91 protein-coding genes and 10 tRNA genes (2 of these 101 cut by a window edge) are annotated in these 115,343 nt (G+C 45.4%); 63 read left to right on the forward strand and 38 right to left on the reverse strand.

The window, feature by feature from the left end; genetic code table 11:
• The 10 genes from LMH68_RS10475 to rpoS form a co-directional block, all read left to right on the forward strand.
• A protein-coding gene (locus LMH68_RS10475; RefSeq protein WP_017063214.1) for a CTP synthase crosses the window boundary here: on the forward strand, window positions 1-734 show its end. The gene continues 907 nt to the left of window position 1, outside the view; the window shows 734 of its 1,641 coding nt (coding positions 908-1,641); the start codon falls outside the window, past its left edge; it ends in the stop codon at window positions 732-734.
• A gap of 81 nt (window positions 735-815) precedes the next feature.
• Window positions 816-2,114, forward strand: a complete 1,299-nt coding sequence (eno, locus tag LMH68_RS10480; RefSeq protein WP_413755055.1) for a phosphopyruvate hydratase — start codon at window positions 816-818, stop codon at window positions 2,112-2,114.
• 401 nt (window positions 2,115-2,515) lie between these two features.
• Window positions 2,516-2,797, forward strand: coding sequence for a cell division protein FtsB (gene ftsB / locus LMH68_RS10485; protein WP_010435786.1), 282 nt, complete (start codon window positions 2,516-2,518; stop codon window positions 2,795-2,797).
• Window positions 2,797-3,498, forward strand: coding sequence for a 2-C-methyl-D-erythritol 4-phosphate cytidylyltransferase (gene ispD / locus LMH68_RS10490; RefSeq protein WP_017059032.1), 702 nt, complete (start codon window positions 2,797-2,799; stop codon window positions 3,496-3,498). Before ftsB ends, ispD begins: the two co-directional genes overlap by 1 nt.
• A gap of 2 nt (window positions 3,499-3,500) precedes the next feature.
• Entirely contained in the window at window positions 3,501-3,980 is a 480-nt protein-coding gene (gene ispF / locus LMH68_RS10495) for a 2-C-methyl-D-erythritol 2,4-cyclodiphosphate synthase (RefSeq protein WP_004739053.1), read from the forward strand.
• Window positions 3,981-4,002: 22 nt separating this feature from the next.
• Window positions 4,003-5,049: a tRNA pseudouridine(13) synthase TruD gene (gene truD / locus LMH68_RS10500; protein WP_229648156.1), complete on the forward strand. Its 1,047-nt coding sequence runs from the start codon at window positions 4,003-4,005 to the stop codon at window positions 5,047-5,049.
• Window positions 5,050-5,130: 81 nt separating this feature from the next.
• Complete coding sequence (gene surE, locus LMH68_RS10505; protein WP_017059030.1) at window positions 5,131-5,874, forward strand: 5'/3'-nucleotidase SurE; 744 nt, start codon at window positions 5,131-5,133, stop codon at window positions 5,872-5,874.
• Window positions 5,875-6,501, forward strand: coding sequence for a protein-L-isoaspartate(D-aspartate) O-methyltransferase (locus LMH68_RS10510; protein WP_017059029.1), 627 nt, complete (start codon window positions 5,875-5,877; stop codon window positions 6,499-6,501).
• A gap of 35 nt (window positions 6,502-6,536) precedes the next feature.
• Window positions 6,537-7,451, forward strand: a complete 915-nt coding sequence (gene nlpD / locus LMH68_RS10515; protein WP_229648155.1) for a murein hydrolase activator NlpD — start codon at window positions 6,537-6,539, stop codon at window positions 7,449-7,451.
• Window positions 7,452-7,549: 98 nt separating this feature from the next.
• Window positions 7,550-8,530 (forward strand): RNA polymerase sigma factor RpoS, encoded by a 981-nt coding sequence (gene rpoS / locus LMH68_RS10520; RefSeq protein ID WP_017059027.1) that lies wholly within the window; start codon window positions 7,550-7,552, stop codon window positions 8,528-8,530.
• A gap of 140 nt (window positions 8,531-8,670) precedes the next feature.
• Here the strand turns inward: rpoS and mutS are convergent, their stop codons facing one another.
• Window positions 8,671-11,232: a DNA mismatch repair protein MutS gene (gene mutS, locus LMH68_RS10525; protein ID WP_017059026.1), complete on the reverse strand. Its 2,562-nt coding sequence runs from the start codon at window positions 11,230-11,232 to the stop codon at window positions 8,671-8,673.
• 124 nt (window positions 11,233-11,356) lie between these two features.
• Between mutS and pncC the strand changes: the two genes are divergently transcribed.
• From pncC to luxS, 24 genes are all read left to right on the forward strand, one after another.
• On the forward strand, window positions 11,357-11,851 hold the full coding sequence (gene pncC, locus LMH68_RS10530) for a nicotinamide-nucleotide amidase (RefSeq protein WP_229648169.1): 495 nt from the start codon (window positions 11,357-11,359) through the stop codon (window positions 11,849-11,851).
• Between the two features lie 139 nt (window positions 11,852-11,990).
• Window positions 11,991-13,031, forward strand: a complete 1,041-nt coding sequence (gene recA, locus LMH68_RS10535; protein WP_017056586.1) for a recombinase RecA — start codon at window positions 11,991-11,993, stop codon at window positions 13,029-13,031.
• A 332-nt stretch (window positions 13,032-13,363) separates the two neighbouring features.
• Complete coding sequence (gene alaS, locus LMH68_RS10540; RefSeq protein WP_017059024.1) at window positions 13,364-15,946, forward strand: alanine--tRNA ligase; 2,583 nt, start codon at window positions 13,364-13,366, stop codon at window positions 15,944-15,946.
• Between the two features lie 220 nt (window positions 15,947-16,166).
• Window positions 16,167-17,348 carry an aspartate kinase gene (locus tag LMH68_RS10545; protein WP_017063224.1) on the forward strand — a complete coding sequence of 394 codons (1,182 nt, stop codon included), beginning with the start codon at window positions 16,167-16,169 and terminating at the stop codon, window positions 17,346-17,348.
• Window positions 17,349-17,440: 92 nt separating this feature from the next.
• Complete coding sequence (gene csrA, locus LMH68_RS10550; protein ID WP_102451467.1) at window positions 17,441-17,638, forward strand: carbon storage regulator CsrA; 198 nt, start codon at window positions 17,441-17,443, stop codon at window positions 17,636-17,638.
• A 474-nt stretch (window positions 17,639-18,112) separates the two neighbouring features.
• Window positions 18,113-18,205, forward strand: a tRNA-Ser gene (locus LMH68_RS10555).
• Window positions 18,206-18,248: 43 nt separating this feature from the next.
• Window positions 18,249-18,325 (forward strand) — tRNA-Arg (locus tag LMH68_RS10560).
• Between the two features lie 44 nt (window positions 18,326-18,369).
• Window positions 18,370-18,462, forward strand: a tRNA-Ser gene (locus LMH68_RS10565).
• A gap of 89 nt (window positions 18,463-18,551) precedes the next feature.
• Window positions 18,552-18,628 (forward strand) — tRNA-Arg (locus LMH68_RS10570).
• Between the two features lie 67 nt (window positions 18,629-18,695).
• Window positions 18,696-18,772 (forward strand) — tRNA-Arg (locus LMH68_RS10575).
• A gap of 80 nt (window positions 18,773-18,852) precedes the next feature.
• A tRNA-Arg gene (locus LMH68_RS10580) sits at window positions 18,853-18,929 on the forward strand.
• Between the two features lie 82 nt (window positions 18,930-19,011).
• Window positions 19,012-19,088, forward strand: a tRNA-Arg gene (locus LMH68_RS10585).
• A 58-nt stretch (window positions 19,089-19,146) separates the two neighbouring features.
• A tRNA-Arg gene (locus LMH68_RS10590) sits at window positions 19,147-19,223 on the forward strand.
• A 57-nt stretch (window positions 19,224-19,280) separates the two neighbouring features.
• A tRNA-Arg gene (locus LMH68_RS10595) sits at window positions 19,281-19,357 on the forward strand.
• 81 nt (window positions 19,358-19,438) lie between these two features.
• Window positions 19,439-19,515 (forward strand) — tRNA-Arg (locus LMH68_RS10600).
• A gap of 375 nt (window positions 19,516-19,890) precedes the next feature.
• The gene (locus LMH68_RS10605) at window positions 19,891-20,148 is read left to right on the forward strand and encodes an oxaloacetate decarboxylase subunit gamma (protein WP_004741884.1); all 258 of its coding nucleotides are present in this window, start codon (window positions 19,891-19,893) and stop codon (window positions 20,146-20,148) included.
• A 31-nt stretch (window positions 20,149-20,179) separates the two neighbouring features.
• The gene (gene oadA / locus LMH68_RS10610; protein WP_229647625.1) at window positions 20,180-21,955 is read left to right on the forward strand and encodes a sodium-extruding oxaloacetate decarboxylase subunit alpha; all 1,776 of its coding nucleotides are present in this window, start codon (window positions 20,180-20,182) and stop codon (window positions 21,953-21,955) included.
• Window positions 21,956-21,964: 9 nt separating this feature from the next.
• Window positions 21,965-23,095 carry a sodium ion-translocating decarboxylase subunit beta gene (locus LMH68_RS10615; protein WP_019825842.1) on the forward strand — a complete coding sequence of 377 codons (1,131 nt, stop codon included), beginning with the start codon at window positions 21,965-21,967 and terminating at the stop codon, window positions 23,093-23,095.
• A 172-nt stretch (window positions 23,096-23,267) separates the two neighbouring features.
• On the forward strand, window positions 23,268-24,221 hold the full coding sequence (locus tag LMH68_RS10620; protein ID WP_102319878.1) for an NADP-dependent oxidoreductase: 954 nt from the start codon (window positions 23,268-23,270) through the stop codon (window positions 24,219-24,221).
• A gap of 6 nt (window positions 24,222-24,227) precedes the next feature.
• Window positions 24,228-24,689: a YqaA family protein gene (locus LMH68_RS10625; RefSeq protein ID WP_017059555.1), complete on the forward strand. Its 462-nt coding sequence runs from the start codon at window positions 24,228-24,230 to the stop codon at window positions 24,687-24,689.
• Between the two features lie 9 nt (window positions 24,690-24,698).
• Complete coding sequence (locus LMH68_RS10630) at window positions 24,699-27,557, forward strand: M16 family metallopeptidase (RefSeq protein ID WP_229647626.1); 2,859 nt, start codon at window positions 24,699-24,701, stop codon at window positions 27,555-27,557.
• A 99-nt stretch (window positions 27,558-27,656) separates the two neighbouring features.
• Window positions 27,657-29,225, forward strand: a complete 1,569-nt coding sequence (gene gshA, locus LMH68_RS10635; protein ID WP_017063229.1) for a glutamate--cysteine ligase — start codon at window positions 27,657-27,659, stop codon at window positions 29,223-29,225.
• A 10-nt stretch (window positions 29,226-29,235) separates the two neighbouring features.
• On the forward strand, window positions 29,236-29,886 hold the full coding sequence (locus LMH68_RS10640) for a hypothetical protein (RefSeq protein ID WP_017629422.1): 651 nt from the start codon (window positions 29,236-29,238) through the stop codon (window positions 29,884-29,886).
• Between the two features lie 24 nt (window positions 29,887-29,910).
• Window positions 29,911-30,429: an S-ribosylhomocysteine lyase gene (luxS, locus tag LMH68_RS10645; protein ID WP_017056597.1), complete on the forward strand. Its 519-nt coding sequence runs from the start codon at window positions 29,911-29,913 to the stop codon at window positions 30,427-30,429.
• 97 nt (window positions 30,430-30,526) lie between these two features.
• On the opposite strand, the gene LMH68_RS10650 is transcribed toward luxS, so the two are convergent.
• The gene (locus tag LMH68_RS10650; protein WP_017063233.1) at window positions 30,527-31,798 is read right to left on the reverse strand and encodes an HlyC/CorC family transporter; all 1,272 of its coding nucleotides are present in this window, start codon (window positions 31,796-31,798) and stop codon (window positions 30,527-30,529) included.
• Window positions 31,799-31,925: 127 nt separating this feature from the next.
• Window positions 31,926-32,720 carry an inner membrane protein YpjD gene (locus LMH68_RS10655; protein ID WP_019825854.1) on the reverse strand — a complete coding sequence of 265 codons (795 nt, stop codon included), beginning with the start codon at window positions 32,718-32,720 and terminating at the stop codon, window positions 31,926-31,928.
• 200 nt (window positions 32,721-32,920) lie between these two features.
• Here LMH68_RS10655 and ffh point away from each other — a divergent pair, with 200 nt between their 5' ends.
• From ffh to rplS, 5 genes are all read left to right on the forward strand, one after another.
• Window positions 32,921-34,315 carry a signal recognition particle protein gene (ffh, locus tag LMH68_RS10660; RefSeq protein WP_010435884.1) on the forward strand — a complete coding sequence of 465 codons (1,395 nt, stop codon included), beginning with the start codon at window positions 32,921-32,923 and terminating at the stop codon, window positions 34,313-34,315.
• Window positions 34,316-34,527: 212 nt separating this feature from the next.
• Window positions 34,528-34,776, forward strand: coding sequence for a 30S ribosomal protein S16 (gene rpsP, locus LMH68_RS10665; protein WP_004410028.1), 249 nt, complete (start codon window positions 34,528-34,530; stop codon window positions 34,774-34,776).
• A 24-nt stretch (window positions 34,777-34,800) separates the two neighbouring features.
• A complete protein-coding gene (gene rimM / locus LMH68_RS10670; protein WP_017063236.1) occupies window positions 34,801-35,355 on the forward strand; it encodes a ribosome maturation factor RimM in 555 nt (184 codons plus the stop codon).
• A 26-nt stretch (window positions 35,356-35,381) separates the two neighbouring features.
• On the forward strand, window positions 35,382-36,122 hold the full coding sequence (gene trmD, locus LMH68_RS10675) for a tRNA (guanosine(37)-N1)-methyltransferase TrmD (protein ID WP_017061056.1): 741 nt from the start codon (window positions 35,382-35,384) through the stop codon (window positions 36,120-36,122).
• Window positions 36,123-36,181: 59 nt separating this feature from the next.
• Window positions 36,182-36,535 carry a 50S ribosomal protein L19 gene (gene rplS, locus LMH68_RS10680; RefSeq protein ID WP_004735514.1) on the forward strand — a complete coding sequence of 118 codons (354 nt, stop codon included), beginning with the start codon at window positions 36,182-36,184 and terminating at the stop codon, window positions 36,533-36,535.
• Between the two features lie 311 nt (window positions 36,536-36,846).
• Here the strand turns inward: rplS and yacG are convergent, their stop codons facing one another.
• The 8 genes from yacG to nadC all read right to left on the reverse strand — a co-directional run bounded on the left by yacG (window position 36,847) and on the right by nadC (window position 43,983).
• Window positions 36,847-37,044, reverse strand: coding sequence for a DNA gyrase inhibitor YacG (gene yacG, locus LMH68_RS10685; protein ID WP_004735515.1), 198 nt, complete (start codon window positions 37,042-37,044; stop codon window positions 36,847-36,849).
• An 81-nt stretch (window positions 37,045-37,125) separates the two neighbouring features.
• On the reverse strand, window positions 37,126-37,866 hold the full coding sequence (gene zapD, locus LMH68_RS10690) for a cell division protein ZapD (protein ID WP_017063237.1): 741 nt from the start codon (window positions 37,864-37,866) through the stop codon (window positions 37,126-37,128).
• 26 nt (window positions 37,867-37,892) lie between these two features.
• On the reverse strand, window positions 37,893-38,507 hold the full coding sequence (gene coaE / locus LMH68_RS10695; RefSeq protein ID WP_229647627.1) for a dephospho-CoA kinase: 615 nt from the start codon (window positions 38,505-38,507) through the stop codon (window positions 37,893-37,895).
• Between the two features lie 2 nt (window positions 38,508-38,509).
• Window positions 38,510-39,379, reverse strand: coding sequence for a prepilin peptidase (locus LMH68_RS10700; protein WP_229647628.1), 870 nt, complete (start codon window positions 39,377-39,379; stop codon window positions 38,510-38,512).
• Between the two features lie 67 nt (window positions 39,380-39,446).
• Window positions 39,447-40,676 (reverse strand): type II secretion system F family protein, encoded by a 1,230-nt coding sequence (locus LMH68_RS10705; RefSeq protein WP_017065898.1) that lies wholly within the window; start codon window positions 40,674-40,676, stop codon window positions 39,447-39,449.
• A gap of 15 nt (window positions 40,677-40,691) precedes the next feature.
• A complete protein-coding gene (pilB, locus tag LMH68_RS10710) occupies window positions 40,692-42,377 on the reverse strand; it encodes a type IV-A pilus assembly ATPase PilB (protein ID WP_229647629.1) in 1,686 nt (561 codons plus the stop codon).
• Window positions 42,378-42,383: 6 nt separating this feature from the next.
• Window positions 42,384-42,839 carry a pilin gene (locus tag LMH68_RS10715; RefSeq protein ID WP_229647630.1) on the reverse strand — a complete coding sequence of 152 codons (456 nt, stop codon included), beginning with the start codon at window positions 42,837-42,839 and terminating at the stop codon, window positions 42,384-42,386.
• Between the two features lie 253 nt (window positions 42,840-43,092).
• On the reverse strand, window positions 43,093-43,983 hold the full coding sequence (gene nadC, locus LMH68_RS10720; RefSeq protein ID WP_017065901.1) for a carboxylating nicotinate-nucleotide diphosphorylase: 891 nt from the start codon (window positions 43,981-43,983) through the stop codon (window positions 43,093-43,095).
• A gap of 83 nt (window positions 43,984-44,066) precedes the next feature.
• On the opposite strand from nadC, the gene ampD reads away from it, so the two are divergent.
• From ampD to lpdA, 5 genes are all read left to right on the forward strand, one after another.
• The gene (gene ampD / locus LMH68_RS10725; protein WP_229647631.1) at window positions 44,067-44,666 is read left to right on the forward strand and encodes a 1,6-anhydro-N-acetylmuramyl-L-alanine amidase AmpD; all 600 of its coding nucleotides are present in this window, start codon (window positions 44,067-44,069) and stop codon (window positions 44,664-44,666) included.
• A 483-nt stretch (window positions 44,667-45,149) separates the two neighbouring features.
• Window positions 45,150-45,911, forward strand: a complete 762-nt coding sequence (pdhR, locus tag LMH68_RS10730; protein WP_009847596.1) for a pyruvate dehydrogenase complex transcriptional repressor PdhR — start codon at window positions 45,150-45,152, stop codon at window positions 45,909-45,911.
• A gap of 62 nt (window positions 45,912-45,973) precedes the next feature.
• Entirely contained in the window at window positions 45,974-48,637 is a 2,664-nt protein-coding gene (aceE, locus tag LMH68_RS10735; RefSeq protein ID WP_017059442.1) for a pyruvate dehydrogenase (acetyl-transferring), homodimeric type, read from the forward strand.
• 30 nt (window positions 48,638-48,667) lie between these two features.
• Window positions 48,668-50,587, forward strand: a complete 1,920-nt coding sequence (gene aceF / locus LMH68_RS10740; RefSeq protein ID WP_229647632.1) for a pyruvate dehydrogenase complex dihydrolipoyllysine-residue acetyltransferase — start codon at window positions 48,668-48,670, stop codon at window positions 50,585-50,587.
• 242 nt (window positions 50,588-50,829) lie between these two features.
• A complete protein-coding gene (lpdA, locus tag LMH68_RS10745; protein WP_017059440.1) occupies window positions 50,830-52,260 on the forward strand; it encodes a dihydrolipoyl dehydrogenase in 1,431 nt (476 codons plus the stop codon).
• A 192-nt stretch (window positions 52,261-52,452) separates the two neighbouring features.
• On the opposite strand, the gene LMH68_RS10750 is transcribed toward lpdA, so the two are convergent.
• Complete coding sequence (locus LMH68_RS10750; RefSeq protein WP_102428504.1) at window positions 52,453-53,058, reverse strand: LuxR/HapR/OpaR family quorum-sensing transcriptional regulator; 606 nt, start codon at window positions 53,056-53,058, stop codon at window positions 52,453-52,455.
• 337 nt (window positions 53,059-53,395) lie between these two features.
• Here LMH68_RS10750 and hpt point away from each other — a divergent pair, with 337 nt between their 5' ends.
• The gene (gene hpt / locus LMH68_RS10755; RefSeq protein ID WP_017059438.1) at window positions 53,396-53,926 is read left to right on the forward strand and encodes a hypoxanthine phosphoribosyltransferase; all 531 of its coding nucleotides are present in this window, start codon (window positions 53,396-53,398) and stop codon (window positions 53,924-53,926) included.
• Window positions 53,927-54,000: 74 nt separating this feature from the next.
• Here hpt and can read toward each other — a convergent pair whose 3' ends face one another.
• Window positions 54,001-54,669, reverse strand: coding sequence for a carbonate dehydratase (can, locus tag LMH68_RS10760; protein ID WP_017063246.1), 669 nt, complete (start codon window positions 54,667-54,669; stop codon window positions 54,001-54,003).
• 286 nt (window positions 54,670-54,955) lie between these two features.
• On the opposite strand from can, the gene LMH68_RS10765 reads away from it, so the two are divergent.
• From LMH68_RS10765 to LMH68_RS10775, 3 genes are all read left to right on the forward strand, one after another.
• Complete coding sequence (locus LMH68_RS10765; protein WP_017063247.1) at window positions 54,956-56,587, forward strand: SulP family inorganic anion transporter; 1,632 nt, start codon at window positions 54,956-54,958, stop codon at window positions 56,585-56,587.
• Between the two features lie 336 nt (window positions 56,588-56,923).
• Complete coding sequence (locus LMH68_RS10770) at window positions 56,924-57,841, forward strand: ABC transporter ATP-binding protein (protein WP_017059435.1); 918 nt, start codon at window positions 56,924-56,926, stop codon at window positions 57,839-57,841.
• 1 nt (window position 57,842) lies between these two features.
• Window positions 57,843-58,613, forward strand: coding sequence for an ABC transporter permease (locus tag LMH68_RS10775; protein ID WP_010435987.1), 771 nt, complete (start codon window positions 57,843-57,845; stop codon window positions 58,611-58,613).
• A gap of 85 nt (window positions 58,614-58,698) precedes the next feature.
• Here LMH68_RS10775 and panC read toward each other — a convergent pair whose 3' ends face one another.
• The 7 genes from panC to sfsA all read right to left on the reverse strand — a co-directional run bounded on the left by panC (window position 58,699) and on the right by sfsA (window position 64,798).
• Window positions 58,699-59,589: a pantoate--beta-alanine ligase gene (gene panC, locus LMH68_RS10780; RefSeq protein WP_017059434.1), complete on the reverse strand. Its 891-nt coding sequence runs from the start codon at window positions 59,587-59,589 to the stop codon at window positions 58,699-58,701.
• Window positions 59,590-59,597: 8 nt separating this feature from the next.
• Window positions 59,598-60,392, reverse strand: coding sequence for a 3-methyl-2-oxobutanoate hydroxymethyltransferase (gene panB / locus LMH68_RS10785; protein ID WP_017059433.1), 795 nt, complete (start codon window positions 60,390-60,392; stop codon window positions 59,598-59,600).
• A 22-nt stretch (window positions 60,393-60,414) separates the two neighbouring features.
• Window positions 60,415-60,900: a 2-amino-4-hydroxy-6-hydroxymethyldihydropteridine diphosphokinase gene (gene folK, locus LMH68_RS10790; protein WP_004735459.1), complete on the reverse strand. Its 486-nt coding sequence runs from the start codon at window positions 60,898-60,900 to the stop codon at window positions 60,415-60,417.
• Complete coding sequence (pcnB, locus tag LMH68_RS10795) at window positions 60,897-62,252, reverse strand: polynucleotide adenylyltransferase PcnB (protein WP_017059432.1); 1,356 nt, start codon at window positions 62,250-62,252, stop codon at window positions 60,897-60,899. Before pcnB ends, folK begins: the two co-directional genes overlap by 4 nt.
• 183 nt (window positions 62,253-62,435) lie before the next feature.
• Window positions 62,436-63,311, reverse strand: coding sequence for a tRNA glutamyl-Q(34) synthetase GluQRS (gene gluQRS / locus LMH68_RS10800; protein WP_017059431.1), 876 nt, complete (start codon window positions 63,309-63,311; stop codon window positions 62,436-62,438).
• Between the two features lie 179 nt (window positions 63,312-63,490).
• Window positions 63,491-63,937, reverse strand: coding sequence for an RNA polymerase-binding protein DksA (dksA, locus tag LMH68_RS10805; protein ID WP_017059430.1), 447 nt, complete (start codon window positions 63,935-63,937; stop codon window positions 63,491-63,493).
• Between the two features lie 135 nt (window positions 63,938-64,072).
• Entirely contained in the window at window positions 64,073-64,798 is a 726-nt protein-coding gene (sfsA, locus tag LMH68_RS10810) for a DNA/RNA nuclease SfsA (protein ID WP_017066814.1), read from the reverse strand.
• A gap of 34 nt (window positions 64,799-64,832) precedes the next feature.
• Between sfsA and hrpB the strand changes: the two genes are divergently transcribed.
• From hrpB to acnB, 4 genes are all read left to right on the forward strand, one after another.
• Window positions 64,833-67,331 (forward strand): ATP-dependent helicase HrpB, encoded by a 2,499-nt coding sequence (gene hrpB, locus LMH68_RS10815; RefSeq protein WP_267868982.1) that lies wholly within the window; start codon window positions 64,833-64,835, stop codon window positions 67,329-67,331.
• Window positions 67,328-69,727, forward strand: a complete 2,400-nt coding sequence (gene mrcB, locus LMH68_RS10820) for a penicillin-binding protein 1B (protein ID WP_102331931.1) — start codon at window positions 67,328-67,330, stop codon at window positions 69,725-69,727. The genes hrpB and mrcB overlap by 4 nt, the downstream gene beginning before the upstream one ends.
• Window positions 69,728-69,765: 38 nt before the next feature.
• A complete protein-coding gene (locus LMH68_RS10825) occupies window positions 69,766-72,099 on the forward strand; it encodes a patatin-like phospholipase family protein (protein ID WP_229647633.1) in 2,334 nt (777 codons plus the stop codon).
• Between the two features lie 272 nt (window positions 72,100-72,371).
• Entirely contained in the window at window positions 72,372-74,960 is a 2,589-nt protein-coding gene (gene acnB, locus LMH68_RS10830) for a bifunctional aconitate hydratase 2/2-methylisocitrate dehydratase (RefSeq protein ID WP_017072021.1), read from the forward strand.
• A gap of 101 nt (window positions 74,961-75,061) precedes the next feature.
• Here acnB and LMH68_RS10835 read toward each other — a convergent pair whose 3' ends face one another.
• The 3 genes from LMH68_RS10835 to LMH68_RS10845 form a co-directional block, all read right to left on the reverse strand.
• Entirely contained in the window at window positions 75,062-76,195 is a 1,134-nt protein-coding gene (locus LMH68_RS10835) for a glycerate kinase (protein WP_017059424.1), read from the reverse strand.
• Window positions 76,196-76,211: 16 nt separating this feature from the next.
• Window positions 76,212-77,477: a GntP family permease gene (locus tag LMH68_RS10840; protein WP_017059423.1), complete on the reverse strand. Its 1,266-nt coding sequence runs from the start codon at window positions 77,475-77,477 to the stop codon at window positions 76,212-76,214.
• 127 nt (window positions 77,478-77,604) lie between these two features.
• Window positions 77,605-78,759, reverse strand: a complete 1,155-nt coding sequence (locus LMH68_RS10845; RefSeq protein WP_229647634.1) for a sugar diacid recognition domain-containing protein — start codon at window positions 78,757-78,759, stop codon at window positions 77,605-77,607.
• Between the two features lie 131 nt (window positions 78,760-78,890).
• Here LMH68_RS10845 and LMH68_RS10850 point away from each other — a divergent pair, with 131 nt between their 5' ends.
• The 6 genes from LMH68_RS10850 (at window position 78,891) to LMH68_RS10875 (ending at window position 85,300) form a co-directional block, all read left to right on the forward strand.
• The gene (locus LMH68_RS10850; protein ID WP_019824378.1) at window positions 78,891-79,259 is read left to right on the forward strand and encodes a YacL family protein; all 369 of its coding nucleotides are present in this window, start codon (window positions 78,891-78,893) and stop codon (window positions 79,257-79,259) included.
• A 238-nt stretch (window positions 79,260-79,497) separates the two neighbouring features.
• Window positions 79,498-79,836 (forward strand): P-II family nitrogen regulator, encoded by a 339-nt coding sequence (gene glnK / locus LMH68_RS10855; RefSeq protein ID WP_004738200.1) that lies wholly within the window; start codon window positions 79,498-79,500, stop codon window positions 79,834-79,836.
• Between the two features lie 27 nt (window positions 79,837-79,863).
• The gene (locus LMH68_RS10860) at window positions 79,864-81,093 is read left to right on the forward strand and encodes an ammonium transporter (RefSeq protein ID WP_017059420.1); all 1,230 of its coding nucleotides are present in this window, start codon (window positions 79,864-79,866) and stop codon (window positions 81,091-81,093) included.
• A gap of 295 nt (window positions 81,094-81,388) precedes the next feature.
• The gene (locus LMH68_RS10865; protein WP_017059419.1) at window positions 81,389-82,402 is read left to right on the forward strand and encodes a Fe(3+) ABC transporter substrate-binding protein; all 1,014 of its coding nucleotides are present in this window, start codon (window positions 81,389-81,391) and stop codon (window positions 82,400-82,402) included.
• A gap of 244 nt (window positions 82,403-82,646) precedes the next feature.
• Window positions 82,647-84,272, forward strand: a complete 1,626-nt coding sequence (locus LMH68_RS10870) for an ABC transporter permease (protein ID WP_017059418.1) — start codon at window positions 82,647-82,649, stop codon at window positions 84,270-84,272.
• The gene (locus tag LMH68_RS10875; RefSeq protein ID WP_017059417.1) at window positions 84,272-85,300 is read left to right on the forward strand and encodes an ABC transporter ATP-binding protein; all 1,029 of its coding nucleotides are present in this window, start codon (window positions 84,272-84,274) and stop codon (window positions 85,298-85,300) included. The genes LMH68_RS10870 and LMH68_RS10875 overlap by 1 nt, the downstream gene beginning before the upstream one ends.
• A gap of 150 nt (window positions 85,301-85,450) precedes the next feature.
• On the opposite strand, the gene LMH68_RS10880 is transcribed toward LMH68_RS10875, so the two are convergent.
• The 13 genes from LMH68_RS10880 to LMH68_RS10940 all read right to left on the reverse strand — a co-directional run bounded on the left by LMH68_RS10880 (window position 85,451) and on the right by LMH68_RS10940 (window position 106,611).
• Window positions 85,451-86,863, reverse strand: a complete 1,413-nt coding sequence (locus tag LMH68_RS10880; RefSeq protein WP_229647635.1) for a phosphoglucomutase/phosphomannomutase family protein — start codon at window positions 86,861-86,863, stop codon at window positions 85,451-85,453.
• 74 nt (window positions 86,864-86,937) lie between these two features.
• Entirely contained in the window at window positions 86,938-89,343 is a 2,406-nt protein-coding gene (locus tag LMH68_RS10885) for a GH36-type glycosyl hydrolase domain-containing protein (RefSeq protein ID WP_229647636.1), read from the reverse strand.
• A 127-nt stretch (window positions 89,344-89,470) separates the two neighbouring features.
• A complete protein-coding gene (locus LMH68_RS10890) occupies window positions 89,471-91,432 on the reverse strand; it encodes a beta-N-acetylhexosaminidase (RefSeq protein WP_229647637.1) in 1,962 nt (653 codons plus the stop codon).
• A gap of 12 nt (window positions 91,433-91,444) precedes the next feature.
• A complete protein-coding gene (locus LMH68_RS10895) occupies window positions 91,445-92,329 on the reverse strand; it encodes an N-acetylglucosamine kinase (protein WP_017066804.1) in 885 nt (294 codons plus the stop codon).
• Between the two features lie 2 nt (window positions 92,330-92,331).
• Window positions 92,332-94,053, reverse strand: a complete 1,722-nt coding sequence (locus tag LMH68_RS10900; RefSeq protein ID WP_136973784.1) for a glycoside hydrolase family 9 protein — start codon at window positions 94,051-94,053, stop codon at window positions 92,332-92,334.
• A 97-nt stretch (window positions 94,054-94,150) separates the two neighbouring features.
• Window positions 94,151-95,146 (reverse strand): ABC transporter ATP-binding protein, encoded by a 996-nt coding sequence (locus tag LMH68_RS10905; protein ID WP_017059411.1) that lies wholly within the window; start codon window positions 95,144-95,146, stop codon window positions 94,151-94,153.
• An 87-nt stretch (window positions 95,147-95,233) separates the two neighbouring features.
• Complete coding sequence (locus LMH68_RS10910; protein WP_048605693.1) at window positions 95,234-96,217, reverse strand: ABC transporter ATP-binding protein; 984 nt, start codon at window positions 96,215-96,217, stop codon at window positions 95,234-95,236.
• Window positions 96,218-96,219: 2 nt separating this feature from the next.
• A complete protein-coding gene (locus LMH68_RS10915; RefSeq protein ID WP_017056648.1) occupies window positions 96,220-97,245 on the reverse strand; it encodes an ABC transporter permease in 1,026 nt (341 codons plus the stop codon).
• 2 nt (window positions 97,246-97,247) lie between these two features.
• Window positions 97,248-98,234 (reverse strand): ABC transporter permease, encoded by a 987-nt coding sequence (locus LMH68_RS10920; RefSeq protein ID WP_017059409.1) that lies wholly within the window; start codon window positions 98,232-98,234, stop codon window positions 97,248-97,250.
• Window positions 98,235-98,403: 169 nt separating this feature from the next.
• Window positions 98,404-100,086 carry an ABC transporter substrate-binding protein gene (locus tag LMH68_RS10925; RefSeq protein ID WP_017056650.1) on the reverse strand — a complete coding sequence of 561 codons (1,683 nt, stop codon included), beginning with the start codon at window positions 100,084-100,086 and terminating at the stop codon, window positions 98,404-98,406.
• Window positions 100,087-100,786: 700 nt separating this feature from the next.
• The gene (locus LMH68_RS10930) at window positions 100,787-104,176 is read right to left on the reverse strand and encodes a response regulator (RefSeq protein ID WP_017063266.1); all 3,390 of its coding nucleotides are present in this window, start codon (window positions 104,174-104,176) and stop codon (window positions 100,787-100,789) included.
• Window positions 104,177-104,392: 216 nt separating this feature from the next.
• On the reverse strand, window positions 104,393-105,415 hold the full coding sequence (gene rsmC, locus LMH68_RS10935; protein ID WP_017059407.1) for a 16S rRNA (guanine(1207)-N(2))-methyltransferase RsmC: 1,023 nt from the start codon (window positions 105,413-105,415) through the stop codon (window positions 104,393-104,395).
• A gap of 110 nt (window positions 105,416-105,525) precedes the next feature.
• Window positions 105,526-106,611 (reverse strand): AI-2E family transporter, encoded by a 1,086-nt coding sequence (locus tag LMH68_RS10940; RefSeq protein WP_017059406.1) that lies wholly within the window; start codon window positions 106,609-106,611, stop codon window positions 105,526-105,528.
• 76 nt (window positions 106,612-106,687) lie between these two features.
• Here LMH68_RS10940 and LMH68_RS10945 point away from each other — a divergent pair, with 76 nt between their 5' ends.
• Entirely contained in the window at window positions 106,688-106,813 is a 126-nt protein-coding gene (locus tag LMH68_RS10945; RefSeq protein ID WP_004734537.1) for a hypothetical protein, read from the forward strand.
• A gap of 141 nt (window positions 106,814-106,954) precedes the next feature.
• On the opposite strand, the gene hemL is transcribed toward LMH68_RS10945, so the two are convergent.
• Complete coding sequence (gene hemL, locus LMH68_RS10950) at window positions 106,955-108,250, reverse strand: glutamate-1-semialdehyde 2,1-aminomutase (RefSeq protein ID WP_010436060.1); 1,296 nt, start codon at window positions 108,248-108,250, stop codon at window positions 106,955-106,957.
• A 296-nt stretch (window positions 108,251-108,546) separates the two neighbouring features.
• Here hemL and erpA point away from each other — a divergent pair, with 296 nt between their 5' ends.
• From erpA to LMH68_RS10965, 3 genes are all read left to right on the forward strand, one after another.
• Window positions 108,547-108,888, forward strand: a complete 342-nt coding sequence (erpA, locus tag LMH68_RS10955; RefSeq protein ID WP_004734539.1) for an iron-sulfur cluster insertion protein ErpA — start codon at window positions 108,547-108,549, stop codon at window positions 108,886-108,888.
• Window positions 108,889-109,159: 271 nt separating this feature from the next.
• Window positions 109,160-110,311: an efflux RND transporter periplasmic adaptor subunit gene (locus tag LMH68_RS10960; protein ID WP_229647638.1), complete on the forward strand. Its 1,152-nt coding sequence runs from the start codon at window positions 109,160-109,162 to the stop codon at window positions 110,309-110,311.
• Window positions 110,295-113,387 carry an efflux RND transporter permease subunit gene (locus LMH68_RS10965; protein WP_229647639.1) on the forward strand — a complete coding sequence of 1,031 codons (3,093 nt, stop codon included), beginning with the start codon at window positions 110,295-110,297 and terminating at the stop codon, window positions 113,385-113,387. The genes LMH68_RS10960 and LMH68_RS10965 overlap by 17 nt, the downstream gene beginning before the upstream one ends.
• 84 nt (window positions 113,388-113,471) lie before the next feature.
• On the opposite strand, the gene LMH68_RS10970 is transcribed toward LMH68_RS10965, so the two are convergent.
• On the reverse strand, window positions 113,472-114,761 hold the full coding sequence (locus LMH68_RS10970) for a peptidoglycan DD-metalloendopeptidase family protein (RefSeq protein WP_065584911.1): 1,290 nt from the start codon (window positions 114,759-114,761) through the stop codon (window positions 113,472-113,474).
• Window positions 114,762-114,890: 129 nt separating this feature from the next.
• On the opposite strand from LMH68_RS10970, the gene tyrS reads away from it, so the two are divergent.
• Window positions 114,891-115,343 carry the 5' portion of a tyrosine--tRNA ligase gene (gene tyrS / locus LMH68_RS10975; RefSeq protein WP_004734518.1) on the forward strand. Its footprint extends 735 nt past the window's final position, so the window shows 453 of its 1,188 coding nt (coding positions 1-453); it begins with the start codon at window positions 114,891-114,893; its stop codon lies off the right edge, out of view.

Raw genomic sequence — 115,343 nt, forward strand, 5'->3', positions numbered from 1 at the left:
ACGCATACAAATCAGTAAATGAAGCGCTAAAACACGCGGGCTTGAAAAATCGCCTAAGCGTTAATATTAAATACGTAGATTCACAAGACGTTGAGTCTCGTGGCGTAGAAGTTTTAGAAGGCCTAGATGCAATCCTAGTTCCTGGTGGCTTTGGTGACCGTGGTGTTGAAGGTAAGATTCTTGCTGCTCAATACGCTCGTGAAAACAAAGTACCGTACTTAGGTATCTGTCTAGGTATGCAAGTAGCACTTATCGAGTACGCTCGTAACGTTGCGAAAATGGAAGGGGCACACTCTTCTGAATTCTGTACTGAAACTAAGTACCCAGTTGTTGGTCTTATCACTGAGTGGACTGATGGCGAAGGTAAAGTTGAAGAGCGTACAGAAACATCTGACCTTGGCGGCACAATGCGTCTTGGTTCACAGCTTTGTCACCTAGCGAAAGGGACGAAAGCTTACGAATTATACGGTAGCGCGACGATCCATGAACGTCACCGTCACCGTTACGAAGTGAACAACAATCTTCGTCCACAAATCGAAAAAGCGGGCCTAAAAGTATCGGGTCTATCTGCGGACAAGAAACTGGTTGAAGTTATTGAGAACCCGAACCACCCATGGTTCGTTGCTGCTCAATTCCACCCAGAGTTCACTTCAACACCTCGCGATGGTCACCCATTGTTTGCAGGTTTCGTTAAAGCGGCTGGTGAGTTCCAGCGCGGCGAGTTAGAGAAGTAAAAAGGAATACAGGTAGCTGCGTAAGTTGTGCTGCTACCTTTAAATTTGACATTTATATATTCAACGAGAAGGAAACATTCAATGTCTAAGATCGTTAAAGTTCTAGGTCGTGAAATCATCGATTCACGTGGTAACCCAACTGTAGAAGCTGAAGTACACCTAGAAGGCGGTTTCGTAGGTATGGCTGCTGCTCCATCTGGCGCATCTACTGGTTCTCGCGAAGCTCTTGAGCTACGTGACGGCGACAAATCACGTTTCCTAGGTAAAGGTGTTCTTAAAGCTATTGAAGCTGTAAACGGCCCAATCGCTGAAGCTCTAGTTGGTACTGACGCTAAAGCACAAGCTGACGTTGACCAAATCATGCTTGACCTAGACGGTACTGATAACAAGTCTAAGTTCGGCGCGAACGCTATCCTAGCTGTATCTCTAGCTAACGCAAAAGCTGCTGCTGCTGCGAAAGGCATGCCTCTATACGAGCACATCGCTGAGCTAAACGGTACTGCTGGTCAGTTCTCTATGCCTCTACCAATGATGAACATCATCAACGGTGGTGAGCACGCAGATAACAACGTTGACATCCAAGAGTTCATGATCCAACCAGTTGGCGCTAAAACTCTTAAAGAAGGTCTACGTATCGGCGCTGAAGTATTCCACAACCTAGCTAAAGTTCTTAAGTCTAAAGGCTACAGCACTGCAGTTGGTGATGAAGGTGGTTTCGCTCCTAACCTTAAGTCTAACGCTGAAGCTCTAGAAGTTATCGCAGAAGCTGTTGCAGCTGCTGGTTACGAACTAGGTAAAGACGTTACTCTTGCTATGGACTGTGCAGCATCTGAGTTCTTCGACAAAGAAGCTGGTATCTACAACATGAAGGGCGAAGGTAAAACTTTCACTTCTGAAGAGTTCAACCACTACCTAGCTGAGCTAGCGAACAACTTCCCAATCGTTTCTATTGAAGACGGTCTTGACGAGTCAGATTGGGATGGCTTCAAGCACCAAACTGAACTTCTAGGCAACAAACTTCAAATCGTTGGTGACAATCTGTTCGTTACAAACACTAAGATTCTTGCTGAAGGTATCGAGAAAGGCGTAGCTAACTCTATCCTTATCAAGTTCAACCAAATCGGTTCTCTAACAGAGACTCTAGCTGCTATCAAGATGGCTAAAGACGCTGGCTACACTGCAGTAATCTCTCACCGTTCTGGCGAAACTGAAGATGCAACTATCGCTGATCTAGCGGTAGGTACAGCTGCAGGTCAAATCAAAACTGGTTCTATGAGCCGTTCTGACCGTGTTGCTAAGTACAACCAACTTATCCGTATCGAAGAAGCTCTAGGTTCTAAAGCTCCTTACAACGGTCTTAAAGAAGTTAAAGGTCAATAATTCGTCCTATTTGGCACTGTAGCTGCGTTAACTGCAGAAGATTCACTAAGTCACATAGGAAACTATGCTCCATAGCTGAATCTTCTTTGTTGCCTTGCTACAGCACCAACTAGTTAGAATTATGCACTAATACTTTTGAATGCCTCGCTTATGCGGGGCATTTTTTTGTCTGTAGAAAACTGAATGAAAGAAGCTCTAGGCTCTAAAGCTCCTCCTTGTCACATATAAAGTTCGTCATTCCCTAGACTGACGAAGGAAGGAGTAGGGAATCTCATTGTTTTCCTGACAATGACTCCCCGACTTATTGATTCCCTGACACCACATATCTCGCACCAATAAGCTCATTATGGTATATATGTGCCTTATTCTAGTTCCTTCTTTTTCAACCGGCGAAAGGTGTTATGCGAATTTTTGCTTTAGTACTGCTCATAGTGTTTGGCTGGCTACAACACACACTGTGGCTCGGTAAAAATGGTATCTCTGATTACTACGGTGTGAACAACGAAATCCAAGTTCAACAGCAAGTAAATGAAAAGCTGCATATTCGAAATGCAGAAATGTTTGCTGAAATTGACGATCTACGCCAAGGCTTAGACGCGATAGAAGAACGCGCACGTCATGAACTTGGAATGGTCAAAGAAGGTGAAACGTTTTATCGCATCATTGGTGAGGAATCCCATTAATGTCGACTCAACTTCAAAGCGTGATTGCCGTTGTACCTGCGGCGGGCGTCGGTAGCCGAATGAAGGCAGACCGCCCTAAGCAATATCTCAAGATTCACGACAAAACAATTTTAGAGCACACCATTGAGAAATTACTGTCTCACCCACAAGTCGCTCAAATTGTCGTTGCGATCAGCGATGATGACCCATACTACCCTGATCTTGCACTCAACCTGAACCCGCAAGTGATCAGAGTGTCAGGCGGAAGCGAGCGAGCGGACTCTGTACTCTCTGCGCTAAACTATATCGCTGAGCAGCAGCTTAGTGATTGGGTAATGGTTCACGATGCGGCAAGGCCGTGTGTTCAGCTAAGTGATATCGACAAGCTAATTTCCGGCGCGATGAGCCATGATGTGGGCGCTATTTTAGCGGCTCCAGTTCGTGACACGATGAAGCGCGGTGCCCAAGGGCAGATCGAGCATACCGTTGAGCGTGCCGATTTATGGCATGCACTTACGCCGCAAATGTTCAGAGCAAAGCCTCTGTGGAAGGCATTAAGTGAGGCGTTGCAACAAGGCGCTTCAATTACTGATGAAGCCTCAGCCTTTGAATGGAAAGGTTTATCGCCCGCTTTAGTGGCAGGGCGTTCAGATAATTTTAAGATTACTCAGCCTGAAGATTTAGCGCTTGCTGAGTTCTATTTAAGTCAGAATAAGGAATAATGATGATTCGTATTGGCCATGGCTTTGATGTACATAAGTTTGGTGGTGAAGGCCCGGTAATTATTGGTGGTGTAAGCATACCCTACGAGCAAGGTCTTATTGCACACTCAGACGGTGATGTTGCCCTTCATGCGTTGTGTGACGCTCTATTGGGTGCGATTGCTGCGGGTGATATTGGTCGTCATTTCCCTGATACCGATGACGAATGGAAAGGTGCGGATAGCCGTGAGCTACTGAAAGATGTTTACCGTCGAGTAAAAGAACAAGGTTACGTGATTGGTAATGCCGATATTACTATCATGGCGCAAGCTCCAAAGATGGCGCCTCATATAGACTCTATGTGCCAAGCTATTGCTCAAGACCTAGAAACCAGCATTAGCAATGTGAATGTAAAAGCGACGACCACTGAGCGTTTAGGTTTTACAGGTCGCAAAGAGGGCATCGCATGTGAAGCGGTGGTCCTAATTACTAAAAGTGCGTAAGCACCAACACGAAAAGAACAGCATGTCAGATATTTTATCTTCATTGGCTTATCTAAACGGTAAACCAACTGCGAAAGCAAAACTAAAAGCAAAAGCCGAACACTTTGTCGTTAATGAAGACTTGGGTTTTGAGTTTGCTGGTGAAGGCGAGCACCTAATGGTTCGTATTCGTAAAACTGGTGAAAACACGAGCTTCGTAGCAAACGAGCTGGCTAAAGCTTGCGGTGTTAAGTCGAAAGACGTGAGCTGGGCGGGTTTGAAAGACCGCCACGCTGTGACAGAGCAGTGGTTGAGCGTTCACCTACCGAAAGGTGAGCCTGAATTTTCAGGGTTCTTAGCACAATACCCAAGCATTGAAATCTTAGCGACAGCGCGACACAACAAAAAGTTACGTCCAGGCGATTTAGTTGGCAACCAATTTGAGTTGACCTTGTCTGAAGTAACGGATTGCGATGATGTGGTCAAGCGTTTGGAAAAAGTCGCTCAAGTGGGCGTGCCAAACTACTTTGGTGCTCAGCGTTTTGGCAATGAAGGTAACAACCTATCTGAAGCTCGTCGTTGGGGCCGCGATAACGTTCGTACTCGTAACCAGAATAAGCGCAGCTTGTACCTTTCTGCTGCTCGTTCGTGGATTTACAACCTGATCCTTTCAGACCGTATTGAGCAAGATGCGTTTGCATCAGCATTGGTTGGCGATATCGTGGTGAAAGACGGTGCTCAACTGGCAGTAACAGCAGACAACATTGAAGCTGTAAACCAAGACATTGCGAACGGTTCTGCTTTGATAACTGTTGCTTTGGCTGGCGATAATGCCTTACCAACGATTGATGAGTCTCAAGCTCTAGAACAGAAACACCTTGATGCTGAACCGGATCTAATGGCTCTGATTCGTGGTAACCGTATGCGTCATGATCGCCGTGAAGCGTCACTGAAACCAACAGACTTAACTTGGGAAGTGAACGAAGATAATGTCACGCTTAAGTTCTCTCTTGATGCGGGTTGTTTCGCAACAGCGATCGTTCGCGAATTGGTTGAAGAAGTACACGTAGAGAGAACCTACGAGCAATAACGATTCTGCTTGGAGCTGAGTCACTTGATATTGGAATTTAAGTGACTTGGCTTAGCATGGGAACAAAAGAAAGGATACAAGATGAAGATTTTACTCAGCAATGATGATGGTGTGCACGCTCAAGGTATTCATGAGCTGGCAAATGAGCTACGTGATCTTGCTGACGTTATCATTGTTGCCCCTGACCGTAATCGCTCGGGTGCGTCAAATTCATTAACTTTAGAACAGCCTCTGCGTGTTCAAGAGATTACTGAAAATACCTATTCGGTACAAGGAACACCGACCGACTGTGTGCATTTTGCGTTAAACGAACTGCTAAAGAATGACATGCCTGATCTGGTATTAACGGGCATTAATCACGGTGCTAACCTGGGTGATGACGTGCTTTATTCCGGCACGGTGGCTGCAGCAATGGAAGGGCATTTTCTAGGCGTTCAATCGGTAGCGTTTTCTCTGGTGGGAAAAAAACATTTTAAGACAGCGGCAGCGATTGCTCGTCGTATTGTCGAACAACATTTAGCAAACCCAATCCCGACCAACCGCTTGTTGAACGTAAACGTTCCTGATTTAGCCTTAGAACAATTGTCTGGTACTCAGGTGACGCGCTTAGGTGCTCGTCATCACGCTGAAGATATGATCAAGCAAAAAGACCCGCGTGGTCACGATATCTATTGGCTTGGCCCTCCGGGTAAAGAGCAAGATGCCGGTGAAGGTACCGATTTTTACGCGATTGAGCATGGCTTTGTGTCGGTAACACCGTTGCAGGTTGATCTGACGGCGCATGAGTCGTTGGGTGCGATGGCAACATGGTTAGGGGAGAAGTAAGTGAGTAATCCGCAAGCTGAGCGTTTAATTACTTTCCTGATTGAAAATGGTATTCAGGATCAAAAGGTTCTTGATGCGATTTACCAACTGCCGAGAGAGAGCTTTTTATCACAGGCGATGTATCACCAAGCCTATGATAATAATGCGCTGCCTATCGGTCAGGGTCAGACAATCTCACAGCCATACATTGTTGCTAAAATGACAGAGCTACTTGAATTACAACAAGATAGCCGTGTCTTGGAGATCGGAACGGGTTCTGGTTACCAAACTGCGGTATTGGCTCAACTTGTTGATCATGTGTATTCGGTTGAAAGAATAAAGTCGCTACAATGGGATGCCAAGCGTAGGTTGAAGCAACTCGATTTCTACAATATCTCAACTAAGCACGGTGATGGTTGGCAAGGTTGGTCTTCAAAAGCCCCTTTTGATGCGATTATTGTCACCGCCGCTGCAGAGTCGATTCCTCAAGCGCTTCTGCAACAGCTGAAAGATGGCGGTCGTTTACTGATTCCTGTCGGTGATGACGAACAGCAACTATTGAAGATCGTTCGACACGGCGATGAGTTTTTATCGAGTGTTATCGAAATGGTGAGATTTGTACCTCTTGTTCCTGGTGAACTAGCTTAATAACAAGATTAATGGTGTAGGTGGATAGAGAGTCGATGCGTTCGAAGTTGTTTAAAGGAAGTACTTTACTGCTTAGCTGTGCCCTTGTTGGGTGTGCAGCGAATTCGCCTGCGCCGGTTTCAAGCCTTAACAAGAAATACTCATCGATTGATCGTGGTAGTTATCGCGGCAGTTACTATGAAGTGAAAAAAGGCGATACGCTTTATTTCATCGCTTATGTGACCAATAAAGACGTCAATGACCTCGTCAGCTACAACAAATTGTCTGCGCCTTATACTATCCACCCCGGGCAGAAGCTTAAGTTGTGGCGTCCTAGCTACAATGCGCCAGCGTATGGTAAATCAACGGTAGCGGCAGCAGCAGTTGCTGCGCCTGTCGCGGCATCGACAACGTCATCTGCGGCAAGTAAACCTAAAACCACATCGCAACCGAGCAAAAACTCTAAACCGGCTCCAGCTCAAACTACCACCAAAGTGGTGAAAAAAGATCCACCAAAGAAGGTTGAACAATCCAAATCAAAGGAGTATGTTGGTTCTAAAGGTAAACAGAATGTTACACCGCCCACCAAACCAACAAGTGATAAAGTATCCAAATGGTTATGGCCAACTAAAGGGAGAGTAATCAAGAGTTTCTCTGTAGGCGAACAAGGAAATAAAGGCATAGACATAGCAGGACAGCGAGGTCAGCCAATAGTATCTACTGCAGGGGGAACGGTTGTTTATTCGGGTAATGCACTACGAGGCTACGGCAATCTAGTGATTGTGAAGCACAATGATAATTACTTAAGTGCATACGCGCACAACGACCGACTATTAGTATCTGAAGGGCAAAGTGTGAAACCAGGGCAGAAGATTGCAACAATGGGAAGCTCTGGAGCCAGCAGTGTTAGGCTGCACTTTGAGATTCGTTACCAAGGTAAGTCCGTTAATCCAAAACGATATTTACCTTAAATACAATATGCAAAAATTACGTATTGTATGGAGTGACATAGTCATTTAGCGACATATGAAGTTGTAATGTCATGCTAATTTCGCCAGGGGGAGGCGTTATGAGTATAAGCAATGCAGTAACCAAAGAAGAGTTCGATCTTGACCAAGCAACCACGGAACCGGAAGCTCTTGGAAAAGCAAAACGAACAGTCACTAAGAAAACCGAAGCGAAAGAAGAAGTTGAAGTTACGTCTAAAAGTTTAGATGCCACTCAACTCTACTTAGGCGAAATTGGTTTCTCACCACTACTAACCGCTGAAGAAGAAGTGCTATATGCACGTCGAGCTCTACGCGGTGATGAAGCAGCACGTAAACGCATGATCGAAAGTAACCTGCGTTTAGTGGTAAAAATTTCACGTCGTTATAGCAACCGCGGCCTTGCACTTCTCGATCTAATCGAAGAAGGCAACCTAGGTTTGATTCGCGCCGTAGAGAAGTTTGATCCAGAGCGTGGCTTCCGCTTCTCAACTTACGCGACATGGTGGATTCGTCAAACCATTGAACGTGCGTTAATGAATCAGACTCGCACTATCCGTTTGCCAATCCATGTTGTGAAAGAGCTGAACATCTACCTACGTACTGCAAGAGAGCTATCACAAAAGCTTGACCATGAACCAACGGCAGAAGAAATTGCTTCTAAGTTAGATAAGCCGGTTGGTGATGTGAGCAAGATGCTTCGTCTAAACGAAAGAGTGAGCTCTGTTGATACGCCAATTGGTGGTGACGGTGAGAAAGCGCTGTTGGATATTATTCCAGACATCAATAATTCAGATCCTGAGGTTTCAACTCAAGATAGCGATATCAAGAACTCGTTGATTTTCTGGCTTGATGAGCTGAATCCTAAGCAGAAAGAGGTGCTTGCGCGTCGCTTTGGACTACTGGGTTATGAACCGTCAACATTAGAAGAAGTGGGCCGCGAAATCAGCCTGACTCGTGAACGTGTTCGTCAAATCCAAGTTGAAGGTCTTCGCCGTCTACGTGAGATTCTTATCAAGCAAGGTCTGAATATGGAAAACCTGTTCAACGTAGAAAACGACTAATTGAACGGATGATGCTTCTCTAAATAGAAGACAAATAAAAACGCTGACTTTAAGTCAGCGTTTTTTTGTTTGTGGCTTTGGTATTTCATGCCGTCTAATCAAAATAGCAGTACGGCCATAACAAGCTACTTGGTAAGAAACTAAAGCAGCTTCTTCAAGCGGTAAAGTTCTTCTAATGCTTGGCGAGGTGTTAGATCATCAGGATCAACATTCGCTAGTGCTTGCTCCACTTCACTCGGTTCAGGGATCAGGCTCAGTTGGTTCGCGATATCAACACCACTTGGCTTCGATGTTGGCGACTCCATACTTAACGCTTCTAACTGAGTCAGCTTCGCACGAGCATTCTTGATCACTGCTTTCGGTACGCCAGCTAAACCTGCAACCGCTAGACCATAAGATTTACTTGCAGCACCTTCTTGAACTGCGTGCATAAAGGCAATGCTATCACCATGCTCAACCGCATCTAAGTGTACGTTTGCTAAAGTTGGAAGTTGGTTAGGTAGTTCAGTTAGCTCAAAGTAGTGCGTTGCAAACAGTGTCATCGCATTGATTTGATTGGCTAGCCACTCTGCACTTGCCCAAGCCAGAGACAGGCCATCGTAAGTACTGGTACCACGACCGATTTCATCCATTAGCACAAGGCTGTTTGGTGTTGCATTGTGCAGGATATTTGCGGTTTCTGTCATCTCAACCATGAAGGTTGAACGGCCAGAAGCCAAATCATCGGATGCGCCAATACGCGTAAAGATACGGTCGATAGAGCCGATGGTTGCGCTTTCTGCAGGAACATAACAACCGATATGAGCCATCAATGCGATGAGTGCCGTTTGGCGCATGTAGGTCGATTTACCACCCATGTTGGGACCCGTGATGATCAGCATCTTACGTTGATCATTCAGGTCGATAGGGTTAGCAATGAAAGGTTCGTCCATCACTTGTTCAACAACAGGGTGACGACCGGCCTGAATTTGTACGCCAGCAGACTCTGTCATGGTTGGACGACAGTAATCAAGGGTATCTGCACGCTCAGCCAAGTTCTGTAGAACATCAAGCTGAGATACTGAAGAGGCGATATTTTGTAGGCGCTCTAGATACGGCAGTAGTAAGTCAAACAACTCTTCCCACAGCTGTTTCTCGATAGCGAGTGCTTTCGACTTAGAGTTAAGTACTTTGTCTTCGTGCTCTTTTAGCTCAGGAATGATGTAACGCTCAGCATTTTTCAGCGTTTGACGACGAACATAGTGTGGCGGAACAAGATGGCTTTGCCCACGGCTTACTTGAATGAAGAAACCATGTACGTTGTTGTAGCCAACTTTTAGCGTGTCGATGCCATGACGTTCACGCTCTTCTTGCTCAAGCTTATCAAGAAATTCAGTTGCGCCTGCTGCAAGGTCGCGCCATTCGTCTAACTCGGCATTGTAGCCTTCTGCAATCACACCACCGTCACGGATAACCACCGGTGGGTTCTCTTTGATTGCACGTTCAAGCAGCTCAGAAACCTCATCCACAGGAGAAGCATATTGAGCAAGTTGAGTTAGGTATGGGTGCTTCAGTTGCGTCAGTGTTTCAGCAAGCTCTGGCAAATATTCCATTGCTTGGCGAAGACGCGCCATATCGCGAGGGCGAGCAGAGCGAAGTGCTAATCGAGCGAGAATACGTTCGATATCACCAATCTGTTTTAAGGTTGGCTGTAGTTCTGTGAATAGAGCCAAATCTTTCATTTCACCAATTGCATCTAAGCGCTGATCGAGTGCAGATATATTGCGCATTGGTTGATGTAACCAACGCTTAAGCATACGGCTACCCATTGCTGTCGCAGTGTGATCAAGTACTTCGGCAAGGGTGTTATCAGTACCACCCCCAAGATTTTGCGTGATCTCCAAATTACGACGAGTTGCAGCATCAAGGATCACCGAGTGATCTTGTTTATCCATCGTGAGTGAACGGATATGAGGGAGGGCAGTACGTTGGGTATCTTTCACGTATTGGATCAAACAACCAGCCGCACATAGACCCAGTTTCGCGCTTTCTACGCCAAAGCCAACCAGATCGCGAGTACCAAACTGCTTATTCAATTGCTGCTTAGCGGTGTCTAATTCAAATTCCCATACAGGGCGGCGGCGGTTGCCATTACGGCTTGCCATTAAATCGACGGGTTCGAAATCTTCAGGGAACAGCAGCTCACGCGGAGAGGTTCTTTGTAGCTCAGCGGCCATCGCTTCTTCTGTTTCTGGCTCGCAAAGTTGGAATCGGCCAGAGGTAATATCAAGTGTCGCATAACCGAATTTACCGTTGTGGTGATAAATGGCTGCAATTAGGTTATCAACGCGTTCAGAAAGCAAGGCTTCGTCGGTTACGGTACCCGGTGTCACGATACGCACTACTGCGCGCTCAACAGGGCCTTTTGAAAGTGCTGGATTACCAATCTGTTCACAAATTGCTACGGACTCACCAAGTTGCACTAACTTTGCAAGGTATCCTTCAACCGCATGGTATGGAACACCTGCCATCGGAATCGGTTCACCATTTGATGAGCCACGCTTAGTCAGTGAAATATCGAGGAGTTGAGAGGCTTTTTTAGCGTCATCGTAGAAAAGCTCGTAGAAATCGCCCATGCGGTAGAACAGCAGAATTTCTGGGTTTTCTGCTTTCAGTTTTAGATACTGCTGCATCATGGGAGTATGTTTTTGATCGGCTTTCACAGTTAACTTCTTTCGTTTATTTCTATTGCGGCTTAGGATACGTGAAAGCGTTTCGTGCGAAAAGCGGCTGATGCGAAAAGATGCGAATCCAAATGATATGACAGTAAATAAAGGGAAGCAGATGATGCAGATGACTCAAGACCTTAGTGAGCAGCTTGGAAATTTACTCGCTAAACACAAACACGTGTTAGTGACGGCTGAATCTTGCACTGGCGGAGGTGTCGCGAGTGCAGTCACCGATATTGCGGGCAGCTCTGGATGGTTTGATCGCGCTTTTGTTACGTACAGCAATGAAGCCAAACAAGAGATGATAGGTGTACAACTTAAAACCTTAATGGAGTTTGGCGCTGTTAGTGAGCCTGTCGTAATAGAAATGGCGAGCGGGGCATTACAACATTCAAACGGGACGATCTCTGTATCAATCAGTGGCATTGCTGGCCCAGGTGGCGCGACCGAAAATAAGCCTGTTGGTACGGTGTGCTTCGCGTGGAAAGCGCTAAATGGCTGGGATAAAGTAGAAACGCATGTATTTACAGGCGACAGATCACAAGTACGCCAACAAGCCACGCACCATGCCCTGCAAGTTATTTATGATTACCTATCAATGGAAGGTAAGTAACATTTGTACAAATTATTTTCATACAGGTATAGACACTGTATGAATCAACAGTATAATGAAAGCCAATTAGTCACCCCTATGTGGGTTAGAAATAGATTCTAGATCGCTTGTTGAGACAACCGATTATGTGGAGATAGAAATGGACGAGAATAAACAAAAAGCGTTAGCCGCAGCCCTTGGTCAGATTGAAAAGCAATTTGGTAAAGGTTCTATCATGCGTCTTGGTGATAACCGCACAATGGACGTAGAAACTATTTCTACAGGTTCTCTATCTCTAGATATCGCACTAGGTGCTGGTGGCCTACCGATGGGACGTATCGTAGAAGTTTACGGTCCAGAATCATCAGGTAAAACAACGCTAACGCTTGAGCTTATTGCTGCAGCACAGAAAGTGGGAAAGACGTGTGCATTCGTTGATGCGGAGCACGCACTAGACCCTATCTACGCTCAAAAGCTTGGTGTTGATATCGATGCACTTCTTGTTTCTCAACCAGATACTGGTGAGCAAGCGCTGGAAATCTGTGATGCACTGGCTCGTTCAGGTGCAATCGACGTTCTTGTTATTGACTCAGTAGCAGCCCTAACACCAAAAGCAGAAATCGAAGGCGAAATGGGCGACAGCCACATGGGTCTTCAGGCTCGTATGCTTTCTCAAGCAATGCGTAAGCTGACGGGTAACCTTAAGCAGTCTAACTGTATGGCTATCTTCATTAACCAAATTCGTATGAAAATTGGTGTGATGTTCGGTAATCCCGAAACAACAACAGGTGGTAACGCACTTAAGTTCTACGCATCTGTTCGTCTTGATATTCGCCGTACTGGTGCGATTAAAGATGGTGATGAAGTTGTTGGTAACGAAACTCGTATCAAGGTCGTTAAGAACAAGATTGCTGCACCATTCAAACAAGCTGAAACTCAAATCCTTTACGGTAAAGGCTTCAACCGCGAAGGTGAGCTTATCGACTTAGGTGTTAAGAATAAGCTAGTAGAAAAAGCAGGCGCTTGGTACAGCTACAAAGGCGATAAGATTGGCCAAGGTAAAGCTAACGCTGGTAAATACCTACGTGAAAACCCAGAAGTTGCTCTAGAGATTGATACTAAACTTCGTGAGTTACTACTGACTCCTGCTGTTCTTGAAGAGAAAGACGTAGAGAAAGAAGAAGAAAACGAAGAGCTATAAGCTCACGTTTTATAGAGTGGATGTTTGAAAGAAGCATCCGCTTTGAAAGAATTTAAAGCCTCGCATATTTTATGCGGGGCTTTTTTATTGGATCTGCTCCGTCGAGCATGTCTTTGGTCAAATCTCTTTCGTTGACTGAGTTTCTTCGGTACTAGGTCGTCAATTTAGTTCTGCTTTTCCACGGCAAGATATAGTGGAATATTCTTCATTTTATCGAATTCCCACTAAAATCCTGCCCAAGGGTGTCTTTTCTACAAGAAAACTAGTCGAAGCCTTAACCATGATCTACAATACGGCAAAATTCTAACTCGACTATTTTCAGGAAGAGCTGCATGTACATGAGCACTGATGAGGTTCGCAACGCGTTCCTTAAGTTCTTTGAGAGCAAAGAACACCAAATCGTAGACAGTTCATCGTTAGTTCCACATAACGATCCAACCCTGCTATTCACTAACGCAGGTATGAACCAATTCAAAGATTGCTTCTTAGGCGCCGAAAAGCGTGCCTACACTCGAGCAACTACGGCTCAGCGTTGTGTACGTGCGGGTGGTAAACACAATGACCTTGAAAACGTAGGTTTCACGGCTCGTCACCACACGTTCTTCGAAATGCTAGGCAACTTCAGCTTTGGCGACTACTTCAAAGAAGAAGCGATTGGATTTGCTTGGGAGTTCCTGACTGAAACTCTTCAACTGCCAAAAGATCGTCTACTGGTAACGGTATACGAGACAGATGATGAAGCATTCGATATCTGGAACAAGAAAGTAGGTGTTCCTGCTGACCGTATCGTTCGCATTGGCGACAAAGAAGGCGGTAAACAGTTCGAGTCTGATAACTTCTGGACGATGGGTGACACAGGTCCTTGTGGTCCATGTACTGAAATCTTCTACGATCACGGTGAGCACATCTGGGGCGGCCGTCCTGGTACACCTGAAGAAGATGGTGACCGTTTCATCGAGATCTGGAACAACGTATTCATGCAGTTCAACCGTCACGCTGACGGCACAATGGAACCGCTACCTAAGCCTGCTGTAGATACAGGTATGGGTATTGAGCGTATTTCTGCAATCATGCAGGGCGTTCACTCTAACTACGAAATTGATGTATTCCAAAAGCTAATCAAAGCGACTGCGGAAGTTGTTGGTCATGACGATCTATCTAACCAATCGCTACGCGTTATTGCTGACCACATCCGTTCTTGTTCATTCCTAATTGCTGACGGTGTTATGCCTTCAAACGAAGGTCGTGGCTACGTTCTACGTCGTATCATCCGTCGTGCAGTTCGTCACGGTAACAAGCTTGGCGCACAAGGCGTGTTCTTCCACAAACTTGTGGGCGTACTGGCTGAAGTGATGGGCTCTGCGGCAGATGAACTTAAGAAACAGCAAGAGCTGGTTGAAAAAGTACTTCGCATTGAGGAAGAGAACTTTGGTCGTACGCTAGAGCGCGGCATGGTTATTCTTAATGACGCACTAGATGCACTTGAAGGCAAAGAGCTTGACGGCGAAACAGTTTTCAAACTTTACGATACATACGGCTTCCCAGCTGACCTTACTAACGATGTAGCTCGCGAACGCGATTTTACTATCGATGAAGAAGGCTTTGAGAAGGCGATGGAAGCACAGCGTAAGCGTGCACGTGAAGCAGGCCAATTCGGCACGGATTACAACGCGACAATCAAAGTAGACACCAACACTGAGTTCTGTGGTTACACAGCAACTGAAGGTGCTGGTGAAATCTCTGCGCTATTCGTTGACGGCGAAGAAGTATCTTCACTATCGGCTGGCGACAAAGCAATCATCATCCTTGAAGAGACACCATTCTACGCTGAGTCAGGCGGTCAATGTGGTGATGCTGGTACACTAAAAACAGCGTCGGGTCTTTTCAAAGTACAAGACACTCAGAAGCTAGGTAACGCATTTGCGCACCACGGTGAGCTAGTTGAAGGTGTATTTGCTAAGGGCGATAAAGTAGAAGCAACGGTTGACGCTGAGCGTCGAGCTGCTATCTCACTAAACCACTCTGCCACTCACTTACTTCACTCTGCATTGCGCGAAGTGCTAGGTGAGCACGTTGCTCAGAAAGGTTCTTTAGTTAAGCCAGATAACCTACGTTTTGACTTCTCTAACCTTGAAGCGGTAACACCAGCACAGATTAAAGAAGTAGAGCGTCTAGTTAACGCACAAGTTCGTAAGAACCATGTGATTGAAACGAACATCATGGACATCGAGTCAGCGAAAGAAAAAGGTGCAATGGCACTGTTTGGCGAGAAGTACGATGATGAAGTTCGCGTTCTATCTATGGGCGATTTCTCTACTGAACTTTGTGGTGGTATCCACGCAAGCAACACGGGTGATATCGGTCTATTCAAGATCACTTCTGAAGGTGGTATTGCTGCGGGTATTCGTCGTATTGAAGCGGTAACAGGTGAAGCTGCTCTAGATGCTGTAGAAGCTCAGGCTAACGCTTACGAAGAGAAACTTGCTGAATCAGCTAAGAAAGCGAAATCGCTAGAGAAAGAAATCCAACTGCTTAAAGAAAAGATGGCTGCTGCAGAAAGCGCAAACATCATGGGCAAAGTAGAAGACATCTCTGGTACTAAAGTTTTGGTTGCTGCAATTGAAGGCGCAGACAACAAGAACCTACGTACTATGGTTGATAACGCTAAAAACCAAGTAGGTAGCGGCATCATCCTGATCGCGAACGTAGCAGACGGTAAAGTTGGCTTGATTGCTGGTGTAACCAAAGACCTAATCGGCAAAGTAAAAGCGGGTGATCTCGTCAAGATGGTTGCTGAGCAAGTTGGCGGTAAAGGCGGCGGTCGTCCAGATATGGCTCAAGCGGGCGGTACAGACGTTGCAGCACTGCCAGAAGCGCTTAAATCTGTGCGTACTTGGCTAGAAGAGCGTCTTTAAGCTTAAGTAATTGATACAAAGATGCCCAATCAGTTGATTGGGCATCTTTTATTTTGCCTATTGGAAGTGTGTTTAAACAAGGTTTGATTGAGATTAACCAAGAAGTCTAATGGTGGCGTTAGACTCCTTGGTTAATTTTTTATTGCTTCGCCCTGACGCGGAGTATGTGTTTTTTTGTCATATATAGACATTGGTCTTGGGAAGGTGAGGACGGGTGAAAATGCCTCTTATCGTGCAGAAATTTGGTGGAACGTCGGTGGGTTCAATTGAACGAATCCATCATGTAGCAGAAAAAATCATTGAAGCGAAAAATGAAGGGAACCAGATCGTGGTTGTCGTTTCTGCTATGTCTGGTGAAACAAATCGGTTAGTTAATTTAGCCACGCAAGTTGATAGCGTACCAAACGCTAGAGAACTGGATGTGTTGTTAACGGCTGGCGAGCAAGTTTCCATGGCCTTGTTAGCAATGACGTTACACAAGTTAGGTTATGAAGCGACATCGATGACTGGCTATCAAGCCAAGATACACACGGATTCTAATCATAATAATGCGGCGATTGAGCGTATTGATACTGCTCCGATTCAAGCTCTGCTAGATGACAACCAGATTGTTATTGTTGCAGGCTTTCAAGGATTCAATGCGAAAGGTGATATCACGACATTAGGCCGCGGTGGTTCAGATACTACAGCGGTCGCGCTTGCAGGTGCCTTGCAGGCGAAAGAATGCCAGATCTATACTGATGTAGATGGTGTTTACTCTTGTGACCCTAGAGTCGTAAAACAATCTCAGAAATTAGATACTTTAGACTTTCCTTCTATGGAAGAGATGGCTCGCCGAGGCGCTAAGGTATTGCACCTTCCTTGTGTTCAGTATGCATGGCAGCACAACGTGTCATTGCGAGTGCTTTCAAGCTTTGAACAAGGCGAGGGCACATTGATCGCGGGTAATCAGTGTTTGAATGATATTGCTGGCATCGCCATCCAAAGAGATATGGTGCGTATCGAGTGTTTGAATGAAGATTTACCGTCTTTCATTTCACATTGCCAACTGTTGGGGATCGAAGTCTGTAGTGTGATCGAGGAAACAGAACGGGCAGCACTCATTATTAAACAAGACATAAGTGCCAAATTAAAACTAGTTTTTGCTGAGAAAATCCGTAATAGTGAACAGGTTAGTTTGTTAACTGTGGTAGGAAGCCGAACACAAGAAATTGTGGTCAGTTCACATGGATTGTTGTCTGAAGGCGAAATTGATGTACAGCATCACTTATTGCAGCAGCAGTCTTTAACTTTGGTGATATCACCAACGCAAGTCGATATGGCTGCTAACATATTACACAATGCATACATCGTAGCGCGTGAAACACAGGGTTATCCTAAAAAAGAAGTGCATTTTGGTTAAATAAACTCAATCGATAGTTTACGAAAATATAACTTTTGTTGGATAATGCTCTCGTAGCTAGATAAATTTAGAGATTACTCAAGGAGCAAAGAATGCTAATTTTGACTCGCCGCGTTGGCGAAACACTGATGATTGGTGATGAAGTAACAGTTACTGTACTAGGCGTTAAAGGTAACCAAGTACGTATCGGTGTTAACGCACCTAAAGAAGTATCTGTTCACCGTGAAGAGATCTACATGCGCATTCAAGCTGAAAAAGGTAATGGTAACGTTGCAGCTGGCAACTACTAATACCTTTGCGTAGAGAAGAGGCTAGCATTGTTGCTAGCCTTTTTTGATCTTGGGGAACCGAAACACTGATTGGGACATAGATGGGTTGGATAACGGATCGGTCTCAAAGTGGTGAAGTGAATGCTTTGTGATGCTGCGAGATACAGACAAGGTTGAACAGAACTGTTGCTCTGTATTTTGTTTGGCAAAACTCAAGATTTATTCGCTTCCCCTATGGCGAAAATACGCATCCCGTAGTATTGTGCCATCAGCGGTAGCACTTGCTGCTGGAGAAATTAGATAATTGTTTTCGGCTGTTTATTATTGCCAATCTTTCACCTTAATTTTTAAGGGAAAAAGCGCGATTTGAACCTTATAAGTTCAATTTGCAAGCGCTTTGATTAAATAGCAAACGGTTGAGTGTTTTTGTCCAATTTTTTTCAATAAAGTGTTTGACATATTTTCGGTAAAACGTAATATGTGCCTCCGCAAGACGGTGAGGTGGCCGAGAGGCCGAAGGCGCTCCCCTGCTAAGGGAGTATGTGGTTTGTAGCTGCATCGAGGGTTCGAATCCCTCCCTCACCGCCATTTCTTGCGAGTCTAAAATTAGCAATTTAGACAATGTAAATGTGCGTCCTTAGCTCAGCTGGATAGAGTACCTGGCTACGAACCAGGCGGTCGGAGGTTCGAATCCTCCAGGACGCGCCATTCTCTCTTCTCTTACTTGTAAGTGATTTGAGAATAATGAATTAGGTGAGGTGGCCGAGTGGCCGAAGGCGCTCCCCTGCTAAGGGAGTATGTGGTTTGTAGCTGCATCGAGGGTTCGAATCCCTCCCTCACCGCCATTCATTACAGGCCGATGGCCTTTTTTTTTCTTCGTAGCAAGAAGAATGTGATATATTTCACAACTTCATTCTTAATGAATGAACACCGTGCGTCCTTAGCTCAGCTGGATAGAGTACCTGGCTACGAACCAGGCGGTCGGAGGTTCGAATCCTCCAGGACGCGCCACTATTTAAGGGTTTATTTCTTTTAAGAATGAAAGTCCTTGTATTGACTAAGTTGATACTAAAACCGTGCGCTCTTAGCTCAGCTGGATAGAGTACCTGGCTACGAACCAGGCGGTCGGAGGTTCGAATCCTCCAGAGCGCGCCACTATTTAGGGTTTAGTTCTTATAAGAATGTGAATCCTGATATTGATAAATCGTTCGTCGAGAATTAATATCAAAAACCGTGCGTCCTTAGCTCAGCTGGATAGAGTACCTGGCTACGAACCAGGCGGTCGGAGGTTCGAATCCTCCAGGACGCGCCACTATTTAGGGCTTCTTTCTTATAAGAACAGAAATCCTTGTATTGAGTTGTTGTTGTTTACAACGAATTGATACTAAAACCGTGCGCTCTTAGCTCAGCTGGATAGAGTACCTGGCTACGAACCAGGCGGTCGGAGGTTCGAATCCTCCAGAGCGCGCCACTATTTAGGGTTTCTTTTATGAACCCCTGATATTGGGAATACCGATATCGAAAACTGCGCGTCCTTAGCTCAGCTGGATAGAGTACCTGGCTACGAACCAGGCGGTCGGAGGTTCGAATCCTCCAGGACGCGCCACTCTTTAGGGTTTCCTTGTGAACTCCTGATATTGGAAATACTGATATCGAAAACCGTGCGTCCTTAGCTCAGCTGGATAGAGTACCTGGCTACGAACCAGGCGGTCGGAGGTTCGAATCCTCCAGGACGCGCCACTATTTAGGGCTTTTTTCTTATAAGAATGAAATCCTTATATTGATCTGTTGTTAGTAACAATGAATTGATATTAAAACCGTGCGCTCTTAGCTCAGCTGGATAGAGTACCTGGCTACGAACCAGGCGGTCGGAGGTTCGAATCCTCCAGAGCGCGCCACATTATTAGAAAAAGCCTCGTTTATACGAGGCTTTTTTTATGTCTGCTGCAAATTTGTTGCGACAATGTTAAATTTGTTTGTTGTTTAACTTGTTGTATTTAAAGTGGTTCTTGATTGCTTCTTTGTTATTCCACCCTTCTCATATCAATTCCCAGAAAAGCCCCGTTTAAGTCACAGTTTAAATATCTAAAAATGACGTATTTGACAGATTTATGTGATCTGATAGGCGAATAATTAACCTTATGTGTGCGTTATCCGTAACAGAACCTTAAACAAAATTGACAAACTTTTACCAATCGAGATAATCCATGGGTCGGGATCACTATTCGCTGAAATCCTGTACGTATGTCAGGATGACGAAGAAAGGAAGCAACATGACTAATATTGGAAGCCTGCTAGGAGATGCGGCGACTCTAATGATAACGGGGATGTCCGTTGTCTTTATTTTCCTAACTATTCTAGTTTACCTCGTTCGGTTGATGTCAAAACTGGTACCAGAAGAAGTACCAGAGCCGATCGCAGCACCTAAAAAAATTCAAAAATCACAATCAAACCCTTCAGCTGTTAGTCCACAGGTAGTGGCTGCAATTTCGGCCGCGGTTCATCAATACCGTGCGTCTACTGCTAAGTAGTATTTAAAGGATTAAAAAGGAGTTTATGAGCATGTCTAAACCACTAGCTATCACAGATGTGGTACTTCGTGACGCGCACCAGTCACTATTTGCTACTCGTATGCGTATCGAAGATATGCTGCCAATTGCGGCAGAACTGGATAAAGTCGGTTACTGGTCACTTGAGACTTGGGGCGGCGCGACGTTTGATTCGTGTATCCGTTTTCTTGGCGAGGATCCATGGGAGCGTTTGCGTGAGCTGAAAAAAGCGATGCCAAACACACCAATGCAGATGCTACTGCGTGGTCAAAACCTATTGGGCTACCGTCACTACGCGGATGATGTAGTAGAAAAATTTGTTGAACGTGCCCATAAAAACGGCATGGACGTATTCCGTATCTTTGATGCGATGAATGACGTGCGTAACTTTGAAAAAGCAGTGAAAGCAACGATCGACGTTGGTGGCCACGCTCAAGGTACGTTGTCTTACACAACCAGTCCGGTCCACAATTCAGATACTTGGGTTGATTTGGCTAAGCGCCTAGAGGACCTAGGTTGTCACTCACTATGTATCAAAGATATGTCAGGTTTATTAAAGCCGTATGAAGCAGAAGAGCTGATTACACGTATCAAAGCATCGTGTGACGTTCCTCTGGCACTGCATAGCCACGCGACAACTGGTCTATCGACTGCAACAGCGGTTAAAGCCGTTGAAGCGGGTATCGACATTCTAGATACCGCTATTTCTTCAATGAGCTGTACTTACGGTCATACGCCAACCGAAACGGTTGTTGCGATGTTAGAAGGTACAGAGCGCGACACGAATCTTAAACTAGACCAAATCGAACCCATCGCGGCTTACTTCCGTGATGTACGTAAAAAGTACGCGAAATGGGAAGGTCAGCTAAAAGGTGTCGATTCTCGCATCTTAATCGCTCAAGTTCCTGGCGGAATGTTAACTAACATGGAAGGCCAGCTTAAAGAGCAAGGCGCCGCCGATCGCATGGATGAAGTTCTAGAAGAGATCCCACGCGTACGTAAAGAGCTTGGTTACATTCCTTTAGTAACACCAACTTCTCAGATTGTCGGTACTCAAGCGGTTATTAACGTCTTAATGGGCGAACGCTATAAGAGCATCACGAAAGAGACTGCTGGTCTACTGAAAGGTGAATACGGTCAAGCTCCTGCTGAAGTGGATGCTGAACTGCAAGCGAAAGTTCTAGACGGTGCAGAGCCGATTACTTGTCGTCCTGCTGATTTACTTAAGTCTGAAATGGATACGTTAACGACGGATCTGTTAGAGAAAGCGAAATCAGAGGGTATCTCTCTAGCTGAAGATACGGTTGATGATGTACTGACTTACGCGCTCTTCCCACAAGTGGGTCTTAAGTTCCTTAAGAACCGTCGTAATCCTGAAGCATTTGAACCTGCACCAACGCTAGAAGTTGCGGCTCCAGTTGCTGCAGCTCCTGTACAAGCTTCTGGTGGTATTGAAAGCTACAGCGTGAAGGTTGATGGTCAAGTTTACGATGTTGAAGTTGGCCCACAAGGTGAACTGACATCGGTGGCGCCATCTGCAAAACCTGCTCAGGCTGCACCAGTAGCAGCGTCTGACGCTGAAGCGGTTCCAGCTCCATTGGCGGGTAACATCTTTAAAGTAAACGTTCAGGCGGGTACTGAGGTTTCTGAAGGCGACGTTCTACTAATCCTAGAAGCGATGAAGATGGAAACGGAAGTTCGTGCTGCTCGTGGTGGTATCGTTCAAGAATTGAATGTTAAAGAAGGCGATGCAGTTACTGTAGGCGCTCCACTACTAAGCTTAGCGTAAGGGAGTACCATGGAAGGATTGATGACCTTATGGTCTGAAACAGGGATTGCGAACTTTGAGTTCGGCCAGATCTGTATGATGCTGGTTGGTTGCTTACTGTTGTTTTTGGCAATTCGTAAAGGATTTGAACCGTTACTTCTACTGCCTATTGGTTTTGGTGCTGTATTAGCAAACATTCCAAATGCTGGGTTTACTGATCCAGGTGGTTTGCTCTACTACGTCTACTACATTGGTATTGAGACAGGTATTTTCCCACTGCTGATCTTTATGGGTGTTGGTGCGATGACGGACTTCGGTGCGTTGATTGCGAACCCTAAAACGTTGTGGCTAGGGGCTGCGGCTCAGTTTGGTATCTTCGCGACGCTATTTGGCGCGATCTTGCTGAACTACGTTCCAGGAATGGAGTTCTCGATGGCCGATGCTTCGTCAATTGCGATCATTGGTGGTGCCGATGGCCCAACTGCGATCTTCTTGGCGAGTAAGTTATCTCCGGATCTTTTAGGTGCCATTGCAGTAGCGGCTTATAGCTACATGGCTTTGGTTCCGATCATTCAGCCACCAATCATGAAAGCGTTAACGTCTCCTGAAGAGCGCAAAATTAAGATGGCTCAACTTCGTCACGTTAGCAAAGCCGAGAAGATTCTTTTCCCGCTTGCTGTACTACTGATGACGATTTTGTTCCTACCTTCAGCAACACCTCTAGTTGGTATGTTCTGTTTGGGTAACTTAATGCGTGAAGCGGGTGTGGTTGATCGCCTTTCAAAAACAGCTCAAAACGAACTGATTAACGTTGTAACTATTTTCCTAGGTCTAGGGGTTGGTTCTAAGCTTCAAGCGGATACGTTCTTGAACTTAGAAACATTGGGTATTCTAGGTTTAGGTGCGGTCGCGTTCAGTATCGGTACGGCGGGTGGTGTATTGATGGCTAAGGTGTTGAACCGATTCTCGAAAGAGGACATCAACCCACTGATTGGCGCAGCTGGCGTATCAGCGGTTCCAATGGCGGCACGTGTTGTGAACAAGGTTGGTCTTGAGGCAAACCCTCAGAACTTCTTGTTGATGCATGCAATGGGCCCGAACGTAGCCGGTGTACTTGGTAGTGCGGTTGCGGCGGGTATTCTATTAGCTCTCGTGGGCTAGTGGATTTGCTGGGTCATGTATCGTTACGTTAATTGGTCGTCAATTTACGAATGAGCGGTTAACTTAGCCTTATTAAATGGTTTATAGTCAAAGGGATGCTTTCGCATCCCTTTCTTTTTATTAATTAGGGTGCTTGCTCACTAGGGCTTTTATCAATCAAGGAAATGTGGAAATGGAAAATAAACAGATTGCGATTACTCAATTCGGCGGCGTCGAAAACCTAAGTATTCAAACCAGTGCGATCCCTGAGCCTAAGGCTGGAGAAGTGGTGGTTAAAGTTTCCTTTTCAGGCATTAATCCGATTGATGTCAAAACCCGAGCGGGCCTTGGTTGGGCGGCAGCACAAAACAAAGATAACCTACCTTGGGTACCTGGCTACGATATTTCAGGGCAAATTGTCTCGCTAGGCGAACAGGCTGAACGCTTTACTGTTGGTGATAACGTAGCTGGCTTTATTGGTTTTCCACTGCAAGGTGGCGGTTACAGCCAATATGTGTGTGTTCCAGAAGCTGCATTAAGTATGGTTCCTGATTCTGTCACTCTAGAAGCGGCAGCTGCATTACCACTCGCGAGTCAAACAGCGGCACAAGCGCTCAACAAAGCCGAAGTGAAAGAAGGCGACCGCGTGCTTATCTTGGCGGGCGCGGGCGGCGTTGGTCACCTTGCGGTTCAAATTGCAGTGGCAGCAAAAGCAGAGGTTTACACAACCTGCAGCGAAGCCAACCTTGATTACCTTGCGACGCTAGGTGCTCACGCGATTAACTATAAGTTTGCACCAGCATCAGAAAGAGTATCTGATGTCGATGTGTTGATTGACTTGGTCGGCGGCGATACCGCGCTTGATGCATTGAAGTGCCTAAAAGATGACGCGCGAGTCGTGACTGTGCCGACTCTATCTGCAGAACTTATCTGCGAAAAAGCCACACTATTAGGTTTTACTGCATCAGGCATGCTGGTTGAACCAAGCCCTGAGCAAATGGACACTATGCTTTACATGGTCAGTGTCGGATTACTCAAAACAGAAATTCAAGGTATCTACCAATTAGACGAGGCGCAGTCGGCGCACCTGCAGGTTGAAACCGGACACACCAGAGGCAAGGTGCTACTTAAAATGCAAGAAAGTTGATAGGCAGTGTTAGAATTTTTTAACTCCCTTTTTGAAAATATCGCGCTGTGGTTCTCGGACTCGGCGCTGTGGGTACTCTTCATTAGTGGCTTCTTGAGTGCCACGTTACTCCCCGGTGGTTCAGAAGCTAGCCTTGTGGCTGCATTGAGCTTAGATCAGTTTTCAACCTCATCGATCATTCTAGTGGCGACATTAGGCAATACCTTAGGCGGCCTGACTAACTATTGGATTGGTTTGTGGTTGCCTAATCGAACTCAATCTGAAAAGCATGGTCATAAGGCTATGGCTTGGCTGAGTCGCTATGGCTACTGGACACTGTTATTTAGTTGGTTACCGATCATTGGTGACCCTTTGTGTCTCGCTGCGGGTTGGCTAAGAATGAAATTCATCCCTAGCGTTATTTTGATAGCGATTGGCAAAGCCGCTCGCTATAGCTTACTTGCTGCTATCTACTTCGGTTTTTTCTAAGGAGAACCTATGAAAAAGGTTTTACTTGGTACATTTTCTCTTATCGCCATTGCTGGCTGTTCTTACAATGTACCTAGCTCAACGCCCTTCTTTTCCTCGTTACCTGAAGGTGTCACTCTGTTAGAAGAGGTTAAGCCCTCTAAAGATAAAGTAGTGATTCCTTACACCAAGTATCAGCTTGAAAACGGTCTGACAGTTATTCTTTCCCCTGATGATTCCGATCCGTTGGTGCATGTTGATGTAACTTATCACGTCGGTTCAGCACGTGAAGAGATAGGCAAGTCGGGATTTGCTCACTTCTTTGAGCACATGATGTTCCAGGGTTCAGAGAACGTTGGTGACCAACAGCACTTTAAGATCATTACCGAAGCGGGTGGCTCGTTAAACGGCACGACCAACCGTGACCGCACCAACTATTTTGAAACTGTTCCTTCTAACCAACTTGAGAAAATGTTGTGGTTAGAATCAGACCGAATGGGCTTCTTGTTGGATGCTGTTTCTCAGAAGAAATTTGAGGTTCAAAGAGGCACGGTCAAGAACGAGCGAGCGCAGAGCTACGAAAATCGTCCTTACGGCTTGATGTGGGAACGCATGGGCGAAGCGCTTTACCCTGAAGGTCACCCTTACTCTTGGCAACCAATCGGCTATGTTGAAGATCTTGACCGTGTTGACGTGAATGATCTTAAAGCGTTCTTCCTGCGTTGGTACGGCCCAAACAATGCCGTGTTAACGATTGGTGGTGATATCGACGTTGATGACACGCTAGAATGGGTTAACAAGTACTTTGGTTCAATTCCTCAAGGCCCTGAAGTGAAGGCGGCAGAGAAGCAACCTGCTGTTCTAACAGAAGATAAATACATCACCTTAGAAGACAATATTCGTCAGCCGATGGTGCTGGTGGGGTGGCCAACAACGTATCGCGGTGAAGAGACGCAAGCTTCACTGAATGCATTGTCTAACGTGTTAGGTTCAGGTACCAACAGTTACCTATATCAAAACCTCGTAAAAACGCAGAAGGCCGTCAGCGCTGGCTCTTTCCATGATTGTGCTGAGTTGGCGTGTACCATGTACGTGTATGCAATGGGCAACTCAGGTGAAAAAGGCGATTTGACGGTTCTCAATAAAGAGCTGATGGATACCCTGGAGCAATTCTCGAAAGAGGGCGTTGAGCAAGAGCGTTTAGACCAGATCACTGGCATGGCCGAAGCGAATGCTGTTTTTGCATTGCAAAGCGTTAAAGGTAAGGTGTCGCAACTCGCGTCGAACCAAACCTTCTATGGTCAGCCTGATCGCATTGAATCACAACTCGATCAAATCCGAGCGGTGACGCCTGAGAGCGTGAGCAAGGCATACCAAGATTTCATCGAAGGTAAGCACAAGGTTACCTTGAGTGTGGTTCCTAAGAAAAAGCTCGATTTGGCGGTTCGTGAAGCGACCTTTACCACGCCACCACGTACGTTGCCGGAATACAGCAAGGTGACGGAAGATCAACTGGATTTCAGAAAGGCACCGGATACCTTTGAGCGCAGTGTGATGCCAGAAGTGAACTTTGGTGTTGAGGCGACCATGCCTGAGTTGTACCGCATGCACTTTGCAAATGGCACTGACTTAATTGGTACCGTGACCAGTGAAACGCCGACAGTACAGCTGCAAATTCAATTGCCTGCAGGCGAACGCTATGTTCGCAAAGGGCAAGAAGGCCTAGCGAACCTAACGGCTTCGATGATGGAAGAAGGCTCAACTAAACGAACCGTTGAAGAGTTACAAGCGACCTTAGATAAACTTGGTAGCAGCGTGAGCATTAGTGCGGGCAGCTACACCACAGATATTTCAGTCTCGACGCTAGAGAAAAACTTGCCTCAAACCTTAGCGATTGTGCAAGAGGTTCTATTCGATCCTAAGTTCGATGAGCAAGATTTTGAGCGCGTTAAGAAACAGATGCTAGAAGGCGTTGTGTATCAGCATCAGCAGCCAAGCTGGATGGCTTCTCAAGCAACCCGTGAAGTGCTGTTTGGTGACACTGTTTTTGCTCGTGCAAGTGATGGTACTAAGGAATCTCTATCGAAATTGACCTTAGACGATGTGAAAAAATTCTATGCGCAACATTACACACCAGAAGGTGCCAATATTGTTGTGGTGGGAGACATCTCGAAGAAAGAGGTAGGGAAACAGCTACAATTCTTTGAAGAGTGGCAAGGCGATGCGGCACCATTAACGCGTCCACAGATCGTTAAAGAGCTTTCTGGTCAGCACCTGTACTTAGTTGATAAACCGGGTGCGCCGCAAAGCATTGTTCGCTTGGTTCGTAAGGGCCTGCCGTTTGATGCGACGGGCGAATTGTATTTGAGCCAGTTAGCTAACTTTAACTTAGCGGGCAACTTCAATAGCCGTATCAACCAGAACCTACGTGAAGACAAAGCCTACACTTACGGTGCAAGCGGTTACTTCGCAAGTACTCGTGAAACTGGCGCAGTGGTATTTAGCGCGCAGGTAAGGGCGAATGCGACGGTTCCATCGATTCAAGAGTTTATTAATGAGCTGAATGAGTTTAGCCAAAGTGGATTAACTGACGAAGAGGTGAAATTTATGCGCCTTGCCGTCGGTCAACAAGATGCACTTAAATACGAAACGCCAAGTCAAAAGGCGGGGTTGTTGAGTAATATTGTTGCATTGAGCCTTGATGAAGATTACCTACAACAGCGTAATCAGATAGTTGAAACGGTTTCAAAAGAGACCTTAAACGAGCTATCTAAGAAATGGTTTGACCCGAATGATTATCAAATAATCGTTGTTGGTGACGCGACTTCGCTTCGCCCGCAATTAGAAAAGTTAGATATTCCAATAGAAGAGCTTGAAATCATTCGTTAGAGTACACATTAAAGGGGGAGGGAAGAGACTCTACTTTTCTCCTCCAACCTAATTTATGATAGTTCTAATCAGAACAATATAAGATAAGTGAACTGAATTTTGACTGATTTTGCTGCGCGACTAAAGCAAGTTGCAACCAACCCTAAGACCTTCTCTCAATTTGGTCGTGGTGTTGAAAGGGAAACATTACGCTACACGGAAGATGGGCACCTTGCTACTGGGCCGCACCCTGAGGCTTTGGGATCTGCGTTGATGAACGAATGGGTAACGACCGATTTCTCTGAGTCGCTACTGGAATTTATCACGCCTGTTTCTAACGACGTTCCGACGCTTTTGAATCAGTTGTCTGATATCCACCACTTCACGCAAACCAAGTTAGACGGCGAAAAACTATGGCCGCTTTCTATGCCTTGTTACGTTGGCAGTGAAGATTACATTCAGCTAGCGCAATACGGCACCTCGAATAACGGTAAGATGAAGACCCTATATCGTGAAGGCCTAAAACGTCGTTACGGTAGCCTGATGCAGATTATCTCTGGTGTTCACTTCAACTTCTCTTTCCCAGAAAGCTTTTGGGATAGCCTGTTTGGAGAGCAAACTGAAGAAGCGCGTTGTGAATCTAAGTCAGATGCTTACTTTGGTTTGATTCGTAACTACTACCGCTTTGGTTGGTTAATCCCATACTTCTTCGGTGCTTCACCTGCGCTATGTTCTTCTTTCATCAAAGGAAGAGAGACAAACCTGCCTTTTGAAAAGATTGGCGAGACACTGTATCTGCCAAAAGCAACGGCACTGCGCCTGAGCGACCTTGGCTACACGAACAGTGCGCAAAGTGTGTTGAAGATTGGTTTCAACAGCCTAGACCAATACCTTGAAGGTTTGAATCAAGCGATTCGCACACCATCAGAAGAATTTGCCGAGATTGGCACTAAGGTTGATGGTGAATACCGTCAGTTGAATAGCAACGTACTGCAAATTGAAAATGAGCTTTACGCTCCAATCCGCCCTAAGCGTGTGGCGAAGAGTGGTGAGAAACCATCTGAAGCATTGGCACGCGGTGGTGTTGAGTACATTGAGGTTCGTTCTTTAGATGTAAACCCATTCAGCTCAATTGGTATCAATGAGCAGCAGGTTCGCTTCCTAGACTTATTCCTAACGTGGAGTGTGCTAACGGACTCTGCTGAGATGGATAACTGCGAGCTTGAATGCTGGCGCGATAACTGGAACAAGGTGATCCTACAAGGTCGTCAGGTTGGTCTAGAGCTGCAAATCGGTTGTCATGGTGAGCGATTGTCTCTGCAAGATTGGGCGAAGCGTGTCTTCAAAGATCTGCGCTCTATTGCCGAGATGATGGACGCTGAACAAGGTGGTCGTGCATACCAAGAAACATGCGATACGCTTGAGGCTTGGATTGATAACCCTGAGCTAACTATTTCTGGCCAGTTGCTAGAAGAGACCAAAAAATTGGGCGGCTTAGGTAAAGTGGGTTGCGCGTTAGGTAAAACGTACGCTCAGCAACACAAAGCGCACCAATACAAAGTATATTCAGCTGAGTTGATGGAAGCAGAAGTTCAACGTTCTGTGATTGCTCAGCAACAAAGTGAAGAAGCAAGCACTCAAGATTTTGATAGCTTCTTAGCGGATTATTTTTCGTATTTAAAAGCATAGCGAGACTTTGGTGGAAAGGAAGCAAGCCTTATTAGGTCAGCCTACTCGAGTGAGTAGTAAATGGTTACCTGTAGTGACTGTTGGTGTTGTCTCTAGCCTGTTGGTTGGATGTGCAACGCCACCGCCAAAGCAGCAAGATAATTTGTGTAGCATCTTTCGAGAGCACCCTTCATGGTATGAAGATGCCTTGGATATGCAAGAAGAATGGGGAACGCCGATTAACGTTGCGATGGCTTTTGTGAAACAAGAGAGTAGCTATCGTCATGATGCGCGCCCACCTAAAGATTACATTCTTGGCTTTATACCGTGGGGGCGTGTAAGCAGTGCCTACGGTTATGCACAAGCTCAAGATCCTGCTTGGGAAGACTTCCAAAAGGCGACCAATAACGGTGGTTCAAGAACCAACTTTGATGATGCATTGATGTTCATCGGTTGGTATACCAGCGAGACGCGTCGTCAATTGGGCATCTCACTATGGGACCCATATAACCAATACCTGGCTTATCATGAAGGCCGTGGTGGTTATAAGCGTAAGTCATACAACAGCAAGCCATCGCTAATTAAGGTGGCGCGCAAAGTCGAACAGCAAGCAAAAGATTATGGATGGCAGCTGAAACAGTGCCGCAAAGAACTAGAAGACAATCGAAGCTGGTTTTTCTAAAGCCAGCCGTCATGGAGAAGAGCAATGCCTTTATTAGATAGTTTCACTGTTGATCACACACGCATGAACGCACCTGCCGTTCGTGTTGCTAAAACAATGCAAACCCCAAAAGGGGATACCATCACTGTGTTTGACCTGCGTTTTACTGCGCCAAACAAAGACATCCTATCTGAGAAAGGTATCCATACTCTAGAGCACCTATATGCTGGTTTCATGCGTAATCAATTGAACGGTTCAGATGTAGAGATCATCGATATCTCACCGATGGGCTGTCGCACTGGTTTCTACATGAGCCTGATTGGTACGCCTACAGAACAACAAGTGGCTGACGGTTGGTTGGCAGCGATGCAAGACGTACTGAAAGTTGAGAACCAGAATAAGATCCCTGAGCTGAACGAATACCAATGTGGTACCGCGGCAATGCACTCTTTGGATGAAGCGAAAGAGATCGCGAATGCGATCATCGCTGCAGGCATCTCTGTAAACAAGAATGATGAACTGGCACTGCCAGAGTCTATGCTGCAAGAGCTTAAGATCGACTAGTCATTGATAGCTACCCTAGATAGGGCGAGTTAGATACTAAAAGGCCCGGTTCAATGAACCGGGTCTTTTGTTTATGTGAGCTTCAGTGATAACTCAGTTAGCCGTTCACGATCTGTGGGAACACGCGAACCAGTTTGATGCGGTTCTCTTCAAGCTCAACAATTTCCATTGGGTGGCTGGCAACCTGAACACTGAGGTGACTCTCAGGAATATCTTCAAGATGTTCCAGTATCAAACCATTCAGCGTTCTTGGGCCATCGGTAGGCAGTGCCCACTGTAAGCCTTTGTTGATATCTCGGATATTGGCACTGCCTTCAATCAAGAAGCTGCCATCGCTTTGCGGAGTAATCTCTTCAGATAAGCTTGGGGTGATTGAGGTGGTAAACTCACCTACGATCTCTTCTAGAATATCTTCTAATGTAACCAAACCATTGATGTCGCCATACTCATCAACAATCAAACCGATGCGCTGCTTATTGCGTTGAAACTTAAGCAGTTGAATATTGAGTGGTGTCGCTTCAGGAATAAAGTAGATCTCATCCGCGGCACGCAACAGGGTTTCTTTATTGAATTCGTTCTTTTCAAGCATCAGACGGTAAGCTTCACGCAGCCTAAGCATGCCGACCACTTCATCTATTTGGTCACGGTACAGCACTACGCGACCATGAGGCGAGTGGGTAAGTTGACGAACGATCGATTTCCAGTCGTCATTGATGTCGATACCAGTAATCTCATTACGCGGCACCATGATGTCGTTCACGGTGACGTGCTCTAAATCCAGAATAGACACCAACATATCTTGGTGACGTTGAGGGATTAAGCTACCGGCTTCATTTACCACGGTTCTAAGCTCTTCGGAGCTCAAGTGGTCGGTTGCATCATGGCTGGCTTTAACGCCTAAGATACGAATGAAGCCGTTGGTAATGAAGTTCACTAAGATCACCAATGGTGATAGCACCTTCATCAGTATCATCAAAAGGATACTACTCGCGTAAGAGACACGTTCAGGAAATAGAGAAGCGATGGTCTTTGGGGTTACCTCGGCGAATACTAGGATCACGAGAGTCAGGGTACCAGTAGCGATAGCCACACCGATATCCCCGTAGATGCGCATACCAAGAATAGTAGCGATCGCAGATGCAAGAATGTTGACGAGATTGTTGCCGATGAGGATGAGGCCAATCAATCTGTCTGGGCGGTTCAGAAGTTTTTCTACACGTTTGGCACCTTTATGACCCGTATTGGCCAAGTGCTTTAAACGGTAGCGGTTCAGGGACATCATGCCCGTTTCGGAACCAGAGAAATAACCAGAAATTACAATGAGACACGCGAGTAGCGCAAATAAGATACCCGTTGATATGTCGTCCAAAACTATTCTTTTCCTATTTGTGTATCTTGATTAATTTATGACCGAACATGGTCGAGATGTCAATTGAATGTATTGCACTCAATATTTTAAAGGCAAGGTATGTGAGACCTTGCCTTTATTTTACAGACTAGTTCAGGATGATTTCCTGGACGAAGCGGCTACCGAAGTAGGCTAATGTGAGCATGCTGGCGCCGGCCAGTGCGAACCAAGTGACTTTCTGTCCACGCCAACCTTTCTGATAGTGACCCCACAGAAGGATGGAGTAGATAACCCAAGCGATAAAAGACAACACAGCCTTGTGTGCCTTTCCTTGAGCAAACATATCTTGCACGAAGATGAGACCCGTTAACAAGGTACCTGTTAATAAGCCATTACCAATCAAAATGATCTTGAAAAGCTGTCTTTCCACCATCATTAAAGGAGGTAGGTTAGGGTTTATCACTAAGGCTTTTTTCTTTTTAAGTTTGTGATCTAGCCACGCAAGTTGCAGGGCGTATAGCGCACCGATAGTTAACGTTGCGTATGAGAATAGAGCCAAAGAGATGTGCACGAGCAGTTTTGGGTCATTCTCTAGATGTTTGATGAAGGTGCTTGGAAGAAAAGTGGCAGCCATCAAGTTCAGCGCAGCGAAGCTATAGACGACGGGTAAGATAAACCACAGACGGGTTTTGAGCATTGCACCGCTCATTACCACAGATATGATTAAACTGATTAATGAAGCAACGTTCAAGATACTGAGGTTTTGGCCACTGGCATTAAAAATCAAATCGCCAAGCAACCAAGCATGGAAAGCTAGAGCAAGTAATGCGCTGATAAACACCGTTTTTACACGGATTCCTGTTTGGTGCACGAGACCTGGAATGATCGTGGAAATCGCCATTGTATAAAGAAAGGCTGCTGCGATCGCAATAAGACTGTCCATGGTATCCATTTTAATGATTACTAATTGGCGAATTATACCTCGCATCGCTCTTTGGGGCTATGGCGAACCTCATTCAATTCCAAGTGAATAATGTCTCACATCACAAGCACGGATGATTAACGCTCTACAACGGGTATGACTCTAATCCGCGCTAATGTATACTCACAGTAATAGTCGCAGTTTTGAGCGAAGAGAAAACTATGTTTGATAATTTAACGGATCGTCTATCCAAAACGCTGAAGAACATCAGCGGTAAAGGTCGTCTGACCGAAGACAATATTAAAGAGACGCTGCGTGAAGTACGTATGGCGCTACTTGAAGCCGACGTTGCACTGCCCGTTGTCCGCGATTTTGTTAAGCGCGTAAAAGAAGGCGCTGTGGGTGTTGAGGTTTCTAAATCTCTAACGCCTGGTCAAGAATTCATTAAGATCGTTCAAGCTGAACTTGAAGCGGTGATGGGTGAGTCTAACGAGGCTCTTAACCTAGCAGCGCAGCCGCCAGCCGTTATCTTAATGGCGGGTCTACAAGGTGCGGGTAAAACCACATCGGTAGGTAAGCTATCTAAGCTTCTAACTGAGCGTGACAAGAAGAAAGTCTTGGTTGTGTCTGCCGACGTTTACCGTCCAGCGGCAATCAAACAGCTTGAAACGTTAGCAAGCGATGTTGGCGTAGACTTCTTCCCATCTTCAGCTGATCAAAAACCTCTTGATATTGCAAACGCTGCAATCGACCACGCGAAGAAGAAATTCTACGACGTGCTACTTGTCGATACTGCGGGTCGTTTGGCTATCGATGAAGAGATGATGGGCGAGATCAAAGAGCTTCATACTGCAATTAAACCAGTAGAGACACTGTTCGTTGTTGATGCAATGACAGGTCAAGATGCTGCGAATACTGCAAAAGCCTTTGGTGATGCGCTACCACTAACCGGTGTTATCTTGACGAAAGTGGATGGTGATGCGCGTGGTGGTGCTGCTCTGTCTGTTCGTCATATCACAGGCAAGCCGATTAAATTCTTGGGTGTTGGTGAAAAGACTGACGCACTAGAACCGTTCCACCCAGATCGTGTTGCTTCTCGTATCTTAGGTATGGGCGACGTACTGTCTCTTATTGAAGACCTACAGAAAAACGTTGATACCGAGAAAGCAGAGAAACTGGCTAAGAAGTTCAAAGAGAAGAAAGGCTTTGACCTTGAAGACTTCCGTGAACAACTAGGTCAGATGCAAAACATGGGCGGCATGATGGGTATGATGGATAAGCTTCCAGGCATGTCTCAGCTACCAGATAACGTTAAAGATAAAGTTGATGACAAGATGTTCAAGCAAATGGAAGCGATCATCAACTCTATGACCATGAAAGAGCGTCAACGCCCTGACCTAATCAAAGGCTCTCGCAAAAAGCGTATTGCCGCTGGTTCTGGTACACAGGTACAAGATGTAAACCGTATGCTTAAGCAGTTCACCCAAATGCAGAAGATGATGAAGAAGATGCAGAAAGGTGGCATGAAAGGCATGATGCGCAACATGCAAGGCATGATGGGCGGCGGTGGAGGTATGGGCGGAATGGGTGGTGGCTTTAACCCGTTTGGTCGATAATCTACAAATGTAAGCTTTAGCTACGTTACTTTTCATAGTGTTAGCCGTGTCACAGAAAGTGTACGGCAGCTATGTTGGTGAAAAAATAGCTAAAGCCCTTGCATTGCACCGGAATAAGAGTAAAATTCCGGGGCTTTAATTTGGCACGAGACCCCAAGCTATTTACTTATACTTGGGGTTAATTATTTTATTAAGAAAGCAAAGAGGACGACATGGTAACCATTCGTTTGGCACGTCACGGTGCAAAGAAGCGCCCATTTTATCAAATCGTAGTTGCGGATAGCCGTAACGCTGCAACTGGCCGTTTCATCGAGAAAGTAGGTTTCTTTAACCCTACAGCTCAAGGTCAAGAAGAAGGTCTACGTCTAGACCTAGATCGTGTTAACCACTGGGTTGGTCAAGGCGCATCTCTATCTGATCGTGTAGCTAAGCTAGTTAAAGACGCTCAAAAAGCGGCTTAATTCTTTTTTAAAGAGAAATAGCTTATGTCGATGAAGGGTAAAGAAACTATGAGCGAGCAAAATAATAGAATTGTCATGGGTAAACTTGGGTCTACCTATGGTATTCGTGGCTGGCTCAAAGTGTTCTCCTACACAGACAATGCTGAAAGCATATTTGATTACAGCCCTTGGTATTTAAACCTAAAGGGTAAGTGGGTTGAGTACAAAGTTGAGAGCTGGAAACGTCATGGCCAAGGTTATGTATGTAAGCTAGCGGGATTAGATGTTCGTGAAGACGCGCAACTGATGACTAACTTTGAAATTGCTATTGATCCTGCTTCGTTACCTGAATTGTCAGAAGATGAATTCTACTGGCGCGAATTGTTCGGTATGCAAGTTTTTACCACTAAAGGTTACGACCTTGGTGAGGTCACTGACCTATTAGAAACTGGCTCGAACGATGTTCTAGTAATCAAAGCAAATCTTAAAGATGCTTTTGGCCAAAAGGAACGGTTAGTACCGTACCTTGAAGAGCAAGTGATCAAGAAAGTTGATCGCGAAGCTCGCCGGATCGAAGTTGACTGGGATCCTGGATTCTAACTCCAAATTACAGAGCGAGAGAACACATGTGGGTTGGCATTATTAGCCTTTTTCCTGAAATGTTCCGTTCTGTTACTGATTTTGGAGTAACAGGTCAAGCGGTTAAAAAAGGTCTTTTATCTATTGAGACATGGAATCCTCGTGATTTCACTCATGATAAACATCGCACTGTTGATGACAGACCTTACGGTGGTGGTCCTGGCATGTTAATGATGGTTCAGCCTTTGCGCGACGCTATCACAACGGCCAAGCAAGCAGCACCGGGAAAGACGAAAGTTATCTATCTTTCACCTCAAGGTCGTAAACTCGACCAGAAAGGTGTTGAAGAGCTGGCAACAAACGAGAATTTACTTCTTATTTGTGGTCGCTACGAAGGGGTAGATGAGCGCATCATTCAATCTGAAGTTGACGAAGAATGGTCGATTGGAGATTTTGTGATGACGGGTGGCGAACTGCCAGCCATGACGCTGATTGATTCAGTATCTCGGTTTGTTCCGGGTGTACTTGGAGATTTCGCTTCAGCAGAAGAAGATTCTTTTGCAAATGGTTTGCTAGATTGTCCCCATTATACGCGCCCTGAGGTGCTAGACGATAAAGATGTGCCATCGGTACTCAAGTCTGGAAACCATAAGGATATTCGTCGCTGGCGATTAAAACAATCGTTGGGCCGAACTTGGCTAAGAAGACCAGAACTCCTGGAAAACCTAGCTCTGACTGACGAACAGGAACAATTACTGGCTGAATTCATTAAAGAGCAACGCTCTTAACGAAAAGCAAGCAGTAACCTATTAAATTTAGTATCAGTTTATTCTAGGAATTTATACAAATGAGCAACATCATCAAGGCTCTTGAAGAAGAGCAACTAAAATCAGACCTTCCTAAATTCGCACCAGGTGACACTGTTGTAGTTCAGGTTAAGGTAAAAGAAGGTGACCGTGAGCGTCTACAGGCTTTCGAAGGCGTTGTAATCGCTATTCGTAACCGTGGTCTACACTCTGCATTCACAGTTCGTAAGATCTCGAACGGTGAAGGCGTAGAGCGTGCGTTCCAAACTCACTCTCCAATGGTTGATAGCATCGAAGTTAAACGCCGTGGTGCAGTACGTCGTGCCAAGTTGTACTACCTACGTGAGCGTTCTGGTAAGTCAGCTCGTATTAAAGAGAAGCTTACTAAGAAGTAATTCTTTTTGCATTCTATCGATAAAAGCGGAGCCATTTGGCTCCGCTTTTTTGTGTCTGTTATTTGGAGCTTAGCAGGTAAGAGATCCCCAATTCGCTCGTACCTCACTCTTGAGGATGACAAACCAGACGAAACTCATATTTAACCGTCATTCCCTAGACTGACGAAGGAAGGAGTAGGGAATCTCTACTAGCGCCGTGTTATAGGCAATAAAAAAGGATTGACGTTAAACGCCAACCCTTCAAAATTTACTCGCTACTCGCTACTCGCTACTCGCTACTCGCTACTCGCTACTCGCTACTCGCTACTCGCTTAGTGCGGATCTTCCGACCAACCATCGCTATCTGACATATCTGGTGCGCCAGCGATGCTGTTTTCTTCGTCTGCCCATTCACCGAAATCAATCATCTGACATTGCTTGCTGCAAAACGGGCGGTGCGGGCTTTGTTCGCCCCATTCAACGTCAGCATTACATTGAGGGCATTTAACGATGGTGATTTTCTTCGACATAGTGATTCTTAATTTGAAGGTGTAATAATAGTGGGTTTAGGCTCGAGTGAGGACTCAAGCCAAACTATAAAAGGAAATTAATTAGGTGCAGATTGCCAATTCAAATTCGATGTCTTGAGTACAGGCTTGCCCAGTTTCAAAGCTCATGAACTTAACAGCAAAGCGGTTCTTGTGACCGGAGATCATCGGGTAGGCACCGTATTGCATCGGAATAGAAAGACGAAGGATATTCGCTTCATCTGCATCGCTCTGGAAGAAGCCAGCACGAGCGATTTGCTCTTTGAAGTGACCCGTTTCTCTGGTGAGCTTCAACCACAGTGTTAGCGCTTCATACAGAGGCTGTAAGCTGTCCATCCAAGCTTTAGCATCTCGCATTCTCTTATCAAGAGGAAGGTGCAGCCAATAATGCAGTGCCGGTAAATCAAAGCAGCATGAGCCACCTGGAAGATTAAAGCGCTGGCGAATCGCACTCAGGAAGCGGTCTTCTTTAAGTGATTGGCCAAAACGTTCTGCCTGCATCAGATCACGATAGATGTTACCAATGTCATTAAGTAGTGATGTCAGCATCTCTTGATCGACACCTTCAACATCCAACCAACTTTTGTAGGTTACACGTTGCTTCTCAATATCTTTTGCCAGTTCGCTCTTGAGTTGGATCTGTTCGAAGATTTCAATCAGATCAAAGATGGAACGGAAAAAGAGTTGATACTGTTGAGCATCGGAAAATGTAGAAGACAAGTGTAGCTGCCTCAAGAGTGATTCGACTCTTAAGTAGATGCGTGTTTTCTCATTTAGAGGATGTTCAAATTTATGGGTGATCATCGAGCAAACCTTCATTCAACATTGTTCTATTCTGACCCATCTACAGCACTGATTGCCAGATACTTTTGATGTAAATCTGTGATTTGAGGCAAAAGTTCTTGGTTTTTAGTATGGTTTTTAATCACGTCATCTGCAACTGCTAAGCGTTGTTCTCTTGAAGCCTGTGATTTTAAAATTGATGCAACTTGTTCCCTAGAAACATTGTCACGACTCATTGTGCGTTCTATTTGCACTTCTGTAGGCACATCAACGATTAAAACGCGATCGGCCATGCCTTGCATTTGGTTTTCAACCAATAGCGGTGCGACTAATAAAGCATAAGGGGATGTGACTTTAGACAGGTCACTGTCAATTTTGTCACGGATCATGGGATGAAGAAGATCATTGAGCCACTGCTTCTCTTTAGGATCAGAGAAGATCAGCTCACGCAGTCGACTTCGGTTGAGAGTTCCATCTTCAAGCAAGATAGACTCACCAAAGTGTTCTGTAATCTGTTTTAAACCGTCACTGCCCAGCGCAACCACTTCACGTGCCACGATATCAGCATCAACAATATCAATATTAAAATGCTCATTGAACAGGTTAGCGACCGTGGTTTTGCCACTGGCGATACCGCCGCTTAATCCGATAATGATTGCCATGGTTAAATTCCTAGTACAGAAGTGAAATACCAACCCATGATGTCGTTACCCCACATCAAGCTTACCCAACCCGCAATTGCAAGGTAAGGGCCAAATGGAAAGGCTTTATCGATGCCTTGCTGTTTCAGGCGAAGTTGAATTAAACCAAACACAAGGCCTACCAGCGAAGATAAAAGGATGATCATCGGTAGGTGTTGCCAACCAAGCCATGCACCAAGCGCAGCCAGGAGTTTGAAGTCACCGTAACCCATGCCTTCTTTACCTGTTAGCAGTTTGAACAACCAATAAACAGACCATAAAGCGAGGTAACCAGCCATTGCGCCAACCACGGAATCTTGCAGCGATACTGGGCCGATATTAAACAGTGCTAATGCGATACCGGACCATACCAAAGGCAAGGTGATTTGATCAGGGAGCAGCATGGTATCGAGATCGATAAAGGTTGCGGTAATCAATGCAAACGTGAAAAAGATCAGAGCGATGGCGTAATAACTGAAACCAAAATGACTAGCGACTGCGGTACAAAGGATTGCGGTAAGCAGTTCGACTAAAGGGTAGCGAGCACTGATTGGGTTAGCACAGCTATGGCACTTCCCCTTTAAGAACAGCCAGCTTAACACTGGGATATTGTCGACGATTCTTAATTGGGTTTTGCATTTCGGGCAGGTTGAACGAGGAATACTGAGATTAAACTTCCCCTCTGGCGCTGGAATTTTATATTGAGAGAAATACTCCGAGCACTCTTGTTGCCATTCTCGTTCCATCATAATCGGTAAACGGTGTATGACGACGTTGAGGAAGCTGCCAATAAGAAGGCTAAAAATGAAAGCTAATACGGGGAATAGCCAAGGATAGTAGTGAAATACTTCCATAGTGTCCTTTACCACTTGATCTATATGAGCAGAAGTTTGCTACTCATGGGTGTTTAGTTGCTTTTAACTATCCTAACACACTCATAAGATTAAAGATCGGTAAGTACATCGCAACCACAAGCCCTCCAACAACCGTTCCTAAAAACACGATGATCAATGGCTCTAAGATCTTGCCCAGATTATCGACGGTGTTGTCTACTTCGAACTCGTAAATGGAGGCGACTTTATTGAGCATATCATCAAGATTTCCTGATTCTTCACCAATCATCACCATCTGCAAAACCATCTCTGGGAAGGCATTGGTATTGCGCATTGCAATGTACATCGGCATGCCAGCAGCCGTTTCTCGGTGAACCTCAATGATGGCCGATTCATAATGCAGGTTGCCTGCGGTTTTGGCTGTGGTTTTAAGGCTCATTAAAATCGGAATGCCAGAACTAAAGCTGGTTGATAAGGTTCGGCTGAATTTGGCAATAGAGGCTTTGGCTAATACGCCACCAAGAACAGGAAAGCGTAATCCTAGCCGACTAACAGACAGTTTGATCGAGTGGGAACGCTGACACAGTTGGTAAATAATCAGGACAACAAGCCCTATGCCTACGGCAGTATAAAAGCTGTAGGCCTGCATCCAATGGGAAAGATAAAGCACTTGCTGGGTGAACCAAGGTAAGTCTGCTCCGAAACCAGAAAACATCGATTCAAATTCAGGAATGACCATGGTCAGCATTAAGTAGGAAACGGTAAGGGCGACCGCTACAACCATTGCTGGGTAGATGAGAGCTTTTATAACCTTGGATTTTAGTTGCTCACTCTTTTCACGATAGGTCGCCAAGCGTTCAAATACTTGTGCAAGGTTGCCGGAGAGTTCGCCTGTCGCGACCAAGTCGGTATACAGATCATCAAAGTGGCGGCTTGCGGTTCGCATCGCTTTTGAAATAGGAGTGCCGGCTTCTACACCTTTGCAGATGTGCGATAAAATTGATTTCATTTCTGCTTTACGGTGATTGTCTGATACCAACTTTATCGCTTGTACGATAGGCACACCAGTAGCCAGCATCGTCGCAAGTTGCCGAGTTAAAATTGTGATGTCTTTGGCTTTGACGCGATGTGTTAAACGAGTGACGGCTGAAATACTTTTCTTTTTGATTTTCTTAATCTGAATATGCTGTTCTTTGAGCTTTTCTCGTACTTCCAATTCGGTGAGCGCTAACGTTTGCCCAGACACTTTCTTGCCTGAGCTGTTAATGCCTTTCCAGTGATAGCTTTTTAATTGTGATTGTTTGGACTTGCTACTCATTGGTGCTCCATTGGTTTATATGTACAGAACACGTTGCAGCTCTTGATAGCTGGTGGTGCCTTCAAGCAATTTATCTAGCCCCGACTCTTGCAGAGTTCTCATGCCTTCTCGGCGAGCCAAGTTTTCAATGGCCAACGCGTTCGGTTTGTCGATCAGGCTGCTTTTCAGTTGATCGCTAAACGGCATCACTTCATAGATACCCACTCGCCCCGAATAACCCTGGTTACACTCATTGCAACCTTTAGGACTCGCTTTGTAGATGGTTTGGCTGTTAGGAATGGAGTGACGCAGGAATATGTCTGGCGAGTCGTCATTTTCTTTGCAGTGGTTGCATAATCGTCTTGCCAGTCGCTGGGCGATAATCAAACTCAATGATGAAGCGAGGTTAAAGGGTTCTATCCCCATATGAGCGAGTCGAGTGACGGTTTCTGCGGCGGAGTTAGTGTGCAGTGTCGAAAGTACTAAGTGACCGGTTTGCGATGCTTTGATCGCGATTTCGGCGGTTTCCAAGTCGCGGATCTCTCCAACCATCACAACATCAGGATCTTGTCGTAAAAATGATCGCAGTGCTTCAGCAAACCCAAAGCCGATCTTAGGTGTTACTTGTACTTGGTTGATACCACACAGGTTAATTTCCACCGGGTCTTCGGCTGTTGAGATGTTGCGTTCCGTAGTGTTGAGCACGCGAAGGCCAGTATAAAGAGAAACCGTTTTACCGCTGCCGGTTGGCCCGGTCATTAAGATCATCCCTTGCGGGCGCTTTAGTGCATTGAGGTAGAGGGCTTTTTGAGCCTCGCTGTAACCGAGCTTGTCTATATCGAGATTGGCCGCACTGCTATCAAGCAATCGCAGTACGATCTTCTCGCCCCATAAGGTAGGCAGCGTTGATACGCGCATATCAATTGCCAGTTCGTCATTTAAACGCAGTTTGATACGGCCATCTTGAGGTAAGCGACGTTCGGCAATATCGAGTTTAGCGAGGATCTTTAAGCGAGCTGACAGACGACGGCTTAAATGAGAGGCGGGTTGTTGGATCTCGACAAGGATGCCATCGCAACGTAGACGTACGCGGTAGTTTTCTTCATAAGGTTCGAAGTGGATGTCCGATGCGCCTTTACGCACCGCATCAACCAGTATCTGATTGATAAAGCGACTCACAGGAGAGTCATCTTGGCTGAGATCTTCTATCGACGTTATTTCGTCGTCAGATACCTTGACGAGGTTAGCTAGCTCATCTTGGGTGATCTCTTTACGCTTAGAATCTTGCCCGGAAATAGAGCGGCCATACAGCTTGCGTATCGCACCTTCTAATTCAGAGTAGTTAGCGACAACCAATTCAACTTGCAATCCTGTCGCAAAGCGGAAGTCATCTTCAGCCTGTAAATCCGTAGGGTCGGCAGAAGCGAGTGTGAGAGTTGAGCTAGAAACTGAAATTGGAATAGCACGATACTTAGTAATCAGTTCACGAAGCCCTAATTGTTCACTCAGGGATTCGTAGTCAGTATTGGCTAATCGTATTAACGGTAAGCCGAAGATGGTTTTTATGTTGTTTGCTAAGGAATCGCCTGTGAATAACTTAAGAATGAGTAAAGCTTCAGGTGTCGAAATACCTGAAGCTTGTACATGTTCTGCCACGGCTTGTTCCTGAGTCAGGCTAAGTAAATCAGCCTGACGTAGAACGGTTGGGAGGTTGGTTAGCATTGAATATTATAATTTACAGTTTTTTGGTAATAGTTCGTCCTCGACACCATCTGTTGCATCGCTATCACATTCCCATTCGCCATCCCCTGAGCGGCCTAATACAAAAACTTTATCATGTAAAATGGTACTAACTCCGGAGCTTGCGAATGTAAATACGATGGTGCCAACACCAGCTGATGTGTCAGGTTCAAATGTAATCGCTCCAACTGGTATCTTTGATGGGACACCTAGCGCATTAGTTAAGCTATTAGCAGGAAAAGCCCCGTTTTCCGCGGCATAAGCCTCTACATTAGTTTTTATACCTGTCATTGTAGCAAGAGCTGAAGCAACTTCTGCTTTGGCTACATATTTTTGATATTGAGGAATGGCAATCGCAGACAATACGCCAATTACCGCCACCACAATCATCAATTCAATCAGCGTAAAGCCTTTCTGATTTGTTCTTTTACTTTTGTTATTCATTGTCTAATTCCATTGTTTAGTTTGTTTCAGTGCAGGCACTGGTTGATGGAAAGAATAGAAGTTGAGATGGGGGAGTGGAATGGTGTTCAGGTGTGGTCGCGAGTGGTTTGGTATTTATTGGTGTAGTGTTTCATATAGCAGGCAAAATTATGCGATCAGCTTAAATAACTGCTTGAAATACTGATAATTCAGGCAATAAAAAAGGCACCGTTATCAACAGTGCCTTTACAGAAATTAATTATTATTCAGTCAATTACGCTTTGAATCTCATTGATAGATCCATTGCTTTTAGGTGCTTAGTTAATGCGCCTACCGAGATGTAATCAACGCCTGTTTCAGCGAACTCAGCAATGGTATCTAGAGTCACGTTGCCAGAGTTTTCTAGTGCTGCACGTCCTGCGTTGATTTTCACAGCTTCGCGCATCATGTCTGTGGTGAAGTTATCTAGCATGATGATGTCTGCGCCAGCGCTGATCGCTTGCTCTAGCTCTTCTAGGCTTTCGGTTTCCACTTCTACTGGCTTTCCTGGGTTCAGCTCTTTTGCAGTAGAGATAGCCTTCTCAATGCCACCACAAGCGATGATGTGGTTTTCTTTGATTAGGTAAGCATCGAACACACCGATACGGTGATTGAAACCGCCACCACAAGCCACCGCGTATTTCAGTGCGCTGCGTAGGCCAGGAATCGTTTTACGTGTATCTAACAAGCGGCATTCGGTGTGTTTGATTTTGTCTGCGTAGATAGCTGTAGTAGTCGCACAGCCAGATAGCGTTTGAATGAAGTTCATTGCGTTACGCTCACCCGTTAATAGCGCGCGTGCTGGGCCAGTTAGGGTGCAAAGTGTTTGGTTTGGTTCAACCTTGTCGCCATCTTCTACATTCCACTCGATAGTCACTTCACCGCCCAATTGCTTAAACACTTCATCAGCCCAAGCTTTACCACAGAACACGCCGTGCTCACGGGTAATGATGGTTGCACTGTTGATTGCGTCTGCAGGGATTAGACTTGCCGTAATATCAGCCGCTGGATCTAACGTACCACCTAGATCTTCTTTGATAGTCTCGGCTACTGCACGAGTGATCTCTAGAGGCAGTTGCTCTTTTAAGTAGTCAAGGCGTTGGTGGCTGTTATGTGTGTTTTTCATCGCAAATCTAATCTTGAAAGGGAGTGGGAATGGAATGATACTCTTGCTTAACTTCAAATTAAAGAGGCTAGCGCGACTGCTCTATGGGCAAGGTCACATCTTATTGTGCTAGCAGAAAAGAAAGTGAGACCAAGATGACGATCAGCTCCAACGGATGGTACGACAACGCTCGGCATGTTCCTTCTCCGTATTTTGATGCTCGACCGAGTGCCGACGATATCTCTCTGCTGGTGGTTCACAACATTAGCTTGCCTCCGGGTCAATTTGGTGGGCCTTACATAGAACTGTTTTTTACGGGCAAACTCGACCCGAAGGAACACCCGTTTTTTAAGGTGATTCACCAAATGGGCGTGTCGGCGCACTGTTTGATTCGTCGCGATGGGGAAGTGGTGCAGTTCGTTTCTTTCTTAGACCGAGCTTGGCATGCGGGTCAATCGAGCTTCGCTGGCCGTGAAAGATGTAATGACTACTCTATTGGCATTGAACTGGAAGGCAGTGACTTTGTTGCTTATACCGAGCAGCAATACCAATCTTTGGCTCAATTAACGGAGACATTGGTGTCGAACTTCCCGCAGATTACGCGTCAGCGTATCACTGGCCATCAATACATCGCTCCGCTACGAAAGACTGACCCCGGTTTGGTTTTTGATTGGAAGAAATATCAAGGCCAACTGAGTTTCTAAATCCGAATTCACAACAAGACTCTGCTCATTGAAGGGCTCTAGATAATCAACGATGAGCATAATTGTTTGTGAATTTTTGTTGTGCTTTTGTAAAGGAAGTGGTCGGACGGGGAGCATCAATAAATCGAGAGTGTGACGAGCTTATCAAACACTCATTTATTAAAACTTATGAACAGAATTTCCACCCTAAATGTGCGCTTGGTTCGATTTTTAAACGAGTGACACTAATCTTTCTGAAACAATTCATTTTTATCCTGAAACTTTCTAGCACGAACACTCCCCAAAAGTATTACCCCTGTAAATGGTAAGACCAATTTGGTTGCTGTTTTAAATTTCATTTGTTAAATCATGGTTAATTCACGCTGTATTCTATGATGCAGGTCAATTTTAGGCTGGACAGTGGCGTTTTAATTATGTTAATTTCTGCCCAACTTAAAATTGGTATTACCAATTGTCAGCGAAGAAAAAGAAGAACAACAAACTATGGCTTATCAAAGGATTCGTCAGCCAAAACTCTCCGATGTTATCGAACAAGAGTTAGAAAGGTTGATAGTGGAAGGAACACTGGCTCCAGGGCAGCAGCTGCCGCCTGAGCGCGAACTGGCGAAACAGTTCGATGTGTCTCGTCCTTCGATCCGAGAAGCGATACAACGTTTAGAAGCAAAACGCTTGCTTACTCGCCGTCAAGGTGGAGGTACGTTTGTTAGCGAAAATATCTGGAAAAGCTTTTCAGATCCTTTGCTTAATTTGTTGTCGTCCCATTCTGAAACCCAACTAGACTTGTTGGAATCGCGTCATGCGATGGAAGGGATTTCGGCTTACTTTGCGGCATTACGTGGCACTGATGAAGACTTTGCTCGAATTCAAGCATGCCAAGAAAAAATTCGCGGTGCGCAAGATAAGGGTGATATTGAAGCCGAATCTGCAGCAGTGATGGCTTTTCTTATTGCTTTAACAGAGGCAGCGCACAATGTGGTGTTATTGCACATTGTTCGTAGCTTGGCTCCGTTACTCGAACAAAACGTCTTAGAAAATTTAAAGCTGTTGCATCGTCGTAAAGACGTTGTGGAGAAAGTGAGTATACATCGAGCTAACATTGTGGATGCGATCGTTTCAGGACAGCCAGAACAGGCACGTGAAATGTCACACTCTCATTTAGCTTACATCGAAGAAACATTGATGGATTTGACCAAAGAAGAGTCGCGCCGCGAACGTTCTTTACGTCGAATTCAACAGGGTAAATAGCCGTAATACTTCGGCTTTTTACGTGTTTAGTAGAATCCAACTAACAAAAAGGATAGATCGCCATGTCTGACATGAAGCATGACGTTGATGCTCTGGAAACTCAAGATTGGTTAGAAGCTCTTGAGTCAGTAGTACGTGAAGAAGGTGTAGAACGTGCACAGTTTTTACTAGAACAAGTTCTAGATAAAGCGCGTTTAGATGGTGTTGATATGGCTACAGGCATCAACACAAACTACATCAACACAATTCCAGCAGCACAAGAGCCAGCTTACCCTGGTGACGTAACTCTTGAGCGTCGTATTCGTTCGATTATTCGCTGGAACGCAATCATGATCGTATTGCGTGCTTCTAAGAAAGACCTAGACCTTGGTGGTCACATGGCTTCTTACCAGTCAGCAGCAGCGTTCTACGAAGTATGTTTCAACCACTTCTTCCGTGCTCCAAACGAGACAGACGGTGGCGATCTAGTTTACTACCAAGGTCACATCTCTCCAGGTATCTACTCTCGTGCATTCGTTGAAGGTCGTCTAACTGAAGAACAGCTAGATAACTTCCGTCAAGAAGTTGATGGTAAAGGTATCCCTTCTTACCCGCACCCGAAACTGATGCCTGAGTTCTGGCAGTTCCCGACAGTATCTATGGGTCTTGGCCCTATCTCTGCTATCTACCAAGCGCGCTTCCTTAAGTACCTTGACGGCCGTGGCCTGAAAGAAACTTCAGCGCAACGCGTATACGCGTTCCTAGGTGACGGTGAGATGGATGAGCCAGAATCACGTGGTGCTATCTCTTTCGCTGCGCGTGAGAAGCTAGATAACCTATGTTTCCTAATCAACTGTAACCTACAGCGTCTAGACGGCCCTGTAATGGGTAACGGTAGCATCATCCAAGAACTTGAAGGCCTATTCAAAGGTGCAGGTTGGAACGTTGTTAAAGTTATCTGGGGTAGCAACTGGGATTCTCTACTAGCTAAAGACACTACTGGTAAGCTTCTTCAACTAATGAACGAAACTATCGATGGTGACTACCAAACATTCAAATCTAAAGATGGCGCATACGTACGTGAGCACTTCTTTGGTAAGTACCCAGAAACAGCTGCACTAGTTGCAGACATGACTGATGACGAAATCTTCGCTCTTAAGCGTGGTGGTCACGATTCTTCTAAACTGTTTGCTGCATTCAACAATGCTAAAGAGACAAACGGTAAGCCAACTGTAATCCTAGCTAAGACTGTTAAAGGTTACGGCATGGGTGATGCAGCTGAAGGTAAGAACATTGCACACGGTGTTAAGAAAATGGACATGACTCATGTTCAACACCTACGTGATCGCCTAGGCCTAGAAGACATCCTTTCAGATGAGAAGATCGCTGAACTTCCTTACCTGAAATTGGAAGAAGGTACGCCTGAGTACGAATACATGCACGCTCGTCGTAACGCTCTACACGGTTACACACCTGCACGTCTTCCTAAGTTTACTCAAGAGTTCAAGGTTCCTGAGCTAGACGCATTCGCACCTCTACTAGGTGAACAGAAGCGTGATATCTCTACAACTATGGCTTATGTACGTACGCTAAACATCCTTCTTAAAGATAAGAACATTGGTAAGAACATCGTTCCTATCATCTGTGATGAAGCTCGTACATTCGGTATGGAAGGTCTATTCCGTCAGGTTGGTATCTACAACCCACACGGTCAAGAATACACACCTGAAGATAAAGGCATCGTTTCTTACTACAAAGAAGCAACGTCTGGTCAAGTTCTTCAAGAAGGTATCAACGAACTAGGTTCTATGGCTTCATGGGTTGCTGCTGCAACTTCATACAGCACAAACGATCTACCGATGATCCCGTTCTACATCTACTACTCAATGTTCGGTTTCCAACGTATTGGTGACATGGCATGGCTAGCAGGCGACCAACAAGCTCGTGGCTTCCTACTAGGTGCTACTGCAGGTCGTACAACACTGAACGGTGAAGGTCTACAGCACGAAGATGGTCACTCGCACATCCAAGCGAACACTATCCCTAACTGTATCTCTTACGACCCAACGTTCGCTTACGAGCTAGCGGTAATCATGCAAGACGGTATCCGTCGCATGTACGGTCCTGAGCAAGAGAACGTTTACTACTACCTAACAGTAATGAACGAGAACTACGCAATGCCAGCAATGCCAGAAGGCGCTGAAGAAGGCATCCGTAAAGGTATCTACAAGCTTGAATCTCACGCTGGTGCTAAGGGCAAAGTTCAACTAATGAGCTCTGGTACTATCATGAACGAAGCGCGTAAAGCGGCTGAAATTCTAAGCGAAGAGTACGGCGTAGCATCTGACGTATTCTCAGTAACGTCGTTCAACGAACTAACTCGTGACGGCCAAGCGGTAGAGCGTGACAACATGCTTCACCCAGAAGCTGAAGAGAAAGTACCGTACATCACGACTGTTCTTGGTAAAGAACCTGCAATCGCAGTGACTGACTACATGAAGAACTACGCTGAGCAAGTACGTGCGTACATGCCAACTGAGTCTTACAAAGTACTTGGTACAGATGGTTTCGGCCGCTCTGACAGCCGTGCAAACCTACGTCGTCACTTCGAAGTTAACGCTGGCTACATCGTAGTTGCAGCTCTAACTGAACTGGCTAAACGTGGTGACATCGAGAAATCTGTAGTTGTTGAAGCAATTGCTAAATTCGATATCGACACTGAAAAAACAAACCCACAATACGCTTAATACAGCGCTTAACTAGAAGGTAAATAAGCAATGGCAATCGAAATTAATGTACCTGACATCGGTGCGGATGAGGTTGAAGTTACTGAGATTCTTGTAAGCGTTGGCGACAAGGTTGAAGAAGAGCAGTCTCTGATCACTGTTGAAGGCGACAAAGCTTCTATGGAAGTTCCAGCGTCTCAAGCGGGTATTGTTAAAGAAATCAAAGTAGCTGAAGGCGATTCAGTTTCTACTGGTTCTCTTATCATGATTTTCGAAGCCGAGGGTGCAGCTGAAGCTGCACCTGCTCCAGCAGCAGAGGCAGCTCCAGTAGCTGCGCCTGCAGCGGCAGCAGCGGCAGAACTTAAAGAAGTTCACGTTCCTGATATCGGCGGTGATGAAGTTGAAGTAACCGAAATCATGGTAGCTATCGGTGACGCAGTAGAAGAAGAGCAATCTCTTCTTACTGTTGAAGGTGACAAGGCTTCAATGGAAGTACCTGCACCATTCGCTGGTATCGTTAAAGAAATCAAGATCGCTTCTGGTGATTCAGTATCTACTGGTTCTCTAGTAATGATTTTCTCTGTAGAAACAGGTGAAGTAGCGGGCTCTGGCGCTCCAGTTGCAGCAGCTCCTGCTCCAGCGGCGGCACCAGTTGCAGCGGCTCCAGCAGCATCAGCTGAAAAAGAAGTAAACGTTCCTGATATCGGTGGTGACGAAGTAGAAGTTACTGAAATCATGGTAGCGGTTGGCGATACAGTAGAAGAAGAGCAATCTCTAATTACTGTTGAAGGCGACAAAGCTTCAATGGAAGTTCCTGCACCATTCGCTGGTACAGTAAAAGAAATCAAGATTGCAGCTGGCGACACAGTGTCAACTGGCTCTCTAATCATGACTTTCGTCGTGGCCGGCACTCCGGTGGAAGGCGCAGCTCCAGTAGCAGTAGCGGCTTCCGCTCCAGCACAAGCAGCAGCTCCAGCGGCGGCACCTGCTCCTAAAGCAGAAGCACCTGCAGCAGCTGGCGACTTCCAAGAGAACGGTGACTACGCGCACGCTTCTCCAGTAGTTCGTCGTCTAGCTCGTGAATTTGGCGTTAACCTTTCTAAGGTTAAAGGTACTGGTCGTAAGAGCCGTATCCTTAAAGAAGACGTTCAGTCTTACGTTAAAGATGCACTTAAGCGTCTTGAGTCTGGTGCAGCTGCATCTGGCAAAGGCGGCGACGGTTCTGCTCTTGGTCTACTACCATGGCCAAAAGTTGACTTCAGCAAGTTCGGCGAAACTGAAGTTCAGAAGCTTTCTAAGATTAAGAAGATCTCTGGTGCTAACCTGCACCGTAACTGGGTAATGATCCCTCACGTTACACAATGGGACAACGCAGACATCACTGAGCTAGAAGCATTCCGTAAAGAACAGAACGCAATCGAAGCGAAGAAAGACACTGGCATGAAGATCACTCCACTTGTGTTCATCATGAAAGCTGTTGCTAAAGCGCTAGAAGCATTCCCAGCGTTTAACTCTTCTCTTTCTGAAGATGGCGAAAGCATCATTCTTAAGAAGTACGTAAACGTGGGTATCGCTGTTGATACACCAAACGGTCTAGTTGTTCCTGTCTTCAAAGACGTGAACAAGAAAGGCATTTACGAGCTATCTGAAGAGCTAATGGCTGTTTCTAAGAAAGCACGTTCTGGTAAGCTAACAGCGGCAGACATGCAAGGCGGTTGTTTCACAATCTCTAGCCTTGGTGGTATTGGCGGCACTGCATTTACTCCAATCGTAAATGCTCCAGAAGTAGGTATCCTAGGTGTATCTAAGTCTGAAATTAAGCCAGTTTGGAATGGTAAAGAGTTCCAACCACGTCTACAGCTTCCACTGTCTCTATCATACGACCACCGTGTGATCGATGGTGCTGAAGGTGCACGCTTCATTACTTTCCTAAACAGCGCACTATCTGACATTCGTCGTCTAGTACTGTAATTGAGAAAGTAATTATTAAGGTGACTTTCGGGTCACCTTAATTCTTTATATAAAGACTATTTTTAGACAACAGTTTCCTGCATTTCTCATAATCTGATGGGGAATTGTTGTCTAGCTCACAGGCTAACTTAAAGCTACTTTCACACTGTTAACATCTCTGTAAAATGTTTCCTGTTTGAAAGCCCAATAATTTTAAGAACATCTACTCAGCCTGTTAGGGATAATGACTACAAGAGGTCACAATGAGCAAAGAAATTAAAGCCCAAGTTGTTGTACTTGGTTCAGGTCCTGCTGGTTACTCAGCGGCATTCCGTTGTGCGGATTTAGGTCTAGAAACAGTACTAGTTGAACGTTACAGCACTCTTGGTGGTGTATGTCTAAACGTTGGTTGTATTCCATCAAAAGCACTTCTTCACGTTTCTAAAGTAATCGAAGAAGCTAAAGCGATGGCAGAGCACGGCGTTGTATTCGGCGAGCCACAAACGGACATCAACAAGATCCGTATCTGGAAAGAAAAAGTAGTTGATCAACTAACTGGCGGTCTTGGCGGTATGGCTAAGATGCGTAACGTTACTGTTGTTAACGGTTTCGGTAAGTTCACTGGTCCTAACAGCATTCTTGTTGAAGGCGAAGGCGAAGCAACAACTGTTAACTTCGACAACGCAATCATTGCTGCGGGTTCTCGCCCAATCAAACTTCCTTTCATCCCACATGAAGACCCACGTATTTGGGATTCTACGGATGCACTAGAACTAAACGAAGTACCTGAAAAACTGCTTATCATGGGCGGCGGTATCATCGGTCTTGAGATGGGTACGGTTTACCACTCTCTAGGTTCTAAAGTTGAAGTTGTAGAGATGTTCGATCAAGTTATCCCTGCTGCGGATAAAGACATCGTTAAAGTTTTCACTAAGCGCATTAAGAACAAGTTCAAGCTAATGCTTGAAACTAAAGTGACTGCTGTTGAAGCAAAAGAAGACGGTATCTACGTTTCAATGGAAGGCAAAAAAGCACCAGCTGAAGCTGAACGCTACGATGCTGTTCTTGTTGCTATCGGTCGTGTTCCAAACGGTGCACTTATCGACGCTGAAAAAGCGGGTATCGAAGTTGATGAGCGTGGTTTCATCAATGTTGATAAGCAAATGCGTACTAACGTTCCTCACATCCACGCGATCGGTGATGTTGTTGGTCAACCAATGCTTGCTCACAAAGGTGTGCATGAAGGTCACGTAGCTGCTGAAGTTATCTCTGGTAAGAAGCACTACTTCGACCCTAAAGTAATCCCATCAATTGCGTACACTGAGCCAGAAGTTGCTTGGGTAGGTAAGACTGAGAAAGAAGCGAAAGCGGAAGGCATCAATTACGAAGTTGCTACTTTCCCTTGGGCTGCTTCTGGTCGTGCAATCGCTTCTGACTGTGCAGACGGCGTGACTAAGATGATCTTCGATAAAGATACTCATCGCGTAATCGGTGGTGCTGTTGTTGGTACTAACGGTGGTGAACTTCTTGGCGAAATCGGCCTAGCGATCGAAATGGGTTGTGATGCAGAAGATATCGCACTTACTATCCACGCTCACCCAACTCTACACGAGTCTGTTGGTCTAGCTGCGGAAGTATTCGAAGGTTCAATCACTGACCTTCCAAATAAGAAAGCAGTAAAAAAGAAGAAGTAATCCTTCTTTAGCCACTCGCTAATGTTTTTAAAAGCCGCTGATTCGTCAGCGGTTTTTTTATATCTGAAGTAAGGAACAGTAACGTTTCACTCCGAGATGCGAGTACGCTGCGCTTCGGGATGCGAAGAGCCATTCCATTCTACAAAAAAAGGGTTGACCGATTAGGCCAACCCTTAAATTATTTACTCGAATCTACTTATAAATGCACAGCATGTTCAAGTAACTATCCGTTAAGCTTGAAAGCTCTTCTGGCGTTTCTACACGTTTCGCTTGAATGAACAGTGAGTAGCAGATGCCGTGGAATAGGTTCGCTAGATGTTTAGGATCGTGATCGTCGCAAACTTCGCTGCGTTCGATCGCTTTACTAAACATGTTTTGTACTAACATTTGGTTAGTGCGGTTGGTGGTTACGAATAGAGGCCATACTTCATCACGAGTCGAAGCGCTCCATTCAAACCATACGTTCAACCAATGGCTATCGTGAGCCACTAACGTCACCATTTCAGTCGCAATATTATGTAGGTTTTGTTTTGCGTGAATATCCAGATCGATATTGTCTGAAAGGAAGTTAGAGAATTGGCGTACAACATGATTAAGCACTTCATCAACCAGATCTTCACGGGTAGGGAAGTAATTAAATACTGTTGCGACAGACACCTGAGCGATGTCTGCAATATCAGCGTGTCCACCACGACCGATACCGCGGCGAGAGAATACCTCAAGAGCGATTTCCATCAATTGAAGTTTTCTTTTTAAAGGTGAAAGCCTAGTTCTAGGTCTCTTAGATATTGAGTCCATTTTATTTTCCTTGCCAACGAAATTTTTATATTAATGATTTTATTATTATTTAATCCAAGATGAGTGTAATGGTGCATATGCGAATGGTCAATCCTTTGAGCTTGTTTTATAGACAGTTACATCAAACTTGATACATAAAGCGTGATCAGCATTGATGTGAAAGGAGACGAGTATTGGATAAGGCACCAGCGCACATTTCGTGGAGAATCTGACAGTAAATTCGAACCATAAGGTGGTGTGGGTATTTGAGCAGTGCTAGACTTACGCACAAAATTGAGCGACACAACTGACGAAACTGTCAACATTCGTCGCAATCACCAAATAGAATGAGAGCAGTATGAAGCATACAGTTGAAGTCATGATCTCTGAGCAAGAAGTTCAGGATCGAGTGAACGAACTAGGCAAACAGATCACGGAACACTACAACGGTAGTGAAGATCTAGTTTTAGTTGGCTTATTGCGTGGATCTTTTGTCTTTATGGCAGATCTTGCTCGTGCTATCGATTTAACTCACCAAGTTGATTTCATGACCGCGTCTAGCTACGGCAACGGCATGGAAAGCTCACGTGATGTTCGTATTTTGAAAGATCTTGATGATGATATCCAAGGTAAAGACGTTCTACTTGTAGAGGATATTATCGATACAGGTAACACGCTGACTAAAGTAAAAGAGATTCTGAGCCTACGTGGTCCTAAGTCTATCGAAATTTGTACGCTATTAGACAAGCCTTCTCGCCGTGAAGTGACTGTCGATACAAAATGGATTGGTTTTGAGATCCCAGACGAGTTTGTTGTTGGTGTTGGTATCGACTACGCACAAAAATATCGTCACCTACCGTACATCGGTAAGGTAGTACCTCAAGAGTAATCATTACGCTTGTGGTTTAGAAGTCATTAAAAAGCCCGCTTGATGCGGGCTTTTTGTATATATGACGGAATGGGTTAGCTTTGTTGACTAAGAAGAGGCGTCGTTAAGATCTTGTTTAATGCATCTAAGTGACTGTTCTCTAAAGTATCGTTACTTGAGCAACGTACGCCAAGGTCCTGTAGCTTGCCATCGCCAATACCATAAACCACACCATGGATTTCAACGTCTTGGCCACGCTCCCACGCATTTTGCATAATGGTTGAGTTACCTAGGTTATAAACCTGTTCTGCGACGTTAATTTCGCATAACTTGTCACCCCATTGCTCACGAGGAAGCCCCTCGATTTGCTTGCGGTATTTTAGGTAATTGTCACGGATGTGCAGTAACCAGTTGTTGATAAGACCAAGTTTAGGGTTATCAATCGCCGCGTTAACACCGCCACAACCGTAGTGACCACAGACAATAATGTGTTTCACTTTAAGCACATCTACTGCGTACTGAACAACAGATAGACAGTTTAGGTCTGTATGAACCACTTGGTTGGCCACGTTTCGGTGAACAAACAGTTCTCCAGAATATAAGCCAGTCAGGCGCTCGGCTGGAACTCGGCTATCTGAACAACCTATCCATAGAAAACCAGGGCTTTGACCCTCTTCAAGCGTTGTAAAATACTCAGGTCTTTCAGAGCGAATTTCTTCAGACCATTTGGAATTGTTCTCAAAAAGCTGTTTTATTTCTGGCATCTTGCTTCTTACATCCCTCAATTAAGATGCTTAACTATACACAATGTTACAAATTCAATCTCGTAAAAACTGCGTCAAAATGTACTCATCTGACGTGTTCTAGTACGGAAAATCATAAACTTAGCCCACTATCAATAATCCGGTTATAAGACATGAATAATGTGATTGAATTAACACTTTCTGAACACTTGATACATTTGCTAAAGTGATAAGGTTTGTCATTTCATCATCAGGAAGGTGTGTTTTGTTTGGAAGTCGTTTTACGGATATCAATCTCAAAGGGGATATGTTTGGCGGTGTAACTACAGCCATCATCTCGTTACCTTTAGCATTGGCATTTGGTGTTGCTTCTGGCGCGGGAGCTGAAGCTGGCTTGTGGGGCGCCATTATGGTTGGCCTATTTGCAGCATTGTTTGGCGGTTCGAGTAGTTTGATTTCTGAACCTACCGGCCCGATGACGGTGATCATGACTGCCGTAATGACGAGTATGGTTGCTAAATATCCTGAAACGGGTATGGCAATGACCTTTACTGTCGTGATGATGGCCGGTGCATTCCAGATATTACTTGGTACGTTAAAGCTAGGAAAATACGTCACTTTGATGCCATATAGCGTGATCTCCGGATTCATGTCGGGCATTGGCGTTATTCTGATTATCTTGCAGCTGTCTCCATTGTTAGGGCATGCCGCTCCATCCGGTGGTGTAATGGGCACGCTCTCTGCTTTACCTGATACGCTAGCAAACTTAAAAGTGAGTGAGCTATTTCTAGGTGCTCTGACACTCGGTATTCTTTTTGGCTTCCCCGCTAAGTATCGTAAGTATGTGCCTGCTCAACTGGTCGCGTTAGTGGCTGTAACGCTCTTGTCCGTCATTATTTTTGATACCGACTCTATTCGCCGTATTGGTGAAATCCCAGCTGGTTTACCTTCCCTCGTTATCCCTACGATCAGCGCTGAACAGTTTACTACTATGGTTATCGATGCCTTGGTGCTTGGTACATTAGGTTGTATTGATACGCTTTTGACCGCGGTTATCGGAGATTCATTGACTCGTAAAGAGCATGACTCAGACAAAGAGCTTCGTGGCCAAGGCATTGCCAATATGATCTCTGGCCTGTTTGGTGCACTACCTGGCGCGGGTGCCACTATGGGGACTGTAACCAATATTCAGGTGGGAGCGCGTTCTCCGCTTTCAGGTGTTATTCGAGCTTTAGTACTTGCGCTCGTGGTATTGGTTGCAGGTGGTTTAACAGAACCGATTCCTATGGCAGTGCTGGCTGGTATCGCGATGTATGTTGGTTTCAATATCCTAGATTGGAGCTTTATCCAGCGCGCGCACAAGGTTAGCTATGCCGGCATGGGCGTGATGTACGGCGTGATGCTATTGACTGTGTTTGTTGACTTGATTATTGCCGTTGGACTGGGTGTGTTTATCTCGAATATTCTGATTATTGAAAGATTAAGCCGAGAGCAAGCCAGACAAGTTAAGGCGATCAGTGATGGTGATGATGAAGACGATATCCCATTGACTGATAGCGAACGTCAGTTACTCGATAGTGCCAATGGTAAGGTGCTATTCTTCTACCTATCAGGGCCGATGATATTCAGCGTTTCAAAGGCGATTTCACGTCAGCACTCAAGTATCTCTGACTATGAAGCGATGATTCTAGACCTGACAGATGTACCTATGATTGATGTCACTGTTGGCCTAGCGCTAGAGAATGCGATTAAAGATGCATTGGATGCGCAGTGTGAGGTGTATCTGCTGTGTCCTAATGAGAATACTCGTCAACAACTAGAGAAGTTCCACGTGATTGACCTAGTACCTGAATCCAACACTTATCGATTCAGATATGAAGCCCTGACGGCAGCAACAAGCTATGTCGACAGAGATGAGCATCAATTTGAGTCAGTTTAATTTTTCAGTAATAAGCTGATATGAATGACCTGATATGAATAAGCCATAGACGCTCACGTCAAGACTGATCATTAATGCCGTTAAGTGAATCACTTAGCGGCATTTTTATATTTATTGAACGTTGATTTAGTCTTCACGTAGCCAAGACGCTTATTTGTTTTCGAAAGAAACTCTCACACGATATTTGTATTAATCGTCAATCAACGATAAACTTGTTTGCAAAATGGCCGAGTTAACAAGTTTGGGTTAGTTTTCTGCTAGCTCGTTTTAAGCATTACTCTCTTCCTCAAGCTCGGTCGTCTACATCTTATCTATAGCAAATGGCAGTCTATCTCTATGTATGCATTAGAAATTGAGCAATTAAGAAAAACTTATGCTGGGGGCTTCGAGGCTCTTAAGGGCGTTAGTTTACAAGTAGAAAAAGGCGACTTTTACGCACTACTTGGTCCCAATGGTGCGGGTAAATCAACCACCATTGGTGTTATCTCTTCACTGGTAAATAAAACGTCAGGCAAGGTTAAAGTGTTCGGCTACGACATTGATACCGATCTGGAATTGGCGAAGCAGAACTTAGGCCTTGTGCCTCAAGAGTTTAACTTTAACCCGTTTGAAACCGTTGAACAGATCGTGCTGCAACAAGCGGGTTATTACGGCGTGCCAAAAGCATTAGCGAAAGAGCGAGCGAAAAAGTACCTATCTCAACTCGATCTGTGGGAAAAGCGTGGCGAACGCGCGCGTAACTTGTCTGGTGGTATGAAGCGTCGTTTGATGATCGCGCGTGCATTGATGCATGAACCTCATTTGTTGATCCTTGATGAACCGACAGCAGGCGTTGATATTGAACTACGTCGTTCAATGTGGGAATTCCTAAAAGAGATCAATGAGAAGCAGGGCATTACCATTATCTTGACCACGCACTACCTAGAAGAAGCAGAAATGCTGTGTCGCAACATTGGTATCATCAATCGCGGTGAGCTGATTGAGAACACAACAATGAAAGCGCTGTTGGGCAAATTGAGTGCTGAGACCTTTATTCTGGATCTGGAAGAGGGCACGACTGAACCTAAGCTTGAAGGCGTGAATAGCCAAGTGATGGTCAATGGCTCGCTAGAAATCGAAATCGACAAGAACCTAGGTTTGAATACCATCTTTGCTCAATTGAGCGAGCAACAGGTTAAAGTCCTCTCTATGCGTAACAAAGCAAACCGTCTAGAAGAGCTATTTGTGAGTATCGTCCGTGAGGGGAGTAAATAATATGTACAGCCTATATTGGACCGCTTTCTGCAGTTTGTTGACCAAAGAGATCAATCGCTTTACTCGTATCTGGGTGCAGACTCTGGTGCCGCCAGCGATTACCATGACGCTTTACTTCATCATCTTCGGTAACCTGATTGGTGCGCGTATTGGTGAAATGAACGGCTTTAGCTACATGGAATACATTGTTCCCGGTCTGATCATGATGTCGGTGATCACCAACTCATATTCCAACGTTGCTTCATCGTTCTTTAGTGCCAAGTTCCAGAAGAACATTGAAGAGCTGCTTGTAGCGCCTGTTCCTAACTACGTGATTATCGCCGGCTTCGTAATGGGTGGTGTGGTTCGTGGCTTGTTAGTGGGTACCATAGTAACCTTCGTGTCGTTGTTCTTTGTCGACTTACAAGTTGACCATTGGGGCGTGATCATTGCGACGGTATTTTTAACGTCGGTAGTATTCGCTTTGGGTGGCTTGATTAACGCGGTATTCGCACGCACGTTTGATGATATCTCTATTATCCCAACCTTTATCTTAACGCCGCTGACGTACCTTGGTGGTGTGTTCTACTCGATCAGTCTATTGCCTGAATTCTGGCAAGGTGTATCGAAGTTGAACCCTATCGTGTACATGGTTAACGCGTTCAGATATGGCTTCTTGGGTGTGTCTGATGTGGGGATCGTGACGTCGTTTGGCGTACTAGGTGTGTTTATCGTGCTGTTGTATGGCATTGCACACTACCTAGTGACAAAGGGTATTGGCTTACGTAGCTAACCTTTGGTTCATCTAAGTAACAGGTAAAGAAAAAGGTCGATATAACATCGACCTTTTTTTGTTTTGCGTTAAGAGCAGAAGCCGACTATTCAGTCGTTTCTTCTTTCACTTCTTCTTTGGTTTCCGTTACCAAATCGAGAACTTGGTTATCGATAAGACGCGTCTTACCTAGGAAAGCCGACATTAGAATCACTGCTTGAGTTGATTCTGAAGTGATCGCTTGCAGAGTTTTAGCATCACAAATGAAGATTTCGTCAGGTTGAAGATCTGCAGCGCGTAGCTGGTCAGTAGCATCTTCAATCACTGATGCGTAATCATCGCGACCACCACGAATAGCGCTGCTGATCCAGCGCATAGTACGCGCTAAAACGGGCGCTCGTTGGCGCTCGTCAATCGTTAGGTTGCTATTGCGAGAGCTCATTGCCAAACCATCCATTTCACGAACGGTCGCAACGCCGACAACTTCAATGTCTAATGCTAAATCAGTGGTCATCTGGCGAATAACAGCAAGTTGCTGAAAGTCTTTCTCGCCGAAGCATGCAAAGTCTGGCTGAACGATATTAAACAGTTTAGTGACAATGGTTGATACACCACGGAAGTGACCTGGACGAGAGGCACCTTCAAGCATGTGAGATATGCCAGGGACCTCAACAAACGTCTGCTTGTCTAATCCATCTGGGTACATCACCTCTGGCGTTGGTGTAAATACTAGCTCAACCCCTTCACCTGTTAGTTTGCTTAAATCTGCTTCTAACGTTCGAGGGTAGTTGTTTAGGTCGTCTGCACGGTCAAACTGCATTGGGTTTACAAAGATGCTTACCACAACGATGTCGGCCAGTTCACGAGCTTTCTTTACCAGAGTCAGGTGGCCTTCATGCAGGTTTCCCATTGTCGGTACAAAAGCAACCGTACGTCCATCACGCTTAAACTGTTTAATCTGCTCACGAAGAGCCGCTATTTCAGCAAAAGTTTGCATACTTACTCCTAAGCGATTGTATGAGCTTCATCAGGGAAGCGCGCGCTCTCTACTTCTTCTTTGTATAGAGCTACTGCCTTACGCATATCACCTGTTTCTGCTAGGAAGTTCTTAGAGAACTTCGGCATGTAGTTCGCAGAAATACCGAACATGTCATGCATAACCAAGATCTGACCATCGGTAACATTACCTGCGCCGATACCGATAACCGGTACGTCACAAGCTTCTGTAATTCGTTTTGCCAATGAAGCTGGCACACATTCAAGTAGAACGATTTGAGCGCCTGCGTTTTGCAGTGCTAACGCGTCAGCAACCATTTTGTCGGCTTGCTCGTCGTCACGACCTTGAATCTTGTAACCACCAAAAATGTTCACAGACTGGGGCGTCAAGCCTAAGTGTGCACATACTGGTACTGCACGTTCTGTTAGCATCTTCACAGTATCAACCAACCAGCTTCCGCCTTCGATTTTTACCATGTTCGCACCAGCACGCATCAAAGTCGCTGCGCTCTCACAAGCTTGTTCTGGCGTCGCGTAGCTCATGAAAGGCATGTCAGCCATAAGAAGACAATTTGGGCTACCAGCACGCACTGAGCGAGTATGGTAAGCAATGTCTTCAACGGTTACTGGTAATGTATCGTTATGGCCTTGTAAAACCATACCCAGTGAATCACCGACAAGCAGAACTGGCATTTCTTGGCTTTCGAATAATTGAGCAAAGCTCGCATCATAAGCTGTCGAAGTCGCAAATTTACGGCCTTCACGTTTGCATTTGATCAGGTCGTTAATGGTTACTTTTTTCATTGGTTTTCCTTAATGCGCTTGGCTATTGTTGCCAAACATTGAGCCCGTTCTTATCTACTATTTTCAGTAGTTCTGTCAGCTCAGTCCCATCAGGGAGTTGTAAACTTGGTGCGATTTCAGCAAGCGGGTAGAGTACAAACTCTCGTTCTTTCATTCCATAATGAGGAACGATTAAGCGCTCTGAATCGATCACCTCATTGCCGTATAGCACAATGTCGAGATCCAAGGTTCTTGGTCCCCAACGTTCGTCTTTACGGACGCGCCCTTGCTCTAGTTCGATCTTTTGAGTGCAATCAAGCAGTTCAATTGGCGTTAATTCGGTTTGGATAGCGACTACCGCGTTGATGTAGTCTGGTTGATTTTGCGGTCCCATTGGAGTGCTACTATATAGCTGAGAGGTCGCAATAAACGTTGATCGCGGTAGGCTTTTTAGCGTTTCGATAGCCAAATTTGCTTGGCTAACTGGGTCGGCAAGGTTGCTGCCGACCGCAATGTAAGCAGTTATCATTCTGATTGCTTACTCTTTTTGTTTCGGTAAGTCTTACGGCGACGATGGCCTGACTTTGATGGTGCTGCAACGTCGTTAGCCATTGCTTGACGCATGTTACGACCTGCAGTCTGATAACGCTCCCACCATTTTGCTAACTCTTTGGTTTCGCCACCTTCAATCTCACCACGCATTTCTAGGAAATCGTAGCCTGCACGGAATTTGTTTAATTCCATTAGACGAACAGCGCGTTTACCGTTGCGACGAGGCAGTCGAAGTTGCAGTTGCCAAACTTCGCGAATGGTTGCTGTGTGACGACGAGGAATCGCAATAGACTTTACTTGCTGATCTAGAATGATGTTACTCGCTTCCATGATCGCATCGTAGTGTGCCATACCCTGTTCAGCGACAAGTTTGTCTGCCAGCTTGTTCATTGGGTACCAAAGCATCGCTGCGAACATGAATGCTGGGTTTACTCGCTTACCATCTTCGATGCGAAGGTCGGTTGAATCGAGAACCAAATCAAGCATCTGCTCTGTGTGTGAGTCGTAATCTTCGGTGAAGTGCTCCGCTACCGCTGGGAACATCTGTTGGAATAGATTGTACTCGCGCATCAAGTGGTAGGTTTCTAAACCGTGACCTGATTGCAGTAATTTCAGAGACTCTTCGTAAAGGCGCGCTGCTGGGATATCTCTTAGAAGGTGAGCTAACTCTTCAATCGGGTCAGCCGTGTCTTCTTCGATGTCGAAATCCAGTTTAGCGGCGAAGCGCATTGCACGTAGCATACGTACTGGGTCTTCGCGGTAACGCGTTTCTGGATCGCCAATCAGGCGGATCAGTTTATCTTCTAAATCTTCTACACCACCCGCGTAATCGTGGATGCTGTAGTCTGCAATGTTGTAGTACATCGCGTTGATTGTGAAATCACGACGCTCTGCATCTTCATCAACACTGCCGTACACGTTATCGCGAAGTAGCATGCCTTCTTTCGATTGTGCAGAAACGTTCTTCGATGGTTCTTGGTGGTGACCACGGAAAGTTGCCACTTCAATGATGTCGCGACCAAACATGATATGTGCCAAGCGGAAACGGCGACCGATAAGACGACAGTTTCTGAAGAGGTGTTTGATTTGCTCTGGCGTTGCGTTGGTCGCAATATCAAAATCTTTTGGCTGAGAGCCTAATAAGATATCGCGCACACCACCACCGACTAGAAATGCGTCAAAACCCGCACCATTCAGGCGATATAGCACTTTTAGTGCGTTGTCGCTGATCTGCTTGCGTGAAATATTGTGCTCTTGACGAGTATAAATATTCAGAGCTAATTCGTGGAATCCGCGTTGTTCGCTTGGGGTATTGTCGTTTGTATTCATTAGTTTAGAACAAAGTAGGTATCGCCAACTTTGTTTTTCTCTTAGTCCAAAGTGGTAGTGCAGAGTTTAATTGCGGCTAATAATAGCTTAGCGCGAGCCATTTGAGAACATCGTCTGCTTAACCACAGTGGTTGGTTATGGCATTTTTATGTGTCGTTTTTGCTATTTGCCGTGAGTTTCGAGCTAATTACAGTGCTCTTTTTGTAAACTATCAGGTAACTGACTGACGTTCCATTGTTGGCAGCCCCACAATAAAATCTCATCCATTGAAGCCTCATAAAGGGCCGTCGGGATATCAAAACCTAAGAATCGCATCGCGTTGAGTAACGTTGGTTTTGGGTTGTCTAGATCTATCGCGGTGGCATGGTTCTGTTTTGACAGTTTATTCCCCAAGCCATCGGTTGCCAATGGTAAGTGCAAGTAGCTCACTGTTTTTTGCTTGAGCGTCTTATACAAACTGATTTGTCGACCTGTTGGTTCTATCAGGTCTGCGCCTCTTACGACTTCTGTTACTCCTTGGTCGATGTCATCAAGAACAACGGCCAAGTTATAGGCAAACAATCCATCTCTGCGTTTAATAATAAAATCTTCTTCAGCTAGTGCTTTAGGGATTTGAATGGTGCCGTGGCGAACATCATCAAAGGACTCCACTGGAAAGTCCATGCACAAGCGCACCGCCTGTTCACCTGAATCGATTAGGCCTACATCTCGACAGTGACCATTGTAAAAGCCGCCCAAAGCCTTTATCTGCTTGCGGGTGCATTGGCAGTAGTAGGCTTGATTGTCAGCAACCCATTGATCGATTTGAGCTTGATACAAGTCATGACGTTGGCTTTGATAGACGACTTCACCATCCCAAAATAGATGGTAAGCCTCAAGCGTCTTAAGAATGAGGTCTGCAGCGCCGGCCATTTCTCTTGGTGGGTCGAGGTCTTCCATACGAACTAACCATTTTCCTTGGTTAGATTTCGCTTGAAAGTAGCTACCAAGAGCAGCAACAAGTGAGCCAAAATGAAGAGGACCTGACGGTGATGGTGCAAAGCGCCCGATATAATTCATGAGTGAACAACCTAATCTAAATGGTACCGCAGTAGCCGATTCTTAAGACGTTTGACAAGAGCTTTAATGCCTAGAACTAAGGCTTAAAGCTGCTATTTACTATCAAGCGTGTGAAATACTTCGCTTGGATAACAAACAAAAAAGGGAGCCAAGGCTCCCTTTCTTTACATCTGCAAGAATTAACCTTGCATCTGTTTTTCTTTGATCTCTGCAAGTGTTTTACAGTCAATACAAAGATCAGCAGTTGGACGAGCTTCAAGGCGACGAATGCCAATCTCGATACCGCAAGAATCACAGAAGCCGAAATCGTCTTCTTCGATCTTGTCTAATGTCTTCTCAATTTTTTTGATAAGACGACGCTCACGGTCACGGTTACGTAACTCTAAGCTGAATTCTTCTTCTTGAGAAGCACGGTCAACTGGGTCTGGGAAATTCGCTGCTTCGTCCTGCATGTGGTGCACAGTACGATCAACTTCTTCCCTGAGCTGGTTGCGCCAAGCTGCTAAAATTTTTGTAAAATGTTCCGTTTGCTCAAGTGACATGTACTCTTCACCTGGCTTCTCTTGGTACGGTTCAACACCTGCGATGGCTAGGATGCCTAGCGCTTTTTTCTTAGATTCTGGCATACAGCATCTCCTATTTACACCTAGTCAACTGCAAAGCAGCTAATTTTAAGGCGGGTATCTATAGCAGAAAGAACGAATGGTGGCAAATACTCTTATTCAAACTTGCAATCAATGTGATTAGTTCAGCATCTTTGCTTAGCTATTGATAAATTCAACAGCTTGTTTTAGTTGTATTTGAGTACTGCTGAGCTCTGCTTTATAGCAAAGCACTTCAACTCCAGCGTCTTGTGCTTGTTTTAGTAATAACGAATATTTGGCGTCTATATGGTGTGCCGCAGACACTTTTTCAATACCTGAATGTAAAACAGTGAATAAAAGTACGGCTCTATTTCCAGATTCGACCATTTCTGTGAGTTCACGCAGATGTTTTTGGCCTCTGGTTGTGACCGCATCAGGGAAAAAACCTTGCCCTTTAGTTGACGTTTCTTGCTCGTCGAGCAAAGTGACGCTTTTCACTTCGATATAGCAAGGCGGCTTTTCGTTATCTTCAAGCAGAATATCAATGCGACTATTCTCACTGCCATATTTCACTTCGGTTCGTAACGCGTTATAACCTAAGAGTTCAACTATAGTCCCATTTTCAATTGCTTCCACTGCTAGCTGGTTTGCCCGCGCAGTATTTACACAAATACGATGACCTTTGTCTGTTTCTGAGATCTCCCAGCTGTTTGGGTACTTTCTCTTTGCATTATCGGAGGTTGAGTACCACACCGTATTGCCAGGAGTCGCACATCCTGTCATCGCTCCAGTGTTAGCGCAGTGGATAGTGCGCTCGCTACCGTCTGGAAGTTGGATGTCAGTGAGAAAGCGTTTATAGCGTTTAATAAGAGTCGCTGGCTCTAATGGAGGATTGAAGTGCATATTACTTATTTAGACAGGTAGGTTTTTATGTACAATGTTGCCAACATTACACCACAAGGTTCTCCCATTGCCACAACTGCCCATAGAAGCTGTGATGCCAGATCTGCTCGCTGGCGTAGAAACACACACTCAACTTATTCTAAAGGCCGCTCCCGGTGCGGGTAAGTCAACATTCTTCCCTTTACAGTTAGTTAAGACCAACGCCGTTCAAGGCAAAATCATCATGCTTGAACCGAGGCGTTTGGCTGCAAGGAATATTGCTACTTACTTAGCGAGCCAATTGGGAGAAAAGGTGGGAGAGAGCATTGGCTTTAGAGTTCGTGGTGAATCTAAAAGCAGCAGTGCGACTCGCTTAGAGATTGTTACTGAAGGGATCATGACAAGAATGATCCAAACCGACCCTGAATTAACTGGGGTTGATATGGTGATCTTTGATGAATTTCACGAGCGCAGTATTCACGCCGATACCGCATTGGCGTTTAGCTTAGAGATCCAAGAGGCGTTGCGTGACGATCTGAAAGTGGTAGTGATGTCGGCAACTTTAGATCAACAAGCGCTACAAACTTTGCTGCCGAATGCCAAATACGTTGAATCACAAGGTCGCACCTTTCCGGTCGATTTCCGTTATCAGCCTCTTAACGCAAATGAATATCTAGCCCCTAAAATGGCTAACGTGATTCGCTCTCTGATGGAGAAAGAGTCAGGCTCACTTCTGGCCTTTTTGCCGGGCGTTTCTGCGATTAAGCAGGTGGAATCTCAACTAGAACAATTCGCCAATGATATCGATGTGTGTCCTCTGTATGGGCAACTCAGCTTTTCTCAACAGCAGAAAGCGATCGCGCCATCAGAGAAAGGGCGTCGAAAGGTGGTGTTAGCGACCAATATTGCTGAGACTTCTTTGACGATTGAAGGTATTCGATTGGTGGTTGATTCTGGGCTTGAACGTGTGGCGAAGTTCGATCTGAAAACCGGTATTACTAAGCTTGAGCAAGTGAAAATCTCGCAATCTTCAGCTGAACAACGAGCGGGCCGTGCGGGACGAATTGAAGAGGGCTTGTGCGTTCGTTTGTACAGCGAAACGCAGCTGATGCAGCAACCAGCTATACCAGAACCTGAAATTCTTCATTCTGATTTGTCTTCGCTGGTGTCTGAATTGACGCAATGGGGCGCTGCGAGTGCTGATGAACTGCAATGGTTAGACGTTCCACCCAAAGCTTCTATCGGGCAAGCCAAGCAACTCTTACAGACTCTTGAATTGTTAGACGATAATGGTCAATTTACGGCATTAGGAAAACAGGTCCAACGTTTAGGTCTAGAGCCTCGTATTGCCAGCATGTTGGTTAAAGCGCAGCAAGGTAGTCCTGCTCTGTTGAATGTCGCGATTGTTGCTGCTGCTTTGCTGGAAGAGCCGGAGCGCAATGTGACGGATATTCAACACTCTTTGCATCGACTTAAGCAAAGAAAACATTCCAAAAATAGCGTTGTGATGCAGCGAGCGAAAAGTCTCGCGAGCAAACTCAATCATCACTTAGATTTGTCACAAGCTGACGAATCATTGCTACCATTAGTGCTTTGTTTTGCCTTCCCAGACCGGATTGCACAAGTGAGAAGCGCGACCAGCAGTGCTTTCCTTTTGGCGAATGGCCACGGTGCTGAGGTTCGTGATGATGATCCACTGGCGAACAATAACTATATCGTAGTGATTGATTTGATGCGCAGCACAGGGCGAGCCAGTCAGATTTTCTTAGCCACCGCGGTTGATATCGCACAGTTAGAAGCTGAATTTCCAAAACTGTTTGTGCGTTCCGATTACGCCGATTGGGATGAGAAACGTGGCCGTTTAGTTGCTGAGCAGCGTGTATCTCTGGGCAAGTTGATTATCAGCACCAAAGCTTTACCTGATCCCGATGCGAATCAGGCGAGCCAAGCGCTGCTCAATTATGTCGCTCGATGTGGGTTGGATCGCTTAAATTGGACAGCTTCGGCTAAGCAGTTGGTTGAGCGTGTACGCTGTGCAGAGCTTTGGATGCCTGAGTATGATTGGCCAGCGATGGACGATGCGAGTTTGATTGAACACCTTGATGAGTGGCTATCTCCCTATCTGAATGGCATTAAGTCGGCAAAAGGACTGTCTAGTGTTTCGATTGAGCAAGCATTGTCGGCTTATCTTGGTTGGCCTTTGAATCAAGAAATCGACCAATGGTTGCCAACGCACTATCTGATGCCAACAGGCAGCAAGAAGGCCATTCGTTATCAATATCAATCTGAACCAGTGATCTCAGTGCGAATGCAGGAAGTCTTTGGCGAACAAGACTCGCCATTGATCGCGCAAGGGCGTAAAAAAGTAGTGCTTGAGCTCCTTTCTCCAGCACAGCGACCACTACAAATTACTCAAGATTTAGCTGGCTTTTGGGCTGGCGCGTACAAAGAAGTACAAAAAGAGATGAAGGGCCGTTACCCAAAACATCCTTGGCCGGATGACCCTGCTAACCATGTAGCAACCACTAAAACTAAACGACAGTTGAATCGATGATGACCAAAATGTTAACGCCAAAAAAGGCACCACCTAAAAAAGCGCCAGCAAAGAAGTCACCAGCGACCAAAGCCAAGCCAAGAAAACCAAGAGCGGCTGCGAAAAAGACCAAACCTAAGGCTAAGAAATCTGGCAAAAGAGGTTGGTTGAAGATCCTATGGGGCATTTCTTGGAAAGCGGGCTTAGCGCTTGCGGCATTGCTGTTGTTCGTCGGTATTTATCTTGATTCTGTGGTCAAACAGCGCTTTGAAGGTCAGCTGTTTGATTTGCCAACCGTGGTTTATGCGCGAGTGCTAGACCTGTCTCCGGGAACTCCGGTGAGTTTGGTTCAGGTTAAGAATGAGCTCGATGTACTTAATTACCGTAAGGTGAACGCGCCTCGTCACCCAGGCGAATACTCTTCTTCTTCGACCAAGATTGAAATGATTCGTCGTCCGTTCGAGTTTGTTGATGGACCGGAAGCGGATCGTCATGTGATGCTGCACTTCAATGGTAACGAATTAACTCGCATTCAGTCGCTGGAGAAGAAAGGCGACATGGGCTACCTGCGTGTTGAACCGAAAATGCTTGGCATGCTTGAGAAAAGTAACGATGAGCAGCGCCTGTTCTTAAAACGCAATCAGTTCCCAGAAGTGATGGTTGATGCCTTACTGGCAACCGAAGACCGAAACTTCTATCAACACGATGGTGTGTCGCCACTGGCCATCGCTCGTGCAATGGTCGTTAACGTCAAAGCTGGGCGAACGGTACAAGGTGGTAGTACGCTGACACAACAGTTGGCAAAAAACCTGTTCCTGTCCAGTGAACGTACATTGTGGCGTAAGGTTCGTGAAGCCTACATTGCACTTATCTTAGACCATCGTTACAGCAAAGACCGTATCCTAGAGGCTTACTTAAATGAGGTTTATCTTGGACAGAATGGTGGGCAAGCGATTCATGGCTTCGGTTTAGCGTCTCGTTTGTATTTTGGTCAACCTATTCAAGAGCTGCGCATCGATCAGCTAGCACTGCTGGTGGGTATGGTGAAAGGACCGTCGTATTACAATCCGGTTCGCTATCCTGAGCGTGCTAAGACTCGACGCGATCTGGTTCTTCGCTTATTGATGCAACAAGACATCTTAACTCCGCGACAATACGAAGAGGCGGCGAGTCGTGATTTGGATATTCAAGACAACCCACGCATTGCTAGCCGTCAGCCCGCTTATTTCCAACAAGTAAACATTGAGCTTAAGAAGTATGTCGGCGATCGATTTGAGGCGAAAAAAGGGATTCGAGTCTTTACCTCTCTGGATCCGGTATCTCAAGACAAGTTAGAGAAGTCGATTGCTCGTAAGGTGCCTGATTTATCGAAAACCGCAGGTAATAAGCTGGAAGCAGCAGCTATTGCCGTGGATAGAAATACCGGTGAAATCCGGGCGATGGTCGGTGGTAAGCGTACTGGCTACGATGGCTTTAACCGTGCCTTGAACGCGAGTCGCCCAATTGGTTCTTTGGTCAAGCCTGCAATTTACTTAACCGCACTAGAGCAGCCTCAGAAGTACACGTTGGCGACAACATTGAAAGACACGCCACTGAGCTTGAAAGGCAGTAAAGGTAGCGTGTGGAGCCCGAGAAACTTCGATCGTAAGTTCCGTGGCGATGTGCCCTTGTATGTGGCGCTTTCTAAGTCTTACAACGTACCAACGGTTCGTTTGGGCATGCAGTTAGGTATTGATAGCGTTTCGGATACGATTGGAAAACTGGGTGTCGATAAAAACGAAATTCGTCCAGTGCCATCAATGTTTTTGGGGTCATTCTCATTGACCCCATTTCAGGTAGCGCAGATGTACCAAACCATCACCAACTCTGGCCGTATCGCACCTTTGTCTGCGCTTCGTTCAGTTGTTGATAACGATGGTGAGGTTCTGTATCAGTCGATCCCTCGAGTATCACAAAGCGTTGACCAGCAAGCGGCTTGGTTGACAACGTATGCGATGAAACGTGGCGTGTCTGAAGGTACGGGGCGTTTCCTACAAGGTCAGTTTGCATGGGCAGGATTAGCCGGTAAAACGGGCACCAGTAATGACAGCCGAGACAGTTGGTTCGTGGGTGTTGATGGTCGCGAAGTCACTACCATCTGGCTAGGGCGCGATGATAATAAGCCGACTAAACTCACGGGCTCTAGTGGTGCGCTACGTGTTTATGCCGATTATCTGAAGCATCGAACTCCAGAGCAGTTACTGTTGCCTTGGCCGAATGGCATTACGACGGCAAGTTTTACTCGAACTTCTCAAGGGGCTTTAGAGTTTGACTGTGATGGTACGGTTAAACTGCCGGTTTGGGATGAGAATGGAAACATTAAAAAGGGTTGTGAAAGTCAACCAAAACAGTGGCTAAAAAAGCTTTTTCAGTGGTAAAGTCGTAAAAGAAAAGAATGACAAGGATAGTTTAAATAATGATTTCTCGTTGGATAGTGAGCAGCTTAGGCATTGTCGGTACTGTGATCAGTTTTCAGCTGTTTGCATCGACTGTGACACCGGTGGAACAATCTCAGCAAGCTGGACAAGCTCATAAAAGACCAACCGTTGCTGTTGTGCTTGCTGGTGGAGGAGCCAAAGGAGCGGCTCACATTGGTGTACTTAAAGCGCTAGAAGAGATGCAAATTCCGGTTGATTACATTACTGGTACTAGCATGGGTTCTTACGTTGGTGGGCTTTATGCGACAGGGATGAGTGCTGATGAGATTGAAAGTTTTATTTATACGGTTGATTGGAATCGCGGCTACCGTGATCGTGTTAACCGTAGTGATCGCCGAGTACGTGACAAAGAATATGAAGACCGTTACCAACTGAACACCGATCTCGGTTTAGGTTGGGGCGAAATCAAAGCTAGGAAAGGTGTGGTTCAAGGTCAGAACATGTTGCGTATTCTGCGTGAAACCACAGGTAACCTATCTCCACTCGACTCTTTTGACCATCTTGCTATTCCCTACCGTTCAGTCGCAACCGACATTATTGAGCTTGAAGAAGTGGTCATCGACCATGGTCACCTTGTTGATGCGATGATGGCCAGTATGTCAGTTCCCGGCGCGCTTCCCCCTTATGAATTAGATGGCCGAATGCTGGTTGATGGTGGTGTCACCAATAATATGCCAGTCGACGTTGCCAGAGCTATGGGCGCGGACATTGTCATTGCGGTGGATATCAGTACCAATTACAAAGGCAAAGAAGATTTCACGAATTTTCTAGCGGCAGCTGATCAACTCTCTAATTATCTGGTCCAACGCAGCACTCAAGAGCAAGCTGAAACACTGACAGATGATGATGTTTTCCTACGTCCTGATGTTGGGCAAATGGAGACGACTGACTTTGATAAAATGCCATCGGCTTTCCTCGCGGGCTATGAAGCCGCTAAGCAGCATACTGATGAGCTTTCTAAGCTGTCACTTTCTAACGCGGACTATCAGAAGTATATCGAGCATAAGCAACAAGCTCGAAAGCAGCTGAAACATGGCGATCAAACGGTCGTCGATAGGGTGGTCATCAATAACAACACCCACTATTCAGATAAGTTGATCGAAAATCGCTTAAACCTTGATTCTGGTGAAGTTCTGAAGACCAGTGAAATCGAATCTAAAGTGAAAGATCTCTATGCACTGGATAGATTTGAATTGGTCACTTATGAGTTTGATAATGTTGATGGTGAAGATCAACTTCAGGTCGATGTGAACGAAAAGTCTTGGGGCCCAAACTACCTCAACTTTCGATTCTTTCTTGAAGATGATTTCTCTACTACCAGTCAGTACTCGATCGGTGTCTCAGCCAACTTTACCGATATTAATAAGCATGGTGCAGAGCTAAGAACTAACGTCGAGATGGGTACTGACAAACGAATTGAAGCGGAACTTTACTCGCCCTTCTTTTCGAGTCAAAAACTGTTCACTTCTGCATCGATTGTTTACAGTAAGGAAAATAGAAACTTGTCAGTGGTTGAGGGGGAGGTTGGAGAGCCGACATTAGAGGCGACTACAGACTATGTCCCACTGACTTATAGTGAATATGTTAGTGAATTGGCTTTAGGCTATCAGCCTACCTTGTGGCAAGAACTGAAATTTGGTGCTCGTTATACTGATGGGGGTTTGGAGGTTTCTTCGCTACCATCTTTTGGTAACGGAGCGTATACACGTATAGGCGGGTTTATTAGTTATCGACTCGATACTTTAGATAATTTTAGTTTGCCAACGAAAGGTTACTTTGTCGATTTAGAATATCTTGTTTCCCATGATGACTTTGAGGACAACACGTCTGGAGATACCCCGGATTTAGGGTCTGAAAGCGATACTGTTTATGAGTTTTCGGCTAATTTCATGGCAGCAAAGAGTATTGAGAAGCATACTTTAGTCGCAAAGCTTGATTACGGCATTGTAGAAAGTAAAAACTCTGTTTTTCCAATCGACCCCAAAGAGCTTGGTGGCTTCTTAAACCTGTCAGGTATTCCAAGGAATAGTATGATAGGTCAGAACTTGGCCTACACCAGCCTTATCTATCGTTATAAGTGGTTTGAAAATGACTTCGGCCTCTTTAAATCACCGTTCTACGTGGGTGCATCCATTGAACATGGTGGTGTTTGGTCGAACAATGATTTAAGGCTTGATGAAGCACCAATGTACACCGCAGGTTCTATTTTTGCTGGTGTTGATTCGCCAATAGGACCGATCATTTTGGCTTATGGCCGAACTGAAGATAACTATGATTCGGTCTATTTGATTGTCGGTACTTCCTACAAATAATCATGCGCAGAGTCGCCATTTAAGTGCGTAATTAGGCAAAAATAGTGGGACTTTCGTCTTAACTTGCTATGTTGGTCAAAATGATAAGATTTTAATTTAACGTTAAATTTGCTATTCTACCGCCCACAGTTTGGCCTCTATGACGCCGCTCATCAATACAAATTGAATGACAAAAATGGCAATGGAGAGCCAAGTTTCCAAGGATGTTCACTTCTTTATTTTACTAACAATTATGAAGGGAAGAAGTGAACCGCAATGAGAGGAAAAAAGTCGTGCTTGAAGCCTACCGTAAACACGTCGAAGAACGTGCTGCCGAAGGAGTTGTTCCAAAACCACTAGATGCTGAGCAGGTAGCTGGCCTAGTTGAACTTCTGAAGAATCCACCTCAAGGTGAAGAAGAAATCATTCTTGACCTACTAGAAAATCGCATTCCACCGGGTGTAGATGAAGCTGCTTACGTAAAAGCTGGCTTCCTTACGGCTATCACTAAAGGTGAAGTAGCTTCGCCACTAGTAAGCAAAGCAAAAGCTGCAGAACTGCTTGGTACCATGCAAGGCGGTTACAACATCGAATCTCTAGTATCTCTACTAGACGATGCTGAGCTTGCTCCAATCGCTGTTAAAGCGCTATCTCATACTCTACTGATGTTCGATGCGTTCTATGACGTAGAAGAGAAAGCGAAAGCTGGCAATGCTGCTGCACAACAAGTACTTCAATCTTGGGCTGATGCTGAATGGTTTACAGCGAAAGATAAAGTAGCAGAAAAAATCACAGTAAAAGTATTTAAAGTCACTGGTGAAACGAACACCGATGACCTATCTCCAGCGCCTGATGCATGGTCACGCCCTGACATCCCAGTACACGCGAAAGCGATGCTGAAGATGGAACGTGATGGCATTACTCCTGATGAACAGGGTAGCGTTGGTCCAATCAAACAAATTGAAGAAATGCAAAAAGATGGCATTCCACTGGCTTACGTTGGTGATGTTGTTGGTACAGGTTCTTCACGTAAATCGGCAACAAACTCAGTACTTTGGTTCATGGGTGAAGATATCCCATTCGTACCAAACAAGCGTACTGGCGGTGTTTGTCTTGGTGGTAAAATTGCACCAATCTTCTACAACACAATGGAAGATTCAGGCGCACTACCCATTGAACTGAACGTACAAGACATGAACATGGGCGATATCATTGATATCTACCCGTACGAAGGTGTTGTTCACAAGAACGGTTCTGTGATTTCAAACTTTGAGCTAAGCAAAGTACTTCTTGATGAAGTGCGTGCTGGTGGCCGTATTCCACTGATCATCGGTCGTGGTCTAACGGGTCGTGCTCGTGACGCTCTAGGTCTAGCTGAAACGGATCTGTTTGCTAAACCAATCGATCCATCTGCATCTGATAAAGGCTACACGCTAGCTCAGAAGATGGTTGGTAAAGCATGTGGCGTTGAAGGTGTTCGTGCTGGTCAGTACTGTGAACCTAAAATGACGACAGTCGGTTCTCAAGATACGACCGGTCCTATGACTCGTGATGAGCTTAAAGATCTGGCGTGTCTTGGTTTCTCTGCAGACCTTGTAATGCAGTCTTTCTGTCACACATCGGCATACCCTAAACCAGTCGATGTAAACACTCACCATACGCTACCTGATTTCATCATGAATCGTGCGGGTGTTTCACTTCGTCCGGGTGATGGCGTTATCCACTCATGGCTAAACCGTATGCTTCTTCCTGATACTGTAGGTACAGGTGGTGACTCGCATACTCGTTTCCCTCTAGGTATTTCATTCCCTGCGGGTTCTGGCTTGGTAGCATTTGCTGCAGCAACAGGCGTTATGCCTCTTGATATGCCTGAATCTATCTTGGTTCGCTTTAAAGGTGAAATGCAACCGGGTATCACGCTACGTGACCTAGTACATGCCATTCCTCTTTACGGCATCAAGCAAGGCCTACTAACGGTAGAGAAAGCAGGTAAGATCAACGAATTCTCTGGTCGTGTACTAGAAATTGAAGGTGTTGAGCACTTATCTGTTGAGCAAGCATTTGAGCTTTCTGATGCATCTGCTGAGCGTTCTGCTGCAGGTTGTACCGTTAAGCTTTCTGAAGAGTCTATCTCTGAGTACTTGAACTCGAACATCGTGATGCTGAAGTGGATGATCGCTGAAGGTTACGGTGATGTTCGTACGATTGAGCGTCGTATTACAGCAATGGAAGAGTGGCTAGAGAACCCTGAGTTGCTATCTGCTGATTCAGATGCGGAATACGCGCACGTTATCGAGATTGATCTTGCTGACATCGATCAACCAATCCTATGTGCACCAAACGATCCAGATGATGCTCGTCTTCTTTCGGACGTTCAAGGTACTGAGATTCAAGAAGTGTTCATCGGTTCTTGTATGACGAACATCGGTCACTTCCGTGCTGCAGGTAAGATGCTAGAAGAGTTTAACGGCTCGCTAAATACTCGCCTATGGGTGGCTCCGCCAACGAAGATGGATAAAGACCAACTGACAGAAGAAGGCTACTACGGCATCTTCGGTCGTGCTGGGGTACGTATCGAAACTCCTGGCTGTTCACTATGTATGGGTAACCAAGCTCGTGTTGCTGATGCTTCGACGGTTATGTCGACGTCAACGCGTAATTTCCCGAACCGCTTAGGTAATGGCGCGAACGTTTATCTGGCTTCTGCTGAGCTTTCTGCTGTTGGCGCGATTCTAGGTCGCATCCCAACGAAAGAAGAGTACTTAGAGTACGCTGAGAAGATTAATGCAACGGCTGCTGATACATACCGTTACCTGAACTTCCATAAAATGGGTCAGTACACGGAAAAAGCAGACACGGTTATCTTCCAAGAGCCTGCGTAACGTCTGATTTTGTTGTAAATATAATTAAGGCCGCTGTGAATAGCGGCCTTAATTGCTTTTAGCATACAGCGAAAATTGCTTTTAGCTTACAGAGAGCTCGATTAGTGCTTAATCGTATACATTGCTGCAACATTGCGAGCAGTAAGTTCAATATTTTCAGCCGCTTCAGCCAAAGCTGTCGGCAAGTCTACTGAACGGTTCACTACCGCAAATACCGCGTCGATACCATGCTCATGAACCACACCACAATCACTGGCTAGACAGCCGGCAATACCGATGACAGGCAGTTTATGTTTTTTGGCTGTGCGAGCGACACCAATCGGTGTTTTGCCATGAATGGTTTGGCTATCAATGCGCCCCTCTCCTGTAATCACAAGATCAGCATCTGAGACTATTTCATCTAAATTGACGGCGTCCATTACGATGTTAATACCAGGGCGAAGCTCCGCATTTAACAGGCCAACAAGTGCCGCGCCTAGACCGCCTGCCGCGCCAGCACCAGGGAGATCAATGACATCGACGCCTAACTGGTTTTTCATGATACTGGCATAATGAGCAAGGTTAGCATCTAACAGCTCAACCATTTCTGGTGTTGCGCCTTTTTGCGGACCGAATACCTGTGATGCCCCTTTTGGTCCGCATAATGGATTATCGACATCACAAGCGACCTCTAAGCGTACGTTTTGTAGGCGTGGGTCGAGGTTGGTGAGATCAATGGTTGTCAGTTTTGACAGTTCACCACCACCAAACACCAGCTCGTGACCCTCTGCATCTAGCATACGAATGCCTAGCGCTTGAGCCATTCCTAAGCCACCATCATTGGTCGCACTACCACCAATGCCAATAATAATATGCTCAACACCTTTATCTAATACGGCTTTGATCAACTCACCCGTACCATAGGTAGTGGTTTTTAGTGGATTACGTTGTTCTGGAGAGACTAAATCTAGGCCGGAAGCGGCCGCCATTTCAATAATGGCAGTTTTACCGTCACCGAACATACCGTAGAAGCCTTCGACAATTTCACCTAATGGACCAATCACTGGATGTTGGATGATAGAGCCATTGGTCGCATCCACCAGAGATTGTACTGTGCCTTCACCACCATCAGCCATTGGTAATTTTACGTATTCGGCGTTTGGTATTAGCTGTTTAAAGCCATCTTCAATCGCTTGAGCAACGCCCATTGCTGATAGGCTTTCTTTATATGAGTCAGGAGCAATTACAATTTTCATTTTGATACCTTTAAACTTAAACAAACAGACCAAATACACCGAAGATCATTACTGAGACGAAGGCGATAACAAGACCGACCGCTGACTCATAAGGGATGAGTTTTAGACGTTCATGAATACTCATATGTACCGCACCACCCGTGGCATGGAAGAAGCTACCATGTGGCATATGGTCAAGTACTGTCGCACCAGAGTGGATCATTGCTGCGCCTGCGAGAGCTGGAACACCTAGCTCAAGAATGGTGCTGGCAAATACATTCGATGCCACTACTGTTCCGGCAGTTGTCGATGCGGTTGATAGTGCCATCAGTGCGCCAGAAAACGGAGCAAGTAAGTAAGAAGGCAGCCCAGACATCGTCAGCACTTCAATCAGATCAGCTTTTAGTCCTGAGTTAGCAATGATGCCTGCAATGGTTCCTGTGCCCAGTAGCATTACAGCAACCGGTGCCATACGTGACAAGCCTGAAACCGCAAAGCTATTGGCTTGTTTGAAGCGACCCATAGCCAGTGCACCCAGCAATCCACCCAAGGGTAATGCAATTAGAGGATCAACATTGATATCAGCGAGTGGTCGCAGCGCGAGTAGGGCAATAGCCACTAACGGTGCAACGATTGAAGAAGAAAAGCTTGGCAGTGAACTTTGATCCGCTTTGACCACTTCACTTTCCGCTACTTTTGAACCTTTATTGACGAGGCGCTTTGCCAAGAAGTAGGCGAAAAGCAGCCCAAATAGACCCGGAATCACGCCTGCAGCCATCACAGAGGTTAACGGAACATTGAACGCATCAGCCGCCGCAATGGCATTTGGGTTAGGCGACATGACATTACCTGCTTTACCGCCGCCCACCATCGCCAAAAGGATCGCGGTTTTAGAAAGGTCTGCGCGGCGAGCAATAGCCAGTGCAATAGGAGAAACCGTGATAACGGCCACATCAACGAAAACGCCAACAGCGGTTAAAATCATGGTCGCAATGGCAAGAGCAAGTAAGGCGCGAGTTTCGCCTACTTTTTTGATGATGGATTCTGCAATCGAGGTAGCCGCCCCTGATTCAATTAGTACGCCGGCCAACACACCAGCGGCGAGAATTCGCATCACTGAAGTGACGATCCCTTGGGCACCACCTATCATTAACTCAACGGTTTCGGTGAGAGAAACGCCGCCAACCACGCCGCCAACCAAAGCACCGATGATCATGCCGTAGGTGGGTGGCACTTTTTTAAGAATGAGCGCGATAGCAACAATCAATGCTGAAAGTGCGCCAAGAGTTGAAACTTCAATCATGTTCTATTTCCCAGATAACGATGTGTCATTTTCGGCAAATATAAAGATATAGGGTTGGTAAGTCTTTGTCATTCTCTACAAATAAGTGCTCAAATCGGTCCTTTTAAATTGTGCAGTTGCACATTTTTTAGCTCGACCAGTGGAATAGATTTATTGCAATGTAGAGTTGAAATAGATCGTCTATATTGTTGATATTTAATGATGTTATTTGGTTTATCTTGTCTGTTCGATAGCGTAGCGTATTGCGATGGATATGTAGTTCGTTACAGGTGAGAGCTGAATCACAGTTCTGCTTTAAATATGTCTTCAAAGTTTTGATCAGTATCCCTTTACTGTCCTGTTGTTGAAGATGTAGGTAAGACTGCTCCAGTTGCTCACGAATCCATGGATCTTGTAACAGGCTACTCATAATGGCCGGCAGTCGATAGTCTTGATAGAAAAACATGTCTCCGGGGCGGTTACCGACACTGCGCATAGTGAGCTCAGCGGTATCATAGGAGCTTGCTAAACCAGAAAGTCCGGTAAAGTAATCCCCAAGCGCAATCTTGATTTGAAACTTAGCTTCTTTCTTTATTCTTTTGAGTAGCAATTTCACGCGCTTGGCTTCTGCATCCTTGGACCAGCTGTTCCCTATCAGGGTTATAGGCTTGAGTACCACCACTTCGTTTTGTGAAACAGACAAGATACCGACTAAATTATCGCGCTCGGGATATTCAAGTAAATGTACTAATTGCTGTAAGTTTTCAAATGAAGGCGCAGTGTCTCCTATCGGTAACACCTTGACGATGGCGGCAATCCGCGGTTGTGCAAGGTCGAGATCCAGACGCTGTGCGATGGATTGCAGTTGCATGTCATTAAGCGTGCTACCTCGGATTAATTGCAATACCAATTCTTCACGATGCCTCTTATTCCATTCTACTTGAGACATAAGTACAGCTTGTTCAACAATAAGCTCAGCGGTCATCTTCACCAGCTCACCAAAATGATGAACTTGCTGCAGTGTCCCAGAAACCCCAATCGCCCCAATGACATTATCCTGAAATAGAATCGGTAAATTAACTCCAGGCTTAACCCCTTTTAGGTGTTCGGCAGTGGCTTCGTCAATATTAACGACTCGTGATTCGGTGATGGCAAGTACCGCTCCTTCATGTTTTTGGTATAAGCGAGTAGGATCACTGGATCCAATAATGCGACCTTTATTATCCATCACATTAATCGAGTGTGGGATGATCTTCATGGTTCGTTCGACAATTTGTTTGGCAATCATTTCGTTCAACTGCATAGAGCCCTCCTCTTCATTGACTGTGTAGGTTGGATCGTAACGATAAATTCGTCAATACGCTCGTTTCTGACAAGACAATGGTATACTCAGAAATAGTATCGCTTGAGTATTAATGCAGTATAGGTTGAGTTATGGAGTTTGAATTTACTAGAAACACTCTAATGGGTGAATACTATGTGAAATGCAGCATGGGCCATGAGATTGTTGGCCGTTGGCTTCAAGAAGAGATTGGTAAAGATAAGCAGAAGCTAGATCATGTGATGGCGTTGATTGAGCAATCTCGACAGGACCTGAGCAATGAAGTGACGTTGCTTGGCAAGGAGATTAGCCTTGCGATCAATGAAGATGAAGTTACGATTCAAGAAAACGTGTTAGCGCATGAGCAAGAGATGGAAGAGGGCAGTGAATTCGACTTCTATAACTGTGAAAGCCAAGCAAGCTGCGGAATCGATGATTTCGAACTGCTCATCGAACGCTGGATGGATTTTTTAGGTTACTAGCCCTAACACCTATTTGTTAGTCACTCAGAGCTTTGAAGGCTCCGTTGCCCAAAACTGGAGCAACAATAGTGCAACGCATTAAGATAGTGAAAAGGCCGCACCATATTGGTGCGGCCTTTTTCGTTATTACGACCTTATTATCTTCATCTCATTTAAAATCAACTACTTAACTTTTTGGCACGCTACTTGGATTGTAATAAGAGAATTAACGGATTAAGTAAGAATTTAAGGAACGAATATGAAATTAATAAATGCCATTGTTAAGCCATTCAAATTAGACGATGTACGCGAAGCGCTCTCTGATGTGGGTATTGAAGGTATGACTGTTTCTGAAGTGAAAGGCTTTGGTCGTCAGAAGGGACACACTGAATTGTATCGTGGTGCAGAGTACCAAGTGGATTTCCTACCAAAGGTGAAGCTAGAGATTGCTACCCAAGCTGAGAATGTTGACCGAGTTGTTGAAGCGATTAGCCAAGCGGCACACACCGGAAAAATCGGCGACGGCAAAATTTTTGTGTATGACCTAAGCCAAGCCGTACGAATTCGTACTGGTGAAATGGATGCTGAAGCACTTTAAAGAATTACAAGGACTGGAGACTTTAATATGGAACTTACAACAACAGTAACGGAACTGCGTTACGCACTAGACACTTTTTTCTTCCTCATTTCAGGTGCGTTGGTAATGTGGATGGCAGCAGGCTTCGCGATGTTAGAAGCTGGCCTAGTTCGTTCAAAGAACACCACAGAAATTTTAACTAAGAACATCTGTTTGTACGCAATTGCTTGTACAGCTTTCTTAGTGGTTGGTTACAACATCATGTATGTCGACAACGGTGAAGGCGGTTGGTTGCCATCATTTGGTACTCTAATTGGTACACAAGGTGAAGGCGCAGATCACTCTCTAGAATCAGACTTCTTCTTCCAGGTAGTATTCGTTGCAACAGCAATGTCTGTAGTATCTGGTGCGGTTGCTGAGCGTATGAAGCTTTGGTCATTCCTAATCTTCTCTGTAGTACTAACAGCGTTCATTTACCCTGTTGAAGGTTATTGGACTTGGGGCGGTGGTTTCCTATCAGAAGCGGGTTTCAGTGACTTCGCAGGTTCAGGTATCGTACACATGGCTGGTGCAGCAGCAGCGTTAGCTGGTGTTCTACTACTCGGTGCTCGTAAAGGTAAATACGGTAAGAACGGTGAAATCTACCCGATTCCTGGTTCAAACATGCCACTTGCAACGCTAGGTACATTTATCCTTTGGTTCGGTTGGTTCGGTTTCAACGGCGGTTCTCAACTGATGGTTTCGGATTTTGAGAACGCAACAGCAGTAGGTCAAATCTTCCTTAACACCAACGCAGCAGCAGCAGCAGGCGCAATTGCAGCACTACTAGTATGTAAAACAACTTGGGGTAAAGCAGACCTAACAATGATTCTTAACGGCGCGTTAGCTGGCCTAGTAGCAATCACTGCAGACCCTCTATCACCATCACCTCTATTTGCTGTAGCGATTGGTTCGGTATCTGGTGCATTGGTTGTATTCAGCATCATCGCTCTAGACAAAGCTAAGATTGATGATCCAGTAGGTGCTATCTCTGTACACGGTGTATGTGGTTTCTTCGGTCTAATGGCTGTGCCACTAAGCAACGCTGATGCAACGTTTGGTGCTCAGCTAATGGGTGCAGCAGTCATCTTTGCATGGGTATTCGGTGCTAGCCTAGCAGTATGGGCGGTGCTTAAAGCAACAATCGGTATCCGAGTAACGGAAGATGAAGAACTTGAAGGTATGGACATGCACGATTGTGGTGTCGGCGCTTACCCTGAGTTTGTATCAGTAAAATAATCAACAGTCGTCGCCTAATCTGAATGGGTTAGGTTGGACAAAGAAAGCCCCGCAACTCTTGTTGCGGGGCTTTGTTGTATTTACGGTTGCACAATATATAAACACGAACGTTGAAGTTAGGCTCATTGTTTAAGGGGAACGACAAGACACAAAGTTGAAATGGTTTGTTACAAAAGTGAGAGTTTGAATGGTCTGAGTAGACGGATTTTTTGTTGGTCGTCATTGTAATTATGTTAATGATGAATATAATAACGCAACTGATAGACATTATCATTTCGATATAAAGGATTTTACAATGAAGAAACTGCTAACACTTTCAGCTCTAGCGTGTGGTGTAATTGCCCCGACAGCAATGGCTGCGGAAGAAGTAAACGTATACTCTTACCGTCAACCTTTCCTTGTTGAGCCAATGTTCAAAGAGTTCACAAAAGAGACTGGTATTAAAGTAAACGTTAAGTTTGCTAAAAAAGGTTTAGCAGAGAAGTTAGCTCAAGAGGGTGAATACAGCCCAGCTGACGTTGTCTTAACTGTAGATATCAGCCGTCTATCTGAATTAACTAAACAAGGTCTAGTTCAATCTGTAGAGAGCGATGTACTTGAAAAGAACATCCCAGCTCAATACCAAGATACAGATAACGAGTGGTTCGCTCTAACAACTCGTACACGTAGCGTTTATTCTTCACGTGACCGTGTTGGTCGTCTAGGTGAAGAGTTCACTTACGAAGATTTAACTAAGCCTGAATTTAAAGGCAAAATCTGTACTCGTAGTGGTAAGCACCCATACAATGTTTCTCTAGTATCTTCGATGATTGCTCACAAAGGTGAAGCTGAAACGAAAGAATGGCTAGAAGGCGTAAAAGCAAACCTAGCACGTAAGCCTCAAGGTAACGACCGCGCGCAAGTTAAAGCGATTAAAGAAGGTCTATGTGATGTTGCTCTTGGTAACAGCTACTACCTAGGTAAGATGGTTAATGATAAAGAGCAAAAAGCTTGGGCTGACTCTGTTTACATTAACTTCCCTAACCAAGAGACTACAGGTACTCACGTAAACATCTCTGGTATGGCAATGGCTAAATACTCTCCAAATGAAGAGAATGCCGTTAAGCTGATGGAATTCCTATCTGGTGACACAGCACAAAGCATGTACGCAGAAGTGAACTACGAATACCCAGTGAAAGCAGACGTTAAACCTTCTGAGCTTGTTGCTTCATGGGGCGAGTTCAAAGCGGATACTATTTCTCTAGACGAAATTGCAAACCACCACGCGGCTGCAATCAAGCTATTAGACGAAGTTAAGTTCGATCTATAATTTATTACGGTAGGCTTCGGCCTAAGTAAAATGACAACCTCAAGTCGCCATTTTGGCTACTTGGGGTTGTTTGTTATTGGAAAATCACTTTTTGATACAAAGCACCCCGTTGATCCCTTGAGTTATTAGCATCTCACCTTGAAGTCATTAGAGTATATGGGTATAAATAACCCCACCATTAAAAGGATATGAGATGTATTTGCAAATGCATTTGTGTTTCATTAAGCCTCGTTGTAGTTAGGCGATGAAAGAAAAGAATTATTTATGGAACACCAGTAGCGGCATTATTGCTGTATTACTGGTTTTACCGATCTTAGCGATTTTTACGACGGCTGTTGGAGAAACAGATGAGCTATTTTCTCATCTGATGTCCACAGTGATGCCTACCTATGCCTACAATACGGTGGTTTTAGTCATAGGAACCATGTTCCTGTCTTTAGTTTTTGGTATTCCGTCGGCTTGGGTTATGGCAATGTGCCGTGTTCCGGGAGAGCGTGTTTTACAGTGGGCACTCGTCCTGCCATTAGCAATGCCAGGCTATATTGTTGGCTATATCTTTACCGATTGGTTCGACTTTGCCGGCCCTGTTCAGGTTCTACTGCGAGATCTTACTGGGTGGGGACCCGGTGAGTATTGGTTCCCAGATATTAGAACCTTATCCGGCGCTATTATTGTTCTGTCTCTCGTTCTCTATCCTTATGTTTATTTGCTGTGCCGCGCGGCATTTATGGAGCAAAACGTCTCCTTATTACAATCTGCTCGTTTGCTAAAATGCTCGCCTTGGGAAAGCTTCCGTCGTATCTCCTTACCACTTGTTCGTCCATCAATGGCGGTCGGTTTATCGCTTGTTGCTATGGAGACCATCGGTGACTTTGGTACCGTGAGTTACTTTGCGGTAAATACTTTAACGACTGCGGTTTATGATACTTGGCTAGGCTACTCAAGCTTAACGGCAGCTGCGAAAATATCGGCAATCATGCTGGTTATCGTGATCCTACTGTTGAGCTCAGAGCGATACAGTCGCCGTAAGCAGAAGCTATTCCAGAATCAGTTCAGCAGCCGCGAAGATTTTCGTTACGACCTTTCTGGTTGGAAAAAATGGCTGGCACTATTCTGGTGCTGGGGATTAGTTTGCGTTGCGTTCTTATTCCCTCTTGGCCAGCTCATTATTTACGCCTACAAATATTTTGCTCAAAGCTGGACCCCTGAATTCAGAGAATATGCCATCAACAGCCTTTACGTTTCGGTAGCTGCTGCGATTATTGGCGTGATTATCGCGATGATTGTTAACTTTAATCAACGCGTTAGTCCGAGTAAGAAAAATCAGGCTTATATGCGTCTCGCTTCGATGGGCTATGCCGTTCCAGGCACCGTGTTAGCGATTGGGGTGATGGTACCTGTTTTGTTCATGGATCACTTGGTCAATGACATTGCGAAAGTGATGGAGTGGGGGCGACCTGGTTTGATCTTCTCTGGCTCCATGTTCGCGCTAATTTTTGCCATGGTCGTACGTTTCTCTGCAGTGGCAATTGGCAGTATTGAAAGCAGCTTGAGTAAAGTATCCCCTTCATTGGATATGGCCTCAAAAACCATGGGTTGCAATACCAATCAGATGTTACGCCGTGTTCATTTACCTTTGATTAAACGTGGCGCATTGATCGCTGGCTTACTGGTGTTTATCGAATCAATGAAAGAGTTGAATGCGGCCTTGCTGCTGCGTCCTTTCAACTTCGAAACATTGGCGACTTATGTTTATAACTATGCCTCAGATGAGCACCTAGAATTGGCGGCGATGCCTGCTGTATTATTGGTGTTGGTGGGTTTAATTCCTCTGATCATCGTAAACCGTTCCTTGGAGCAGAAAAACTAATGAGTTGTGCATTATCAATTAAAGATCTGACTTGTAAGTATGAGTCGCAAACCATTTTGGAAGCGCTCTCGTTAGAAGTTGAGCATGGTGAAATTGTTTGTCTTCTTGGTGCGAGTGGCTGCGGTAAAACGACCTTACTGAAGGCGATTGCGGGCTTACTTCCATTGAGTAGCGGTGTGATGAGTTTGAACTGTCAAACCATTGATGATGGCGAGAATTGGTTGCCACCAGAGCAGCGTAACATTGGTATGATTTTCCAAGATTACGCCCTGTTTCCGCACCTGACGGTAAACCAGAATGTCGGCTTTGGCTTGAAAGACCTTTCTGAGCAGCAAAAGAAAGACAAAGTTCAAGAGATGCTGGAGTTGGTTCACTTAGATGAGTACGGTGACCGCTACCCACACCAACTTTCAGGTGGTCAACAACAGCGTGTCGCTATTGCTCGTTCTTTGGCGTACAAGCCAGACTTGCTACTGTTAGATGAACCATTCTCAAACATCGATACTCAGGTTCGTCATGAGCTGATTTCTCAGATTCGCAAGATTTTTAAGAAGCAGGGTGTTACAGCTATCTTCGTAACTCACAGCCGTGAAGAAGCGTTCGCATTTGCAGATAAAATGGCAGTAATGAACCATGGTGTGATTGAGCAGTATGGTTCGGCATCTGAGTTGTATTTCCATCCTTCAAGTAAGTTTGTTGCAGACTTTTTGGGTGGCGGTAGCTACCTCAATGCACAGCGTATTTCGGAGCATGAATTTGAAACCAGTTTGGGTATGGTTGAAGCCAAACCGCAAACGGAGATTGAGTTCGGCAATACATGTGAGCTTCTGCTAAGGCCCCAGCATATCCAAGCAAGTTACGAGCAAGATAGTGCTATTTCGGTGCTAGAACAGCAATTTATGGGCGATCACTGTCGTTATGTAATCGAAGCGCATGGTCAGAAGTTATTAGCAACCTCGTCAGAAGCACTTGAAGTGGGTATGCCGGTCAACGTAAAAGTGGATACCAAAGGCGTATTGGCTTTTTAAAGAGATGTAACGCGATACTAATCGTGACAATAATCGCGATAAAAAAGCCCAGCACTTTAATCAAAGTACTGGGCAAGAGTTCTTCACTTATAGGCTTTAACAAGGCAGTGATTTGTTAAGTCCCATACAAAACTGCTGCACTCTATAAGCCTATAGAGAGAGGAAGTCTTTCACTTTTTGAAGAACACGTTCTGCAGTGTCTTTATCTTCCATTTCTGCGAAGATTCGTAGTAACGGCTCTGTTCCTGAGAAGCGAGCAATCACCCAGCCGCCATTCTTGAAGTACACCTTGGCACCATCTTCATAGCTGACTCTTTCAATTTCGTATTCAAATTCAGGCAGTTGCTTCTCGACGTAGATCTTAGTGTAAAGCGCTTCTTTCTCTGAAGGTTTAAACTTACAATCGCCTTCTGCGGTGTAGGCATAGCCATATTTAGAGTAAATCTCATCAAGTAATTCAGACAACTTCTTGCCTGTCACACTGATCATCTCAACCAGTAAGCTTGAAGCAAATACGCCATCCTTACCTTTGATGTGACCACGAATGGTTAAACCACCTGAACTTTCGCCACCAATCAGAGAGTCATCGGCCTCCATTTGTGAGCTGATATGCTTAAAGCCTACAGGAACCTCAAAGCTCTTCTCACCATGATCTGCCGCCACTTTATCCAGTAGGTGTGTGGTTGCGATGTTACGAACGACAGAGCCCTTCCAGCCTTTGTATTCCAGCAAGTAGTAGTAAAGTAGGAGTAGCACTTCGTTAGGGTGAATGAAGTGACCTTTCTCATCGATGATTCCCAAACGGTCAGCATCGCCATCAGTACCAATACCAATGTCATAGCCTTCTGCTGCAACTAAGTGCTTCAAGCGATACAGCGTTGCAGCATTTGGCGACGGCATTAAGCCACCAAAATCTGGGTTTTTGCCATCGTTGATGACGTCGACATCACAGCGACCGTTAATCAGCACGGTTTGCAGAGCGTTTTTCGCCACACCAAACATTGGGTCGATCAGCACGCGTAGATTCGCTTTCTTAATCGATTCAATATCGATGGCATTAATGATGGAATCAACAAAGGCGTTCATCGGGTTGATGATTTCGATCTCTTTGTCATTCAACGCTTGCTCGAAATCGACACGAATAATATCTTCGTTGGTCAGTGTTGCGATTTGCTGTTCGATCTTCTCTGTGATGATCTCATCAGCATCACGGCCACCTTCAATGAATACCTTGATGCCATTGTAATCGGCTGGGTTGTGAGAGGCGGTAATACACGCCGAGTAGGTGCATCCCATCTCTTTTGCTTGGAACATCACGATAGGTGTTGGAACAAACTTATCGATGAAGCTTACTTTGATGTTGTTCGCCGCAAGTACTTCTGCAAACCAACATGCGGCTTTATCGGAAAGGAAACGACGGTCATAGCCGATCACAAACCCATTCTTGGCTGCATCTTCGTTGTTGATGATGTTAGCGAGTGCTTGCGCTACCAAACGGACGTTTTCTCTAGTGAACTCCTCACCAATGAAAGCGCGCCAGCCACCTGTACCAAATTTAATCATTAGAAAATCCTTTTAGTCTCATTGTCTCAAGCCTGTAAAGACTTGAGACAAGAGCTGTTCGTTAAATTGCGTGACTAGCCTAGAACAACGACAACATCGTTCACGCTGTCTTCTGCTTGTACTGGGATAGCGCCTTCAACTGATTCACCATTGATAGTGATAGAGGCAACGCCTTTGCTTACTGCATTCGGGTTTTGCACTGTGATGTTATAAGTCGCGCCACGCCATTGACGAGTAACCTCGAATTCTGGCCAATCAGTCGGGATACAAGGATCAACCGTTAAGCCTTCAAAGCCTGTACGAACACCAAGAATGAAGTTGGTTACCGCGAAGTAAGCCCAACCAGAGGTACCGGTTAACCAAGGGTGGTTTGCACGGCCGTGGTCTTGGTGATCTTTACCCATGATGAACTGCACGTACGAGTATGGTTCTGCGTAACGCGTTTCAATCATGTCGTTTTGGTTGTATGGGTTCAGTGCGTCGTAGAATTTCATCGCACGGTCACCACGGCCTAGTTTCGCTTCTGCTACCCAGGCCCATGGGTTAGGGTGAGAGAAGATTGCGCCGTTCTCTTTTACGCCTTGGTAAACGCGAGTTACGAAACCGATATCATCGTTTGGTGTTGCAAATGAAGGAGAGTTTAGGTGTAGGCCGTATTCTGAGAAAAGGTTCTCATCAACAGCGTCCATCGCTTTCTCACCGCGTTCTTGAGATACCGCACCAGATAGAACGGCTAGCGTGTTTGACTCAAGGTGTACACGACCTTCAGCTTGTTGAGCGGTACCGATCTTGTCGCCATTTTTAGTTAGACCACGGATGTACCAGCCGCCTTCGTCATCCCAAAGGTGCGTTTCACACGCTTCGCGAACGTTAGCTGCCATTTCAGTGTATTTCGCAACATCAGCATCGTTATTACGGAACTTAGCAAGATCTAGGAATTCTTGTAGCGCCCAGAAGTGTAGGAATGAAACCATTGAAGATTCACCACCACCTAGGTTCAAACAGTCATTCCAGTCAGCTCGAAGACCTTTACAGATACCCGTTTGACCCACGTATTCAGCAGAGAAGTTCAGTGCCGCTTTCATGTGTTCATAAACTGTCGCCTCGCCACCGTCTGCGTATGGAATCACTTCATCGAAGAAGTCGTGCTCACCGGTTTCCATTACGTATTTGATAATGGTCGGAACGATCCATAGGTGGTCATCAGAACATGTGTCTTCAATGCCGTGGATCTTGTCGTCATCTGACGGTGTTGGAACAACTGTTGGTGATTTTGATGGCTCAACGTCGGCTTTCTCTGGATCGAACCAGTCAGGATCGAACAAGTGTAGACCGTAGCCCGCTTTCACTTGGCCGCGAAGCAGGTCGATAATACGTTTCTTGGTCATTTGTGGGTTGGCATGGGGTACTGAAATAGCATCTTGAGCCGTATCACGGTAACCAAGACCAGTACGACCGCCAACTTCGATGAATGATGCAAAGCGTGACCAAACCACACAGGTTTCCGCTTGGTATAGCGTCCACGTGTTGATCATTGTGTCTAAGCCTTCGTTTGGCGACTTAACTTGGAATTTGTTGCAACGCTCGTCCCAGTGATCTTTGATGCCTTGGAAAGCGGCGTCTACGTTTGCTGTGTCTTGGTACTTCTCACGTAGGCGTTCACCGTTGCCTTTACCGATACCGAGTACATACGCAAAGCGAACTTCTTCACCGGGTTGAATCGTAAATTGCTTGTGCAGAGAACCACAATGGTTGTAACAAGTTTGAGCGCTGTTAGAACACTTACCGTTTTCAACCGCAATTGGATTTGCTTCATCACGGTACATACCAAGGAAGTTGTCACGTTGGCCATCGTAGCTGTCTGGTGAGAAAGTTGAAGCTAGGTAGTAGAAGCCTTCAAAGTCGTTAGTGTTGTAGTACAGGTCGTATTCCAGAACACCTTCTTGGTAAGACGTGCCCGCAGAGTACAAAGACATCTGATGGTTTTGATTGTCTGATTGAATATGGCTGAAAGAGAACTCAACAAACGAGAAAGTGCTGATAGTACGTGGCTTGTCAGTGTTGTTCTTTAATACAACGTCCCAAACTTCTGCATCTTCACCCTTAGGTACGAATAGCGTCTTGGTTGCGGTAATGCCGCTGTATTCACATTTGAATTTTGAGTATGACAGGCCGTGACGAACTTCGTAGTTCGCTTCATCTAGGCTCTTTGCCACTGGTTGCCAAGAGATAGACCAGTAATCACCTGTCTCATCATCACGCAGGTACACATAGTGTCCAGGACGGTCAAAGGTGCCGTTTGGACGGAACTTAGTAACACGGTTGTATTCCGGAGAATTGTAGAACGAGTAACCGCCCGCATTGTGCGAAATCACGGTACAAAACTTTTCAGTACCTAGGTAGTTTGTCCAAGGTGCTGGTACATCAGGGCGAGTGATGACGTATTCGCGATTGTCGTTATCGAAATAGCCGTATTTCATTGTCATTTCCTTTTTAACAAACTGCATCTATGCAGCTAATTTTTAAATAGTGATGCTGAGTCGTATCTAACTGAGCACCTTAATTTGAGTCAGCAACCACTCGATATGAGTGTCGCTTTGGTTTGTTTTATTGAGCTTTCCAAGGGTTGCGATAATCAACATTGAGTTTGTCGAGTAATGGCAGATGCCCCTTTAGGCGAGATAGGTAATCTAGCCAGTTTCGGTTGTTTTTATGTGTCCAACATCCTTCAGCTAAAGCGCTAATTCTTGGGAATACCATGTAATCCATACGCTTTTGGTTGGTGACGATCTCACACCATAGAGCACACTGAATTCCGCGGATCCGCTTACGAATTGGGTCGGTGTCGGATACCTCAGCAAGTGCTTCGTAGGTATAAGCTTGTTCTAATGGGATAACGGCAGCCCAATCTACGCCCGGTTCTTCCGGTGCATAATCTTGGGTCATGTCGAGATAGGTAAACTGTGCAGGTTGCAACACCACATCAAAGCCTTGGCGAGCGCAATTGACAGCCGCTTCTTCACTGAGCCATGAGTAGATGATGGTCTCTTTACTCACTTTGTCGCCGTGCTGTGCTTCTTCCCAGCCGACCATGCGTTTGCCGAGTTGCTTAAGCTTGTTTTCGGCATAGCGGAATAGGTGGCCTTGTAGGTCTTTGCTGTCTTGGTACTGGTGTTCTTTCATCAATGCTTGAGCAGCAGGGCTGTTGGTCCACACACCGGGTGGCACTTCGTCTGCACCCATGTGAATCAATTCGCTCGGGAATAGCTCTGCGACTTCTTCAATAACTGCATCTAGAAATTGGTAAGTACCGGGCAAACCTGGGTTTAGTACATTGTCGTTGTAGTGCTGAATGCTCTTGTATTGAGTGGTATCCGCTTGCTCTACCAGCATGTCAGGCAGTGATTTGATTGCGGCACGGCAGTGTCCTGGAATATCGATCTCTGGGATCACCGTGATGCTGCGTTGCTCTGCATATTCAATGACTTCACGAATTTGTTGTTGCGTGTAGAAGCCGCCGTAGTTTTCCGCAATGTGGGTATATTGCGGCTCTAGTGCATGATCAGGGCCACGCCAAGCGCCAATTTCTGTTAGCTGTGGCAGGCTCTTTATCTCAATTCTCCAACCTTCATCGTCAGTTAGGTGCCAATGAAATACGTTGAACTTGTAGTGCGCCAGTTGATTGATTAAACGCTTCACTTGCTCTACTGAGTGGAAGTGACGAGCGCAGTCCAACATCATGCCGCGGTACTTAAAGCGCGGTTGGTCGGCTATCTTGCAACATGGTAGAGAGAAGTTCTCTGCGTCCAGTTGTTGAACTAGTTGAATCAAGCTTGCCACAGCGTGTGTAAAGCCCGACTGGCTGCCTGATTCAGCAATAATCTGTTGTGCAGTGATGGTCAGTTTGTATTCGGCTTCATCTAACGTCGGGTTGCTGCGAAATAGAATGTTGCCGCTTTCGTCTTTTGAAAGTTCAGCTGAAAGCGCGGTCGAAAGAGACAGCTCAAAGGTCGAGAGCAACTCTTGCTGGAACCAAGAGACTGCCTTATCAGCAAGATGAGATTGAACCTCAATTCTGCAGTCGTTATTTAGCGCGAAACTACTTAGCGCGAAACTACCTTGCTGAAATTCGATCTGATTAGGCTGAGGAATCAATGCAATCTCAGCAGCGTTAACTTCAGGTATTTGATTGCGTTCACGGTATGGCGAAGCCAGTACTATGGGTGATATCGCGACAGGCAGTACCGATGTTTCTCCATCATTATGTGACTGGATAAAGGCATCGTTAAGGCCATCAGAATAGAAGCGGAATGGTGCGCTTTGAATACTGAATTCAAGGTAGTAATGGTTGTTGGCCTTTAACACTGACGAACTTGGTGTGAATGAGCAAAAGCTGCCAACTTGAGTCAGCTCTCCTTGCGATAAACTCTCTGGAAGGATGAAACGATCAAATGCAAAGTGCAGAGACCAATCTTTTACGTCGAGGTCACTTAAGTTATGTACCGTAAGGCCAAATCGGCAGTTATTTTTTTGTTCAGAAAGAACAGCTAAGTCGATGCGATAATTCATATAACTTCCCTGCTAAGCCTGTTGATACAAGTTGTGTTGTGGTTTTCCGGCAAACATCAATGCGCCTTCAATAGCGTCGAATTGAGGTTTAACGATCCATTGTTGTACTGGTGGTGATAGCCAGTTGAGAATACGCTCAGCGATACTTCCCATTAAGCACACCTTGTCAGCGCCTTTTCGATGCAGTGCTAAGACAAACATTTCGATATCAGCCGCGGTTTGCTTGAGCATATCGATAGCCAGTTCGTCACCTTCGTTAGCGAGTTGAAAAATAACTGGTGAGAATTGACCGTAATCCTTTGGAATAGCACCTTTTGACCATTCGACAATGGCATCCACATCATTATTAAAGTGATTCATCACATGTAGAGTCAGCGGGGTTTTGTTGCGAATACCGTCTTCTGCAAGCAAGACTTGTTGAATCAAACGTAAGCCCATGACTGCGCCGCCGCCTTGATCTGAAATCGGAAATTCACGACCGCCAACCACATATTGCTCACCGTCTTTTAGGAAGATACCGCAAGAACCCGTACCACCGATCATGATTGCGCCGTCTTGGCCATTGTGAGCACCAATGCAAGCGCCATAAGCGTCGGTATTTAGTGTCATGCTTGCGAAAGGGTGTGGTTGAGCCATGAAGTCGAACCATGCTGATTTTTGCTCAGCGCCAGCCAGCGCTAGGCCAACATGCATATTTGAAAAATGGTCTGAGTTGAGTTGCCCTTGTTGTGCCGCTTTTGTGATGGCATCAATAATTGAGCTCATCGCAACATCAACACCCAAAAGGATGTTGCCACTGCCACTTTTCGCTTCACCAATCAGTTTGCCTTGAGCGTCACGAATACGAGCACGACAAGAAGTACCACCACCATCAATACCGACGTAGTAAAGAGTCATTATTATTGCTCCTTACGCTGAGCTAAGAAGTTGAACTGTGCAGCGGTTGCTAATAAGAACCACGCACCATGAGGGATCCATTGCTCACCCCAGCGCCAGTTTTGAAGCATGTCATCTTTTTGTGCTGGTGGATTGAACGCAATGTCTTGTTCATCTTCAAAACCAGCTGTGATGCCATTACAGATACCGCCTTTCGCATTGAAGAACCCAAGCTGAGGTAGGTAGTCTGGGTTGTTATGGCCATGACCATCGAGCATGCACATGTGGTATGGGTTGAGGCCCAAGATCCAATCAAGGCTATTTTGTGAAAGCTGGATTAAGCGCTCTTGAAGTTCGCTATCTTTAATGTGCGGTTGAACTAGGTAAGCCATGGTTGCGAGTGAGCCAAGGCGTGCGTTCTCGCCTTGCCACCAGTAACCGGTTTCGTTCTGTTGAGCGACGAAGAAGGCATCACGTTTATCACCATCGACAGATTTAACGTATTGTCTTGGATAGCCAAATGGGTTGGTGACTTTGTCGGTGATGTTGATTTCGAACTGACAAGCTTGTTCAACAACTGTGCGCGCCTGTTCTTTTAATTCAGCATCGGTTTCATTGTCGATGTATTCACATAGTGCAATCACAGGAAGACCGGCTTCAGCTGCGTGAAAGTATGGACGAGAGCCATCAGAGTTTGCCGACCAGAAGTGCTCAAATGAATCATCGGATTGCTGACGAGAGATTAAACGAGTCGCCCAAGTTCTTGCTTCTGATAGGTATTGCTGGTCTTGTGTTACGCGATACAGCTCATTGGCTGCGAGTAGGGCGCAATACTCATCGATGATGTTCTCTTCACCATCGTTTAGATACTGGAGGTTGTACTCTTTTAGATGCCAGTAACCCTTAACCGCCATTTCAAGGTATGTGTGGCTCGAGTAGCTGCCAGAGATTTCAAGCTCAGAAGCTGCGGCTAATGCTGCGATAGCAACACCTGCACCTTGTCGGTAGCCCGCTTGTAAGTCCGTTGATTTATGACCTTCTTGAGTCGCATAAGCGCAGATATCGCGTTGGTTGATATCTTTGCTCCATTTGTCGAATACCGTCATATAGAAGTATCCGTCAGCGTCTTGCATACGCACTAAGAAGTCGGCACCGAACAGAGCCTCTTCCGTTAGACGAGTCATGGAGAATTTCGGGAAGTCTGGGTTATGGCTAGTCAAGCGTACGCTTTTTAGCATGTTCCAAACGACCATCGGAATTTGTTGTGGGTTTAGGTAGTTACCATAAGACAGGTGGCTAAAATATTTACTGACATCACCTGATGCGTCATACCATCCACCGTGGACATCGACGTATCGGTCGGTACCTAGAATTTGTGCTTGTCGATCTTTTTTGTCGAAAATACCGCCACAGCGTTGTGACTTAAAGTAATGAAGCACATCAGAAAACGTGTGGTTCATTAATAGGTTGCTACCAATCTCAAATACTTCTGAACGCAGGTTGTCAAAACGTAGGTAGTAGCGACCAGATTCAGTGACTGAACTGAAATCAATAGTGAAGAATTGCCCTTGATGCCAATTTGCTACGCGGCCTTGTTTAACCACATCAAAATTTCCGACAGTCATATGGTTGTCAGCACAGACGAGTAGAGCCGTAGTGCTTGATAGGCGAGCTTTCTTAGTTTGTAGGATAGCTTGCTTCGGGCCTGTGGACTCATAGCCAATATGGTTGGTCAATAACAGCATCAATATTCTCCGACAGTCCTAGTTTCTATTGGCTAGGTACTTGAATGTTTTGGATATAAATAGTTAGGGTCCGCAGACCCTAACTCAGTTTTAATGTTTAGCTTTCGTGTAGGTAACAACGAACAAAGTGGTTATCGGCTAATTGAGTCACACCCGGCAGTTGCTCTTTACACTTGTCCATTGCGTGAGTACAACGGCCAGCAAAAGGGCAACCAGCTGATACTGGAGTCCACAGAGGAATCTCCCCTTTATTGCCAGCAAGTTGTTCGTGGATCGATTTCTTAGGATCTGGAACAGCAGAAACAAGCAATTGCGTGTATGGGTGCTGAGGGTTAGCAATTACGTCATCGGTATCGCCCCATTCCACCATGTGTCCTACGTACATCACTGAAAGATCTTCAGCGATATAACGAGCAGTTGCGATATCGTGAGTGATGTAAAGCAGAGACATTTGCTTCTCAAACTTCATCTCTTCCATCAGGTTCAAAACACCGGCACGAATCGATACATCAAGCATTGATGTTGGTTCATCGGCTAATACAACTTCGGCACCTACCGCGATGTTGCGGGCTAGGTTGACACGTTGACGCTGACCACCAGACAGTTGGTGAGGGTACTTTTTCGCCGTCTCTTTTGGCGGAATGAGACCGACTTGCTCTAAAAGATCGTAAACGCGTTCTTCTAGCTCTTTCTTGTTGCCCGGAGATACTTTCTTGTGGATCAACAGTGGTCGAGCAATGTGGTGGAAGATATTGTGCGTTGGGTTCAATGAACCAAACGGGTCTTGCCATACCATCTGCACGCCTTCACGGTAGTGCATAAGATCTTTTCTGCTTGAGATCTCTTGGATATCACGACCTTTGTATTCGATCGTGCCGCCTGAAGGTGCGTACATTTTTGCGATCATTTTTGCGGTTGTTGATTTGCCTGAACCAGACTCACCAACCACTGCTAGGCCACGGCTTTTGTACATCTTGAATGACACGTCGTTAATCGCACGCATCATAGGGGTTTGAATGGTGGTACTGCTTATTGGGAAGTCTTTTACGACATTCTTGCCTTCTACCAATAATTGACCGAAATCTTTGCTCATAATTGTCTCCAGAATCCTTATTCGCTTTGCTTGTTTTTAGGCGGTCGAGCCGCCTTGTTCGTTATTCACGCTGAGTCAGCGTGCAAGCTATAGCTTCCTTTGTACTATTGGGTCACCGTACAGGTGACAGTTAGACAAATGTCCCGGGTCGATAGAACGCAGCTTGGTTGGCACCTTGGTACACGTTTCATGTACACGGTCACAACGAGCTTGGAAACGACACCCTTCAGGGATCTCTAACAGGTTCAGAGGGTTACCTGGAATACCTGCTAACTTTGTCTTTGGCCCTGTCAGTGGAGGGAAAGAACTTCCCAGCCCTTTGGTGTAAGGGTGGTAAGGGTTTTCTAGAATATCTTGAGAGTTAGCTACTTCGATTAGCTCACCTGAGTACATGATGCCGATGCGGTCAGAGAACTCGACCATCAATGACAAGTCATGGGTGATGAACAGAATCGAGAAGCCAAACTCTTCTTTCAGTGCATAGATCTTTTGTAGGATTTCGCGTTGCACAACCACATCAAGTGCGGTTGTCGGCTCATCCATAATGATCAGCTTTGGATTCAGTGCTAACGCGATAGCGATAACTAAGCGCTGACGCATGCCGCCAGAGAATTGGTGAGGGTAATCACTCAATCGGCTCGGGTGAATATCTACGATTTCAAGTAGACCTTCAGCACGTTGTTTAGCTTGCTCACGAGTCATGTTGGTGTGACGCATGATTACGTCACAGAACTGCTCTTCCATCGGTAGTACTGGGTTGAGTGCGTTCATCGCGCTCTGGAATACCATCGACATCTCACTCCAACGGAACGACTGCATACGGTCATCACTGTATTCAAGGATGTTCTCACCGTTGAAGATAACCTCACCACCACTGATGTAAGCGGGCGGCTTATGAAGACGCATAAGAGAGAAAGCGACCGTTGATTTACCACAGCCAGATTCACCAGCTAGGCCGAAGACTTCACCTGGAGCGATGTCGAAACTTACGTTGTTACACGCACGAACATCGCCAGACTCTGTGATGTAATCCACGCATAAGTTGCGGATAGAAATTAGTGGTTCAGACATGATTATTTATCTCCGCTCCAAAGTGCATTTTGTGGTGGTAGTTCTGGTTCACGTTCTTCTTTGTCTTGAGCTGCTAGTTTCTTCCAACGCTTCATGCCTTTGTGAGAACGCAGTTGCGGGTTAGCAATTTCATCGACCGCGAAGTTAAGTAGAGCAAGACCAGTTACAAGTAGTGTCAATGCGATACAAGGAGCCAACAGTTCCCACCAAGCGCCAATCAGCATTGATGAAGAGGTTTGAACGTTGTAAAGCATGATGCCCCAGCTGATTGTGTTCGGGTCACCAAGACCTAGGAACGAGATGGTTGCTTCCATCATGATTGCGTACATCACCGAACCGATGAAGCTTGCGCCAACGATAGAGATAAGGTTTGGTAGAATCTCTACGAAGATGATGCGGAATGAAGATTCACCCAAAACTTCAGCGGCTTTTACAAACTCTTTTTCACGCAGTGCTAAGGTTTGGGAGCGAACAACACGGGCACCCCAAGCCCAAGACATAAAGCCGATAACCAAGGTTATGGTGAGTGGCCCTGCCTCACCGATAAAGGCTGCTACTACGAACAGTAATGGGTATTGAGGGATTACCAGCATGATGTTCATTGCGGCTGTTAGAACGTCATCGACACGGCCACCGAAGTAACCTGCAGAAACACCAATAACAGTTGCGAGTAAACATACGGTTAGACCCGCACCAAAACCTACAGCAAGAGATACGCGTGCGCCGTATACCACTTGAGACCAAACGTCACGACCCATACGAGTTGTACCTAGTACGTGGTCTGCCTTTTTAGACATGATCAATGTACGACGGTCGTCTGCTAGATTTTGAGCAACCCAGCCATCAGGGTTAGTTTGTGCAGACTTCACCACGAAACCAGGATATTCGTGTGGGTTACCTGTACGCTTGTCTGGTACATGTTTGGTGATTAATGGAGCTGCAATCGCGCCAAGAATAAAAATACTTAGGATGATGACGCCTGTTAGGGCCATCGGGTTACGCCAAATGAGTTTTAAAAAGTCTTTCATGATTATTTACCACCCTTACGAAGACGAGGGTCAAGAACAACGTAAAGCATGTCTGCAACTAGGTTAAAGAACAGCATGAATAGCGTCATGATAAGCAGCTGACCTTGCAGTACTTGGTAGTCACGAGCGTTAATTGCGTTGAAAAGTACGCTGCCAAGACCTGGGTAGTTAAAGATGATTTCGATAATTAACTGACCGCCGATTGCCATACCTAGCGACATTGACAGGGCTGTCACACTAGGTAGCATCGCGTTACGAGCTGCGTAGTTGAATACCACTCGGTTTTCGCTCAGGCCTTTGCCTTTCGCCATGGTGATGTAGTCTTCGGCTAGTAGGTTGATCATGTTGTTACGCATGTTTACTAGGAAGCCACCAATTTGAACAACAGAAGCACAGAACAGTGGTAAGAAGGCGTGGTAAGCGACATCTTTAATGAATGCCCAGCTTGTCCAATCAGGTATAGTACCAGCGGTGTAGGCATACCCTGTTGGGAACCACTTCAAGCCAATTGCAAAGGTAAATAGTGCAATCATCGCGATAACAACTTGAGGAACGGCTTGTAGAATCAGCATCCCTGGCGTTACGAAGGCATCGTACTTACTGCCGCGTTTCCACGCTGCGAAAATACCTAGGATTGAACCAATCGAGAAAGAAAGAATAACTGCGGTGCCGGCTAAGAAAAGCGACCAACCGAATGCTCCACCCAACAGTGTGTTTACAGAAAGTGGGTAGAATTGAATTGATGTACCAAGTTCCCAGCTAAGAATGTTCTTCATGTACGCCACGTATTGAACTAAGTAGCCACCATCAACGAAGCCTAATAGTTCTTTCATTGCAGCAATACGCTCTGGAGTAACTTGTACAGAAGCGTTCGCAAACATCATGGTAACTGGGTCACCAGGCATTGCTCTTGGAATAATAAAGTTTAACGTCGCAGCAACTAATAGCGCGACAAAATAAAATGACAAACGTCTTAAAAAATAACCCATAACTCACACCTTACTCACCCAGATTGTTTCCCTGTTTCTGGATTCAGGTCGCTCCTAGCGAAATTTGGAACGAAAAATCCCCTGACGACTAGCGCCATACTTTCAATTGAGAGTGTGGGGATTTTTATAAGCGGCGTAAGAGGTTACGCCGCAAGGATTGAACGATTACTTATTTAACTGGTTTTAGGTCCAGTACATGAAGTAGACGCTCTGGAATACCAGCCCAAATGTTTGGACGGCCTTTTGGATTTTCTTCGTTCCACCAACCAGTGAAGCGAGTTGTGTTGTATTGGTACATGTAAGCACCAGACATCACAGGGATTGTCACTTGGTCTGCAGCGATGATTTGTTGGATACCGTGTGCAATGTCTAGCTGCTCGTTCTTATCAGCTGTTTTGTAGAAGCTGTTTAGAAGACCATCTAGCTTGTCGTTTTTGTAGAAGTGCATTGCGAAACGAGGCATACCATCACCAGATTGTAGTGATGAGTTGTAAGCACTGTTCCAGTACGTGTATGGATCCGCACCGTGGAAGTAGTTTGTGTATGCTACGTCGTATGTACCTTCAAGCATTGCTTGGTTGTAAACAGAGAAGTCAGGTGTACGAGCTTTTGCTTTAATACCGATTTCGTTTAGCTGTTCTACCGCTAGTTGAACTGTGTTGTTGAAGTCAGTCCAGCCGTTTGGCGATTGAATCATTAGTTCGAAAGACTTGCCTGATGGAGTGTCAACAAAACCATCTTTGTTTACATCTTTGAAGCCAGCGTCAGCAAGAAGCTTCTTCGCGCCTTCAGCGTTGTAAGTGTTGAAGCCTTTGTACTTGTCATGAGTTTTTTCATCAGACCAAGCTTCAAACGCGTAGCCAAGACCCGATGCGAAATCGTTTACAGTACCGCCACCGTAGAATGCGATGTCGATGATAGTTTGACGGTCAAGAGCCATAGAGAAAGCACGACGGAAGTCAACGTTGCTCAATGCTTCATGCTTCGCAGCATCAGGGTGCTTGAAGTTAACGATGAATGCCTGTGTACCTGCTGGCGGGTACCAGTAGTGGTGTTTAGGGCTAGCTGCTGCGTATGTACGATCGATATCTGGAACGAAAGAAGACGTCCAGTCCATTTCACTGTTTACAACTTTACCTAGGAATTGGTCGTTGTTCGCAATTTGTGGAACACGTAGACAGTCAACATCTAGGTTGTCTGCATCCCAGTAGTTCGGGTTTGCACACTGGATGTATAGCTGCGCTGTAAACGTATCGATTTCTGTAAATGGACCAGAACCTACCGGGTTCTCATTGGTAAACGTTGATGGATCTTTAACGTCTTTCCAGATGTGCTTAGGTACTACAGGTACTTTAGCAATCTCGTAAGGTACGTTTGAGTTTGCTTCTGTTAGTGTGAACTTAACTTGGTTGTCGTTCAGTTTTTCTACAGAAGTTACCCAAGAGTTGATACCAGATTGGTCAAGCTCTGGCTTCTCTTTTACAAGGTTGAAAGAAAAAACAACATCATCAGCAGAGAAAGTTTCTCCGTCTGACCATTTAACACCCTTACGAATGTCGAAAACAACGCTCATCAGATCATCTGACATCTTGAAGTTTTCAGCTAGACGGAACACTGGAGTGTTACCGTGCATTTCGTTAAATACTACTAGCGGCTCATACATGAAGTCAGTTGTAGTATGTAGGTTAGTAGCACCAAGGTACGGGTTAAAGTTACGTACGAATGTAGTGTACTCTTTCGGGTGAACGGTCAGTTCACTGCGTTCTGCAGCGGTTGCTACTGATGCAAAACCTGTTGTAGCAGTTGCAATAATTGCTGTTGCTATTGCTGTTTTTTTTATATTGGCAAGCATAGCTGTTCCTTACTATTTGCTTTCATTTCACTAATGGATTGAATGTTATCTGTCGCTAAATTGTTTAGTAGATACACACTCTGGTTAAAGGCCTACCTCTTCTTCGTTGATCCAGATTCATCGTTGATTCTGAGAAGTGGTAAGAGTGGCCTGTAGGCCTTTGGCAGGAGTAAGAAAACACCTTATCGATGAATTAATCAAACTCGTTTCCCGTCAAAAACGTTAAAAACACACAACCCCACGTCATTAACGTCAAAACAGGTTGCTTTGGTGGTTTTTCGTACGCAATTGTTAAAGTGATGTGACTCGCATTTGGTTTTGAGGTTCTTGCAGGTTGTAAGTGGCCACTAACTTTAAAGGCTTTTTATTATAATGCCTTACCCTACGTTGGTATAATTGTAGATCTCGGTCACTTGCCAGTTTTACGTTAAATTTCCCTAGAAAATTAAATCTGCCGTTCTGTTGTGACTCGCTTCTCAAACTGCAACAAAGAGTCAGATATGATTGAGAATAGAACGAAAAGTACTGACGGTTACGAGCTCACACTGTACGTAATTGGCGTGAATTTCCCCTTGTTTAAAGGCGTAAAAAAAGTGCGTTGCAAGCGTTGGGATTCTACTTTTTGTGATTATTAGGCGTACAAAAAAGCCCACGCTAGGTGGGCTCCATTATTCAAAGTATCGTGATGTTGGTTCAGGGTTTAACTGGTCAGTAGTTTCTGAAGTTTATCCCTCAGCATCTCAATATGGGTTCTTTCTGGCGTCTGTTCTTTGCAGTGTTCCAGAATGAATTCGATTGAGCTCAGTACCGTTCGCCAGCGAGGCGTTTTCGGTAGGGTTTCTACGCGTAGGTATTTGTCTAGCGTTCGAGTTTGCAGCGTACTGCGGTCTAAGTAGACGCGCCACAAGCCACTCTTCTCGGCGAAAGCAAACTTGGTTTCACCAGTCACCGATTCCCAGTAGATGATGGCATTCGTCATCGCATCGACCAGTACCTCACGCATTAACTCTTGCTTGTTTTTACCTTCACCGGTTGCCTTGTCAGCAAGACGAGTAAATTCTCCGCCAAGCTCTTTCAGCTGCTGTAACTTATCTTTGTCGCCTTCAAAGGCATAACTAGAGAGAGCCTCAACCGCCGTTTCAAGGTTATTGATTCGGTTTGAGTTAACACCACCACCTACATTGAAGATATACATGGTGTCGAGCCCTGAGCCTTCAGGCAGCTTAAGGATGTCACTTGGTATGCGCTGACGTGTATCGTCTATATAGATATCAATATCACCGCAGTAGTGGGCTTGTTCTACCTTAAGGTATTTAGGCGCAATGATCTCGTCGGCCATTGAGCGTTTAAGTTGTTCTTGTCCGCGTCTGAATAGCTTCGCCGCAGCTTCGTTAGCAAAGCGAATACGTTGGTCGTCACGAATACAGATGATGGCTTCAGGTGCCGATTCTAGTTGCTCTAATAAGCGGCCTTGAGTTTCTAACAAGTTAGCCTCAACCATCGCTCTATGTTTGAGCTCGAGTTGCAGTTGGTCGTTTTCAAGGCGTCTTTGTTCAGCTTTGCTTGCTGATAGATGTGCTGTAATTCGAGCCGCTAGTTCTTGTTTGTTGAACGGTTTAGACAAGTAGTCATTGGCGCCAGCTTCGAAACCTCGAACACGGTCTTCTGCTTGGTTGAGTGCCGTTAGCATGATGATTGGCAACTGAGCATGATCGTATTGCTTACGCAGTGCTTCACAAACCTGATAGCCGCTCATTCCTGGCATCATGATGTCGAGTAGAAGCAGCTCTGGCTTCTCTTTCTCAATCAGTTCAATGGTTTCAGGGCCATCACATGCAGTACGTACTCGATAACCTTCTAACTTCAAGAAGCTGTCTAATACTCGCAGGTTAACCGGCTCATCATCGGCGATAACCAATAACGGGCCATCTGGGTTTTCACTGATAACACTATTTTCTTGTTGGCTGTTATCAATTAAATCAGGCGCTTGGAAGTGCGAGTAGTGACCTGATTCGTTGTAACTGTCTAACTCATCTTGAGTAGCTAGGGGCAGGGTAAAGCTAAACGTAGTGCCGAGCATTGGTTGGCTACTAACGTACAGTGAACCGCCCATTAGCTCGATCAACTGACGACTGATCGATAATCCAAGCCCTGCACCTTGGCGGTAGTTACTCGCATCTTGGCCTGCTTGAATCAATGGCTCAAAGATGTGCTCAAGGTACTCGGCCGGTATACCTTGGCCAGTATCGACAACTTGTACACGAATGTTGTCATCGATAACGCTGGCAGAGATAACAATTTTACCTTCTGAGGTGTACTTGATGGCATTGCCGACCAAGTTATACATCACTTGCTCAAGTCGTTGAGGATCCGATGAAACCAGACCTAAATCACTTGGGACTTGGTTAATAATACGGATTGGCTTATTGCCCAATAGGTGATGAGACAACTCTAGGACCAAGCTGGTGGCTGCCGACAAATCAACGGCTGATTTCTTAATATCTAAGCTGCCATAGCGCATCTTGTGATAATCAAGCAGATCATCAACCAAGGTCGCCAATCTCTGACCGCTATTGATGATGATATCCAACTGATATTTCTGATTAGCAGGAATAGGGCCGTTAGCTCCAGATATCAACGCTTCAGCGATACCCACCATGCCATGCAGTGGTGTTCTCAATTCATGTGAAGTAGTCGCTAAGAACTCATCTTTGAGTTTATTTGCCAGTTGTAACTCTTCGTTTTGCTTTTGAATGGTCTTAAGGTTGTCCTCAAGCTCATCGTTTTGGCTTTTGATGAGCTGCATTTTTTCACGAATAGATCGCTGCATTCTTTCGAAGCTCACCGCGAGTCGGCCTATCTCATCTTTGCGCTCGGTATTGATCATGGTTTCATCGAGATCACCCGCCGATACTTTTTCGGCAGCCCACGTCAGTTTAAGCAGTGGGGATGTGATGAAGTTAGACAGATAGTGCGATGCAACGACTACCAGAATGATCGCCGTTAGCATCACGATCACGAAGATCTTTTCTAACTGATGAATACGGGCAAACGCCTCTTTCTCTGGCAGCTCTACGACAAGAGCCCATGTTGCGTATTTCAGTTCAATTGGCGTATATGCCGCGATGATCGCTTGATCTAGGGTGTTGTCGAAGGTGCCAACCGCTGTTTCGCCAGCCAATGCTTTATCGACAACATCAAGGCTCAAGTTGATAGATTCTTGTGAATGAGCAAGGCTACGCGGCAGGTGATCATCACCTACAAGCAGCGTTTGAATATTCGAACTCTTGTTGAGATCCGCAATCAACTTAGTAATGCCGTTGATTGGTAGCCTAAACATCGCGTAACTGTGTAGGTAGCCTTGTTGAACGATAGGTGCGCCTAGCCATGCGGTCTGTTTGCCATTCTCGTCTTTAAAGTCAGAAACGATAACCGGCGTGTAATCTTCGTTAGATTTGCGTCGGTCGGTTACGTCTTTGGCTAGTCGTTGAAAGGTAATACCTAGGTTGGAGTCCTTGTATTTTCCTGTCAGCAGATTGGTGCCGTAATCGTCATTTTTAAAGACGGAATAAGCGACGTTACCGTTGATATCAACTAAGAGAATATCGTCAAAATCAGAGCGTTTAAGCAGTTCTAGGTAAGCATTATGGTAGCGCTTGTGGAGCAGGCGATAACGCTCGCTGCCAATAAAGCTGCTGGATTCAGGGAGGATCGACGTTTTGATTTGATCGCCAGAGCCTTGAATATAGCGCTGCTGTGCATTACTGCGTGCCTCGTCAATATCTAACCCCAATCGTTGAAATGCATTGATCAAACCATAAAATCGCCCGCCACTGGCATTGGCCAATTCTGAGCGAACAAAGCCCATCACTTGGGATTCTTGAGCTTGTAGGTAATCGACAATTTGCTGCTGCTTAGTATCACGAACCGAAACAAGGTGTGAGGTGCTTTGTTCCTGGAGATCCTGACTGTGCGATTGGAGGAAAAATATCGCGATAAGTGTCACAGGGGTAATACTGAGGACAAGAAATGCCAGCATTAGGGTATTTTGAAGGCGCTTAAACTTCTGCTTACGATAGAATCTAAACATAAATTGGGTACTACTTTCCTTTGATGTACTGCTAAAAGGGGCGAAAACAAGTACAGAGAATAGAATTAACGGGTTCCAATTTAACGAAATTAACGAGTTTTTTTACTTTGACAAGTAAGTGGTATTTAAAGCGTGTGCAAAAGCTCATTTTTATAGAGTTTTGACAAAAATATGAACAGACAGCGCAGATAATGACCCTGCGCTGTGCTAGAGAGGTTATTTGTTTGCGTGATAGATCGCGAATTTAGTGGTCTTATTTAGAGTCGCGCATTTTCCAAACGCTTGTTCAATAATTGGAATATATTTTAAGAAACTGTTCGCAACGATAATCATCTCACCAGAACGCTTCAAATGCTTAGGAGCCTGAGCAAGTAAGGTCTCAGTCGCGCTGTAGCTAGTGTCTAAACCTGAATGGAATGGTGGGTTACTGATGATGAACTGATAGTCTTCTGCAGTATCAGAATAGACATCGGATGCGAAGACTTTACCCGTTAAACCATTCGCTTCTAGCGTTGCTTGGCTTGATGCCACGGCAAATGCACTGATGTCGCACATTTCTAGCTCGATATCTGGGTTACGAGATGCCATTACCGCGCCCAATACGCCTGCACCACAGCCAAAATCCAGTACCTTGCCTTTTAGTTTTGGCAGGGTGTCCAACAGAAGTTGGCTACCAACATCGAATTGACCGTGACTGAAGACGCCAGGAAGGCTTTTTACCGTCAGAGGTTGTTCATCAATGTTAACCGTGTAGGTCTTAAACCAGTCTTGCAGGTTGAACGCTTGTGGTTGCTCGAAGCATTGACCCCAGTAGAAAGAGCAACGACGCGCTGAATCGTATTTAACAACTTTGCCGTAAGGAGCAAACATCTTCTCGATGCTTTTCACGCCTGAACGGTTTTCACCAACCACGACGATCTCGGTATCTTTGCCTAGCTTGGCAAATAGCATCGCCAACAAAAATTCCGCTTCCGCTTTGGCTTTTGGCCAGTACAACATCACTAAGTCGGCTTTAGTCTCTTCGGTAAACTCCGCACCATAAAAACGTTGGATGGTGTTGTAGCCTTCTAATTGACGGTAGTAGCTGTAATTAGAAGTAAACACAGAGACAGATTCACAATGCTTCGCTAACTCAACAGGGAACAAGTCTTCTGCCTCACCGGCAACTAAAACATGTTTGCCTTCAAAGTAGGCGAGTTGGCGTTGAGCAATCTGGCTTGGTGCAATATAAGCTGACATAGGACACTCTGTTGAATCGTTAGCAAAAAATGAGGGCGGATTTTCGCATAATCCGCCCAAAGCTTGAAGTGTTTAATACGGGTTCGCCAATCAAGTTGACGTCAAGTTCGTTAACTCTTGTCTTGCTGGTTTAAAAAGTCCTTAAACTCTTCATCGTAGATGTTGAATAGGACAATGGTAATCGCAAAAATCAATGGTCCGTAGATAAGACCAATTAGGCCAAACAGTTGAATACCGCCCAATAGTGAGAAGAAGATCATTAGGGTATTCATGCCTGCACTGCCTTGCATTAGCAGTGGACGCAGAAGGTTATCAATTGAACCAACAATCGCTACACAGTAAACCGTTAGGAAAATCGCCCACGTGGTATCACCAGTTAGGAACAAGTAGGTTGCTGCTGGGATCCAGATTAATGCAGTACCCACTACTGGGATGAAAGAGGCAAAGCCCATCATTGTGCCCCAGAATAGACCTGGGAAACCAGCAATCCACATACCTAAACCGCCGGCAAAACCTTGCGCGATTGCGGTTAAGAATGAGCCCATTACTGCTGATTTAGATACTTGCTCTATCTCTGTTAGAAGTTTGTCTTCTTGGCTACGAGACAGCGGCAGAATATGACGAACCACACTGATGATTTTGTCGTGATCTCTTAATAAGAAGAACAAAACGAACAGCATCAAGAAGAAATCCATCAAGAAATTGGTCGCGTCACCTAAGATTTTGGCACTGATACCAACTAGCTTAGAACCAAAGCTGGTCGCAAACTCACCGACTTTTTGTGCGATGGCTTGGGGCTCAATATTGTCGAAAGGCAGGTAGTTATTCACAAATGACAGCGCTTTGACCACTAACGGATGAGCAAACAGAGTCTGAATGCCACCGTGGGTCACCCATTGGTAAGTATTCTGAGAGAACAGAGAACCTTGCTGAACAATTGCTGCGAATACTGCCAATAAAGGGATAACAATAATGAAGGTCAGTATGATACAAGACAGCAGAGAGACGATGTTTTCTTTATTCGGGAGCTTTTTTTCAAGCCACTCATGGATTGGGAACATCAATAGTGAAATGATAAAGGCCATCACGATAGAGTTAACGTATGGCTCGATAAGCAAGTAACAAGCATAAGCCGCCGCGAGTAGGGCAATGATGATCACCCAGTGGCTGGAATTGATTTTGAGTTTTTCTGACACGGTAATGGTCTCTATATTTGCGTTCTGAGTTTATAATGGCTGCAAAACAGAGAGTTAGCAATGAGGAGTTTTGATAATGGGATGCTGTAATAAAGATAAGAAATGCCAAGACGAAGAACAGCAAACAAAAAAAGAGATCCCTTGGTTCAGAATGTTCCTTGGTACCTTGATGTTGTTGGTTTTTCTTTTCTGGGAACGTTAATCGCTTTTGGTTCAGCTTTAGCCTTAGTCGACGGCTAAATAAGCTGTCATATTTTTTGGCTGGTGAGCGCGATATATAAAAAGGGCTGCATTTAATGCAGCCCTAAATTCAATCGGTTAGCGACTTATAAAGTGCTTTCGATTATTTGCTTTCAGCAGCAATGATCGCAAGAGAGCGGTCAGCAGCTTCTAGTGTTGCATCAAGTTCTTTTGAACCATGAGCAAGAGAAGTAAAGCTTGCTTCGAATGCTGAAGGTGCAAGGTAAACACCGTGATCTAACATTAGGTGGAAGAAGCGCTTGAAGCGTTCTACATCACACTTAGTTACATCTTCGTAGCACGTCACAGTTTCTTGGTCAGTGAAGAAGAAACCAAACATACCGCCAACTTGATGAACTAGCATCGGGATGCCGTGCTTGTCAGCAAGTTGCTTGAAGCCTTTTGCCAACTGCTTAGTTTTTGAAGCTAGACGCTTTTCGTTGCCTTCTTCTCGTAGAAGGTTCAAACATGCGTAGCCAGCAGCCATTGCAACAGGGTTACCTGAAAGCGTACCCGCTTGGTAAACAGGGCCAGTTGGTGCGATGTATTGCATCACGTCTTTACGACCACCGAAAGCACCGACAGGCATGCCGCCGCCAATCACTTTACCAAGACACGTTAGGTCTGGCTTGATGTTGTAGTAAGCCTGAGCACAACCTTCAGCAACGCGGAAACCTGTCATTACTTCATCAAAGATTAGCAATGCACCTTCTTGATCACAGATTTCACGTAGACCTTCGTGGAAGCCTTCTACAGGAGGGATACAGTTCATGTTACCCGCTACTGGCTCAACGATGATACAAGCGATCTCGCCTTTGTTTGCTGCGAAGATTTCACGTACTGAATCTAGATTGTTGAAGGTTGCTGTTAGCGTTAGTTTCGCAAAATCAGCCGGTACGCCTGGAGAGCTTGGTTGACCTAAAGTCAGTGCGCCAGAACCAGCTTTTACAAGTAGGCTGTCTGCGTGGCCGTGGTAGCAGCCTTCAAACTTAAGAATTTTGTCACGACCAGTGAAGCCACGAGCTAGACGAATCGCGCTCATTGTTGCTTCTGTACCTGAGCTCACCATACGTAGCTGTTCCATTGATGGAACCATCTCAGATACCAGTTCAGCCATTTTGATTTCAGTTTCGGTTGGAGCACCGAAGCTAAGGCCGCGTTGAGCTGCTGCAATCACAGCATCACGAATAACAGCGTGGTTGTGACCAAGGATCATTGGACCCCAAGAGCCAACGTAGTCGATATACGCTTTACCATCAGCATCAAAAATAAGTGGGCCGTCAGCGCGTTCAACGAAGATTGGAGAACCACCTACGCCATTGAATGCACGAACTGGAGAGTTTACGCCACCAGGAATAGTTTGCTGTGCTTTTTCGTATAGCTCTGCTGATTTGGTCATTGATATATCCTCTTTTGACTGTCGGACCAATTGGCACGCATTGTACCTATCCACAATCCAAGTAGGAATGCTTTCGCCCAGATAATCACCCGAATCTGGTTGTTTTGTGTGGTTACACGTTTTAATTGTTAGATATTAGCGAGTTTACAGCAGTAAAAGGACCGATCCTGTGGTGAATACTTGAACGTTTCAGTCAGGTATTAGATAATCATCAGAATATAAGAAAATACTCAACAACTATGGTCTCGAATTAGATTTGTATCATGTTGTTTTTGACACAGGTAAGAGAGGTTGTCGTGAGCGAAGTAAATATCCCATTGTCTTTTTCTGATGCAGCAGCTACCCGCGTACAAACGCTAATTGCTGAAGAAGAAAACCCAGAACTAAAACTACGTGTATACATTACAGGTGGTGGTTGTAGTGGCTTCCAATACGGCTTCACATTTGATGAAAAAGTAAATGATGGCGACACTACGATTGTAAACAGCGGTGTAACGCTGGTTGTTGATCCAATGAGCCTACAATACCTAATGGGCGGCATGGTTGATTACACTGAAGGCCTAGAAGGCGCACGCTTCTTTGTGAACAACCCGAACGCTACAACAACATGTGGTTGTGGCGCATCATTCAGCGTATAGCATGAGTTGAAAATAGCTTGAGCTCAAAGCTGTATTAGATACATTTCAAACGCCGAACTTATGTTCGGCGTTTTTGTTTTTACTTAGTAACTTATTACTTTTCAAAGCATTCCTCTCATTTTTAGTACACGGCATATTTTTTAAACTGTCGATAGCGTCCAACTTCGTTGAGGATTGGTCTGTTAAGGTTACCTTTGTGCATAAGGAAGTTGCACATCACGCTATTAAGCCAACTAGCGCGCCTGAATGACATCGGACAAAAGGATTTGTTATGCCCACTCTATTTTCTAACTCACCACTTTTTCAGAAATTGAAGCAGCCGTGGCTGGTTTCTCTGACTCTAGTCGTGTTGTTGTCGATCTGGCTTGGTTTAGGCGTAGGGCAAGCAGAAGAGTCACCTGAAAAAAAGGCAACAGAAATTCCGCTGGCTAAGGTTTCCTTTCAAACCTTCACCTCATCACCGACCTTTAAAACGATTGATCTCTATGGAAGAACGGCGCCCGATAGGCATGCTCGTCTAGGTGCAGAAGTCGCGGGTAAAATTGTCAGATTGAATGTTGTTAAGGGGGGGATGGTTAAAGCAGGACAAGCCATTGCCCAGATAGATAAGGGTGATTTAGAGATTCAACTAGAGCGAGCATCTGCGTTATATCGCTTGAAGCAGAAAGAGTTCAAAGCGGCGCAGTCACTGAAGAAAAGAGGACTGCAAGGTGAAATCGCCTACACCACAGCTGAGGCTTCATTAACAGAATCAAAAGCCATGATGCGCAATGCGGAATTGGCTTTAAAGAATACTGTGATTACTTCGCCTTTTTCGGGTGTGGTTCAAGATTTGATGGTGGAGCTCGGTGATTTCGTTAGTGTTGGCGATCCTGTTGCTGGCGTGATTGACCTCGACCCTCTGGTGATTGAAGCGGATGTCAGTGAGCGTCATATTCAGCATCTGTTAGTCAATCAAGAGGCATTGGTTCGTCTACTTGGCAGAGATGAAGTGGAAGGGCGATTGCGTTATGTGTCTCGAATCTCTTCAGCTTCTACTAATACCTTCCCAATCGAAATTGAAATCGATAACTCTGATGGCTTACTGCCTGCAGGTGTCAGCGCTGAAGTGAAGCTCAACCTCGAAACAAGGGATGCTATCAAAGTCACACCTGCGATGTTGGCTTTGGATGAGGCGGGTAACCTTGGGGTCAAAACGTTGGTTTCAGTCGATGACTCACCAGTTGTGAAATTTGTCGGTATTCAACTAGTGAAGGCAGAGCAAGATGGTGTGTGGCTCACAGGTTTAGGTCAACGGGTCGATATCATCACCGTCGGACAAGGGTTTGTACGTGATGGTGATTCGGTGATTGCGGTTGAGCAAGGTGCTGAACTCTCAAATACAGTAGCTGAGCAGGAGATAACTGATGTATTCAATTATTGATGCAGCCTTGTCTCGTGCTCGCACCATGCTTTCTCTGTTGGCGCTGATCTTGGTCGCAGGTGTTATTACTTATATCACGATACCTAAGGAGTCGAGCCCCGATATCACCATCCCGATTATCTATGTTTCAGTTGGGCATCAAGGGATCTCACCAACCGATGCCGAGCGTCTGTTAGTTCGACCTATAGAACAAGAGCTTAGATCCATTGAAGGCGTAAAAGAGATGACAGCAACCGCAGCAGAAGGGCATGCCTCTGTTGTGTTGGAGTTTAATGTTGGCGTCGATCTCACCAAAGCAATGGCCGATGTGCGTGACGCGGTTGATCTGGCTAAACCAAAACTACCAGAAGACAGTGACGAACCGACCGTAAATGAGGTGACGCTGGCTTCTGAGCAACCTGTTTTGTCTGTTGTGCTATTCGGTACCGTTCCTGAGCGCACCATAGTGCAAATTGCCCGAGAGCTTGGAGACAAATTAGAAAGCTATCGCCAAATCCTTGAAGTCGATATTGCGGGCGATCGCGCTGACATCGTCGAGATCATTGTCGATCCGTTATTGATGGAGAGCTACAGCTTAGATCAAGCGGATATCTATAATCTGATCGCTCTGAACAATCGAGTGGTGGCCGCAGGTTTTGTTGATACTGGCTACGGACGTTTTTCTGTCAAAGTCCCTTCGGTATTTAACTCCTTAAAAGACGTGCTTGAGTTGCCTATTAAAGTGGATGGCAAGCAGGTGGTCACTTTTGGCGATGTCGCTACGGTTCGTCGAGCGTTTCGAGATCCTGAAAGTTTTGCTCGTTTAGATGGCAAATCTGCGGTGGTGTTGGATATCAAGAAGCGTGCAGGTGAGAACATCATCGAAACCGTTGAGCTAGTCAAAGCGGTAATGGCTGGTGCTCAGCAGCAAGCGGAATGGCCAAATAACCTGTTGGTCAAATACACCTGGGATGAATCTAAAGATGTGAAGATCATGCTTAATGATCTGCAAAACAATATCTTATCCGCCATTATTCTGGTGGTGATCGTTATCATCGCGATTCTTGGTGTGCGTACCGCTTTGTTAGTGGGTATTTCCATTCCAGGCTCATTCCTAACCGGGTTATTGGTTCTTTCGGTGTTTGGCTTAACCGTCAACATCGTAGTGCTGTTCTCTCTGATTATGGCGGTGGGGATGCTAGTAGACGGTGCGATTGTGGTGACCGAATTTGCAGACAGGCGAATGCAAGAGGGTGAAGGGCGCAAAGCCGCTTACCGAGATGCAGCGAAACGGATGGCGTGGCCGATAACCGCATCGACTGCCACAACCTTAGCCGCATTTGCTCCGTTACTGTTTTGGCCTGATGTGACGGGCGAATTTATGAAGTTCTTACCACTAACTCTGATCGCGACTTTAACTGCATCATTGATCATGGCGTTGTTGTTTGTGCCCGTGCTGGGCGGTTTGATTGGCAAACCTCAATACGTATCGTCTAAAAGCCAAGCTCGAATGGTCGCACTGCATAATGGTGACTTTTCACAGGCTACTGGTTTAACCAAGGCTTACTACCACACGCTTTCTTTAGCGATTAAACACCCCTTTAAGATTTTGTTCAGTGCGGCACTGCTCGCGGTTGCAGTTGGTTTTACTTATTCAAAAGCGGGTCTAGGTGCAGAGTTCTTCCCAGAAGTTGATCCGCCATTCTTTAATGTCAAAGTTCGCTCGCATGGGGATCTGTCTATCCAAGAAAAGGATGACATCATGCGTGATATTGAACTGATGATGCTCAATCATGATGAGTTCGATACCGTTTACACGCGTACTGGTGGTGACGATCAGATTGGTTTGATCTCAATTACGCCTGTTGACTGGCAATATCGACGCAGCGTTAAGGCGATTATTGATGAGTTGAAGGTACAAACCGATCAATACGCTGGTGTTGAGATTGAATATAAGTTCCCTGATGCTGGGCCTCCGGTTGAAAATGACTTAGTGATTGAGCTGTCGGCAAGAACTCCAGAGCAGCTCAATCAGGCTGCAAAAATTGTGAGAGGTTGGGCTGATGGAAATAAAGCACTGACCAATATCAGCGATACTGCGAGTAAAGATGGCATCGATTGGAAGGTGGATATTCGCCGCGACGATGCTGCGCGCTTTGCAGCTGATGCGACCTTAGTGGGTAATACCGTTCAATTCGTGACTAATGGTCTCAAGATTGGTGATTATCTGCCCGATGACTCTTCAGAAGAGGTCGATATCTTGGTGCGCTACCCTAATGATAAGCGTGATATCGGGCGCTTCGACCAGCTTAGGGTGAAAACGCCAGCAGGTTTAGTACCTATTACTAATTTCGCTCAGATCGTTCCCGACCATAAGCAAGACACCATTAAACGCCTTGATGGCAAGCGTGTGGTGAACATCATGGCGGATATGGAAGAAGGGTATAACCTTGCTCTCGAACTACCAAAGATCGAACAAGCATTGAGTGAGCTAGGGCTGCCGAGTAGCGTGGAATTTCGCATCCGTGGTCAAAACGAAGAACAAGAAAACTCGTCAGCCTTTTTACAAAGTGCTTTCTTGGTTGCTTTGGCGGTAATGGCTTTGATTCTGATTACTCAGTTCAATAGCTTCTATCAAGCGTTTTTGATTCTGAGTGCTGTATTGTTTTCGACCGTTGGCGTGTTCGTTGGCTTACTGATCTTCCAACGTCCGTTTGGCATTGTGATGTCGGGAATTGGGGTAATAGCGCTCGCCGGCATAGTCGTGAACAACAACATCGTGTTGATTGATACTTATAATCAGCTCATCAAAAGAGGCTTGGACAAGCGAGATGCGATTCTAAGAACCGGTGTTCAGCGTTTAAGGCCAGTAATGCTCACGACGGTTACGACTATCTTAGGTTTAATGCCGATGGTGTTAGAGATGAACATCGACCTGATTAATCAAAAGATAGAGTTTGGCGCGCCAAGTACACAATGGTGGTCACAGCTTGCGACCGCTATTGCTGGTGGTTTGGCGTTTGCCACGGTGCTGACTTTAGTATTAACCCCTTGTTTGTTAATGCTTGGACGGAACAACAAACCTGAAAAACAGTAGCTAGTTGTGGTATGTGAGCATAAAAAAGAGCGCCTTGATGGGCGCTCTTTGCATTTTTCTATTTTGCAGTGAAGCTACAAACGCCTAGTTAGTCGCTAGTAACTGACCGTATCGCTCAAGGTTTCTTAATCGAATCTCTGAGTTGGCAATAAAGGTTGCTTTTGCTTTACCAGTTAACGACTTGGATTGAGGCAATTTCACGGTACGCGCATTTTTATGTACGCCATTAACCAAGAATTCATAATGTAAGTGCGGGCCAGTCACACGGCCTGTACCGCCCAAAGTACCAATGGTTTGGCCTTGTTTTACGCGCTGACCGGTTTTCACCATACGTCGCTTCATGTGCAGGTACTTGGTGATGTAGGTGTTGCTGTGGCGGATGAACACGTAGTTACCATTGAATTGGTTGTAACCTGACTTCTGAACAATACCGTCACCGGCTGCCCAGATAGGCGTGCCAACAGGGGCTGCGTAGTCAGTACCGCGGTGAGCTCGAATCTTACCGGTTACTGGGTGTCTCCTGGTAGGGTTAAAGTTCGATGTTACGCGACGAAAATCAATTGGTGAGCGCAAGAACGCCTTCTTCATCGCACGACCATTTTCATCGAAGTAGTTGCCGCTTTTATCATCCAATACCGCGGTAAATGAATCGCCTTGGTTTTTGAACACGGCTGCCATGATCTTACCGCGACCAACTACTTCACCTTCAACCACTTTCTCTTGGTATAAGATTTTGAAGCTGTCGTTCTTACGAATATCTAACGCAAAGTCGATATCCCAACCGAAGATGCCGGCCAGTTCCATAATTTGGTTTGCGGTTAAACCTGCGCTGACGCCAGCGTTCCAGAAGTTAGAGGTGATGTTGGCTTCGGCATAATTGTATTGGTATACCACTTCTTTTTTGTCGAAACTTGATGAGAAAGAATCGCCAGATTTAGTGATCTTGAAGCTTTCAAACGCACTAAGTTGTCGTTTTAACTGAATAAGGTCGTTGTTTTCATCAAAGCCGAACTGCAAGACATCACCAGGTCTTAGGTTAGACAGCTGCTTCTTAATATCATTATTGGTATTGAGTAGCGTGATCAGCAGACGGTATGAGAGGCCAATACGTTCAAATAAAACAGAGGTGCTTTCGCCAGAGCGAACGGTGTATTTCTCCCAATTGAGCACTGCCGTCGGTGGAGCGTCACTTGAGCTAATAAGTGCAGAGGCATTGATAGTCAGTGGGTAATGTTTTCCCACAACTAAAGCGCCCGAATCGTCACGCAAACTGTTGACGTCGGGGAGTAAGAAAATCGCGACGAAAATTATGGCACTAAAAAATGCGATAAAAGCCCGGTGCAAAATAGGAAGGCGTGCAAAAATAGACAACATGTTCCGGTTCGTTCTGTAAATATTATGAAAATCGACGACGGAATAGTGTAACTGGTTTCAAAATACATCGCTATTCAAGTAAGATGTCTAATTAATGTATTTTTGCCAAATCTGTGGGAGTGAACAAGAATGGCGAGTATTGAAGCTGCACTAGCCGAGATCAAACGTGGCGTAGAAGAACTGATTCCAGAAGACGAACTGATTGCAAAACTAAAAGAAGGTCGTCCTTTACGCATTAAGCTGGGTGCCGATCCAACAGCTCCAGATATCCACCTAGGCCATACGGTTATCTTTAACAAGCTTCGTGCTTTCCAAGAGCTTGGTCATGAAGTGACATTCCTTATCGGTGATTTCACTGCAATGGTTGGTGACCCATCAGGTAAAAACTCAACACGTCCACCGCTAAGCCGCGAAGACGTATTGAAGAATGCTGAAACTTACAAAGAGCAAGTATTTAAGATTCTAGATCCTGCGAAGACGCAAATTCGTTTCAACTCTGAATGGCTATCTGAGCTTGGCGCTGAAGGCATGATTCGTCTTGCTTCTAACCAAACTGTTGCTCGTATGCTTGAGCGTGATGAC

Source organism: Vibrio sp. F13, from assembly GCF_020806305.2.
GTDB classification, from domain to species: domain Bacteria; phylum Pseudomonadota; class Gammaproteobacteria; order Enterobacterales; family Vibrionaceae; genus Vibrio; species Vibrio crassostreae_C.

Bases quoted from the DNA above. Each gene is read 5' to 3' on its own strand.
- dksA (WP_017059430.1), bottom strand. From the start codon at position 63,937: ATGCCAGAATCTAAGAAAAAAGCGCTAGGCATCCTAGCCATCGCAGGT.
- LMH68_RS10605 (WP_004741884.1), top strand. From the start codon at position 19,891: ATGACTAATATTGGAAGCCTGCTAGGAGATGCGGCGACTCTAATGATA.
- ispD (WP_017059032.1), top strand. From the start codon at position 2,797: ATGTCGACTCAACTTCAAAGCGTGATTGCCGTTGTACCTGCGGCGGGC.
- recA (WP_017056586.1), top strand. From the start codon at position 11,991: ATGGACGAGAATAAACAAAAAGCGTTAGCCGCAGCCCTTGGTCAGATT.
- folK (WP_004735459.1), bottom strand. From the start codon at position 60,900: ATGATAACTGCTTACATTGCGGTCGGCAGCAACCTTGCCGACCCAGTT.
- rplS (WP_004735514.1), top strand. From the start codon at position 36,182: ATGAGCAACATCATCAAGGCTCTTGAAGAAGAGCAACTAAAATCAGAC.
- LMH68_RS10620 (WP_102319878.1), top strand. From the start codon at position 23,268: ATGGAAAATAAACAGATTGCGATTACTCAATTCGGCGGCGTCGAAAAC.
- LMH68_RS10545 (WP_017063224.1), top strand. From the start codon at position 16,167: ATGCCTCTTATCGTGCAGAAATTTGGTGGAACGTCGGTGGGTTCAATT.
- LMH68_RS10885 (WP_229647636.1), bottom strand. From the start codon at position 89,343: ATGAAATACGGCTATTTCGATAACGACAATCGCGAATACGTCATCACT.
- rpsP (WP_004410028.1), top strand. From the start codon at position 34,528: ATGGTAACCATTCGTTTGGCACGTCACGGTGCAAAGAAGCGCCCATTT.
- ampD (WP_229647631.1), top strand. From the start codon at position 44,067: ATGGGCAAGGTCACATCTTATTGTGCTAGCAGAAAAGAAAGTGAGACC.
- LMH68_RS10945 (WP_004734537.1), top strand. From the start codon at position 106,688: ATGGGATGCTGTAATAAAGATAAGAAATGCCAAGACGAAGAACAGCAA.
- eno (WP_413755055.1), top strand. From the start codon at position 816: ATGTCTAAGATCGTTAAAGTTCTAGGTCGTGAAATCATCGATTCACGT.
- ftsB (WP_010435786.1), top strand. From the start codon at position 2,516: ATGCGAATTTTTGCTTTAGTACTGCTCATAGTGTTTGGCTGGCTACAA.
- yacG (WP_004735515.1), bottom strand. From the start codon at position 37,044: ATGTCGAAGAAAATCACCATCGTTAAATGCCCTCAATGTAATGCTGAC.
- pcnB (WP_017059432.1), bottom strand. From the start codon at position 62,252: ATGAATACAAACGACAATACCCCAAGCGAACAACGCGGATTCCACGAA.
- LMH68_RS10900 (WP_136973784.1), bottom strand. From the start codon at position 94,053: ATGCTGTTATTGACCAACCATATTGGCTATGAGTCCACAGGCCCGAAG.
- LMH68_RS10615 (WP_019825842.1), top strand. From the start codon at position 21,965: ATGGAAGGATTGATGACCTTATGGTCTGAAACAGGGATTGCGAACTTT.
- LMH68_RS10825 (WP_229647633.1), top strand. From the start codon at position 69,766: ATGATTTCTCGTTGGATAGTGAGCAGCTTAGGCATTGTCGGTACTGTG.
- LMH68_RS10875 (WP_017059417.1), top strand. From the start codon at position 84,272: ATGAGTTGTGCATTATCAATTAAAGATCTGACTTGTAAGTATGAGTCG.
- LMH68_RS10920 (WP_017059409.1), bottom strand. From the start codon at position 98,234: ATGGGTTATTTTTTAAGACGTTTGTCATTTTATTTTGTCGCGCTATTA.
- LMH68_RS10960 (WP_229647638.1), top strand. From the start codon at position 109,160: ATGCCCACTCTATTTTCTAACTCACCACTTTTTCAGAAATTGAAGCAG.
- ffh (WP_010435884.1), top strand. From the start codon at position 32,921: ATGTTTGATAATTTAACGGATCGTCTATCCAAAACGCTGAAGAACATC.
- LMH68_RS10870 (WP_017059418.1), top strand. From the start codon at position 82,647: ATGAAAGAAAAGAATTATTTATGGAACACCAGTAGCGGCATTATTGCT.
- LMH68_RS10770 (WP_017059435.1), top strand. From the start codon at position 56,924: ATGTATGCATTAGAAATTGAGCAATTAAGAAAAACTTATGCTGGGGGC.
- LMH68_RS10930 (WP_017063266.1), bottom strand. From the start codon at position 104,176: ATGTTTAGATTCTATCGTAAGCAGAAGTTTAAGCGCCTTCAAAATACC.
- nadC (WP_017065901.1), bottom strand. From the start codon at position 43,983: ATGAAAAACACACATAACAGCCACCAACGCCTTGACTACTTAAAAGAG.
- ispF (WP_004739053.1), top strand. From the start codon at position 3,501: ATGATTCGTATTGGCCATGGCTTTGATGTACATAAGTTTGGTGGTGAA.
- pdhR (WP_009847596.1), top strand. From the start codon at position 45,150: ATGGCTTATCAAAGGATTCGTCAGCCAAAACTCTCCGATGTTATCGAA.
- sfsA (WP_017066814.1), bottom strand. From the start codon at position 64,798: ATGCACTTCAATCCTCCATTAGAGCCAGCGACTCTTATTAAACGCTAT.
- oadA (WP_229647625.1), top strand. From the start codon at position 20,180: ATGTCTAAACCACTAGCTATCACAGATGTGGTACTTCGTGACGCGCAC.
- coaE (WP_229647627.1), bottom strand. From the start codon at position 38,507: ATGGCAATCATTATCGGATTAAGCGGCGGTATCGCCAGTGGCAAAACC.
- pilB (WP_229647629.1), bottom strand. From the start codon at position 42,377: ATGCTAACCAACCTCCCAACCGTTCTACGTCAGGCTGATTTACTTAGC.
- LMH68_RS10965 (WP_229647639.1), top strand. From the start codon at position 110,295: ATGTATTCAATTATTGATGCAGCCTTGTCTCGTGCTCGCACCATGCTT.
- hrpB (WP_267868982.1), top strand. From the start codon at position 64,833: ATGTTGCCAACATTACACCACAAGGTTCTCCCATTGCCACAACTGCCC.
- LMH68_RS10705 (WP_017065898.1), bottom strand. From the start codon at position 40,676: ATGAGTAGCAAGTCCAAACAATCACAATTAAAAAGCTATCACTGGAAA.
- LMH68_RS10970 (WP_065584911.1), bottom strand. From the start codon at position 114,761: ATGTTGTCTATTTTTGCACGCCTTCCTATTTTGCACCGGGCTTTTATC.
- LMH68_RS10915 (WP_017056648.1), bottom strand. From the start codon at position 97,245: ATGAAAGACTTTTTAAAACTCATTTGGCGTAACCCGATGGCCCTAACA.
- rimM (WP_017063236.1), top strand. From the start codon at position 34,801: ATGTCGATGAAGGGTAAAGAAACTATGAGCGAGCAAAATAATAGAATT.
- truD (WP_229648156.1), top strand. From the start codon at position 4,003: ATGTCAGATATTTTATCTTCATTGGCTTATCTAAACGGTAAACCAACT.
- LMH68_RS10850 (WP_019824378.1), top strand. From the start codon at position 78,891: ATGGAGTTTGAATTTACTAGAAACACTCTAATGGGTGAATACTATGTG.
- surE (WP_017059030.1), top strand. From the start codon at position 5,131: ATGAAGATTTTACTCAGCAATGATGATGGTGTGCACGCTCAAGGTATT.
- LMH68_RS10835 (WP_017059424.1), bottom strand. From the start codon at position 76,195: ATGAAAATTGTAATTGCTCCTGACTCATATAAAGAAAGCCTATCAGCA.
- LMH68_RS10715 (WP_229647630.1), bottom strand. From the start codon at position 42,839: ATGAATAACAAAAGTAAAAGAACAAATCAGAAAGGCTTTACGCTGATT.
- gluQRS (WP_017059431.1), bottom strand. From the start codon at position 63,311: ATGAATTATATCGGGCGCTTTGCACCATCACCGTCAGGTCCTCTTCAT.
- LMH68_RS10905 (WP_017059411.1), bottom strand. From the start codon at position 95,146: ATGAGCAAAGATTTCGGTCAATTATTGGTAGAAGGCAAGAATGTCGTA.
- csrA (WP_102451467.1), top strand. From the start codon at position 17,441: ATGCTAATTTTGACTCGCCGCGTTGGCGAAACACTGATGATTGGTGAT.
- LMH68_RS10700 (WP_229647628.1), bottom strand. From the start codon at position 39,379: ATGGAAGTATTTCACTACTATCCTTGGCTATTCCCCGTATTAGCTTTC.
- LMH68_RS10775 (WP_010435987.1), top strand. From the start codon at position 57,843: ATGTACAGCCTATATTGGACCGCTTTCTGCAGTTTGTTGACCAAAGAG.
- hpt (WP_017059438.1), top strand. From the start codon at position 53,396: ATGAAGCATACAGTTGAAGTCATGATCTCTGAGCAAGAAGTTCAGGAT.
- aceF (WP_229647632.1), top strand. From the start codon at position 48,668: ATGGCAATCGAAATTAATGTACCTGACATCGGTGCGGATGAGGTTGAA.
- LMH68_RS10880 (WP_229647635.1), bottom strand. From the start codon at position 86,863: ATGATTAAATTTGGTACAGGTGGCTGGCGCGCTTTCATTGGTGAGGAG.
- panB (WP_017059433.1), bottom strand. From the start codon at position 60,392: ATGAAAAAAGTAACCATTAACGACCTGATCAAATGCAAACGTGAAGGC.
- glnK (WP_004738200.1), top strand. From the start codon at position 79,498: ATGAAATTAATAAATGCCATTGTTAAGCCATTCAAATTAGACGATGTA.
- hemL (WP_010436060.1), bottom strand. From the start codon at position 108,250: ATGACCAAATCAGCAGAGCTATACGAAAAAGCACAGCAAACTATTCCT.
- luxS (WP_017056597.1), top strand. From the start codon at position 29,911: ATGCCTTTATTAGATAGTTTCACTGTTGATCACACACGCATGAACGCA.
- panC (WP_017059434.1), bottom strand. From the start codon at position 59,589: ATGCAAACTTTTGCTGAAATAGCGGCTCTTCGTGAGCAGATTAAACAG.
- LMH68_RS10865 (WP_017059419.1), top strand. From the start codon at position 81,389: ATGAAGAAACTGCTAACACTTTCAGCTCTAGCGTGTGGTGTAATTGCC.
- nlpD (WP_229648155.1), top strand. From the start codon at position 6,537: ATGCGTTCGAAGTTGTTTAAAGGAAGTACTTTACTGCTTAGCTGTGCC.
- LMH68_RS10840 (WP_017059423.1), bottom strand. From the start codon at position 77,477: ATGATTGAAGTTTCAACTCTTGGCGCACTTTCAGCATTGATTGTTGCT.
- LMH68_RS10890 (WP_229647637.1), bottom strand. From the start codon at position 91,432: ATGAATTATCGCATCGACTTAGCTGTTCTTTCTGAACAAAAAAATAAC.
- can (WP_017063246.1), bottom strand. From the start codon at position 54,669: ATGCCAGAAATAAAACAGCTTTTTGAGAACAATTCCAAATGGTCTGAA.
- zapD (WP_017063237.1), bottom strand. From the start codon at position 37,866: ATGATCACCCATAAATTTGAACATCCTCTAAATGAGAAAACACGCATC.
- LMH68_RS10750 (WP_102428504.1), bottom strand. From the start codon at position 53,058: ATGGACTCAATATCTAAGAGACCTAGAACTAGGCTTTCACCTTTAAAA.
- LMH68_RS10630 (WP_229647626.1), top strand. From the start codon at position 24,699: ATGAAAAAGGTTTTACTTGGTACATTTTCTCTTATCGCCATTGCTGGC.
- trmD (WP_017061056.1), top strand. From the start codon at position 35,382: ATGTGGGTTGGCATTATTAGCCTTTTTCCTGAAATGTTCCGTTCTGTT.
- aceE (WP_017059442.1), top strand. From the start codon at position 45,974: ATGTCTGACATGAAGCATGACGTTGATGCTCTGGAAACTCAAGATTGG.
- rpoS (WP_017059027.1), top strand. From the start codon at position 7,550: ATGAGTATAAGCAATGCAGTAACCAAAGAAGAGTTCGATCTTGACCAA.
- LMH68_RS10895 (WP_017066804.1), bottom strand. From the start codon at position 92,329: ATGACTCTTTACTACGTCGGTATTGATGGTGGTGGTACTTCTTGTCGT.
- pncC (WP_229648169.1), top strand. From the start codon at position 11,357: ATGCAGATGACTCAAGACCTTAGTGAGCAGCTTGGAAATTTACTCGCT.
- lpdA (WP_017059440.1), top strand. From the start codon at position 50,830: ATGAGCAAAGAAATTAAAGCCCAAGTTGTTGTACTTGGTTCAGGTCCT.
- alaS (WP_017059024.1), top strand. From the start codon at position 13,364: ATGTACATGAGCACTGATGAGGTTCGCAACGCGTTCCTTAAGTTCTTT.
- rsmC (WP_017059407.1), bottom strand. From the start codon at position 105,415: ATGTCAGCTTATATTGCACCAAGCCAGATTGCTCAACGCCAACTCGCC.
- LMH68_RS10860 (WP_017059420.1), top strand. From the start codon at position 79,864: ATGGAACTTACAACAACAGTAACGGAACTGCGTTACGCACTAGACACT.
- LMH68_RS10765 (WP_017063247.1), top strand. From the start codon at position 54,956: ATGTTTGGCGGTGTAACTACAGCCATCATCTCGTTACCTTTAGCATTG.
- LMH68_RS10655 (WP_019825854.1), bottom strand. From the start codon at position 32,720: ATGGACAGTCTTATTGCGATCGCAGCAGCCTTTCTTTATACAATGGCG.
- mrcB (WP_102331931.1), top strand. From the start codon at position 67,328: ATGATGACCAAAATGTTAACGCCAAAAAAGGCACCACCTAAAAAAGCG.
- LMH68_RS10925 (WP_017056650.1), bottom strand. From the start codon at position 100,086: ATGCTTGCCAATATAAAAAAAACAGCAATAGCAACAGCAATTATTGCA.
- LMH68_RS10845 (WP_229647634.1), bottom strand. From the start codon at position 78,759: ATGCAGTTGAACGAAATGATTGCCAAACAAATTGTCGAACGAACCATG.
- LMH68_RS10910 (WP_048605693.1), bottom strand. From the start codon at position 96,217: ATGTCTGAACCACTAATTTCTATCCGCAACTTATGCGTGGATTACATC.